99 protein-coding genes, 2 tRNA genes, 1 other RNA gene, 1 pseudogene and 1 riboswitch are annotated in these 110,322 nt (G+C 74.6%); of the genes and pseudogenes, 57 read left to right on the top strand and 46 right to left on the bottom strand.

Features of this window, described 5'->3' with window-relative positions:
- Positions 1 to 538: 538 nt before the first annotated feature.
- Both ACI8AG_RS15075 and ACI8AG_RS15070 read right to left on the bottom strand, forming a co-directional pair.
- Positions 539 to 2,188 (bottom strand): AMP-binding protein, encoded by a 1,650-nt coding sequence (locus tag ACI8AG_RS15075; protein WP_456588968.1) that lies wholly within the window; start codon positions 2,186 to 2,188, stop codon positions 539 to 541.
- A gap of 10 nt (positions 2,189 to 2,198) precedes the next feature.
- On the bottom strand, positions 2,199 to 3,167 hold the full coding sequence (locus tag ACI8AG_RS15070; protein WP_456597691.1) for a cyclase family protein: 969 nt from the start codon (positions 3,165 to 3,167) through the stop codon (positions 2,199 to 2,201).
- Positions 3,168 to 3,306: 139 nt separating this feature from the next.
- Here ACI8AG_RS15070 and ACI8AG_RS15065 point away from each other — a divergent pair, with 139 nt between their 5' ends.
- Positions 3,307 to 4,599 carry a hydroxyacid-oxoacid transhydrogenase gene (locus ACI8AG_RS15065; RefSeq protein ID WP_456597690.1) on the top strand — a complete coding sequence of 431 codons (1,293 nt, stop codon included), beginning with the start codon at positions 3,307 to 3,309 and terminating at the stop codon, positions 4,597 to 4,599.
- 6 nt (positions 4,600 to 4,605) lie between these two features.
- Here the strand turns inward: ACI8AG_RS15065 and ACI8AG_RS15060 are convergent, their stop codons facing one another.
- A complete protein-coding gene (locus ACI8AG_RS15060) occupies positions 4,606 to 5,022 on the bottom strand; it encodes a PaaI family thioesterase (RefSeq protein WP_456597689.1) in 417 nt (138 codons plus the stop codon).
- 132 nt (positions 5,023 to 5,154) lie between these two features.
- On the opposite strand from ACI8AG_RS15060, the gene ACI8AG_RS15055 reads away from it, so the two are divergent.
- Genes ACI8AG_RS15055 through ACI8AG_RS15040 form a run of 4 tightly spaced genes read left to right on the top strand, consistent with a single transcriptional unit; the run spans position 5,155 to position 8,613 of the window.
- Positions 5,155 to 5,577 carry a hypothetical protein gene (locus ACI8AG_RS15055; RefSeq protein ID WP_456597688.1) on the top strand — a complete coding sequence of 141 codons (423 nt, stop codon included), beginning with the start codon at positions 5,155 to 5,157 and terminating at the stop codon, positions 5,575 to 5,577.
- Entirely contained in the window at positions 5,574 to 6,974 is a 1,401-nt protein-coding gene (locus tag ACI8AG_RS15050; RefSeq protein ID WP_456597687.1) for an esterase/lipase family protein, read from the top strand. Before ACI8AG_RS15055 ends, ACI8AG_RS15050 begins: the two co-directional genes overlap by 4 nt.
- Before the next feature lie 27 nt (positions 6,975 to 7,001).
- Complete coding sequence (locus ACI8AG_RS15045) at positions 7,002 to 7,919, top strand: AEC family transporter (protein ID WP_456597686.1); 918 nt, start codon at positions 7,002 to 7,004, stop codon at positions 7,917 to 7,919.
- Positions 7,920 to 7,950: 31 nt separating this feature from the next.
- Positions 7,951 to 8,613: an SGNH/GDSL hydrolase family protein gene (locus ACI8AG_RS15040; RefSeq protein WP_456597685.1), complete on the top strand. Its 663-nt coding sequence runs from the start codon at positions 7,951 to 7,953 to the stop codon at positions 8,611 to 8,613.
- A 109-nt stretch (positions 8,614 to 8,722) separates the two neighbouring features.
- On the opposite strand, the gene ACI8AG_RS15035 is transcribed toward ACI8AG_RS15040, so the two are convergent.
- Both ACI8AG_RS15035 and ACI8AG_RS15030 read right to left on the bottom strand, forming a co-directional pair.
- Positions 8,723 to 10,024 (bottom strand): heparin lyase I family protein, encoded by a 1,302-nt coding sequence (locus ACI8AG_RS15035; RefSeq protein ID WP_456597684.1) that lies wholly within the window; start codon positions 10,022 to 10,024, stop codon positions 8,723 to 8,725.
- A 401-nt stretch (positions 10,025 to 10,425) separates the two neighbouring features.
- Positions 10,426 to 10,499 (bottom strand) — tRNA-Ile (locus ACI8AG_RS15030).
- 160 nt (positions 10,500 to 10,659) lie between these two features.
- Positions 10,660 to 10,815: riboswitch (cyclic di-AMP (ydaO/yuaA leader) on the top strand.
- Positions 10,816 to 10,825: 10 nt separating this feature from the next.
- On the opposite strand from ACI8AG_RS15030, the gene ACI8AG_RS15025 reads away from it, so the two are divergent.
- Both ACI8AG_RS15025 and ACI8AG_RS15020 read left to right on the top strand, forming a co-directional pair.
- Positions 10,826 to 12,052 (top strand): murein hydrolase activator EnvC family protein, encoded by a 1,227-nt coding sequence (locus ACI8AG_RS15025; RefSeq protein ID WP_456597683.1) that lies wholly within the window; start codon positions 10,826 to 10,828, stop codon positions 12,050 to 12,052.
- 32 nt (positions 12,053 to 12,084) lie between these two features.
- Positions 12,085 to 12,834 (top strand): TVP38/TMEM64 family protein, encoded by a 750-nt coding sequence (locus ACI8AG_RS15020; RefSeq protein ID WP_456597682.1) that lies wholly within the window; start codon positions 12,085 to 12,087, stop codon positions 12,832 to 12,834.
- On the opposite strand, the gene ACI8AG_RS15015 is transcribed toward ACI8AG_RS15020, so the two are convergent.
- Entirely contained in the window at positions 12,768 to 13,661 is an 894-nt protein-coding gene (locus ACI8AG_RS15015; RefSeq protein ID WP_456597681.1) for a maleylpyruvate isomerase N-terminal domain-containing protein, read from the bottom strand. The genes ACI8AG_RS15020 and ACI8AG_RS15015 overlap by 67 nt on opposite strands.
- Positions 13,662 to 13,775: 114 nt before the next feature.
- Here ACI8AG_RS15015 and ACI8AG_RS15010 point away from each other — a divergent pair, with 114 nt between their 5' ends.
- Positions 13,776 to 13,988 (top strand): hypothetical protein, encoded by a 213-nt coding sequence (locus ACI8AG_RS15010; protein ID WP_456597680.1) that lies wholly within the window; start codon positions 13,776 to 13,778, stop codon positions 13,986 to 13,988.
- Between the two features lie 456 nt (positions 13,989 to 14,444).
- Positions 14,445 to 14,945 (top strand): DUF3145 domain-containing protein, encoded by a 501-nt coding sequence (locus tag ACI8AG_RS15005; RefSeq protein WP_456588980.1) that lies wholly within the window; start codon positions 14,445 to 14,447, stop codon positions 14,943 to 14,945.
- A 184-nt stretch (positions 14,946 to 15,129) separates the two neighbouring features.
- Here the strand turns inward: ACI8AG_RS15005 and ACI8AG_RS15000 are convergent, their stop codons facing one another.
- From ACI8AG_RS15000 to ACI8AG_RS14975, 6 genes are all read right to left on the bottom strand, one after another.
- Positions 15,130 to 16,542, bottom strand: coding sequence for an acyl-CoA carboxylase subunit beta (locus ACI8AG_RS15000; RefSeq protein ID WP_456597679.1), 1,413 nt, complete (start codon positions 16,540 to 16,542; stop codon positions 15,130 to 15,132).
- A gap of 77 nt (positions 16,543 to 16,619) precedes the next feature.
- On the bottom strand, positions 16,620 to 17,861 hold the full coding sequence (locus ACI8AG_RS14995) for a beta-ketoacyl-[acyl-carrier-protein] synthase family protein (protein WP_456597678.1): 1,242 nt from the start codon (positions 17,859 to 17,861) through the stop codon (positions 16,620 to 16,622).
- An 88-nt stretch (positions 17,862 to 17,949) separates the two neighbouring features.
- A complete protein-coding gene (locus ACI8AG_RS14990) occupies positions 17,950 to 18,192 on the bottom strand; it encodes an acyl carrier protein (protein WP_347060094.1) in 243 nt (80 codons plus the stop codon).
- A 133-nt stretch (positions 18,193 to 18,325) separates the two neighbouring features.
- Positions 18,326 to 19,294, bottom strand: coding sequence for a beta-ketoacyl-ACP synthase III (locus ACI8AG_RS14985; protein ID WP_456588983.1), 969 nt, complete (start codon positions 19,292 to 19,294; stop codon positions 18,326 to 18,328).
- Positions 19,291 to 20,493: an acyltransferase domain-containing protein gene (locus ACI8AG_RS14980; RefSeq protein ID WP_456597677.1), complete on the bottom strand. Its 1,203-nt coding sequence runs from the start codon at positions 20,491 to 20,493 to the stop codon at positions 19,291 to 19,293. The genes ACI8AG_RS14985 and ACI8AG_RS14980 overlap by 4 nt, the downstream gene beginning before the upstream one ends.
- A gap of 145 nt (positions 20,494 to 20,638) precedes the next feature.
- Complete coding sequence (locus ACI8AG_RS14975) at positions 20,639 to 21,817, bottom strand: PucR family transcriptional regulator (RefSeq protein ID WP_456588985.1); 1,179 nt, start codon at positions 21,815 to 21,817, stop codon at positions 20,639 to 20,641.
- 92 nt (positions 21,818 to 21,909) lie between these two features.
- On the opposite strand from ACI8AG_RS14975, the gene ACI8AG_RS14970 reads away from it, so the two are divergent.
- Complete coding sequence (locus ACI8AG_RS14970) at positions 21,910 to 22,458, top strand: pirin family protein (protein ID WP_456597676.1); 549 nt, start codon at positions 21,910 to 21,912, stop codon at positions 22,456 to 22,458.
- A 2-nt stretch (positions 22,459 to 22,460) separates the two neighbouring features.
- Positions 22,461 to 23,714: a M20 metallopeptidase family protein gene (locus ACI8AG_RS14965; protein ID WP_456597675.1), complete on the top strand. Its 1,254-nt coding sequence runs from the start codon at positions 22,461 to 22,463 to the stop codon at positions 23,712 to 23,714.
- Here the strand turns inward: ACI8AG_RS14965 and ACI8AG_RS14960 are convergent.
- Positions 23,711 to 24,745: a LacI family DNA-binding transcriptional regulator gene (locus ACI8AG_RS14960; RefSeq protein WP_456597674.1), complete on the bottom strand. Its 1,035-nt coding sequence runs from the start codon at positions 24,743 to 24,745 to the stop codon at positions 23,711 to 23,713. The genes ACI8AG_RS14965 and ACI8AG_RS14960 overlap by 4 nt on opposite strands.
- Positions 24,746 to 24,961: 216 nt before the next feature.
- On the opposite strand from ACI8AG_RS14960, the gene ACI8AG_RS14955 reads away from it, so the two are divergent.
- Complete coding sequence (locus ACI8AG_RS14955) at positions 24,962 to 26,359, top strand: GH1 family beta-glucosidase (RefSeq protein WP_456597673.1); 1,398 nt, start codon at positions 24,962 to 24,964, stop codon at positions 26,357 to 26,359.
- A 95-nt stretch (positions 26,360 to 26,454) separates the two neighbouring features.
- On the opposite strand, the gene aceE is transcribed toward ACI8AG_RS14955, so the two are convergent.
- On the bottom strand, positions 26,455 to 29,271 hold the full coding sequence (gene aceE, locus ACI8AG_RS14950; protein WP_456597672.1) for a pyruvate dehydrogenase (acetyl-transferring), homodimeric type: 2,817 nt from the start codon (positions 29,269 to 29,271) through the stop codon (positions 26,455 to 26,457).
- A 141-nt stretch (positions 29,272 to 29,412) separates the two neighbouring features.
- On the opposite strand from aceE, the gene ACI8AG_RS14945 reads away from it, so the two are divergent.
- From ACI8AG_RS14945 to ACI8AG_RS14930, 4 genes are all read left to right on the top strand, one after another.
- Complete coding sequence (locus ACI8AG_RS14945; protein ID WP_456588991.1) at positions 29,413 to 29,577, top strand: hypothetical protein; 165 nt, start codon at positions 29,413 to 29,415, stop codon at positions 29,575 to 29,577.
- A gap of 88 nt (positions 29,578 to 29,665) precedes the next feature.
- Positions 29,666 to 30,085 (top strand): DUF3052 domain-containing protein, encoded by a 420-nt coding sequence (locus tag ACI8AG_RS14940; protein ID WP_456588992.1) that lies wholly within the window; start codon positions 29,666 to 29,668, stop codon positions 30,083 to 30,085.
- A 107-nt stretch (positions 30,086 to 30,192) separates the two neighbouring features.
- A complete protein-coding gene (locus ACI8AG_RS14935) occupies positions 30,193 to 30,657 on the top strand; it encodes a peroxiredoxin (protein WP_456597671.1) in 465 nt (154 codons plus the stop codon).
- 76 nt (positions 30,658 to 30,733) lie between these two features.
- Positions 30,734 to 30,805, top strand: a tRNA-Val gene (locus ACI8AG_RS14930).
- A gap of 54 nt (positions 30,806 to 30,859) precedes the next feature.
- Here the strand turns inward: ACI8AG_RS14930 and ACI8AG_RS14925 are convergent.
- Positions 30,860 to 31,660, bottom strand: a complete 801-nt coding sequence (locus tag ACI8AG_RS14925; protein ID WP_456597670.1) for an esterase/lipase family protein — start codon at positions 31,658 to 31,660, stop codon at positions 30,860 to 30,862.
- Positions 31,661 to 31,874: 214 nt separating this feature from the next.
- On the opposite strand from ACI8AG_RS14925, the gene ACI8AG_RS14920 reads away from it, so the two are divergent.
- On the top strand, positions 31,875 to 32,786 hold the full coding sequence (locus ACI8AG_RS14920) for an alpha/beta fold hydrolase (RefSeq protein WP_456597669.1): 912 nt from the start codon (positions 31,875 to 31,877) through the stop codon (positions 32,784 to 32,786).
- Here ACI8AG_RS14920 and ACI8AG_RS14915 read toward each other — a convergent pair.
- The 4 genes from ACI8AG_RS14915 to ACI8AG_RS14900 form a co-directional block, all read right to left on the bottom strand.
- Positions 32,783 to 33,796, bottom strand: coding sequence for an NAD-dependent epimerase/dehydratase family protein (locus ACI8AG_RS14915; protein ID WP_456597668.1), 1,014 nt, complete (start codon positions 33,794 to 33,796; stop codon positions 32,783 to 32,785). The two genes, ACI8AG_RS14920 and ACI8AG_RS14915, sit on opposite strands and share 4 nt — an antisense overlap.
- The gene (locus ACI8AG_RS14910; protein WP_456589065.1) at positions 33,793 to 35,241 is read right to left on the bottom strand and encodes a WS/DGAT/MGAT family O-acyltransferase; all 1,449 of its coding nucleotides are present in this window, start codon (positions 35,239 to 35,241) and stop codon (positions 33,793 to 33,795) included. The genes ACI8AG_RS14915 and ACI8AG_RS14910 overlap by 4 nt, the downstream gene beginning before the upstream one ends.
- 158 nt (positions 35,242 to 35,399) lie before the next feature.
- Positions 35,400 to 36,365, bottom strand: coding sequence for an alpha/beta fold hydrolase (locus ACI8AG_RS14905; RefSeq protein WP_456597667.1), 966 nt, complete (start codon positions 36,363 to 36,365; stop codon positions 35,400 to 35,402).
- Between the two features lie 44 nt (positions 36,366 to 36,409).
- A complete protein-coding gene (locus ACI8AG_RS14900) occupies positions 36,410 to 38,371 on the bottom strand; it encodes an FUSC family protein (RefSeq protein ID WP_456597666.1) in 1,962 nt (653 codons plus the stop codon).
- 61 nt (positions 38,372 to 38,432) lie between these two features.
- Between ACI8AG_RS14900 and ACI8AG_RS14895 the strand changes: the two genes are divergently transcribed.
- Positions 38,433 to 39,260: a Nif3-like dinuclear metal center hexameric protein gene (locus ACI8AG_RS14895; protein WP_456597665.1), complete on the top strand. Its 828-nt coding sequence runs from the start codon at positions 38,433 to 38,435 to the stop codon at positions 39,258 to 39,260.
- Positions 39,261 to 39,278: 18 nt separating this feature from the next.
- On the opposite strand, the gene ACI8AG_RS14890 is transcribed toward ACI8AG_RS14895, so the two are convergent.
- Entirely contained in the window at positions 39,279 to 40,055 is a 777-nt protein-coding gene (locus ACI8AG_RS14890; RefSeq protein ID WP_456597664.1) for a hypothetical protein, read from the bottom strand.
- Positions 40,056 to 40,119: 64 nt separating this feature from the next.
- Between ACI8AG_RS14890 and ACI8AG_RS14885 the strand changes: the two genes are divergently transcribed.
- The 4 genes from ACI8AG_RS14885 to ACI8AG_RS14870 are packed head-to-tail and all read left to right on the top strand — an operon-like array spanning position 40,120 to position 44,205.
- Positions 40,120 to 41,922 carry a carbon starvation CstA family protein gene (locus ACI8AG_RS14885; RefSeq protein ID WP_456597663.1) on the top strand — a complete coding sequence of 601 codons (1,803 nt, stop codon included), beginning with the start codon at positions 40,120 to 40,122 and terminating at the stop codon, positions 41,920 to 41,922.
- On the top strand, positions 41,919 to 42,314 hold the full coding sequence (locus ACI8AG_RS14880) for a hypothetical protein (RefSeq protein WP_456589002.1): 396 nt from the start codon (positions 41,919 to 41,921) through the stop codon (positions 42,312 to 42,314). The genes ACI8AG_RS14885 and ACI8AG_RS14880 overlap by 4 nt, the downstream gene beginning before the upstream one ends.
- A 59-nt stretch (positions 42,315 to 42,373) precedes the next feature.
- Positions 42,374 to 43,114, top strand: coding sequence for a zinc ribbon domain-containing protein (locus ACI8AG_RS14875; protein ID WP_456597662.1), 741 nt, complete (start codon positions 42,374 to 42,376; stop codon positions 43,112 to 43,114).
- A complete protein-coding gene (locus tag ACI8AG_RS14870; protein WP_456597661.1) occupies positions 43,111 to 44,205 on the top strand; it encodes a bifunctional RNase H/acid phosphatase in 1,095 nt (364 codons plus the stop codon). Before ACI8AG_RS14875 ends, ACI8AG_RS14870 begins: the two co-directional genes overlap by 4 nt.
- 5 nt (positions 44,206 to 44,210) lie before the next feature.
- On the opposite strand, the gene ACI8AG_RS14865 is transcribed toward ACI8AG_RS14870, so the two are convergent.
- Positions 44,211 to 44,966 (bottom strand): sulfite exporter TauE/SafE family protein, encoded by a 756-nt coding sequence (locus ACI8AG_RS14865; protein ID WP_456597660.1) that lies wholly within the window; start codon positions 44,964 to 44,966, stop codon positions 44,211 to 44,213.
- Positions 44,967 to 44,990: 24 nt separating this feature from the next.
- Between ACI8AG_RS14865 and ACI8AG_RS14860 the strand changes: the two genes are divergently transcribed.
- The gene (locus ACI8AG_RS14860) at positions 44,991 to 45,350 is read left to right on the top strand and encodes a DoxX family protein (RefSeq protein ID WP_456597659.1); all 360 of its coding nucleotides are present in this window, start codon (positions 44,991 to 44,993) and stop codon (positions 45,348 to 45,350) included.
- 47 nt (positions 45,351 to 45,397) lie between these two features.
- Positions 45,398 to 46,117, top strand: coding sequence for a PIG-L deacetylase family protein (locus tag ACI8AG_RS14855; RefSeq protein WP_456597658.1), 720 nt, complete (start codon positions 45,398 to 45,400; stop codon positions 46,115 to 46,117).
- A gap of 9 nt (positions 46,118 to 46,126) precedes the next feature.
- Here the strand turns inward: ACI8AG_RS14855 and ACI8AG_RS14850 are convergent, their stop codons facing one another.
- Positions 46,127 to 47,683 (bottom strand): DUF222 domain-containing protein, encoded by a 1,557-nt coding sequence (locus ACI8AG_RS14850; protein ID WP_456597657.1) that lies wholly within the window; start codon positions 47,681 to 47,683, stop codon positions 46,127 to 46,129.
- Between the two features lie 100 nt (positions 47,684 to 47,783).
- Here ACI8AG_RS14850 and rnpB point away from each other — a divergent pair.
- Positions 47,784 to 48,184, top strand: an RNA gene (gene rnpB, locus ACI8AG_RS14845) — RNase P RNA component class A.
- A gap of 136 nt (positions 48,185 to 48,320) precedes the next feature.
- Here the strand turns inward: rnpB and ACI8AG_RS14840 are convergent.
- Positions 48,321 to 49,028, bottom strand: a complete 708-nt coding sequence (locus ACI8AG_RS14840) for a class I SAM-dependent methyltransferase (protein WP_456597656.1) — start codon at positions 49,026 to 49,028, stop codon at positions 48,321 to 48,323.
- A 114-nt stretch (positions 49,029 to 49,142) separates the two neighbouring features.
- Between ACI8AG_RS14840 and ACI8AG_RS14835 the strand changes: the two genes are divergently transcribed.
- The 9 genes from ACI8AG_RS14835 (at position 49,143) to ACI8AG_RS14795 (ending at position 56,937) form a co-directional block, all read left to right on the top strand.
- Complete coding sequence (locus ACI8AG_RS14835; protein WP_456597655.1) at positions 49,143 to 49,802, top strand: prepilin peptidase; 660 nt, start codon at positions 49,143 to 49,145, stop codon at positions 49,800 to 49,802.
- A gap of 188 nt (positions 49,803 to 49,990) precedes the next feature.
- A complete protein-coding gene (locus tag ACI8AG_RS14830; RefSeq protein WP_456597654.1) occupies positions 49,991 to 50,221 on the top strand; it encodes a Flp family type IVb pilin in 231 nt (76 codons plus the stop codon).
- Between the two features lie 96 nt (positions 50,222 to 50,317).
- Entirely contained in the window at positions 50,318 to 50,728 is a 411-nt protein-coding gene (locus ACI8AG_RS14825; protein WP_456597653.1) for a TadE/TadG family type IV pilus assembly protein, read from the top strand.
- A complete protein-coding gene (locus ACI8AG_RS14820; RefSeq protein ID WP_456597652.1) occupies positions 50,716 to 51,687 on the top strand; it encodes a pilus assembly protein TadG-related protein in 972 nt (323 codons plus the stop codon). Before ACI8AG_RS14825 ends, ACI8AG_RS14820 begins: the two co-directional genes overlap by 13 nt.
- A gap of 10 nt (positions 51,688 to 51,697) precedes the next feature.
- Positions 51,698 to 52,438, top strand: a complete 741-nt coding sequence (gene cpaB, locus ACI8AG_RS14815; protein WP_456589016.1) for a Flp pilus assembly protein CpaB — start codon at positions 51,698 to 51,700, stop codon at positions 52,436 to 52,438.
- On the top strand, positions 52,435 to 53,628 hold the full coding sequence (locus tag ACI8AG_RS14810; RefSeq protein WP_456597651.1) for an AAA family ATPase: 1,194 nt from the start codon (positions 52,435 to 52,437) through the stop codon (positions 53,626 to 53,628). Before cpaB ends, ACI8AG_RS14810 begins: the two co-directional genes overlap by 4 nt.
- Positions 53,625 to 55,103 carry a CpaF family protein gene (locus tag ACI8AG_RS14805; RefSeq protein ID WP_456589018.1) on the top strand — a complete coding sequence of 493 codons (1,479 nt, stop codon included), beginning with the start codon at positions 53,625 to 53,627 and terminating at the stop codon, positions 55,101 to 55,103. The genes ACI8AG_RS14810 and ACI8AG_RS14805 overlap by 4 nt, the downstream gene beginning before the upstream one ends.
- Positions 55,100 to 56,041, top strand: a complete 942-nt coding sequence (locus tag ACI8AG_RS14800) for a type II secretion system F family protein (protein ID WP_456597650.1) — start codon at positions 55,100 to 55,102, stop codon at positions 56,039 to 56,041. Before ACI8AG_RS14805 ends, ACI8AG_RS14800 begins: the two co-directional genes overlap by 4 nt.
- Positions 56,041 to 56,937 (top strand): type II secretion system F family protein, encoded by an 897-nt coding sequence (locus ACI8AG_RS14795; RefSeq protein ID WP_456597649.1) that lies wholly within the window; start codon positions 56,041 to 56,043, stop codon positions 56,935 to 56,937. Before ACI8AG_RS14800 ends, ACI8AG_RS14795 begins: the two co-directional genes overlap by 1 nt.
- Before the next feature lie 133 nt (positions 56,938 to 57,070).
- Here ACI8AG_RS14795 and ACI8AG_RS14790 read toward each other — a convergent pair whose 3' ends face one another.
- Positions 57,071 to 57,415, bottom strand: a complete 345-nt coding sequence (locus ACI8AG_RS14790) for a hypothetical protein (RefSeq protein ID WP_456589021.1) — start codon at positions 57,413 to 57,415, stop codon at positions 57,071 to 57,073.
- A 171-nt stretch (positions 57,416 to 57,586) separates the two neighbouring features.
- Here ACI8AG_RS14790 and ACI8AG_RS14785 point away from each other — a divergent pair, with 171 nt between their 5' ends.
- From ACI8AG_RS14785 to ACI8AG_RS14770, 4 genes are read left to right on the top strand one after another with little or no spacing between them, the layout of a single operon-like run.
- Complete coding sequence (locus ACI8AG_RS14785; RefSeq protein WP_456597648.1) at positions 57,587 to 58,714, top strand: baeRF2 domain-containing protein; 1,128 nt, start codon at positions 57,587 to 57,589, stop codon at positions 58,712 to 58,714.
- Between the two features lie 32 nt (positions 58,715 to 58,746).
- A complete protein-coding gene (locus ACI8AG_RS14780; RefSeq protein ID WP_456597647.1) occupies positions 58,747 to 59,004 on the top strand; it encodes a DUF2795 domain-containing protein in 258 nt (85 codons plus the stop codon).
- Between the two features lies 1 nt (position 59,005).
- Positions 59,006 to 59,236, top strand: coding sequence for a hypothetical protein (locus ACI8AG_RS14775; RefSeq protein WP_456589024.1), 231 nt, complete (start codon positions 59,006 to 59,008; stop codon positions 59,234 to 59,236).
- Position 59,237: 1 nt separating this feature from the next.
- On the top strand, positions 59,238 to 59,621 hold the full coding sequence (locus tag ACI8AG_RS14770; protein ID WP_456589025.1) for an acyl-CoA thioesterase: 384 nt from the start codon (positions 59,238 to 59,240) through the stop codon (positions 59,619 to 59,621).
- Here the strand turns inward: ACI8AG_RS14770 and ACI8AG_RS14765 are convergent, their stop codons facing one another.
- Entirely contained in the window at positions 59,622 to 60,170 is a 549-nt protein-coding gene (locus tag ACI8AG_RS14765) for a DUF4240 domain-containing protein (protein WP_456597646.1), read from the bottom strand.
- Positions 60,171 to 60,267: 97 nt separating this feature from the next.
- On the opposite strand from ACI8AG_RS14765, the gene ACI8AG_RS14760 reads away from it, so the two are divergent.
- Positions 60,268 to 61,173 (top strand): alpha/beta fold hydrolase, encoded by a 906-nt coding sequence (locus tag ACI8AG_RS14760; protein ID WP_456597645.1) that lies wholly within the window; start codon positions 60,268 to 60,270, stop codon positions 61,171 to 61,173.
- Here the strand turns inward: ACI8AG_RS14760 and ACI8AG_RS14755 are convergent.
- Positions 61,138 to 62,175 (bottom strand): LacI family DNA-binding transcriptional regulator, encoded by a 1,038-nt coding sequence (locus ACI8AG_RS14755; protein ID WP_456597644.1) that lies wholly within the window; start codon positions 62,173 to 62,175, stop codon positions 61,138 to 61,140. The genes ACI8AG_RS14760 and ACI8AG_RS14755 overlap by 36 nt on opposite strands.
- Positions 62,176 to 62,406: 231 nt before the next feature.
- Between ACI8AG_RS14755 and ACI8AG_RS14750 the strand changes: the two genes are divergently transcribed.
- Both ACI8AG_RS14750 and ACI8AG_RS14745 read left to right on the top strand, forming a co-directional pair.
- Entirely contained in the window at positions 62,407 to 63,609 is a 1,203-nt protein-coding gene (locus tag ACI8AG_RS14750; protein WP_456597643.1) for an endo-1,4-beta-xylanase, read from the top strand.
- 179 nt (positions 63,610 to 63,788) lie between these two features.
- Complete coding sequence (locus tag ACI8AG_RS14745) at positions 63,789 to 64,217, top strand: ChaB family protein (RefSeq protein WP_456597642.1); 429 nt, start codon at positions 63,789 to 63,791, stop codon at positions 64,215 to 64,217.
- Positions 64,218 to 64,262: 45 nt separating this feature from the next.
- Here ACI8AG_RS14745 and ACI8AG_RS14740 read toward each other — a convergent pair whose 3' ends face one another.
- Complete coding sequence (locus tag ACI8AG_RS14740) at positions 64,263 to 65,561, bottom strand: M24 family metallopeptidase (RefSeq protein ID WP_456597641.1); 1,299 nt, start codon at positions 65,559 to 65,561, stop codon at positions 64,263 to 64,265.
- Between the two features lie 71 nt (positions 65,562 to 65,632).
- Entirely contained in the window at positions 65,633 to 66,748 is a 1,116-nt protein-coding gene (locus tag ACI8AG_RS14735; protein WP_456597640.1) for a diguanylate cyclase, read from the bottom strand.
- A gap of 148 nt (positions 66,749 to 66,896) precedes the next feature.
- Between ACI8AG_RS14735 and ACI8AG_RS14730 the strand changes: the two genes are divergently transcribed.
- The 3 genes from ACI8AG_RS14730 to ACI8AG_RS14720 all read left to right on the top strand — a co-directional run bounded on the left by ACI8AG_RS14730 (position 66,897) and on the right by ACI8AG_RS14720 (position 68,677).
- Entirely contained in the window at positions 66,897 to 67,079 is a 183-nt protein-coding gene (locus tag ACI8AG_RS14730) for a hypothetical protein (RefSeq protein WP_456589032.1), read from the top strand.
- Positions 67,080 to 67,149: 70 nt separating this feature from the next.
- Positions 67,150 to 67,845: an NADPH-dependent F420 reductase gene (gene npdG, locus ACI8AG_RS14725; protein ID WP_456589033.1), complete on the top strand. Its 696-nt coding sequence runs from the start codon at positions 67,150 to 67,152 to the stop codon at positions 67,843 to 67,845.
- A 70-nt stretch (positions 67,846 to 67,915) separates the two neighbouring features.
- On the top strand, positions 67,916 to 68,677 hold the full coding sequence (locus ACI8AG_RS14720) for a helical backbone metal receptor (protein ID WP_456597639.1): 762 nt from the start codon (positions 67,916 to 67,918) through the stop codon (positions 68,675 to 68,677).
- 115 nt (positions 68,678 to 68,792) lie between these two features.
- Here the strand turns inward: ACI8AG_RS14720 and panB are convergent, their stop codons facing one another.
- Positions 68,793 to 69,623, bottom strand: coding sequence for a 3-methyl-2-oxobutanoate hydroxymethyltransferase (gene panB / locus ACI8AG_RS14715; protein WP_456597638.1), 831 nt, complete (start codon positions 69,621 to 69,623; stop codon positions 68,793 to 68,795).
- A complete protein-coding gene (locus ACI8AG_RS14710; protein ID WP_456589036.1) occupies positions 69,620 to 71,455 on the bottom strand; it encodes an NAD+ synthase in 1,836 nt (611 codons plus the stop codon). Before ACI8AG_RS14710 ends, panB begins: the two co-directional genes overlap by 4 nt.
- 152 nt (positions 71,456 to 71,607) lie before the next feature.
- Between ACI8AG_RS14710 and ACI8AG_RS14705 the strand changes: the two genes are divergently transcribed.
- The 5 genes from ACI8AG_RS14705 to ACI8AG_RS14685 all read left to right on the top strand — a co-directional run bounded on the left by ACI8AG_RS14705 (position 71,608) and on the right by ACI8AG_RS14685 (position 78,939).
- The gene (locus tag ACI8AG_RS14705) at positions 71,608 to 72,948 is read left to right on the top strand and encodes a glutamine synthetase family protein (protein ID WP_456589037.1); all 1,341 of its coding nucleotides are present in this window, start codon (positions 71,608 to 71,610) and stop codon (positions 72,946 to 72,948) included.
- A gap of 99 nt (positions 72,949 to 73,047) precedes the next feature.
- On the top strand, positions 73,048 to 73,788 hold the full coding sequence (locus tag ACI8AG_RS14700; protein WP_456589038.1) for a type 1 glutamine amidotransferase: 741 nt from the start codon (positions 73,048 to 73,050) through the stop codon (positions 73,786 to 73,788).
- Positions 73,785 to 76,889 carry a bifunctional [glutamine synthetase] adenylyltransferase/[glutamine synthetase]-adenylyl-L-tyrosine phosphorylase gene (locus ACI8AG_RS14695; protein ID WP_456597637.1) on the top strand — a complete coding sequence of 1,035 codons (3,105 nt, stop codon included), beginning with the start codon at positions 73,785 to 73,787 and terminating at the stop codon, positions 76,887 to 76,889. Before ACI8AG_RS14700 ends, ACI8AG_RS14695 begins: the two co-directional genes overlap by 4 nt.
- 112 nt (positions 76,890 to 77,001) lie before the next feature.
- Positions 77,002 to 78,567 carry an AMIN-like domain-containing (lipo)protein gene (locus ACI8AG_RS14690; protein ID WP_456597636.1) on the top strand — a complete coding sequence of 522 codons (1,566 nt, stop codon included), beginning with the start codon at positions 77,002 to 77,004 and terminating at the stop codon, positions 78,565 to 78,567.
- Between the two features lie 51 nt (positions 78,568 to 78,618).
- Positions 78,619 to 78,939 carry a CDGSH iron-sulfur domain-containing protein gene (locus ACI8AG_RS14685; RefSeq protein WP_456597635.1) on the top strand — a complete coding sequence of 107 codons (321 nt, stop codon included), beginning with the start codon at positions 78,619 to 78,621 and terminating at the stop codon, positions 78,937 to 78,939.
- A gap of 19 nt (positions 78,940 to 78,958) precedes the next feature.
- Here the strand turns inward: ACI8AG_RS14685 and ACI8AG_RS14680 are convergent, their stop codons facing one another.
- A complete protein-coding gene (locus tag ACI8AG_RS14680; protein WP_456597634.1) occupies positions 78,959 to 80,506 on the bottom strand; it encodes a methyl-accepting chemotaxis protein in 1,548 nt (515 codons plus the stop codon).
- Between the two features lie 241 nt (positions 80,507 to 80,747).
- On the opposite strand from ACI8AG_RS14680, the gene ACI8AG_RS14675 reads away from it, so the two are divergent.
- Entirely contained in the window at positions 80,748 to 81,662 is a 915-nt protein-coding gene (locus tag ACI8AG_RS14675; RefSeq protein WP_456597633.1) for a bile acid:sodium symporter family protein, read from the top strand.
- A 13-nt stretch (positions 81,663 to 81,675) separates the two neighbouring features.
- Here ACI8AG_RS14675 and ACI8AG_RS14670 read toward each other — a convergent pair whose 3' ends face one another.
- On the bottom strand, positions 81,676 to 82,701 hold the full coding sequence (locus ACI8AG_RS14670; protein ID WP_456597632.1) for an iron-containing redox enzyme family protein: 1,026 nt from the start codon (positions 82,699 to 82,701) through the stop codon (positions 81,676 to 81,678).
- Between the two features lie 63 nt (positions 82,702 to 82,764).
- On the opposite strand from ACI8AG_RS14670, the gene ACI8AG_RS14665 reads away from it, so the two are divergent.
- Positions 82,765 to 83,607, top strand: coding sequence for an SDR family NAD(P)-dependent oxidoreductase (locus ACI8AG_RS14665; RefSeq protein WP_456597631.1), 843 nt, complete (start codon positions 82,765 to 82,767; stop codon positions 83,605 to 83,607).
- 310 nt (positions 83,608 to 83,917) lie between these two features.
- On the opposite strand, the gene ACI8AG_RS14660 is transcribed toward ACI8AG_RS14665, so the two are convergent.
- Positions 83,918 to 85,990: a cutinase family protein gene (locus ACI8AG_RS14660; RefSeq protein ID WP_456597630.1), complete on the bottom strand. Its 2,073-nt coding sequence runs from the start codon at positions 85,988 to 85,990 to the stop codon at positions 83,918 to 83,920.
- A gap of 434 nt (positions 85,991 to 86,424) precedes the next feature.
- Positions 86,425 to 87,858 carry a type I glutamate--ammonia ligase gene (glnA, locus tag ACI8AG_RS14655; RefSeq protein WP_456589049.1) on the bottom strand — a complete coding sequence of 478 codons (1,434 nt, stop codon included), beginning with the start codon at positions 87,856 to 87,858 and terminating at the stop codon, positions 86,425 to 86,427.
- A gap of 189 nt (positions 87,859 to 88,047) precedes the next feature.
- Here glnA and ACI8AG_RS14650 point away from each other — a divergent pair, with 189 nt between their 5' ends.
- Positions 88,048 to 88,467, top strand: a complete 420-nt coding sequence (locus tag ACI8AG_RS14650) for an RDD family protein (RefSeq protein ID WP_456589050.1) — start codon at positions 88,048 to 88,050, stop codon at positions 88,465 to 88,467.
- A 49-nt stretch (positions 88,468 to 88,516) separates the two neighbouring features.
- Positions 88,517 to 88,915 (top strand): annotated as a pseudogene (locus ACI8AG_RS14645) (GNAT family N-acetyltransferase); the annotation flags it as partial.
- A 156-nt stretch (positions 88,916 to 89,071) separates the two neighbouring features.
- On the opposite strand, the gene ACI8AG_RS14640 reads toward ACI8AG_RS14645, so the two are convergent.
- From ACI8AG_RS14640 to ACI8AG_RS14630, 3 genes are all read right to left on the bottom strand, one after another.
- Entirely contained in the window at positions 89,072 to 89,908 is an 837-nt protein-coding gene (locus ACI8AG_RS14640; protein ID WP_456589052.1) for a DUF4191 domain-containing protein, read from the bottom strand.
- A gap of 83 nt (positions 89,909 to 89,991) precedes the next feature.
- Complete coding sequence (gene lipA, locus ACI8AG_RS14635; protein WP_456597629.1) at positions 89,992 to 90,978, bottom strand: lipoyl synthase; 987 nt, start codon at positions 90,976 to 90,978, stop codon at positions 89,992 to 89,994.
- Positions 90,979 to 91,062: 84 nt separating this feature from the next.
- Positions 91,063 to 92,184, bottom strand: coding sequence for a hypothetical protein (locus ACI8AG_RS14630; RefSeq protein ID WP_456589054.1), 1,122 nt, complete (start codon positions 92,182 to 92,184; stop codon positions 91,063 to 91,065).
- A gap of 56 nt (positions 92,185 to 92,240) precedes the next feature.
- Here ACI8AG_RS14630 and ACI8AG_RS14625 point away from each other — a divergent pair, with 56 nt between their 5' ends.
- The gene (locus ACI8AG_RS14625) at positions 92,241 to 93,170 is read left to right on the top strand and encodes an LLM class F420-dependent oxidoreductase (RefSeq protein ID WP_456597628.1); all 930 of its coding nucleotides are present in this window, start codon (positions 92,241 to 92,243) and stop codon (positions 93,168 to 93,170) included.
- Between the two features lie 88 nt (positions 93,171 to 93,258).
- On the opposite strand, the gene ACI8AG_RS14620 is transcribed toward ACI8AG_RS14625, so the two are convergent.
- Both ACI8AG_RS14620 and ACI8AG_RS14615 read right to left on the bottom strand, forming a co-directional pair.
- Positions 93,259 to 94,800 (bottom strand): diguanylate cyclase domain-containing protein, encoded by a 1,542-nt coding sequence (locus tag ACI8AG_RS14620; RefSeq protein ID WP_456597627.1) that lies wholly within the window; start codon positions 94,798 to 94,800, stop codon positions 93,259 to 93,261.
- Between the two features lie 60 nt (positions 94,801 to 94,860).
- Complete coding sequence (locus ACI8AG_RS14615; RefSeq protein ID WP_456597626.1) at positions 94,861 to 97,185, bottom strand: putative bifunctional diguanylate cyclase/phosphodiesterase; 2,325 nt, start codon at positions 97,183 to 97,185, stop codon at positions 94,861 to 94,863.
- Between the two features lie 274 nt (positions 97,186 to 97,459).
- Between ACI8AG_RS14615 and leuS the strand changes: the two genes are divergently transcribed.
- On the top strand, positions 97,460 to 100,354 hold the full coding sequence (gene leuS / locus ACI8AG_RS14610; protein WP_456597625.1) for a leucine--tRNA ligase: 2,895 nt from the start codon (positions 97,460 to 97,462) through the stop codon (positions 100,352 to 100,354).
- A gap of 40 nt (positions 100,355 to 100,394) precedes the next feature.
- On the opposite strand, the gene ACI8AG_RS14605 is transcribed toward leuS, so the two are convergent.
- The 4 genes from ACI8AG_RS14605 to ACI8AG_RS14590 all read right to left on the bottom strand — a co-directional run bounded on the left by ACI8AG_RS14605 (position 100,395) and on the right by ACI8AG_RS14590 (position 103,719).
- The gene (locus ACI8AG_RS14605; protein ID WP_456597624.1) at positions 100,395 to 100,988 is read right to left on the bottom strand and encodes a carboxymuconolactone decarboxylase family protein; all 594 of its coding nucleotides are present in this window, start codon (positions 100,986 to 100,988) and stop codon (positions 100,395 to 100,397) included.
- Between the two features lie 72 nt (positions 100,989 to 101,060).
- Positions 101,061 to 101,717 (bottom strand): lipoyl(octanoyl) transferase LipB, encoded by a 657-nt coding sequence (lipB, locus tag ACI8AG_RS14600; RefSeq protein ID WP_456597623.1) that lies wholly within the window; start codon positions 101,715 to 101,717, stop codon positions 101,061 to 101,063.
- Between the two features lie 20 nt (positions 101,718 to 101,737).
- Positions 101,738 to 102,472, bottom strand: a complete 735-nt coding sequence (locus ACI8AG_RS14595; RefSeq protein ID WP_456597622.1) for a Type 1 glutamine amidotransferase-like domain-containing protein — start codon at positions 102,470 to 102,472, stop codon at positions 101,738 to 101,740.
- A complete protein-coding gene (locus ACI8AG_RS14590) occupies positions 102,472 to 103,719 on the bottom strand; it encodes an FAD-dependent oxidoreductase (protein WP_456597621.1) in 1,248 nt (415 codons plus the stop codon). Before ACI8AG_RS14590 ends, ACI8AG_RS14595 begins: the two co-directional genes overlap by 1 nt.
- Before the next feature lie 100 nt (positions 103,720 to 103,819).
- On the opposite strand from ACI8AG_RS14590, the gene ACI8AG_RS14585 reads away from it, so the two are divergent.
- Positions 103,820 to 105,406: a serine/threonine-protein kinase gene (locus ACI8AG_RS14585; protein WP_456597620.1), complete on the top strand. Its 1,587-nt coding sequence runs from the start codon at positions 103,820 to 103,822 to the stop codon at positions 105,404 to 105,406.
- A 13-nt stretch (positions 105,407 to 105,419) separates the two neighbouring features.
- Here the strand turns inward: ACI8AG_RS14585 and ACI8AG_RS14580 are convergent, their stop codons facing one another.
- The 3 genes from ACI8AG_RS14580 to lpdA form a co-directional block, all read right to left on the bottom strand.
- On the bottom strand, positions 105,420 to 106,325 hold the full coding sequence (locus tag ACI8AG_RS14580; RefSeq protein ID WP_456597619.1) for a TIGR01777 family oxidoreductase: 906 nt from the start codon (positions 106,323 to 106,325) through the stop codon (positions 105,420 to 105,422).
- Positions 106,326 to 106,412: 87 nt separating this feature from the next.
- Positions 106,413 to 108,254, bottom strand: a complete 1,842-nt coding sequence (sucB, locus tag ACI8AG_RS14575) for a 2-oxoglutarate dehydrogenase, E2 component, dihydrolipoamide succinyltransferase (RefSeq protein WP_456597618.1) — start codon at positions 108,252 to 108,254, stop codon at positions 106,413 to 106,415.
- Between the two features lie 47 nt (positions 108,255 to 108,301).
- Positions 108,302 to 109,681 (bottom strand): dihydrolipoyl dehydrogenase, encoded by a 1,380-nt coding sequence (gene lpdA / locus ACI8AG_RS14570; RefSeq protein WP_456591292.1) that lies wholly within the window; start codon positions 109,679 to 109,681, stop codon positions 108,302 to 108,304.
- 150 nt (positions 109,682 to 109,831) lie between these two features.
- Here lpdA and ACI8AG_RS14565 point away from each other — a divergent pair, with 150 nt between their 5' ends.
- Positions 109,832 to 110,173, top strand: coding sequence for an oxidoreductase (locus tag ACI8AG_RS14565; RefSeq protein WP_456597617.1), 342 nt, complete (start codon positions 109,832 to 109,834; stop codon positions 110,171 to 110,173).
- Positions 110,174 to 110,322: the final 149 nt, after the last annotated feature.

Here is a 110,322-nt window from a genome sequence, read left to right as displayed (position 1 = left end):
TTGGTCGGTATCACCAGCGGCCCCTGGCGTGTGCGTGACTCAGGGGTTAGCAGCCAGAACCGCGACTCCGCCGGGTCGGCCGCCCCCCCGGGCCGCCCGGCGGACCCGGCCGCGGGCAGGCCGGCCCCGCTCAGCGCGACCAGCGCGGCGGACCCGAGCCCGCCCGTCACCACGCCCAGGGCACGCCACCGGCGGAGGGCCGCCGCCTCCGCGGCGCGGCGGGTCGATGGCGAGGTCGGAGCCGTCGCCCGCCTCGGCACGAAGCGCCCGCGCGCCGGGGCCGCGTGCCGGACGGCCGAGGGATCCCGGGGGACCGGCGACGGCCGCCGCACCCCGGGGGCGCCCGAGGTGGGTGCCGCGGCATCCACCCCCGGGACCGGGACATCCCCGGCGGGGGGCTGGGGCGGGGTGGTCATCGTCATCACCGCCAGGATCGACGAGCCGGGGGAACGGCCGGGAAGGAGCGCTGGACGCTAACCGTCCGGTGGGCGATCCGGGAGGGCTTCCGAAACGGCACCGCCCTCGTTTCTCGGAGGCGTCACCGACCCCGCAGTTCCCGGCGCAGGATCTTGCCGGTCACCGTCTTGGGCAGCTCGTCGACCAGCTCCACGCTGCGCGGGTACTTGTAGGCGGCCATGCGCTCCTTGCAGTGCGCGATCAGCTCCTCCGACGTCGTGCTCGCCCCCGGCTTGAGGCTGACGAACGCCTTCACGGTCTCGCCGCGCTTCTCGTCGGGCACGCCGACCACCGCCGACTCGCGGACGGCAGGGTGCTCGGCCAGCACGTCCTCGACCTCCCGCGGCCACACCTTGTAGCCCGAGGCGTTGATCATGTCCTTCTTGCGGTCGACGATGAACACCCAGCCCTCGTCGTTCATGAAGCCGACGTCGCCGCTCTTGAGCGCACCGCCGGGCAGGCCGGCCGCCGTCTCCTCCGGCTTGCCCCAGTAGCCGGCCACGACCTGCGGCCCCTCGGCGACGATCTCGCCGATCTCGCCCAGAGGCAGGTCGCGGCCGTCGTCGTCCTGGATGCGCACCACCGTGTTCGGAGCGGGGACACCGACCGACAGCGCACCCGAGACCGGGTCCACCGGCGACGGCGACCCGAACGGCGTCACCGTCATCGGCGAGGTCGTCTCGGTCAGGCCGTAGGCGTTGTGCACCTGCTTGCCGGTGGCGGCCAGGAAGTTCTGCTCGGCGGTCGGCGAGATGGCCGCACCGCCGGAGTAGATCGAGGTGAACGAGTCGAAGTGGTCACGCGTGAACCCCGGGGCGTTGAGCAGTGCGCTGAACGCGGTGATCGCCCCGATGGTGAACGCCGGGCGGTGCTCGGCGAAGGCGTCGAGCACGACCTGGGGCTCGAACCGGTAGGCCAGCACCAGCGGCGCCGGCACCAGCAGGCTGACCGCGATGTGCCCGATCAGCCCGGTGATGTGGAACAGCGGGGCGACGCCGAAGATCGCGCCGTCCCGGCCGGCGTGCACCCAGTCGCGGTAGACCTGTGCCGTGAAGACCACGTTCCGGTGGGTGTTCATCGCGCCCTTGGGCACGCCGGTGGTCCCCGAGGTGTAGGTCAGGAACGCCACGTCGTCGGAGCGCAGGCCGACCGGCGGTGGCACCCGGCCGCGGTGGACGGCGACGAACTCGGCGAAGTCCGTCGTCCCCTCGTGCCGCTGCCGGCTGATGCCGGCGAAGAGCCGCTCGTCGTCCCGCGTCTGGAACTCCAGTTCGCTCGTGGTGAGGACGAGGCGGACGTCGGTGTCCGGCACGACCTCGCGCGCGACCTCGTCGTAGAGCGTCTCCAGGGCCAGCAGCACCGTGGCCCCGGAGTCCGCGAGCAGGTAGGAGAGCTCGCGGGCCCGGCTCATCGGGTTGATCGACACCATGATCCCGCCGGCCTTCCAGGCGGCGACCATGGCGATCACGAACTGCGGCACGTTCTGCAGGTAGACCGCCAGCCGGTCGCCCGGCCCGAACCCGCGCTCGAGCAGGCCGACGGCGAGCGCGTCGCTGAGCTCGTCGAGCTCCCGGCGGGTGATCGTCCCGTCGAAGTACCGCAGCGCGACGCCCAGCGGGTCCCGCTCGACCCCGGCCCGGAACATGTCCAGGGCGGTGTCGTACTCGATCGGGTAGTCGGCCGGCTGGTCGCCGTAGAGCGCCAGCCAGGGCCGGTCGTCGTAGCCGGTCACGACCGCGGCCTCACTTGATGACGACGGGGTTGACGGGGGTGCCGGCCGCCTTCGCGACCTTCAGCGGGGCGGCGACGTACAGGAACGCGTACTGCCCGTCCTCGGCGCAGTCGGCGGCCAGCTTCTCGAGGTCGGCGATCTCGGTGAGGGTGACCCCGAGGTTGCGCATCAGCGCGTTGTGCAGCACCAGGGCGACGCCGTTGTTGGGGTCGAAGGTGACCTCGTTGGCGATCGTGTCGGTGACCAGGTTGGGGATCTCCATGTCCTGGAACCACCGCACCAGCTCGGGGGAGTAGACCAGCCCCGGCTCGTTGAAGCCCTCGTAGAAGGCCTCGCCCTGCTCGTGGAAGAGCTGCAGGAAGTTGGTGCGGATGACGAGGATGTCGCGCTTCTGGATGGGCGTGCCCTGCGCCTCGGCGCAGGCGACGAGGTCCTCGTGGGTGAAGGTCTCGCCCTTGTCGAGGGTGGGCTTGCCGCGGAAGCGCGCCATGTCCAGGAGCACGGCACGGCCGACGACGCCGCGCTCGGCGATCGGCGCGACGCTGGCCTTCTCCAGCCCGCCGACCGTGGTCCGGGCGTCGTAGCCGTTGTAGATCTTCCCGTCGTACCAGAGGTGGCCGAGGGCGTCGTACTGGGTGGAGCCCTGGAGGTAGGCGTCGATCTTGTCGTCGGCGTAGTGCAGGCCGCCGGGGTACTGGGCGCCCTTGCCCCCCTCGTCCCAGTCGCTCTCGTCCAGCACCTGGGTGCGCACGGCGGGGGTGCGGCCGGGCCAGACCGGATCGCCCTTCGGGTCGCCGATCAGCCGCTGCAGGGTGAAGACCTTGCCCGAGCGCACCAGCTTGACCGCGGCGAGCACCTGCTCGGGCCCGAGGTAGTTCAGCGCGCCGACCTCGTCGTCGGGCCCCCACTTGCCCCAGTTGGTGGGCGCGTCCTTCAGGAGCTCACCGAGGTAGGGCGCGGTCGTGGGGGTGTCGGTCACGGATGCCTCCAGAGCTGGTCGACGGCCCGTCCGTCGACGGGCGGGGCGGTGACCTGGACTATTCGCCGCTGTGGTGCCGACCACAACCGGCGTGCAACATTCGGTGCAACCGACGCCGACCGAGCCGCAGGGAGCCCCCTTGACCACCAGCACCGTGCCCGGCAACCCCGAGTCCGTCTTCACCTACGGGGCCCCGCAGCTGAAGTTCGGCAACGGCGCCTCCGACGAGATCGGCTTCGACCTCAGCCGGTACGGCGTGCGGCGGGTCCTCGTCGTGACCGACCCGGGGGTCGCGGCCACCGGGCACCCGCAGCGGGTGGCCGACCAGATGGCGCAGTTCGGCATCGAGGCGCGGGTGTTCGACGGCGTCCACGTCGAGCCGACCGACCAGAGCCTGGTCGCCGCCATCGACGAGGCCCGGTCGTCGGGTCCCTGGGACGCGTTCGTCGCCGTCGGCGGCGGGTCGAGCATCGACACCGCCAAGGCGATCAACCTGCTGACGACCAACCCCGGCGAGCTGATGGACTACGTCAACGTCCCGGTCGGCAAGGGGCAGGCGCCGTCGCAGCCGCTCAAGCCGCTGGTCGCCGTCCCGACGACGACCGGCACCGGCTCGGAGAGCACCACGATCTGCGTGATGGACGTGATCGCGCAGCGGGTGAAGACCGGCATCAGCCACGCCTGGCTGCGGCCCACCCTCGCCGTCATCGACCCCGACCTCACCCTCAGCCAGCCCGCCGGGGTCACCGCGGCGTCGGGGATGGACATCCTCTGCCACGCGCTGGAGAGCTACACCGCGCGCTGGTACACCACTTACGACCGCAAGAGCCCCGACCAGCGGGTGCCCTACTGCGGCTCCAACCCCATCTCCGACATGTGGTCGGAGAAGGCGCTGAGCCTGCTGGCCGGCTCCTTCCGCACCGCCGTGCGCGACGGCGAGGACGCCCGGGCGCGGTCGGACATGGCGATCGCGGCGACGTTCGCCGGCATGGGCTTCGGCAATGCCGGCGTGCACATCCCGCACGCCAACGCCTACCCGATCGCCGGGCAGGTGAAGGACTTCCACCCGAAGGACTACCCGGCCGACGAGCCGATGGTGCCGCACGGGATGTCGGTGGCCCTGACCGCGCCGGAGGCGTTCCGCTTCACCTTCGAGGCGTTCCCGGAGCGGCACGTCCGCGCCGCGGAGCTGCTGGCGCCGGGCGCCGACCGGCCCGCGGACCTCGCGGAGTTCCTGCCCACGGTGCTGGCCGACCTGATGCGCGACATCGACATCCCCAACGGGGTGGGCGCGGTCGGGTTCGGCGAGGGCGACGTCCCCGACCTCGTCGACGGCGCGATGAAGCAGCAGCGGTTGCTGGCCACCTGCCCGCGCGCGGTGACCGAGGACGACCTGGCCGGCATCTTCCGGCGGTCGCTCTCGCTGTGGTGAGGCCCCTCAGCGAGGGGGGACGACGGTCTTGGTGACCTGACCGGTCGCCACGAGGACGCCGTCCACGGTGGCCTCCGCCCGCATGAACGCGACCGCCCGGCCGCGGCGCAGCACGGTCGCCGTCACCTCCACGGTGGAGTCGGCGGCCACCGGCCGCAGCAGCGAGGCGGAGACGTCGTGGGTGACCGCGTGCTCGCCGTCGCCGAGGGAGGGCAGCAGCGCCAGGAACGAGGCGACGTCGAGGAGGGCGTAGACGACGCCGCCGTGCAGCAGCCCCGCCGGGTTCTGCGCGGCAGGGCCCACCGGGAAGCGGATGCCGGCCGCCGGGTTCCCGGCGTCGCGCAGCTCCACCCCGAGGAACCGGTGGAGCGGGATGTCCAGGATGGCCTGCACGTGGGCGTCGGTAACGGGTTCGCCGGTCACCCGGTCAGCATCCATCAACAGCCCCGGTGGCTTCCCACAGGCCCGACCGGAGCCCGTCGCGGGGTGCGCCCGCGCTCCTAGCCTCCGCCTCGACGTCTCCGCCTCGATCGCGGGACCAGGGGAGGAGCGGCGGTGATCCGGTACGGGGACCCCGAGGCGCTCGACGCGCTGGCGGCCGAGCTCGTGCGGCGTGCGCGGGAGGTGCGGGAAGCGGGGGAGGAGCACCGGCGCGACGGTCGGCGGGCCCAGTGGGTGTCCGACGCCGCCACGGCGTACCGGCGCCAGCAGGCGCGGGACTGCGCGGACGTCGACGCCGCGGCCGAGGCGATCGAGCGGGCCGCGGAGCTGCTGCGCCGGCACGCCGACGAGGTGCGCGCCCGGCTCGCCGCGATCGCCCGGGCGGAGCAGGCGGTCCGGTCGTGGCTGGCCGAACGGGCCGCCCGCGGGGAGAACGCGCTCGAGCAGGTGGGTGAGGTTCTGGGCGAACTCCCCGAGGCGGGTGCCGACGCCTGGCGCGCGGTGCCGGCCCGGCTGAGCCGCGCGGGCCTGTGGTGACCGCCCCCGAGCTCTCGGTCAGCGGCGGGGCCGGCGGCGTCGAGGCGGAGCTCGCCGACCTCGTCACCCTGGGCCGGAGCAGCGCGGGCCTGGCCGAACTGCTCGCCCGCACCAGCGCGGCGTGCCACCTGGTGCTCGCCGACCCCGACCTGCTGGCCTCCGCGCTCCTGGACCCTGCGGGCGTGGCGCGGGTGGGTGCCGCCCTGCTGGAGGCGCTGGACGGTCCGCGCGGACTGACCGCGCTCGCGGTGCGGTTCGCGGCGCGGGCCGTCGCGCTGGAGGACGCGGCCGCGGCCTACGAGGCGGCTGACCGCGCGCTCGCCGAGCTGGCCGACGACCTGGAGTGGGCGGCCGGCTGCCTCTGGCCGGTCACGGCGGCGGCCCTCGTCCTGGGCACTGCCGGGCGGGCCGTCAGCGACCCGACCAGCGCGGCCGCCGACGTCACCGCGCTGCTCGCCGACCCCGAGCGCTGGCTGACCGACCGCCCGGGGCTGGTCGACGACGCGATGGGCGCGCTGCCCGGTGCGGCCACCATGGCCGGCGGTCTCGCGGTCGGCCCCACCGGCCGCTGGCTCGGCGGTGAGGACGTCGGCGCCGCGGCCCGCCGGCTCGGACGGCTCTGGCCCGACGGGGCCCCGGTGGTCACGCGGCTGCCCGACGACGTCAGCGGTCCCGCGACCGCGCCACCCCGCGGGATCGACGACCTGCTGGGCGCGCTCGAGGTCCGGGCACGGAAGTCCGGCCCGGCGCGCGACACGATCGCCGTCCGGGTGCTCACCCGCGCCGACGGTGGCACCGCCTACGTCGTCGACATCCCCGGCACCGGCGTCTGGAACGCGCCGTCGGGCACGGTCCACCCGCGGACCCACGACCTCGGGACCAGCCTCCGGGTGCTCGGCGGTGACACGACGACGCGCCAGGCGGGGATCGCCGAGGCGCTCCGCCGGGCCGGTGCGGGGCCGTCGGACCCCGTGCTGCTGGTCGGGCACAGCCAGGGCGGGATGGTGGCCGCGCAGGCGGCCGCGGACACCGGCGGCCCGGGCTTCGGGTTCGACGTGCGCGCCGTGGTCACCGTCGGGGCACCCGTCGCCCGCGTCGACGTCCCGCCGGAGGTGCAGCTCCTCGCGCTGGAGAACCGCCACGACCTCGTCCCGCAGCTGGACAGCCGCGCCAACGACGACAGCCCGAACGTCACCACCGTGACCTTCGCGGCGCAGCACGGCAGCGTCGCGGACAACCACGCCATCGGCGCGGCGTACCGGCCCGCCGCCCGGGCGGTCGATGCCGGGGAGGACCCGTCGCTGGCCGCGTTCCGCGCCGCCGCCGCGCCCTTCCTGGTGCCGCCCGGCGAGCCGGCGTCGGTCGTCGCGCACGTCTACGAGATCGGCCGGAGGTGACGTGGCCGCGCTGGCTAGTCTGCCGTGGTGCAGGGGGCGGCGGTGGTGCTGCCCGAGTTCTCCCTCATCGTCCTGGGGCTGCTGCTGCGGCGCTGGGCCTGGCGGTCCCCGGGATTCTGGGCCGAGCTCGAGCGCCTCGTGTACTTCGTGCTGTTCCCGGCCCTGCTGCTGCGCACCACGCTCGCCGCCGACGTCGCCGCGGCCGGCACGGGGGCGGCCCTGCTGGCGGCGGTGGGGGCGATCGCGGCGGGCGCGCTGCTCGGCGCGCTCGTGCGGTGGTTCCCGGGCATCGACCGGGTGACCGCGGCCTCGGGGTGGCAGACGGCGTTCCGCTTCAACTCCTTCCTGGCGCTGGCCCTCGTCGACGACCGCGGGCCGGCCGCGCTCGCGCTGATGGGCGTCCTGCTGGGCGTCACCGTGCCCGCGGTCAACGTCCTCGCGGTGCTGGCGCTCGCGGGAGGCACCACTGCGGCGAGCGGACGCGGCGCCGTTCTCGGCGTGCTCGGAGCCGTCGTCCGCAACCCGCTGATCGTGGCGACCGTCGCCGGGCTCGCCGGCAACGCCGCCGGCCTGGTGCTGCCGGAACCGGTCGACGCCACGCTCGGCCGGATCGCCGCCGCGGCCGTGCCCATGGGGCTGCTGACGGTGGGTGCGGCGCTGCGGATCGGCGAGCTGGCCCGCCGGGAGTGGGCGCTCTCCGGCTACCTGACGGCGGTCAAGCTGCTCGCGGTGCCCGCGGCGGCGCTGGCCCTCGTGGCGCTCCTGGGCATCGAGGGCGACCAGCGCGCCGTCGTCCTCGCGTTCGCCGTCGTGCCGCCCGCCACGGCGTCCTACGTGCTGACGGCCCGCATGGGCGGCAACGGCGGGTTCGTCTCCGCGCACATCTCCCTGGCGACGACGGCCGCGCTCGGGACCGTGCCGCTGTGGTTGCTGGTAGCGGGCTGAGGAGGCGTGCGGTCCGCTAGCGTCCTGAGGCATGTCGCGGCGGCGCACGATCGCGATCACCGGCGGGATCGTCGGGCTCGCCCTGGTCCTGTCGGTCCTGATCCCGGGCAGCCCGACGCGGGTCGTCGCCCGGGGCGCCGTGCACGCGGAGTGCGTCACGTGGGTGGGCGACGAGGGGAGCCGGTCGCTGGCGGTGTACGGGGACTCGATCAGCCGCGCGGACAGCGAGCCCCGGTTCGGCTTCCACGGCGGCCGCTCCTGGTACTCCCACCTCGTCTGCTCCGACGAGTTCACCGACGGCGCGAACGCGGCCGTGGCCGGGGAGACGGCGGCGGAGGTGCTGCGGCGTCTGGAGGCCGACGCGCCGCGGGTCGACGTCCTGGTCATCCAGGCCGGCACGAACGACCTCCGCCTCGGGGTGTCGACGAGGGAGACGGTGGCGAACCTGCGCCGGGCGGTCCGGCTGGGGCAGGAGGCCGGGGGCACGGTGCTGCTGGCGACGGTGCAGCCGTGGACGGACACGGACGCCACGGCCCTGAACGCCGCGGTCCGCCGGCTGGCGGACAGGACGGGCGTCGAGCTGGTGGACTTCGCCGGCGTGCTGGGTGACCGCGACCTGACCCGGGACGGGGTCCACCCGACAAAGGCGGGCGCCCGCGCCCTGGCCGACCTGGTGGCGGAGGCCGTGACCTAGACGCCGAGCGCAGGGGCCGCGCGCTGCCCGCAGTCCGGAGAGCTCCGGACTGCGGGCAGCGACCCCATGACGGTCGGGCCTGCTCGCCGGACCCGGCGAGCCGAGCAGGTCAGCCCATCGCGTTCAGGGACGCGACGGACTCGCGCGTCGGGCCGAAGCCGATCGGGGAGTGCTGGAGGTAGTGCGTCCGGTAGGTCCCGGCCGCCGAGTAGATGCCCTGCTTGATGTAGACGGACTGCCCCTCGTACAGGTTGGCGACCCGCTCGGACAGGACCTTCTCGCCCTGGTGCCAGACCTCGATGAGGCCCTTCGCCGGGTCGGGGGACCAGATGAACCGGACGGTGTGGTCGTTCCAGGCGCCCTTGTCGATCGTGCCGAGGTTGAAGGTCCGGACGTACTGCGCGTCGCCGGCGGTCCTGCCGCCCGTGCCACCCCGGACGTCGACCATGAGGTTCTCGTTCACGTCCGACCAGAAGTGCACGTTGGGGTTGCCGGAGTTCACCGTCTGGTGCCACTGCGTGTAGATCAGGAACTGGCCGCGCTCGTCCCAGTCGAAGTCGGCCGGGAAGAACGTGGACCAGGCCCACCACTGCTCGTCGCCGGGCCGGACGTCGCCGGAGGCGGCGATCGAATCGCGGACCTCGGAGCGGAGGGTGCCGTGCGTGCCGTTCCAGCCGGTGTCGCCGCGCTGCACGGTGAAGAAGGCGGTGCGCTCCGAGCCGGGGTACGGGTTGGCCGTGGTGGTGCCGTACTGGTCCGACCGGAGGGCGTGGATCTCGGGCCAGGGGCCGGGGACCAGCGTCGTGGCGTCGTAGCCCCAGACCCGCGTGGGCTGGACGGCGGGCAACTCGGGCTCGGGCTCGGGGTCGGTCGCGGGCGGGGGCGTCGTGGTCGTCGGCGTCGTGGTCGTCCGAGGCGTGGTGGGCTCCGTGGACGGCGCCGGCGGCTCGGTGGTGGTGGGCTCGGGCGGGGGCGTCGTGGTGACCGGGGCCGCCTCGGCCGGGGTGGTCGGCTCGGCCGGCTGGCCGCCGGGGTAGATGTGCACCGGCTCCGTCCGCTCACCCTGCACCTTGGCGTGGTCCCGCGGCACGACCACGAAGGCGTACCGCGGGGTGGACAGCGGCAGCCGGGGCGACGTCCAGGCGGTGGCGCCGGTGGAGCCCACGATGCGACCGGCGGCGCCGGAGGTGACGTCGATGACGAGGTAGTCGCGGGCCCCGGGCACCCCCGTCCAGTCCAGCGAAGCCCGCTGATCGACGGCCTCGCCGGTGAGATCGGCCGGGGCGAGCAGCACGGCGGCGGCCTGCGTGTGCGATGTGACGGGCCGAGGGGCTGCCAGGACGGCGTCGGCGAGTCCGGCGCCGCCGATCAGGGTCAGGGCCGCCAGGACGGCCAGGTTGCGCTTGTTCATGGCGTCGGTCCTCAGATCAGGTCGAGTGGGGTCTGGACGAGGCGGTCGGCGGCATGGGCGCCGCCGCCGGCATCGGTCAGGACGGCGGTGGCGACGGCGAGCACGAGACCGGCCCTCGAGGAGAGCCGGGCAGGCGCTGCAGATGCCGCTCGGACGCCGCGTCCGGGGCTGCGGCGGTGGCACCACCGGTCGAACCGACGGCGGCTGAACGTTCTGTCACGCATCAATTACGCCACGTCATGAAGGCGGCGGTGCACAGGCGCGCCGGTCGCCTTCCGGCCGCGGCGCCGGTGTGGCGCACCGCTGACGCCGAGGTGCCCACACCCATTGGGAGCCGTGTCCTTGCTCACGCCGACAGGGAGGCGCGAGCGCCAGGCACGACACCGCGGGCCTGGGAGAGGTGGGGCGGGTGGGGCTCGAACCCACGACCCAGGGATTATGAGTCCCATGCTCTGACCAGCTGAGCTACCGCCCCGGACCCGCCAGCCTGCCAGACGGCGCCGCGGCGCCGCAGCCACGTCCTGGGGTCGGTGGGGCGAACTGACAAGGTCCGTTACCCCCCTGTGACATTCGGGCGATCCGCTTGTACCGTCTCTCGCGGCCCATCCGATCCCGCTCCCGAAACCCGGGGGCTCGGACGGGCCCCGCCGAACTCTGCGGCCTCACCGCCGCGGGGACCGGGGACCCACGTTCTCTGGGGTGAATCCCGCCTGCGCCACCACGGGCAGGCAGGTAGGGCATGTTCCGGCCCGAACCCGTCAGCTGACCTGGTAGGCGGATAGAGGAACGGAGACCGTCGCCTTGGCGACCTCGCACCACCTGCGCCACCACGTCCCGGCCGCGCCCGCGCGCCGGGCCCTCCGCCGCACCCGTCGGGCGGCCACCGCCGCCACCGCACTGCTGGCGCTCGCACTGCTCGGGACGTCGACCGCGGCGGCCGCGCCGGGCGACGCGCGCAGCGAGTACGACCGCGTCGAGGCGGAGGTCGCCGACATCGAGCAGCGCGTGCGCGACGCGGAGGAGCGCCTGCAGCAGCTCACCCTCCGGGCAGAGGAGGCCAGCGGCGCCGTGCTCGCCGCGCAGGCCGAGCTCGACCGCGCCCGCGAGCACGCCGACGCCATCGCCGCCGAGCTCGCCGCCGTCCGGGAGGCCGTGGCGAGTACCCAGGGTGAGGTAGCCGCCCTCGGCCGGGAGGCCTACATGGGCAGCGACAAGTCCATGAAGCAGCTGGAGATGGTGCTGCACGCCGACGGCCCGGGGGAGCTCCTCCAGCAGGCCGCGACGCTCGACCTCCTCGGTGAGGATCGCGCGCAGGTGCTCGAGGACCTGCGGGTGGCCGAGGCCCGCGAGGCCCGGCTCGACCAGGAGGCGAAGGCCGCCGTCGCCGAGCGGGATGCCGCAGCGCGCAAGGCCCAGGGCATGCAGGCGGAGGTCGACGCCCTCCTCGCGGCCGCGCAGACCGACTTCGATGCGCTCACCGCCGAGAAGGCGGCGCTGGACGAGCAGCTGCGCGAGGCGGAGATCCGCATGCTCAGCCTCCGCGGCACGGCCGACCCCGTCGCCGCCTGGTCCGAGCAGCAGGCCACCGAGCAGGCGGCCGTGGCGGCGGCTCCCGCGACCGCCGGGGCCGGCCGGCTCACCCAGGGGCGGGTCACCTCCTGCTACGGCAGCCGGTGGGGTACCCAGCACCTCGGCGTGGACATCGCCGCGCCGATCGGCACCCCGATCTTCACGCCGGAGCCCGGGGTCGTGCTGCAGGCCGGGCCGGCCAGCGGGTTCGGCCTCGCCGTCGCCATCCAGCACCACGACGGGGCCATCACCGTCTACGGGCACGTGAACCAGTTCTTCGTCTCGCCGGGCCAGGTCGTCAGCGGTGGGCAGCAGATCGCCGAGGTGGGCAACCGGGGCCAGTCCACCGGCCCGCACCTGCACTTCGAGGTGCACCTCGGTGGCCTGTACGCCAACCGGTCCAACCCGGTGCCGTGGCTGGCCCAGCGCGGCATCACCCTCGGCGGCAGCTGCGGCTGAGGCTGGTTGACGCCATCGGTCAAGATGAGCACGTGCGGACGACGGCGGGGGCGAGCCCGTGGCTGCGGGCGTGGCTCCTCGTCGCGCTGCTCGCGGCCGGCGTGGTCGCCGCCCTCGCCGTCGACGTGCCCACCCTGGCGCAGGTCCGCTCGTGGGCCGACGGCGGCGGCCTCCGGACGTGGCTGCTGCTGATCGCCGCGCAGGGGGTGGTCCTGCTCGCGCCCGTCCCACGGTCGGTGCTGGCGGCGCTGACCGGAGCGGTCCTGGGATTCGGCGCGGGCTTCGCGGTCGCCTACACCGGTGCCTTCCTGGCGGCGACCGGTGCGTTCTGGCTCGCGCGGGGCCTGGGTCGCCCGGCCGTGGAGCGGCTGGCGGGGCCGCGGCTCGGCCGCGTGGACCGGTTCTCCAGCGACCGGGGCTTCGTCGCGGTGGTGCTGAGCCGGGTGGTCCCGATGGTGCCCTTCGTCCTGGTCAACTACGCGGCGGGCCTGAGCGCCGTACGGCCGCTGACCTACGGCGTCGCCACCGCCGTCGGACTGATACCCGGCACGGTGGTGCAAGTGGGCGCCGGCGCCTCGGCCGGCGCGGTCGTCGCCTGGATGCCGACCGCCACGGTCGCCCCGGTGGTCGTCGTGCTGGTGCTGCTGCTGCTCGCTGGTGCGGCCGTGTCGAGGTACCGATCCCGCACCGGCGAGCAGGTGGGCGAGGACGCGGGTCAGCGCCCGCCGAAGAACCGCCCCAGCGCGCCGCCGGCCCCGCCCACGGTGCGGGCGGCCAGCTGAAGGATCGGTCCGCCCGGGATGCCCGGCACCTGCTGGACGATCGGCGCCAGCTGCAGGAGCCCGGGCACGTCGTGGACCTTCAGTCTGCGGCGGGCCACGGCCGGTACCGGGTTCACCCGGCCGGCGGCTGCGTCGAGCAGGAGCTCGGGGGTTGCCTCCACGGCCGGGCCCTCGACGACACCCGGCGGCACCCGTCGCACCCGCCACCCGTCGTCGTCCGCGGTGAACCCCCAGCCGCCGTCGGGTGTCACCAGGCTGACGCGGCCGGCGATGCCCGACGAGGCGGCCAGTGCGCCGGTCACGTCGGTCAGCGCCGCGAGCCCTGACTGCAACACGGGGCCAGGCGGTGGTGGCGCACCGCAGGACGCCAGGTCCAGCCCGTGGACGGCGAGCTCGTAGGCCTGTCCGAGGACGACGCTGAGCAGCGGCAGCCGGCCGACGACCGAGACCGCGGGTGCGGTGTCGAGCTCCACCGGCTCGTCGGCCATGTAGCGGGCCGTCGCCTCGCGGTTGCGGCGCAGGGCGGCCAGCACCTCCGCCCGGGAGGCGTCGCGGTGGGCGGCGGTCACCCGAGCGTTGACCGCGTCCGGGTCGGGGGGCGTGCCGGCGCCGCCGGTCCGGGCCGAGGCGATGAGGTCGGGCAGGGCGGTGTGGTCGTCCCAGCAGCCCAGGTGCACGCAGATCTCGTGGGCCCGCCACCCGGGGAGCCGGGACCGGCGGTCGAGGTCCACCGATTCCGCCTGCGCGAGGAAGGCGTCCCACGCGTCCAGCACCATCCCCGCGACCGCGTCGCGGCCCGCCTCGGCCATGCCCTGGTGTCCGCCCACGCGGAGGCCCTACCCGGAGGCCGCGCGAGGCAGGCACGGCGCACCGTGGCGCCGGTCACCCGCCCGGGTGAGCGCGCCGTCACGCGGCGGCGGGCGCGGACCGATCGCCCTTCCGTGAGCGAGACACCGGCGCGCGACCGCCGAGCGGGCTGGGGCCACGCCTGCGGACGACGGTCGCACCCGGCGGTCCCGGCCGTGCTGGTCCGCCCGCGGTCCGGCCTGTACCGAGCCGGGCGACGACGTCGAGGACCTGTGCACCGGGCCGACGTCGCCATGTACCGGGTCAAGAGCACCGGCGGCGACCGGGTGGGGGTCCTGGACTTCTGAGCCGGATGCGTCCACGCCGCGTGGCTCTAACACTACGCACCGTGGTTGTCGGCGAGAAGGACGCGCTGGTCGCAGGCGTCTGGGGGCCGATGAGCACCCCGGACGCCGACTACGGCGAGTAACGATGCTCTCGGGCGCGGCCGCTCGCGTTCCGAGCCCTCGTGGACCGGTATGGTTCCGGCCCACCGGGCGGAGCTGTGAATTCGCTGACGCATGTGGACGCCGCCAGTAACAGATGGTATTGGCCGCTGACCAGCGACAAAGCGGTGCACCGGCGGCCGGGCGAGCGCACCTGTCACTTTCGTCCCAGGAGTCGCAGCCGGGCTGGCGCGATGGGGGCACCATCGTGCAAACTTGTCGCGGGAGCCCTGCTCCGCCACTGCCGATAACGGCGCGTCACCGAATCGATGGGTCCGTAGGGGAAGACGAGACCGATCGAGTCGATGGAGGTGCCCGGTGCAGCGACGGTCAACCCAGGGTGTCGTCTTCGTGCACTCGTGCCCGAAGGCGCTCTGCCAGCACGTCGAGTGGGCGCTGGAACGCGTCGTCGGCGCGCCGGTCTCCCTGTCGTGGGCTGAGCAGCCCGCGGCGCACGGTGCCTACCGTGCCGAAGTGGCGTGGACCGGTTCGCCCGGTACCGGCGCCAAGCTGGTGGCTGCGCTGCGCGCGTGGCCGATGCTGCGCTTCGAGGTGACCGAGGAAGCCAGCCACGGCAACGACGGCGAGCGCATGTCCTACGTGCCCGGGCACGGGGTCTTCCGCGCGCCCACCAGCGCCAACGGCGACCTCATCGTCACCGAGCAGCAGCTGCGGCACCTCGCGGCGACGGCGTCCTCCGTCGAGGCGTTCCGGCACGGCGTCGACCAGCTGCTGGGCGCCGCGTGGGACGCCGACCTGGAGGTCTACCGGCACGCCGGCGACGGCAGCCCCGTCACCTGGCTGCACCAGGTCGTCTGAAGGTCACGATCGGGGCACGACACTCCCGGCCTGGTCGGGGAGCCGTCGTAGCCTGGAGCGGGCCGTCCGGGCGCCGTCGGGGAAGCGGCGCCGGGACGGCCTTTCCACGTGGTGCGGTACTGGAACCGCCCCGTCCAGAGGCTCGCGCCGAGCGTGCGAGGCGTGAGGAGGACGGGGTCCTTCGTCAGAGCGGGATGTTGCCGTGCGCCCCGCGACCGAGCGGTGCTCCGGCGAGCGCCTCGATGAGGCGCTGCCGCGTCCGGGCCGGCTCGACCACCTCGTCGACGACGCCGATCTGCAGCGCCCGGTTGACCCCGCCGGCGATCCGCTCGTGCTCCTCGGCCAGCTGCGCGTGCAGCGCCTCGCGCTCACCGGGCGGGGCGGCGGCCAGCTTCTTCCGGTGCAGGATGCCGACCGCCGCCTTGGCGCCCATGACGGCCACCTCGGCGCCGGGCCAGGCGAACACCTTCGTGGCGCCCAGCGAGCGGGAGTTCATCGCGATGTAGGCGCCGCCGTAGGACTTGCGGGTCACCAGCGTCACGCGCGGGACCACGGCCTCGGCGAACGCGTGCAGGAGCTTGGCGCCGCGGCGCACGACGCCGTCCCACTCCTGGCCCACGCCCGGCAGGTAGCCGGGCACGTCGACCAGCACCACCAGCGGGATGCCGAAGGCGTCGCACATGCGCACGAACCGCGCCGCCTTCTCCGCCGACGCGGAGTCCAGGCAGCCGCCGAGCCGCAGCGGGTTGTTCGCGATCACGCCGACCGTCCGCCCGGCGAGCCGGCCCAGGGTGGTGACGACGTTGGGCGCGAACCGGGGGTGCAGCTCCAGGCCCGGCTCGTCGAGCACCGAGGAGACCAGCGGCTTCACGTCGTAGGCCCGGTTGGTCTGCTCGGGCAGCAGCGCCGCCAGGTCGTTCCCCGCCTCCTCGGCGGCCGGGGCGAAGCTGCCCTGCGCCGCGAGCAGGTCGACGGCCAGCCGGGCGGTCTCCAGGGCGGCGGGCTCGGAGTCGGTGACCACGTGCACCACCCCGCTGCGCCGCCCGTGCGTGTCGGGGCCGCCGAGGCTCTCCATGTCGACGTTCTCGCCGGTCACCGAGCGGACGACCTCCGGTCCGGTGACGAACACCCGGCCGGCCGGACCCATGATCACCAGGTCGGTGAGCGCCGGGCCGTACGCGGCCCCACCGGCCGCCGGCCCGAGCACCACGGAGATCTGCGGGATCCGCCCGGACGCGCGGACCATGGCCGCGAAGACCTCGCCGACGGCGTGCAGCGCGGTCACGCCCTCGGCCAGGCGGGCGCCGCCGGAGTGCCAGATCCCGACGACCGGCACGCGCTCGCGCAAGGCGGTGTCGATGGCGTCGACGATGTGCCGGCAGCCGTCGATGCCCATCGCGCCGCCCATCACCGTGGCGTCCGTGCAGAAGGCGACGGCGGGGCTGCCGGACACCGCGCCGCGGGCGGCCAGCACCCCGGAGGTGTCCCGGGTGCCGAGCAGCTGCATGGAGTCGGCGTCGAAGAACCGCCGCAGCCGGTCCTCCGGGTCACGCGGGTCGGGGGCCGTCACGGCGGGCGCGGCCTGGACTGTCGTCACGGGTTCCTCCGGATCGTGTGGCCCCGTCCGGAGGCTCGCCCCGAGCCTGCGAGGGGTGAGAGGGACGGGGTCCTTCTTCAGGCGGTGGTGAAGACCAACGCGATGTTGTGCCCGCCGAAGCCGAACGAGTCGTTGACCGCCGCGGTCAGCTGCGCCCGGCGCGGCTCCCGGCGGACGATGTCGAGGGCCTGGACGGCGGCGTCGTCGTCGGGATCGTCGAGGTTCGCCGTCGCCGGCACGATCTGCTCGCGCAGCGCCAGGATCGTGAACACCGACTCCAGGGCGCCGGCGGCGCCCAGCAGGTGGCCGGTCTGGCTTTTGGTGGCGCTCACCAGCACGTGCTCGCCCAGCGAGGAGCGGATGGCTGCGGCCTCGGCGGTGTCGCCGACGGGGGTGGAGGTCGCGTGGGCGTTGACGTGCCCCACGTCGGCGGCGGAGAGGCCGGCGTCGCGCAGCGCGGCGGCGATCGCCCGTCCGGCGCCCTCGCCCTCCGGGTGGGGGGCGACCAGGTCGTAACCGTCGGCGGTCGCGCCCGCGCCGGCCAGGCGGGCGTGCACGCGGGCTCCGCGGGCGGCGGCGGAGTCGGCCCGCTCGAGCACGAGCGCGGCCGCGCCCTCGCCGAGGACGAACCCGTCCCGGCCCTTGTCGAACGGGCGGGAGGCGCGCTCGGGCTCGTCGTTGCGGGTGGACATGGCGCGCATGGCGGCGAACCCGGCCATGGGCAGCGGGTGGACGCAGGCCTCCGCGCCACCGACGAGCACGATGTCGGCGCGGTCGAACCGCAGCAGGTCCAGCCCCCAGCGGATGGCCTCGGCGCCCGAGGCGCAGGCGCTCACCGGTGCGTGCACGCCGCCCCTGGCCCCGACGGCCAGGCCGACCGCCGCCGCCGGCCCGTTGGGCATCAGCATCGGGATGGTGAAGGGGGAGACCCGCTTGGGCCCCTTCTGCTCGAGGACGTCGTCCTGGCCCAGCAGCGTCAGCGCCCCGCCGATGCCGGTGCCGAAGACGACCGCGATCCGCTCGGGGGCGACACCGGCGTCGCCGGCCCCGGACTCGGCCCACGCCTGCTCGGCGGCCACGACCGCCACCTGCTGGCTGCGGTCGAGCCGGCGGGCGCGGACCCGGTCGATCTGCTCGGCGGGTTCGGTGGCCAGGCGGGCGACGAGCTGGGCCGGGAACTCCTGCACCCACTCCTCGGTGATCCGGCTGACGCCCGAGCGCCCGGCGAGCAGGGCGTCCCAGGTGCTGGCCACGTCGCCGCCGAGCGGCGTGGTGGCGCCCAGGCCGGTGACGACGACGTCGGTGGTGGACGGGCTCATGGGATCTCCTCGTGCGGACGACGGCCGGGTGGGCCGGATCGGGGGGGATCGGGTCCCGCCGGCGGTCGGCCGGCGGGACCCGAGGGGGTCAGCCCTGGTTCTTCTCGATGAAGCTGATCGCGTCGCCCACCGTCTTGATGTTGGCGAGCTGGTCGTCGGGGATGGCGACGCCGAACTTGTCCTCGACGGCGGTGGCGATCTCGACCATCGACAGGGAGTCGACGTCGAGGTCCTCGGTGAAGGACTTCTCCGGGGTGGCGTCCGCTGGGCTCACCCCGGCGACCTCCTCCAGGATCTCGGCCAGACCGGACTGGATCTCCTGGGTGCTCACGCGGGTCCTCTCTCTCGGGTGGTGCGGTAGAAGGACCCCGTCCTGCCCGCCACTCGCACGCGCGTGGCGGTGCCCTGGACAGGGCCGTTCGTCGTCCGGGACACGGTGTCCCGGCGAACTGGGGTGGGGCGGCTCACGGGAGCACGACCACCTGGCCGGCGAAGGTGAGGCCGGCGCCGTAACCGAGCAGGAGGGCGACGTCCCCGCTCCTGGCCTCGCCGCTCTCGAGCAGGGCCGCCAGCGCCAGTGGCACGGACGCCGAGGACGTGTTGCCGGAGCGGACGATGTCGCGGGCGATGACCGTGCGCTCGGGCAGCTTCAGCCGCTTGGCCATGAGCTCGATGATCCGCAGGTTCGCCTGGTGCGGCGCGAACACGTCGATGTCGTCGGGGCCGACGCCGGCGCGGCGCATGGCCTCGGCCAGGGTGTCGGTGAGCTTCGTGGTGGCCCAGCGGTACACCGCCTGGCCGGCCATGCTCATGCCGGTCTCGTTCTCGGGGATGGCGATCGCCTCGTGCAGGTCGCCGTCGCTGCCCCACACGGCCGGGCCGATGGCCGGCTCGTCGGACGCGGTCACGACCGCGGCGCCGGCCCCGTCGGCGAAGATGACCGCCGTCGCCCGGTCGTCGAGGTTGGTGTAGTCGGTCAGCCGCTCGCCGCCGATGACGAGGGCGTTGCGCGCGGTGCCGCTGCGGATGGCGTCGGCCGCGGCGCTGAGCGCGTAGCACCAGCCGGCGCAGCCGGCGTTGACGTCGAAGGCGCCGGGCCGGGGCACGCCGAGCTGGTGGGCGATCCGCGGAGCGAGGCCCGGGATCGCCTTCGGCGGGCTGGTGGTCGCGAGCAGCACCAGGTCGATGTCGCCGGCGTCGAGGCCGCTGGCGGCCAGCGCCTTGCCGCCGGCTGCGACCGACATCTCCACGAGCGTCTCGTCGGGCTCGGCCCAGCGGCGCTCCGCGATGCCGACCCGTGCCTGGATCCACTCGTCGTTGGTGTCCATCCGCTCGGCGAGCTCGGCGTTGGTCACCCGACGGCGGGGCCGGTAGCTGCCGAAGCCGAGGATGCGGGCACCGGGGGCGCCGACCGGGAGCTGGAGTCGGGTCACGAGGACACCTCCGGGTAGAGCCGGGCGATCGGGTCGCCGGCGTCGACGAGGTCACCGTCGTGCACCAGCCACTCGGCCAGCACGCCGTCGTAGCCGGCGGAGACGTTGACCTCCTCCCGGCGGCCGCGGATGCAGCCGAGCGGGGTGCCGGCGGGCAGGTGGGTGCCCTCGGCGATCTCCGCGGGGCTCACCGTCCCGCGGGCGGGCGCGACGACCATCCGCCAGTCGGGCAGGTGCTCGGCCTCCGAGCGGCCGCGCTCGGCCTCGATCAGCTCGCGGGCCCGGTCGAGGTCGGCGGGCGTGCTCACGGCGAGCACCTCGATGCCGGCGCCCTTCCACTCCCGCTTGGCCAGGCCTGCGAGGGCGCCGGCGGGCGGCAGCTCGATCACGGCGGTGACGCCCAGCTCCCGCATGGTCGCCAGGCACGCGTCGAACCGCACCGGACTGGTGACCTGGGTGACCAGTCGGGAGAGCACCTCGGCGCCGCTGTCGACCGCGGCGCCGTCGGCGTTGGACAGCAGCAGCCGGCTGGGGTCGGCCGGGCGCAGCCCACCGACCAGGCCCTCGAGCTCTTCGCGGGCGCTGGCCATGTACGAGGTGTGGAAGGCGCCGGCGACCGAGAGCGGCATGATCCGCGCCTTCGCCGGCGGGTCGGCCTTGAGCGCGGCGAGACCCTCCAGCGATCCGGCGGCGACGATCTGGCCGGCGCCGTTCATGTTGGCGGGGCTCAGGCCGTGCTCCTCGATGGCGGCCAGCACCTCGTCGGGGTCGCCGCCGAGGACGGCGGACATGCCCGTGGGGGTCTGTGCGCAGGCGGCGGCCATGGCACGGCCGCGGACGGCGGTGAGCGCGATCGCCGCCTCGACGCTCAGCACGCCGGCGAGCGCCGCGGCGGTGAGCTCGCCGACGCTGTGCCCGGTGATGACGACGTCGCGCCCGGTGTGCGGGGTGTGGGCCACCGGCCCCGGCAGCCCACCCAGCTCGCGGGCGACGAACAGGCTCATCGCGACCACGAGCGGCTGGGTGACCGCGGTGTCCTTGATCGCCTCCGCGTCGCCGGTCGTGCCCAGGGAGAGCAGGTCCGCGCCGGCGATCGCGCCGGCCCAGCGGAAGAACGGTTCGGCGCCGGGGAGGTCGAGCCAGTCGGTCAGCATCCCGGGCTTCTGCGCACCCTGACCCGGGGCGAGGACGGCGAGCACCCCACCACCGTGCCAGTGATCACCGGTCCCGCGCGCGGCGGCCGGGCACGAAAGCACCCTGGTGATCTTTGTCGAGTTCCTCCAAAACACGCGCGGGTTCAGGGGCTCGAGGCGCGTTCCTGTGGTGGGAACCGGACCGTCCGGGTCAGTGCCAGAGGGAGCGGTCGTGGTCAAGCGCGGCGAGCGCGAGGGCCACCTGCAGGGTCCAGCTGCCCCGGGGGTCGGTCGCCGACAGCCCGGTGAGCTCCGCGGCCCGCCGCAGCCGGTACCGCACGGTGTTGGGGTGCACGAAGATCGCCCGGGCGCTCGCCTCGAGGTTGCCCCCGCTGCTCAGCACCGCGCGCACCGTGTCCAGCACCCCGCCACCGGCCGAGCGCAGCGGCGCGGCCACGTGCTCGTGCAGGGCGGTGCGGGCCAGCGGGTCGCCGTCGAGCGCGCGCTCGGCGAGCAGGGCGTCCGCCGCGACCGGGCGCGGCGCCTCCGGCCAGGCGGCCGCTGCCCGCAGCCCGGCCAGCGCCGCGGCGGCGGAGACGGCGGCGCGTCCCAGCCCGTCCACGACCGGGCCGGTGACCACCGGACCCGCACCGAAGTCGTCCGCGACCCGCTCCGCAGCGGCCTCGAGGTCGCCGGTGCCGCCCAGGACGACCACCAGCTGGTCGGCGTGCACGCCGACCAGCACGTCGCAGCCCAGCCCGCGGGCGGCCCGGCGCACGGCCCCGTGCGGATCGTCGTGCCCGGTCGGCGTCGCCCCCACGACGACGAGCGCCGGCGTGCCGGCGGCCCAGCCCAGCGCCGCGGCCCGGCCGGAGAGCTCCTCGGAGCGCTCGCCACGCACCAGCGCGTCGACCACCAGCGCCTCCAGGCGCGCGTCCCAGGCGCCCCGGTTCTCCGCGAAGGTGGCGTAGACGTGTGCGGTGGCGAAGGCGACCTCGCGGCTGAACTGCAGCACGGCGAGCCGCAGCGCCTCCTCGTCGCCGGGCTCGGCGACCGATGCGACGCGTTCCTCCGTCACCTCGACCGTGACCTTGATGAGGTCGACGGTCTGCTTCAGCGCCACGGCCCGCACCAGCTCGCGCGGTGCCGCCCCGAACACCTCGCCGGTGAGGCGGGGCGGCCGCCCGGGGTTGCGGCACCACTCGACGAGCGATGCGATGCCGGCCTGGGCGACGAGGGTGACCCACGAGCGCTGGTCGGCCGGCATGGCCCGGAACCAGGGCAGGTCCTCGTCCATCCGGGCCACGGCCTGCGTGGCCAACGACCCCGACGCCCGCTCCAGCCGCCGCAGCGTCGCGTCGCTCGGCGGGCGGTTGCTCACCCGGCTCACCGGGTCAGCGTGTCACGCCCCCCGGGATCGGGGAGAGTGCAGGTGTGGACCATGCCTCGGCCGGTGCTCGCGGGGACGGCGGGAGCGCCGCGGTGAGCGGCCTCGACTCCCGCGTGGTGCTGGCGCCCGACGACGGCTCGCTGGGCCCGCTGCTGCGGATCGCCGACGACCGGCTCGGGCCGGGCGCCGGCTACGGCCGGCACGAGCACCGGGCGGTCGACGTCGTCGCCGTCGTCCTGGACGGGGCCCTGCACCACCGGTGGGGCCCGGGGGCCGACCTGAGCGCCGGTGACGTCGCGGTGCTCCGCGCGGGGGATGGGCTGGTCCACGACGAGGTGGCCGGCGACCGGGGAGCGCGGGTGCTGCAGTGCTACCTGCGCAGCGCCGCTCCCGCGGAGCCCGCGACGCACGCGGTGCACCGGTCGCCCGGTGGGTGGCTGGACCTGGGTCGCGGGGACGCCCGGCTGTGGGTGGCCCGCCCGCAGGCGGGGGAGGAGGTCGCGCCGCCCCCGGGGCTGGTGCTCGTCGCCGACGCCTCCGGCGTGCGACGGCACGACGCCGGGCCGGTGGGCACCGGCCCGGCGTCCGCGGTCCTCGTGTGGCAACTCGACGCCGGCCGCCCCGACTGGGCAGAGTGGTGAGCATGGAATCGGCCTCCTCGCAGGATCCCGCCGCGAGCGCGCGAGCGGAGGGGGGCGAGGAGGTCCTTCCGCTGCTCGCCGCCGCGTACTCGGACGCCGACCGCACCATCGAGCTGCGGCGGCAGCTGCACCGCCACCCGGAGATCGGGCTGCACCTGCCCCGGACGCAGGCCACGGTGCTGGAGGCGTTCGCCGAACTCCCGCTGGAGGTCACCACCGGCACCACCACGAGCTCGGTCGTGGGCGTGCTGCGCGGGGCACGGCCGGGCCGCACGTTCCTGCTCCGCGGCGACATGGACGCGCTGCCCGTGCACGAGGACAGCGCCCTGCCCTTCGCCTCCGAGGTCCCCGGCGTGATGCACGCCTGCGGGCACGACACCCACGTGGCGATGCTGGTGGGCGCCGCCCGGCTGCTCGCCGCCCGCCGGGACGAGCTGGCCGGGCAGGTGGTGTTCATGGTGCAGCCGGGGGAGGAGGGCTTCCACGGTGCGCGCTACATGCTCGAGGAGGGCCTGCTCGACGTCGTCCCCGAGGCGCCGGTGAGCGGCGCCTTCGCGCTGCACATCTCCTCGACGCTGCCCAGCGGGACGGTGAACGTCCGGCCCGGGCCGATGATGGCCGCCGCCGACCAGTGGCGGATGACGCTGCGCGGCCGGGGCGGCCACGCCTCGGAGCCGCACGCGGCCGCCGACCCGATCCCGGTGGCGGCCGAGGTCGTGCTGGCCCTGCAGGCGATGGTGACCCGGCGGGTCGACGTCTTCGACCCGGCCGTCGTGACCGTCGCGCACATCGAGGCGGGGTCGACCAACAACGTCATCCCCGACACCGCCTACCTCGAGGGCACGATCCGGACGCTGTCGGCCGAGCGTCGTGCTGACGTGGTCGCCTCGGTGCGGCGGGTCGCCACCCACGTCGCCGCCGCCCACGAGATGGAGCTGCACTGGGAGCACTTCGAGGGCTACCCGGTCACCATGAACGACCCCGGCATGGCCGCCCACGTGCTGACCACGGCGGCCGAGCTGCTGGGCCGGGACGCCGCCGTGCTGATGCCGGCCCCGCTGATGGGTGCCGAGGACTTCGCCTACGTGCTGCAGCGGGTGCCCGGCGTCATGGCGTGGCTCGGCGCCCGCCCGCACGGCATCGACCCGGCCACGGCGCCGCCCAACCACTCCAACCTGGTCGTGTTCGACGAGGAGCCGCTGCCGGCCGGCGTGGCGCTCTATGCCCAGATGGCGCTGCGCGCCCTCAGCGGTTAGGCGGAGCCGCGGCGCACCAGGAAGGTGCCGCAGACGCGAGCCGCTGCCTCGGCCCCGGACCTGGCCGAGCCGATCTGGTCGAGCAGCAGGTCGACCAGCCCACTGGTCATCTCCTCCAGCGGCTGGGCCACGGTCGTCAACGGGGGGTCGCAGGCCGCCGCCACCTCGGCGTCGTCGAACCCCACCACCGCGACGTCGTCGGGCACCCGCCGGCCGGCTGCCCGAAGGACGCGCAGCGCCCCGACCGCCATGGGGTCGGAGGCGACGAAGACGGCGTCCAGGTCGGGGACGTCGGTCAGGAGCCGGGTCATGGCGCGTGAGCCCCCGGCCTCGGTGAAGTCGCCCTCGGCGACCAGCTCCGGCCGGGCGGGCACGCCGGCGGCGGCGAGCGCGGCGCGGTACCCGGCCAGCCGGTCCAGACCCGCCACCATGTCGAGCGGGCCGGTGACCGTGCCGACCCGGGTGCGGCCCAGCGACAGCAGGTGGGCGGTGGCGGTGGTGGCCCCGCCGACGTTGTCGGCGTCGACGTAGGGCACCGGCCGGCCGTCGAGCGGCCGCCCGGACAGCACGAGCGGCACGGGGGAGCGGGCGAGCAGGTCGGGCAGCAGGTCGTCGCGGTGCAGCGAGATGAGGATGACGCCGTCGACGTGCCCCTGCTGGACGTAGCGGGCGACCTTCTCCTGCTCCCGCCGGCCGCGGGCGGCCAGCAGCACCAGGTTCAGGTCGGTCTCGGCCAGCCGGGCCGACAGCCCGCGGACGATGCGGGCGAAGAAGGGGTCGGCGAAGATCTGGGTGTTGGACTCCGACAGCACCAGCGCGAGGGTGTCGGTGCGCCGGGTGACCAGGCTGCGGGCCATCCGGTTGGGGACGTACCGCAGCGCCTCGACGGCGGCGTGCACCGCGTCCCGGGCCTGCGGGCTGACGCGCGGCGAGTCGTTGATGACCCGCGACACCGTTGCCCGGGAGACCCCGGCGAGCGCGGCCACCTGCTCCAGCGTGGGCGTCGGAGGTCGCGCACCGGCGGTGGTCATGGCACCTCCTCCGCGATCACGGGCGGCGACCGGTACCGGGCCGCCGGGAGGTCACGGTAGTGCGCGCCGGTCGTCCGCACGAGGTCTGCGAGGAGCTCCGCCCGTCCGAGCGAGACGACCGGGCGCTCGGTGTGAGAGCGTTCTCACCGCGTCACCGGCGCACGCCCGCCGGCCGGCGCCCCGGTCCCACCGACCCGCCCAAGGAGCAGTGTGCCCATGTCCTCGACCGACAGCCGTCCGGAGCTCGCCGAAGGGCTCACCTTCCCGCCCGGGTTCTTCTTCGGCGCCGCCACCGCGGCCTACCAGATCGAGGGCGCCGTCGACGTCGACGGCCGGGGCCCCTCCATCTGGGACACCTTCAGCCACACCCCGGGCCGGACCTTCCGGGGCGACACCGGGGACGTCGCCGTCGAGCACTACACCCGGTATCCCGAGGACATCGCGCTGATGAAGGAGCTGGGCCTGTCGGCCTACCGGTTCTCCGTGGCGTGGCCGCGAGTGCTGCCCGAGGGCGCCGGCCGCGTGGAGCAGCGGGGCCTGGACTTCTACCGCCGCCTGGTCGACGAGCTGCTGGAGCAGGGCGTGGACCCCTGGCTGACGCTCTACCACTGGGACCTGCCGCAGGCGCTGCAGGACCGCGGCGGCTGGACCGACCGGGAGACCGCAGCCCGCTTCGCCGACTACGCCGGCATCGTCCACGACGCGCTCGGGGACCGGGTGCGGCACTGGTCGACGCTCAACGAGCCGATGGTGAGCGCCCTGCTCGGCCACCAGTCGGGGGCGCACGCGCCGGGCATCCGCGACGCCGTCTCCGCCTCCCGCGCGGTGCACCACCTGCTGCTCGGCCACGGGCTGGCCAGCCGGGTGCTGCGCGACAAGGGCGTCGACCACCTGGGCATCACGCTGAACTTCACGCCGATGTCCCCGGCCAGCGACCGGCCGGAGGACGTCGACGCCGCCCGTCGGCTCGACGGGCAGCAGAACCGGATGTTCCTCGTGCCGATCGTCTCCGGTGCCTACCCCGAGGACGTCGTCGCCGACCTGGCCGCTGCCGGCGCCCCGCTGCCGGTGGAGGACGGCGACCTCGAGGTCATCTCCGCGCCGCTGGACTGGCTGGGCGTCAACTACTACTTCGAGCAGACGGTGCGGGCCGGCGCGCGACCCGAGGACATGCCGCCGACCTCGTTCATCGGGGGAGAGGACGTCGTCGAGCTGGACCCGGAAGGGGTCACGACGACGATGGGCTGGGGGGTCAGCCCGGAGGCGTTCACCCGGCTCCTGCTGTGGCTCAAGGAGCAGGCGCCCGGGCTCCCCCTGGTCATCACGGAGAACGGCTCGGCCTGGGACGACGAGGTGTCCGCCGATGGGGCCGTGCACGACCCCGAGCGCACCGACTTCCTGCTCCGGCACCTGGCGGCGCTCCAGGCGGCCATGGACGACGGCGTCGACGTCCGCGGCTACTTCGCCTGGTCGCTGCTGGACAACTTCGAGTGGGCCCGCGGCTACGCCCAGCGGTTCGGCCTCGTGCACGTCGACTACGAGACCCAGCGGCGCACGATCAAGGACAGCGGTCGCGCCTACGCGGAGATCATCCGCCGCCACCGCGCACGCTGAACGGACGGCGGGGCACTCACCGTGCCCCGCCGTCGGCCCCCTCGCAGGGTCCCGCCGCGAGCGTGCGAGCGGTGGGGGGCGAGGGGGGTCCTCTTTCAGGTGGCGGGGCTGGGGTCCGACCGCTCGTCGGCCGGCGCGGCCCGCACGTCGCGCACCCGGTACTTCTCCACCGCCTCGCGCACCCGTGCCCGGTCCACCTGGCCCTCGTCGGCCAGCGAGGCGAGCGTGCGCACCACGATCGACTCGGCGTCGACGTGGAAGTGCCGCCGCAGCGCCGGGCGGGTGTCGGAGAGCCCGAACCCGTCGGTGCCCAGCGTCGCCATGCCGCCGGGCACGTACGGCGCGATCAGGTCGGGGACGGCGCGCATCCAGTCCGACACCGCCACGACCGGACCCACCGTCTCCTGCAGCCGCGCGGTCACGAACGGCGTCCGCGGCTCCTCCTCGGGGTGCAGGAGGTTCCACTCCGCGCACTCGTCGGCCTGCCGGCGCAGCTCGTTCCACGACGTCACCGACCAGACGTCGGCGCTCACGCCCCAGTCCTGGGCCAGCAGTTCCTGGGCCCGCAGCGCCCACGGCACGGCGACGCCGGACGCGAGCACCTGCGCCTTGACCTCGCCGGCCGCGCCGTCGTCGGCCCGCGGGCCCTCGGCGTAGCGGTACATGCCGGCCAGCAGGCCCTGCACGTCCAGGTCCTCCGGCTCGGCCGGCTGGCTGAACGGCTCGTTGTAGACCGTCAGGTAGTACATGACGTCGGGGGAGCGGGAGCCGCCCAGCGGGGCGCCCGGGTCCTCGCCGTACATGCGCACGAGGGCGTCGCGGGTGATGTGCGCGACCTCGTAGGAGAACGCCGGGTCGTAGGACACCACCGCCGGGTTGGTGTGCGCCAGAAGGAGCGAGTGGCCGTCCTCGTGCTGGAGCCCCTCGCCGTTGAGCGTCGTCCGCCCGGCGGTGGCACCGAGCAGGAAGCCGCGGCTCATCTGGTCGGCGGCGGCCCAGATGGAGTCGGCGGTCCGCTGGAACCCGAACATCGAGTAGAAGATGTAGATCGGGATCATCGGCTCGCCGTGGGTCGAGTACGACGTGGCGGCGGCCGTGAACGACGCCGTCGAGCCGGCCTCGTTGATCCCCTCGTGCAGGATCTGGCCCTGCTCGGACTCCTTGTAGGTGAGCATGAGCTCGCGGTCGACCGAGGTGTAGCGCTGGCCGGCCGGGTTGTAGATCTTCTGGGTCGGGAAGAGGGAGTCCATCCCGAAGGTGCGCGCCTCGTCAGGGATGATCGGCACGAAGCGCGGGCCGAGCTCGGAGTCCTTGAGCAGCTCCTTGAGCAGGCGGACGAACGCCATCGTCGTCGCCACCTCCTGCTTGCCCGAACCGCGGCGCAGGACGTCGAGGGCCTTGTCCTCGGGCGCCTTGAGCGTCTTGAACTCCGCCCGCCGGCGCGGCACTGCCCCGCCGAGCGCCCGGCGCCGCTCGAGCATGTACTGCATCTCGTCGGAGTCGGGGTCCGGCTTGTAGTAGGGCGGCAGGGTCTTGTCCAGCGCCGAGTCGGGGATGTCCAGGTAGAGCCGGTCGCGGAAGGCGGCGAGGTCCTCGGCGGTCAGCTTCTTCATCTGGTGCGTGGAGTTGCGGCCCTCGAAGTGGCTGCCCAGGGTCCAGCCCTTGATGGTCTTGGCGAGGATGACCGTCGGCTGGCCCTTGTGCTCCATCGCGGCCTTGTAGGCGGCATAGACCTTGCGGTAGTCGTGGCCCCCGCGGGCGAGGTCCCAGACCTCCTTGTCGCTCATCCCTTCGACGAGCTTGCGGGTGCGCGGGTCGCGGCCGAAGAAGTGCTCGCGGACGAAGGCGCCGTCCTCGGCCTTGTAGGTCTGGTAGTCGCCGTCGGGCGTCTGGTTCATCAGGTTGACCAGGGCGCCGTCGCGGTCGGCCGCCAGCAGCTTGTCCCAGCCGCGGCCCCAGATCACCTTGATGACGTTCCAGCCGGCGCCGCGGAAGAACGACTCCAGCTCCTGGATGACCTTGCCGTTGCCGCGCACCGGGCCGTCGAGCCGCTGCAGGTTGCAGTTGATGACGAAGGTGAGGTTGTCCAGCTCCTCGCGGGCGGCCAGTCCGATGGCGCCCAGCGACTCGGGCTCGTCCATCTCGCCGTCGCCGAGGAACGCCCACACGTGCTGGTCGGAGGTGTCCTTGACCCCGCGCGCGTGCAGGTAGCGGTTGAACCGCGCCTGGTAGATCGCGTTGAGCGGGCCGAGCCCCATCGAGACGGTCGGGAACTCCCAGAACTCGGGCATCAGCCGGGGGTGCGGGTAGGACGACAGCCCGCCGCCGGGGTGGCTGACCTCCTGCCGGAAGCCGTCGAGCTGCTGCTCGGTGAGCCGGCCCTCGAGGAAGGCGCGGGCGTAGATGCCGGGGGAGGCGTGCCCCTGGAACCAGATCTGGTCGCCGCCGCCGGGGTGGTCCTTGCCGCGGAAGAAGTGGTTGAACCCGACCTCGTACAGCGACGCCGACGAGGCGTAGGAGGAGATGTGCCCGCCGACGCCGACCCCGGGACGCTGCGCCCGGTGCACCATGATCGCGGCGTTCCACCGGATGTAGGCGCGGATGCGCCGCTCGGCGTGCTCGTCACCGGGGAACCAGGGCTCGCGCTCCGGCGGGATGGTGTTGATGTAGTCGGTGCTGCGCAGGGCCGGCACCCCTACCTGCTGCTGCCGGCTGCGCTCGAGCATCCGGAGCATGAGGTAGCGGGCCCGGCCGCGGCCGGCATGGTCGACGACCGCGTCGAGGGACTCCAGCCACTCCTGGGTCTCGTCGGGGTCGGTGTCGACCAGCTGGCTGGGGAGCCCGTCGGTGATGACCGCGCGGGTCTGTCCTGCGCGGGCGGGGTCGCCGTCCGGCTGCTGCGGTGCGCTCATGGCTCCATCGTCTCCTGCCGACGTCGTCCCCGTCACGTCTGTGTCCGTTCTGCGGAAAAGTCGTGTCGGACGCGCGCCCCCGGTGCGCCCGGTGCACGCAGGCTTGCGCACCGCCCCGTATGCCCTACGCTTCCGCCTGCGGTGCATCGACGAGACGGCGCCGCCCCGGATGCCCGGCCACGACGGCCGGACGACGGCGTCGACGACAGCGAGAGGGGTGACATGACCGGGGTGCGGGTGGTTCTCCCGCTGGTCGTGTCGATCTCCGCCGCGTGCCCGTCCGTCGCCCGCTCGGTCTTCCCGTGACGCCTTCGTGCGTGATCACCGGCCGGGCCGGGCACCGGACACCCCACACCTGGCCAGCAGTAGGCCGACCCATGGAGGAGCAGCAGGGATGAGCGTCGACAGCGCCGGCATGGCGGCCCGGCTGGGCATCAAGCCGGGCATGGTCGTGCAGGAGCTCGGCTGGAGCGAGGACGCCGACGAGGACCTGCGCGACTCGATCATCGAGGCGTCCGGCAGCGAGATGGTGGACGAGGACACCGACGAGGTGGCCGACGTCGTCATCCTCTGGTGGCGCGAGGACGACGGCGACCTGTTCGACGCCCTCACCGACGCGCTGACCTCGCTGGGCGACGAGGGCGTCGTCTGGCTGCTGGTCCCGAAGTCCGGCCGGCCCGGGCACGTGGAGCCCGGCGACGTCACCGAGGTCGCCCCCACGGCCGGTCTCTCGCAGACCAGCAGCATCTCCGCGGCCAAGGACTGGTCCGGCATCCGGCTGGTCACCCCGAAGGCGGCGCGCAGCCGCCGCTGAAAGAGGACCCTGTCCTCCTCATCCCTCGCCCGCTCCGGACGAGCCTCTGGACGGGGCCGACGGGGGCCGTTCCAGCCGGTCACCACGGGTGGGGCACGATCACGGGCATGAGCCTCTCCGTCGGTGACCGCGCGCCCGAGTTCAGCCTGCCCGACCAGGACAAGCAGGTCGTGTCCCTGGCCGACCTGCGCGGCACGCCCGTGCTCCTGGTCTTCTACCCCTTCGCCTTCTCCGGCATCTGCACCGGCGAGCTCTGCCAGCTGCGCGACGAGCTGACCTCCTACACCGGTGCGGGGGTGAAGGTGCTCGCCATCAGCACCGACCCCGTCTTCAGCCTCAAGGCGTTCAAGGCGCAGGAGAACCTCGAGTTCCCGCTGCTCTCGGACTTCTGGCCGCACGGCGAGGTCGCGCAGGCCTACGGGGTGTTCAACGAGAAGGCCGGCATGGCCCTGCGCGGGACGTTCCTCGTCGACGCCGAGGGCGCCATCGCCTTCGCCGAGGTCAACGCCCCCGGCGACGCCCGCCAGCAGTCCGGCTGGAAGGACGCGGTCGCGCAGCTCGCGGCTGCCTGACCGGCCGCCCGGCCAGGGGTCTCCCCGCGCGCTCGCGAGTGGCGAGCGGCGGGGAGGTCCTTACGCTGGGCCGGCGGGGCGCGTAGCTCAGCGGTAGAGCTCTCGCCTTACAAGCGAGCGGTCGCAGGTTCGAACCCTGTCGCGCCCACCCCGTCGTCCTCGGAGCAACCGGCAGTGCCGCCGACGATGCCGCGTGCGCCGGTCAGGCGGCGACGGGCGCCTCGGACGCCGGGGCCGGCTCGGCGGGCTTCGGGAACGCCGGGCGCAGGAACGCCGGCGCCCGGAACGGGGTCCACTCGCCCTCGGGCTGCGCCAGCCGGTCGGCGATCGCCCAGAGCGCCGCCGGGTGGTGCCCGATGCCGAGGTGGCTGGCCATGACCGCGATGTTCTCGCAGCGCTCACCGGGCACGTTCAGGCAGGTCTGCCAGTGCACGATGCCGTCGAGGTGGGAGTAGATCGACGTTGCGGGTACCGGCAGGGGGCAGCCCTCGGACTCCAGCGGGAACTGGCGCTGCTCCACGTGCAGGTGGGCGTAGCGGTCGAACGCCTTCGACGCCCGGGTCTGGCTGTGCCGCTCGATGCGGAACGGGCTGCCGAGGGTGATCACCTGGCGCACCTGGTCGGGGCACTGCCGGGCGAGGTCGCGGGCGAAGATGCCGCCGAGGCTCCAGCCGATGACCGTGACCTCGCGGCCGTAGCGGCCGTGCAGGTAGTCGAGCTTGTCGCGCAGGCCGTTGACGCAGACGGCGGTCGGGCCGATGTTGCGGCCCAGCCCCCAGCCGTGCACCCGGTAGTCCAGCCGCCGGAGCGTCGCGCGGAGGGCCCGGGTGGAGGTGTCGTCGGCGAGCAGGCCGGGGAGGACGAGCACGGGGTGGCCGTCTCCCTTGGGCAGGCGAGCCGTGAGCGGGCGGGCCGCCAGGTAGAGGCCGTAGTCGGCGAACGCCCGGCCGGGCTCGGTGAGGTAGAGCGGGAGTGCGGGGCCGTCACCCTGCTGTCGTGCCACGTCGTCCTCCAGGCTGCCGTCCATTCGTGCACGGGCTCTACCAAGATGCGGCCTGGCTCACACCTGAGGTCGCTGCACGCGCGGGCACATGTTGCCGAACTGTGTCCTGCGTCATAGCGGACGATCGCGTACCGCCACGTGACGCGGCCCGCCCGCGCTGCGACCGGTGGCACCACGTGCCACCGTACGGACGACGGCAGGGGAGAGGAGCGGGATGGGCGAGGACGGCATGCCCGGGCGGAGCCGCACGGTGGACCTCGACGGACCGGTGCACTACCTCGACTTCGGGGGCCCGGAGGAGGGGCCGGTGGTCGTGCTGGTGCACGGGCTGGGCGGCTCGCACCTGAACTGGGACCTCGTCGCCCCGGCGCTGCGCGAGCACGCGCGGGTGCTGGCCCTCGATCTGCCGGGTTTCGGGCGCAGCGAGCCCGGCGGCCGCAGGGCCAGCGTCCCGGCCAACGTCGCCGTGCTGAACCGCTTCCTCGCCGAGGTCGTCGGGGAGCCCGCCGTCCTCGTGGGGAACTCGATGGGCGGCATGATCTCGATCCTCGAGGCGGGGGAGCACCCCGAGGCGGTGCGCGGGCTGGTGCTGCTCGACCCGGCCGTCCCCGGCCCGCGGCGGGCGCAGGACCCGCTGGTGGCCGTCACGTTCGCGCTCTACGCGATCCCGTTCGTCGGGGAGCGCTTCCTGTGGTGGCGGCGGCAGCGCACGTCGGCCCTGGTCCGCGTGCACGACATGCTGGAGCTGGTGGGCGTCGACCCCGAGCAGGTGCCCGCCGACGTCATCGACCGGTCGGTCACCCTGATCGAGGAGCGCCGCGACGTCCAGGGGATGGACCGGGCGTTCCTCGCGGCGGCCCGCTCGGTGCTGCGGGTGCTGGCCGATCCGCGTCGCTACCGCGCCGCGATGGCGTCGATCGACGTCCCGGTGCTGCTGGTCCACGGCGACCGCGACCGGCTGGTGCCGGTGCAGGCGGCGCGGGACATCGCGCGGCAGCACGCCGCGTGGCGGTACGCCGAGTGGGCCGGCGTCGGCCACGTGCCCCAGCTGCAGGAGCCGGAGCGCCTGGTGGCCGAGGTGCTGGACTGGATGCGCGACGCGCGGCTCGTCGGATCCCGCGCCTAGCTCCCTCCGTCCGGGCGGAGCGTGTCGCGCAGCGCCTCCAGCCCGGTGTAGCGCGGCCGCCAGCCGAGCTCCTCGCGGGCCCGCGTGGTGTCCATGATCGCCGGCCGGGTGGCCGCTTCGACCCACTCGGCCACCGGCGGCAGGAACGGCAGCCGGGAGACCGCACGCGCCGCGGCCTGCGCGGGCGCGGCAGGCGTCGGGATCGCGATCGCGCCGAACTCCCGGGCCACGTCCGCGGCGGTGAGGACGCCGTCGCCGGCGATGTTGTAGGCGCCCGGCGGTCCCGCGCCCAGGACGCACAGCAGCAGCGCCTGCCCGACGTCGTCCTCGTGGACGAACTGCAGCGGGTGGCGTGGCACCAGCAGCGGCACGGGGACCGGCAGCCGCCGCGGCCGGTCGAACAGCAGGCGGCCCAGCGGGGCGAGCGGGCCGGGCAGCACGTCCTTCCCGCCGATGGCGTGCGGACCCACCACCACCGGCGGGCGGAGCAGGTAGAGCGCCAGATCGGGGGCCGCCGCCACCTCGTCCTGCAGCAGGTGCTCGAGCTCGGCCTTCTCCTGGGCGTAGAACAGCCGCGCCGCCGGGCGCACCGGCCACTCCTCGGAGATCAGCTCCGGGTTGTCGCGGTGGAAGCCGTAGGCGGCGACCGAGGAGGCGTAGACGAACCGCCGGGCGCCGACCGCCGACGCCGCGCGGAAGACGTTCAGCGTGCCGTCGACGTTGATCGCCCGGGTCGTCTCCCGGGAGGCGTTGCCGGTGATCAGGAAGGCCAGGTGGACGACGACGTCGGCACCGGCGAACGCCTCGCGCAGCCCCTCCGGGTCGCGCACGTCGCCCTGCCGGTAGCGCATCTTGGTCCAGCCCCGCTCGGCCGGGTCGAACGGGCGGCGGGCGATGCCGATGATCGACTCGACGCGGTCGTCGTCCTGCAGCAGCGGCACGAGCCCGGCGCCGAAGGTGCCGGTCGGCCCGGTGACGGCCACGGTCAGCCCGCGCCCCCCGGCGCTCACCGGGCGGCTGCCCGGGCCTTGGTGGTCCCGCCGGTGGGCTGCTCCACGTCGGGCGTGGCCTCCGCCGCGCGGGCGAGCTCGAGCAGCTCCTCGATGCCCCGCCGGATGCCCCCGGAGAGGACGTCGACGTCGGGGAAGGCGTCGAAGTCGGCGTTGAGGCCGAAGGTCATCGTGTCGAGGTAGCTGAAGATCCCGATCGAGCAGCGGATGCCGCCGGCGATCGGCACGTAGGCGTGGGCCGAGCACATCCGCTTGCCGAGGACGTACAGCGGCACCCGGGGGCCGGGCACGTTCGTCGTCACCGCCTGGCACCACATCTGCCCGGCCTGCATCGCCGAGCGCACCCCGACGGAGAGCAGGGTGGGCGCGACGAAGTCGCCCATCGAGATGATCGTCGGGACGTCGACGGCCTGCATCGCCCGCTTGTACTCGTCCATCTGCCCGCGGATCGAGCGCAGCCGCGACACCGGGTCCGGGTCGCCGACGGGCAGGTCGACGAAGACGCAGGCCACCCGGTTGTTCAGCGATCCGCGCTGCTGCTCGGAGCGGACCGAGACCGGCACCATCGACCGCACGACGAGGTCCTCGGAGGAGAGCTCGCCACGGCCCTGGAGCAGGTCGCGGAAGCCCTTGGTGATCGCGGTGAGGACGACGTCGTTGACCGTGCCGCCGAGCGCTGTGCGCACCGACCTGAACTCCTCGAACCGGCCCTGGGTCCATGCCCAGCGACGGTGCGGCCCGATGTGCCCGTTGAGCGAGCGGGCGGTGGGGGTGACGGCCTGCTTGGCCAGCGACGGCAGGGCGCCGGCCAGCGTGCGCCCGGACTCGGCGAGGCCGCGGACGTTGCGGGCGGCGCTCCCGACGGAGGGCAGGCTGGTCAGCGTGCGCAGCGGCTGGGTGGCCGCCTCGGTGACCGCTCCGGCGACCAGGGCCAGCGAGGAGGGGTCGCGCCGCGGCGTCCAGTCGCGGGGGTCCTCGTGGGTGGCGTCGGGGTCCAGGTCGAACATCAGCTGCATGAGGTCGGTGCCGGCGACGCCGTCGACCATGCAGTGGTGGACCTTGGAGATGAGCGCCCAGCGCCCGTCGGCCAGGCCCTCGACGAGCCAGAGCTCCCACAGCGGCTTGGCCATGTCCAGCCGCTGGCCGAGCACCCGGCCGGCCAGGTTGCGCAGCTGCTCGTCGCCGCCCGGGGAGGGCACCGCGGTGTGCCGGACGTGGTACAGGATCTGGAAGTGCGGGTCGTCGACCCACATCGGGCGGCCCAGCTGCAGCGGCACCTCCCGCACCCGCTGCCGGTACCGCGGCACGCGCGGCAGCTTGCTGAGCAGCAGCCGGACCACGTCGCCGTAGCTGGGCGCCGGCCCGTCGAACACCGCCACCGACCCCACGTGCATGGGGGTGTTCTCGCTCTCGGCGAAGTAGAACCCGCTGTCGAGGGCACTCATGCGGTCCACGTCTCACTCCTCGCCGCCCTGGTCGCTCTGCTCGGACCTGGGCCTCGCACGTCCCGGATGGTGGCCGCCGAGCTTGCCTGTGTCCCTCCGTGCACGCACATCGACGGTGTGGCGGCGGCCACATCTTCCCGTGCCCCGTATCCAGCAGGTCAACCGGCCTTCCGGCGCTCGACCTCGATCCGGTCGATCAGGTCGGTGAAGGCGCGGTCGACCACCGCCGCGCGGGTGAGGTTGACGCTGTGCCCGGCCCCGGGGACGACGACCAGCTCGGCGCCCGGGCCGACCGCCTCGGCGATCCGCCGCCCGTGGGCCTCGGGGGTCAGCCGGTCGTGCGTCGCGGCCACCACGGTCACCGGCACCCGGCGGAGGACCTCCAGCGCCGCCGTCTCGTCGTGGTCGAGGAAGGTCGCGTAGAACGCCATCGTCACCGGTAGGGGCGTCTCCTCCAGCAGCTGCTGCACCAGGCGCACGCTGCGCGGGTCGGCGTCGTCCTTGCCGAACAGCAGCCGCCGGATGGCCCGCCGGCCGAGGAAGGTGCCCCGCCGGCGACGTCGCTCCAGCGCCGGGGCCAGCCGCTGCAGCAGCCAGAGGTAGAGCGGGAGCAGCCGCAGCCGGCGCATCAGCGTGACCACCGTGGCCAGAACGCCGGTGCTCACCAGTCCACCGGCCGAGGTGGCCAGCAGAAAGGCGCCGACGATGCGGGTGCCGAACAGCTCGGGCCGCTGCCGGGCCAGCGCGAGGATGCTCATCCCGCCCATGGAGTGGCCGGCGAGCACCACCGGCCCGGTGGGGGCGACGGCGTCGAGCACCTCGCCGAGGTCGCGGCCGGTGCGGTCGATCGTGGCCCGGGTCAGGGGCGTCCAGCCGGAGCGGCCGTGGCCGCGCTGGTCCCACAGGACGAGCCGGGCCCGGTCCCGCAGCGCCGCGCGCTGGGGCTCCCACTCCGCCAGCCGCGCGGTGAACCCGTGGCAGAGGACGACGGTGAGCGGGGCGTCCTCCCTGCCGTCGAACTCCACGTGCAGGTCGCAGCCGTCGTCGGTGGTCACCGTCCGCGAGCCCGGAGGGGGCGGTCCGTCGAGCGGGGGCAGGGGCAGCAGCGGGGGGTCGGCGGGCACGGCGCCATCCCATGGCCTCGGAGCGGGCCGCGCAACCGGCCGGCTCAGTGGTCCCCGCGGCGCCCGGGTGCGGTCTCCCGCACCAGGCGACGGGCGGCGTCGACCTCGCGGGCCACCGGGGCCAGCACCCCCTCGGCGTGCAGCTCCGCGTCGTCGGGCACGACCGACCGCCGGACGTCGTCCTCCAGCCCGCGGATCGCCCGGCGCAGGACGGCCACCTGGGCGAGGTCGGGGGCGGGCTCCCCGCCGCGGCTGGCGATGACGGCCTCGGTGACGGCGTCGGACGCGCGTTCCAGCTGCACGATCACCGGCCACCACGCGGCCGCCCGCGTGCTGATCGGCGGTGGCTCGGCCAGGCGCCGCTGCAGCTGGGTCTGCAGCTCGGTGAGCGCGCGGTAGCTGCGCCTGCGGGCGCGGCGGCGCTCGGCCGGGCTGCCGGTGAAGGCGGCCGCCACGAACGCGTCCAGGGCGCGGGCGGCGTCGCGCAGCGCCTCGTCCAGCGGGGCGCGCCAGGTCTGCGGCCACAGCAGGTAGCCGAAGACCAGCACGATCGCGCAGCCGATCAGCGTGTCCAGCAGCCGGGCACCGACGAGCCCCGGCCCGGCAGGCAGCGCCAGATCGAGCAGCAGGATGATCAGCGGCGTCTGGAAGACGGAGAACAGGCCGAAGTTGGCGTTGCGCGCCCACGGCAGCACCGCGGCCGCGCCGGCCAGCGCCACGAGCACCCACCCGTTGCGGGGGAGGGCCGCGAGGAGGGCGGAGCCGAGCAGCACGCCGAGGAGGGTTCCGGCGCCCCGCTGCACCGCCCGGGTGAACACCGAGCCGAAGTCGGGCTTCAGCACGATCGCGACGGTCAGCAGGACCCAGTACGGCCGCTCGATGGGCAGGTACTGGCGGGCGATCTCCGCGACGGTCATGCAGAGCGACAGCCGGACGGCGAAGCTGCGGGCGTCGGCGCTGGCGAGCGTGCGGTCGGCCAGATCGTGGAGGCGGGTGCGGAGGTCGGGCCGGGCCACCGCCGCGGCCGCCGCGCCGGCCCGTTCCTCCGGGTCGCCCACCACGTTCCACACGAGCCGGACGCCGTGCCGGACGGCCCGCACGGCCGGATGGCCCTGCTCGAGGGGGGCGGGGCGCTGCTCGACCAGCTCGCCGCGGCCCGAGACGGCCGCCGCCAGCGCGTGCGCGGCGGCGACGTCCTGCGGATCCGGGGGGATGCCCGCGCGCGCGGCGGCCACGGCGCCCTCCACGAGCGGCGCCGCCGCGTTGAGGACGCCGGCGAGTTCCGAGAGCTCGCGGCTGCGGCCCGCCGACCGGCTGCGGCTGCGGATGACCCGGTCGTAGGCGGCGTTGAGGGCCGTGGTGAGCGCCCGCCGGGCCTCGGGGGCTGCGTCGCTGCCGACCGCCGCCAGCAGCTCGCCGATGCGGGTGAAGACGGCGGCGACGGCGGACCGGTCGGGGTCCAGCGGCTCGGTCCGGTACTGCACCAACGCCGTCAGGGTCGCCCACGCCGCACCGCAGAGGAAGAAGCCGACCTCCGCGGCGGCCGTGAGCGGGGTGACCAGCCCCGAGGCGAGCGCTGTGTAGATCAGCAGCTGCAGCGCGCCGAGCGACAGAGCCGCGTTGACCGCGCTGACCAGCGCCGCGGCCGCCGACAGCGCCGCGATGACGGCCACCGGTGCCCACCCGCCACCGGTCGCGAACTGGCCGGCCAGCAGGCCCAGCATGCCGAAGAGGGTCGCCGCCCCGATCCGGCGGAGCCGGTCCCGGAGCGGGCCGGGCTGGGGCGCCAGGCTCGCCGCCAGCGCCCCCATCGTGCCGAACACGCCGGCGCCCAGCGTGACGGCGGAGTCCAGGCCGCCCATGGCGACGGCGAGGGCCAGGGGGGCGGGGATCGAGACGGCGAACCGGGCGACGTCGCGCCACGGGACCGGCGGGGGCGTGGTGCGCACCAGCTCCTCGAGCCAGGCGGGGGCCCGCAGCGATCGCTCCCCACGCCGCCGCACCACGCTCCGAAGCTTGGCACTCCACCGGACCGGCCGTGCGCACCCCCGCCTACCCTGACCAGTCGTGACCGTGCAGCTCGGGAAGGTCCTCGCCGCCCTCGATGCCCGCTACGACCCGGCCCTCGCCGAGGGATGGGACGCCGTCGGGCTGGTCTGCGGCGACCCCGCGGAGGAGGTGCGGCGGGTGCTCTTCGCCGTGGACCCGACCGCCGCCGTCGTCGACGAGGTGGTGCGGACCGGTGCGCAGCTGCTGGTCACCCACCACCCGCTGTTCCTCAGCCCGGTGCACGGTGTGCCGGCCGACGACCCGCGGGGGCGGCTGGTGCACCGGCTGGTCCGGGCCGGCGCCGCGCTCTTCGTCGCGCACACCAACGCCGACCGGGCCCCACACCACGGGGTCAACGACGCGCTGGCGGCGGCGCTCGGCCTCGCGGACGCCGTGCCGCTGGAGCCCACCGCCGCGGATCCGCGGGCCGGGCTCGGCCGGGTGGGCCGGCTGCCGGAGCCGATGACGCTGCGCCGGTTCGCCGAGCACGCCGCTGCCGCGCTGCCCGCCACGGCCGGAGGTGTCCGGGCGGCCGGTGACCCCGACCGGCGGATCGCCACGGTCGCGGTCTGCGGCGGCAGCGGTGGCTCGCTGCGGGGCGCCGCCGCCGCGGCCGGGGCCGACGTGCTGCTCACCAGCGATCTGAAGCACCACCCGGTGTCCGACGCGCTGGAGGTGGCCGGGCCGGCGCTGTGCGACGTGGCGCACTGGGCCTCGGAGTGGCCGTGGCTGCCGGTGGCCGCCGACGTGCTGCGCCGCGACCTGGACGGCGCGGTGGAGGTCGCCGTCGCCACCCCGCGGACCGACCCGTGGACCTGTCGCGCCGACGCCCCGGCCGCGGGCTGACCGGGGCGGTCCGCGCGGTCAGCCGTGACCGGCGGCCCGCAACGCCTGCACGCAGCTGCGCTCGAGCGCGCGCTGGCGGCGGATCCGGGCGAGCAGGCCGGGGACCGGCTCCAGCTGCCTGGTCGCGGCCGGGCGCACGTCGGTGAGCCGGCCGTCGGCGTAGCGGCCGGAGGTGGTGTGCACGGTCCACCGCTCGACGTCCGGCACGGAGAGCTCCTGCCCGACCAGCACCGCCGGGCCGGCCACCGCCGGCGGTCCACCCGGCAGCGCGAGCGGATCGGCGTCCCAGTCGGGGACCCGGACGGTGCGCACGTGCAGGCCACCGTCGTCGACGGCCAGGACGGCGTCGGCGGGGCCCTCGCGCCGGTCGACCGGGACGACGGCGTCCGGGTCGAGGACCAGCACCAGGCGCGGCAGGTACCACCAGTGCTCGCGGCGGAGCATGTGCGAGTCGGCCAGCGCCCGCGACGGTGGGTGCTTGCGCAGCTCCTGGTCGAGCAGCTCCTCGCTGAACAGCTCGCCGTCGCCGTCCTCGACCAGCGTGAGCCGCCCGGTGAACGCCAGGGGTGACCACCGCGCCCCGGTGAGCCGTGGCTCGGAGAGGACCAGCGCGGCCGAGCCGGCGGCCGCGGCGGCGCGGGCGGTCGCCACGTGCGCCCAGGGCAGCGCGACCGCCGGCCGGCCGCCGAGGGCCAGCGGGACGACGCCGGTGGCCCCCGGGGGCCCGTCCGGCGTGGACCACAACAGTTCGGCCACACCCGCGGCGTGGAGCGCGGCCAGACTTGTGGGGTCCATGAGCTGAGTGTTCACTCCCTCCGACGGCGGCGACGAGGCCGCCCGTGGACCAGGGGGTTCTGCCGTGCCCGCGTTCGTCGTGGCCGCCGTGGTCGGGGTGCTGTTCTTCCTCGGCTACCGGTACTACTCCAGCTACCTGGCCCGGAAGGTGTACGCCCTCGACCCGGCGTTCGTCACGCCGGCCCACCAGTTCAACGACGGCAACGACTTCGTGCCGACGAACAAGCACGTCCTGTTCGGCCACCACTTCACCTCGGTGGCCGGGGCGGCCCCGATCGTCGGCCCGGCGATCGCGGTCTTCTGGGGCTGGGGCCCTGCCCTGACCTGGATCGTCCTGGGCACCATCTTCGCCGCCGGCGTGCACGACTTCGGCGCGCTCGCGGTGTCGGTCCGGCACAAGGCCAAGAGCATCGGCACGCTGGCCGGCGAGGTCATCAACGGCCGGGCCCGGAAGCTCTTCCTGGCGATCATCTTCTTCCTGCTCACCCTGGTGAACGCGGTCTTCGCCGTGGTGATCGGGAACCTCTTCGTCGCCAACCCGGGTGCGGTCATCCCGATCGTGCTGGAGATCCCGCTGGCGATCTTCATCGGCGTCTACATCTACCGGACGCGGTCCTCGGCGCTGATCCCGTCGATCGTCGGCGTGATCGTCCTGTACGCCCTCATCCTGGTCGGGAACGCCTTCCCGATCTCGCTCGACGGCCTCGCCGACGCGCTGGGGGTGGAGCAGACCCGCAACGTCTGGGTGGTCCTGCTCTTCGCCTACACCTGGATCGCCTCGCGCATCCCGGTGTGGGTGCTGCTGCAGCCGCGGGACTACATCAACAGCCACCAGCTGTTCATCGCGCTCGGCGTCATCGCCCTGGGCGTCATCGTCGGCATGAACACCATCCAGGCGCCGGTGGTCAACGACGTGCCGGAGGGCTCGCCGAGCTTCTTCCCCTTCCTCTTCATCACCATCGCGTGTGGGGCGATCTCCGGCTTCCACTCCCTGGTCTCCTCCGGGACGACGTCCAAGCAGCTGGACAAGGAGACCGACGCCCGCTACGTCGGGTACATGGGCGCGGTCGGCGAGGGGTCGCTGGCCACCGGTGCCGTCCTGGCCGCCACGGCCGGCGTCGCCGCCTCGCAGGCGGACTGGGAGGCGCTCTACCCGGACTTCGCGACCGCCTCCAGCGGGGCGACCGGCAACTTCGTCAACGGGGTGGCGCAGTTCGCCAACAACCTCGCGATCCCGCTCGAGTACGCGACCATCTTCGCCGCCGTGGTCGTGATCAGCTTCGCCGCCACGACCATGGACACCGGCGTGCGGCTGCAGCGCTACGTCGTCCAGGAGATCGGCGAGCTCCTCGGCATCCGGGCGCTCTCCCGCAACCTCACGGTCGCGACCACCATCGCCGTCCTGATCCCGCTCGGCATGGCGCTGATCCCCGGGGAAGGGGAAGCCGGGTACACCTTCGGGGTCCTGTGGCAGCTGTTCGGGACCACCAACCAGCTCACCGCGGGCCTGGCGCTGTCGGTCATCGCCGTGTGGATCACCCGCCGGGGCCGCAACCCCCTCGCCGCGCTCATCCCGCTGGTGTTCCTGCTGGTCATGACGTCGTGGGCGCTGATCGTCAACCTGCGCAACTTCATCGAGGCCGAGGACTGGGTGCTGGCGCCGCTGGACGCGCTGATCTTCGTCCTGGCGGTCTGGCTGATCGTGGAGGCGGCGCTGGCCCTGCGCACCGCCTACCGCGAGCGGCCGTCGACCCCGGTCGACGGATTCGGGACGGGGGAGCCGGACGCCGTGGCGAAGGCCAACCCCGAGGTCGGCGAATCGACGGCCGGGCCCACGGAGGGGCCGGCCGGGACCTCGCGCAGGTGACCTCGCGGGTCGTCCTCGTCCGCGGCTCCCGGGCCGCGGGCGGGGGCGGCGGTTGCTGCAGCGGCGACGTGCGCCCCTTCGACGACGGCGGCTCGCACGCCCACGCCCCCCGGGCGGACCCGGTGGGGGAGGTGTACCGGGCGCTGCGGGCGCGGCTGCCGGCCGACGTCGCGATCGAGGTCGTGTCGCCGTCGAACTGGCTGTGGCTGCTGCCGGAGCTGGTGAGGGCGGGGCGCCGCCGCGGCCTGCGGGGCGCCGCGCTGCGCCGCTCGGTGCGTGCGGGGATGGCGGTCGAGTCGCTCGTCGTCGACGGCGCGGTGCTCGCCTCCGGTGGCCTGCCCGCGCCCGCGGCCGCCGTCGCCGCGGTGGAGGCGGAGCTGGCGCTGCGCTGACCCGGCCGCCGTCGGGTCACCGGCGCGGGACCCGACCGGGGCGCGGGTAGGTTGAGCGCGTGAAGGTCGACCATTTCGAGCAGCAGAGGCTCCTGGAGCTCGCGGCGGAGGACGTCGCCCTGACCCAGCTCGCGCACCGGAAGCGGACGCTGCCCGAGGCCGCGGCCGTCGAGGCCGCCGCGGAGACGGAGCGGTCTCTCGGGGACGACGTCGTCCGGGCCGAGACCGAGGTCCGCGACCTGCAGCGGGAGGTGTCCCGCCTGGAGGCCGACGTCGAGACGGTCCGGCAGCGCGCGACCCGTGACCAGCAGCGCCTGGACGCCGGTGGCATCACCGCGCGGGAGACCACCAGCCTGCAGCTGGAGCTCGAGTCGCTCGCCCGGCGCCAGGCGACCCTGGAGGACCAGGAGCTCGAGCTGATGGAGCGCCTGGAGACCGCCGAGTCCACCCTGCGGGCGGCGCAGGAGGCGCTCGAGCAGGCTCGGGCCGATCGGGAACGCGCCGAGCAGCTGCGCGACGACGCGCTCGCCGACATCGCCGACTCCACCACCCGGCACGAGAGCGCGCGCGCCGCGGTCGCCGGGGGCCTCTCCGCCCCGCTGCTGACCCTCTACGACCGGGTCCGCGCCCAGACCGGCAGCACCGGGGCGGCGATGCTCCGGGCGCGGCAGTGCCAGGGCTGCCGGCTCGAGCTGAACGGCCGCGAGCTGGCGGCGGTCCAGAAGGCCGACCCCCACGAGGTGGTCCGCTGCGAGAACTGCGGGCGGATCCTGGTGCGCACGGCCGAGTCCGGGCTGTGACCCGCCGGTTCGTCGTCGAGGCCGACGGCGGCTCCCGCGGCAACCCCGGGCCGGCCGGCTACGGCGCGCTGGTGCGGGACGCGGACACCGGCCGGGTGCTCGCCGAACGCGCTGCGTCCGTGGGGCGGGCCACCAACAACGTGGCCGAGTACGGCGGCCTGGTCGCCGGGCTGCAGGCGGCGCTGGACCTCGACGCCTCCGCCGAGGTCGAGGTGCGGATGGACTCCAAGCTGGTCGTCGAGCAGATGTCGGGCCGCTGGAAGATCAAGCACCCCGACATGCAGCAGCTGGCGCTGCAGGCCCGCGCGATCGCTCGGAAGCTGGGCGGGGTCCGCTACACCTGGGTGCCCCGCGCGCAGAACGGTGCCGCCGACGCCCTCGCCAACAGCGCGATGGACGGCAAGCCCGTGCACCGCGACGCCGCCGCCGAGCCCAGCGTGGCCGAGGACGACGTCCAGCCCACGGCGGAGCCCGCCCCGGTGGTCACCACGGTCACCCACCTGCTGCGCCACGGGCAGACCGAGCACACCCCCGAGCGCCGCTTCAGCGGCCGCAACGAGCTGCCTCTGTCGCGCACCGGGCGGGCCGAGGCCGAGGCGGCGGGGGAGCGGGCCGCCCAGCTGGGGATCGAGGTGGTCGTCGCGTCGCCGCTGCGCCGGACGCGGGAGACCGCCGAGGTCGTCGCCGGGCGCCTCGGGCTGCCGGTGGAGTTCGACGACGACCTGCGGGAGCTGGACTTCGGCGACCTGGAAGGGCTGACCTTCGACGAGGCCCGCGCCCGGCACCCCCTCGCGGTGCGCCGGTTCATGGCCGACGTGACGGTGGCGGCGCCCGGCGGGGAGTCGATCGCCGAGGTCAGCGCCCGGCTGGCCGGTGCGCGGTGGCGCATCCTGACCCGGCACGCCGGGAAGACGGTGCTGGTGGTCAGCCACGTCACGCCGATCAAGCTGCTGCTCGCGGCCGGGCTCGGGGTCGGCGACGACGTCGTCCACCGGGTCTTCCTGGAGGCCGCCTCGCTGTGCACGGTCGCCTGGAGCTCCGACGGGCGCGCCTCGGTGCGGCTGGTCAACGACACCGCGCACCTGCGCTGACCGGTTCAGGTCCGCAGGAACAGGTAGGCCGACACCGCGACGCCGAACGTCACGATCGTCACGCGCAGCGGTGTGGTCGGGATGCGGCTCGCGAGGCGCGCCCCGAGGAACCCGCCGACGAGCCCGGCCGGGGCGGCGACGGCGACGACGGTCCACTCGACCGGCCCGAAGACGCCGAACACCACCAGCGTCACCGTGGCGGTGACCGCGGACAGCGCCGACTTCAGCGCGTTGGCGAGTTTCAGCCGGTGCAGCCCGATGCCGAGCACGCCGACCAGGATCACTCCGAGCGCGCCGCCGAAGTAGCCGCCGTAGACGGTGGCCAGGAACAGGGCCAGGTACAGCCAGGCCGGGTCGCGGCCCGGCTCGCCGGCGAGCTGGCCGGCCAGCCGCCGGGTCGCCAGCGGCTGGACGGCGAGCAGCAGGCTGGCCAGCAGCACGAGGACCGGGACGACGGCGTCGAAGGCATCGGACGGGGTGGTGAGCAGCAGGACGCTGCCGCCGAGCCCGCCCAGCGCGGCCACCGCGCCGAACCGGAGCAGGCGCCGGCGCTGGCCGGCGTACTCGGCGCGGAAACCGGCGACCCCGCCGAGGTAGCCGGGCCACTGCGCCAGTGAGTTGGTGACGTTCGCCGCGACAGTGCCCAGCCCCAGCGCGACGAGGGTGGGGAAGAGGATCAGCGAGCCGCCACCGGCGATCGAGTTGACCCCGCCGGCGAGGAACGCGACGCCCGCGACGAGGAGCAGGTCGACGGCGGGCACGGCGGTGCAGCCTACGGTGGGCGCGTGCGGAGGCCGGCGAGCGCGACGTGGCTGGGAGCCCTCCTGGGTGGGTCGGGGGTGCTGCACCTGGTGCGTCCGCGAACCTACGAGTGGCTGGTGCCGCCGGAGCTGGGCGACGCCCGGTCGTGGGTGCTCGCCAGCGGGGTGGCCGAGATCGGTACCGCCGCCCTGCTCGCGGCGCCGCGCACCCGGCGGGCCGGTGGCTGGTCGGCCGCGGCCCTGCTGCTGGCGTTCGTGCCCGCGCACCTGCACCACCTCCGGCTCGGTCGGGGCAAGCCGGCGGTGCTGGCCGCCGCCGTGGTGCGGCTGCCTCTCCAGGTGCCGATGGTCTCGGCGGCGCTCCGGGTGGCCCGCGGCCGCTGAGCGTCGCTGATCGCCCGCGGCCGACGCCGGCACGGCAGACTCGACCCGTGCCCGCACCGATGCCCGACGACTGGCAGCGCGCCCTCGTCGTCGCCGCCCACCCTGACGACATCGAGTACGGCCTCGCCGCCGCGGTCGCCGTGTGGACGGCCGCGGGCAAGGAGGTGCGCTACCTGCTCGCCACCCGCGGCGAGGCGGGCATCGCCGGGATGCCCCCGGGGGAGGCCGGCCCGCTGCGCGAGGCGGAGGAGCGTGCGTCGGCCGCCGTCGTCGGGGTGAGCGAGGTGGAGTTCCTCGACCTCCGGGACGGCGTCCTGGTGGCCGGGCCCGACCTGCGGCGCGAGCTGGCGGGCGGCATCCGGCGGCACCGGCCCGACCTGGTGGTCACCACCTGGGGCGGGGACACCTGGACCCTGCCCGGGGTCAGCCCCGCCGCCCTGAACTCGCCCGACCACCGGGCGCTGACCCGCAGCGTGCTCGATGCGGTCGCCGACGCCGCCAACGAGTGGATCTTCCCGGAGCTCGCGGAGGACCCGTGGTCGGGCGTGCAGTACATCGCGGTGCAGGCCATGGGCGGTGATCCGCCGCACGCGATCGACGTCAGCGGGGGAGTGGAGCCCGCGGTCGCGTCGCTGGCCGAGCACCGGCGGTACCTCGCGGCGCTGTCCGACGAGCCGGTCGACGAGCAGGCACGGCGACAGATCGACATGTCGACCCTGACCGAGGACGGCGGCCGGCAGGTGGGCTTCACGCTCTACTGGGGATGACGAGCGCGGTCAGAACGGGGGCGGGTCGTCGTCCGGGTCCGCTGGTGGTGGCGGTGGTCCCGGTGGTGCGGTGAGGACGCGGTAGCCGGGTGGTCGGGTGGTGCGGGTGACGCCGCTGGGGGTGATGACGGTGAGCACGCCGTCGTCGCTGAGGGTGTGGGTCCAGCCGGGGGCGAAGGTCTTGAGGCGGTGGTGGTGGCGGCACAGGCAGCACAGGTTCTCGCAGGCGGTCGCTCCGCCGGCGGCGTGGGGCAGGACGTGGTCGAGGTCGGCCCAGCCGGCGGGTGCGGTGCAGCCGGGGTGCCGGCAGGTGCGGTCCCGCGTTGCGAGGAAGCGTTGCTGCGCCGCCGAGGGGCGGTAGCGGTCCACCTGTCCGGGGATGCCGAGCCGGGGGCAGCCGCAGGCGGTGCTCGGGTGCTCGGGGCAGCCGCGGATGGCCAGCCGGGCCAGCTCCGCCCGGCCGGTGATCGCCAGCAGCGCCCCGGTGGCGTCGGTGATCGCGATATCCAGGCTGCCGCCGGCCGGGGCCTGGATGCTGCAGGCGTCGAGCTGGGTGAGTAGTTCGCGCAGGTGGGCGGCGGTGATCGGCTCCCCGTCCACCTCCCCGACCGGGGACGCGGTGCCCGGGCGGGTGAAGGCGGCCGGGGCCGGGGCGCCGGCGGCGAGGAACTTGGCCGGGGTGAGCGCGGACAGTGGTGCGACCACGGTGAGCTGTGCGGTCACCGATGGCTGCTGCTGCCAGGGGCGCAGCAGCAGGTCGGTGAGGGCTCCGGTGCGCAGCATGCCGATCGGCCGCGTATCCCCGGCGTCCTTCGCCGCGCGGGCGTGCCGATCCAGGGCGTCGCGGCAGGCGCGGGCGTCGGGATGGGGCAGCAGGGCGCGCAGCTCGCTCATCCCGTCCCCGACCGGGCGCACCGTCACATCCGCCGCGCGCCGGCGGGCCTGCCGGCGGCGGTCGGCCGCGACGGCGTCGCGGGCGATCAGCTCGGTGCGCACCGCCGCCCGCAGCTTCCCCACCCCCAGCTCGGTGGCGGTGGGGAGGACGGCGGTCTCCACGCCGGCGATCACGCCCGGGTCGGTGTCGGCGCCGGTGGCGGCGACCTCGGCGGCGATCGCCCGGGCCCGCGGCCAGTCCAGCCGCCCCAGCCGCAGCGCGGCGAAGGTCGCCGGCAGCACGGTGGTGAGCACGTGGGCGTGCTCCAGCTGCGTCACCGCCGCCGTGCGGCTGCAGTTCTGCACCGCGGCCAGCTCATCGGGCACGAACTCACTCGCCCCCGGCGGGCCGACCTCGCCGGGGCGCTCACCGCCGGGCAGCGGATCGGCCGGCGCGGGGCGGGCCGCGGCCAGGTCCATCACCAGCTCCGCGCGCAACGCGGCCAGCCGAGCCTCCGCGGCCACGATCTGCCCCAGCAGCTCCGCCGCCTGCGCAGCACTGCGCCGCGCCGGCAGCCACGCACTCAACGGCTCGTCCCACCGCTGCGGATCCGGATCCTCCAGCTCCCACGGCGAGGGCGCGTCGGACACCGGCGCCACGGTCACCCCGACCGCGAACCCGACCACCGACATACCCGCAGGCTAGGGCGGGGGTCTGACAGTTCTGACCAGCTCATCGGATCGCTGTGGCCGCGCGTGGGCCGGAACCTCGTAGACTGGACCGCACGACGGACGAGTCGGCTGGGCGGTCGCGTCGGCGGGGAGACCCCGTCGCCGAGGAACGTCCGGGCTCCACAGGGCAGGGTGGTCGTTAACGGCGACCCGGGGTGACCCGCGGGACAGTGCCACAGAAAACAGACCGCCAGCGCTCGCGCTGGTAAGGGTGAAACGGTGGTGTAAGAGACCACCAGCACGCCGGGTGACCGGCGTGGCTCGGTAAACCCCACCCGGAGCTAGGTCAAGAAGGAACGGCGGTCCGCCGCCGTTCCGCGCAGGCGTTCGAGGGTGGCCCGCCCGAGCCTGCGGGTAGACCGCTGGAGCCTGCCGGCAACGGCAGGCCTAGATGGATGACCGCCCATCGGGAGGCCGCAAGGCGCCCGTGGACAGAACCCGGCGTACAGGCCGACTCGTCCGTCATCCCCGAGATCCAGTGCGACGGGGAAGTCGTCCCGACCTGCGGAGCAGGCCCTTGCCGCCCGCCGGTCCTCCAGCTGACGAAGCGGTGAGCGGCCGGTCGGCGGGCGACCCCCGGCCCGGCGGCGCCGGAGGATCAGTCGGCGACGGCGGTGACGAACGTGCAGATGCCCTCGCCGGAGTCCGCCCGATGCCGTATCCCGATCAGCCAGAGCAGGGCGGTCTCGATCCGGTGGGCCAGCTTGCGCGGCCCCTCGTACCAGGTGGAGCCACCGGTCGTGACCGTGATGTCCTCGAACCCCGCCAGGCGGATGTGCTCGACGAGCATCCAGTCGGGGAGGATCGAGATGTGGCCCGGCTGGTAGTAGTGCCCGGGCCCGAAGATGAACGGGGCACCGCGCAGGAACATCTTCAGCCGTGAGTGCGGGTGGGTGATGTTCGGGGTGCTCACCACGAGCCGGTCACCCGGCCGGAGCAGGGCCCGGATCGAGCGCAGCACCTGCCGCGGGTTCTCCACGTGCTCGAGCGTCTCGACGCACATGACCAGGTCGAAGGGGCCGCGGGTCTCCTCGGTCCACTGGGGGTCGTCGAGGTCGAGGCGGTGGATCCAGTCGTGCGGCGGGTCCAGGTCGGTGGGGACGACGTCGAACCCGGCGTCCCGGAGCCGGCAGGCCAGCGCGCCGCAGCCGGCACCGACCTCCAGGATCCGGCCGCCGGTGGGCAGGGCCCGCCGCGCCAGCTCGACGGCGTACTCGTGCACTCCCGGGGCGGCGTGGATCCCGTGCCCCTGGTACGACCCGGTCGCGGCGGTGCGGGACGTGGTGGTGCGCTCGTCGGCGGTCACCCTCGGGAGTGTGACCCACCTGCCGCATGCTCGCCCGTCGCGGCGTCGGCCGGGCCTCGGAGCGGGCCTGTGCCAGGGTGGGCGCGTGCAGACCCCCGCCCGGTTCGCCGCCCCGTGACGGGAGCGGTCGTCGCCGTCGCCGCGGTCGGTGGCCTGCTCGTGGGCGCAGCCGCGAACCGGGCCGCGGGCGCCTTCCCGTGGGGCGCGGCCGACGGGGCCACCGGGCGGTCCGCGGTGCGGCCGCCGGTGCTCGAGCTGCTCACCGCGGGCCTGTTCGCGCTGCTGGCGCTGCGGCTGGGGGCGGTCGCGGAGCTGCCGGCCTTCCTGGTCGTCGCCGGGGCGGGCGTCCTCCTCGCGGTGATCGACCTGCGGCACCGGCTGCTGCCCGACCGCGTCACCGGCCCGGCGGTGGTGGCGACCGCGGCGCTGCTGACGGGAGCGGCAGCGGTGCAGGGCTCCTGGGACGCGCTGCTGCGGGCGGGCCTGGCGGCCGCCGCGCTTTTCTGCGGCTACCTGGTCATGGCGCTGATCTCGCCCGCCGGCCTCGGCATGGGCGACGTCAAGCTGGCCGGCCTGCTCGGCCTGCCGCTGGGCTGGCTCGGCTGGCAGGCGGTGCTGCTGGGGGCGCTGGCCGGCTTCGTGGTCCAGGCCGCGCTGGCGCTGCTCCTGCTCGCCGCGCGGCGGATCGGGCTCAAAGCGGAGCTGCCGTTCGGGCCGGCGATGCTGCTCGGTGCGGCGGTCGCGGTGGGCTGGAGCGGCACGCTCCCCGGCTGACGGCGGCGCCGGCGGTGACGCTGCGTCACCAGCGGACCGGAATCGTCCCTCGATGGGCGGAGTGCCGTCCCCGGATCGGGTGAGGGGCGCTCAAGGCCGGGTGTGTCCCGCACGACAACTCCCTCCAACGCCGCGAGGCCGGATCAGCCCGATCCGGACCCGACGGCCCGCAACCGGAGGAGCACCGCATGCTGATCAACGCCTACGCCACCCTGGCCAGCCTCGTCGCCGTCGCCCAGGACCGCCTCAAGAACGAGGAGAAGGGCGCCACCGCCGTCGAGTACGGCCTGATGGTCGGCCTCATCGCCGTCGTGATCATCGGCGTCGTGGTCACGCTGGGCGAGGAGCTCAAGGGCCTGTTCACGGAGGTCGGTGACGGGCTCAAGGGCGCCGGCGACACCGCCACCACGACTTCCTGACCACTCGCTGCTGCGCGACGACGTAGCGGAACCGGCGCAGCGGCCCTCGTCCCGGGGGCCGCTGCGCCGTCGCACGAGAGGGGCGGTGATGCACGGATGAAGGGACGGCTGCGCGGTGAGCGCGGGGCCAGCGCGGTGGAGTTCGCCTTCATCGTGCCGCTGCTGATCGTGCTGGTCATCGGCATCGTCGAGTTCGGCCACGCCTTCCAGGTGCAGGGCACGCTCTCGGCCGCCGCCCGCGAGGGGGTGCGGGCCATGGCGCTGCGCAACGACCCGGTGGACGCGCGCAACGTCGTCCGCACCGCCGCCGCCTCGCTGCACCCGGCGATCACCGACGACCAGATCCACATCACCATCGTCGGCGGCACCGCCGAGACCTGTCCCACCACCGGCGCCGGCGACACCGCCGTCCGCCTCACCATCACCTACCCGAAGCCGTACCTCACGGACTTCTTCGGCGCGGGGATCGAGCTCACCGGAACGGGGGTCATGCGATGCAACGGCTGATCTCGCGGGCCCGGCGCCGGCTGGACGGCGAGCACGGCGCGAGCGCCGTCGTCCTCTCGCTGCTGATGGTCCCCATGCTGGGGTTCGCGGCCATCGCCGTGGACATCGGCGCGCTGTACGCCGAGCGCGCCCGGCTCCAGGTCGCGGCCGACGCCGCCGCCATCGCGGTGGCCCAGGACTGCTCCCGCGGCAACTGCGGCGACATGCTGGCGACCGCCCAGGAGCTGATCACCCTCAACGACCCCACGGGCACGGCCGGCCAGCCCGTGCTCAGCAGCGACCCGGTCAGCGTCACCGTCACCGGTGGCGCCCCCAAGGAGCACTGGTTCGCGCCGGTCATCGGGCACGACTCCAGCCACGTCTCGGCGACCGCGACGGTCGGGTGGGGCGCGCCGAGCCAGGGCACCGCGGTGCTGCCGCTGACCTTCTCCTGGTGCTCGTTCCAGGCGCAGACCGGCGGCGGGCTGCCGTCGACCGAGACGCTGCAGACGATCATGTTCAGCAAGTCCGACGACGTCGGCGGGTGCACCGGGCCGTCGGGCAACTTCGTGCCCGGTGGCTTCGGCTGGGTCGTGCCCGACGCGGGCATGTGCCACGCCACCTCCGCGATCGGCCAGCGGCTCTCCTCCGACACGGGTGTGTCGCTGCCCTCCGGCTGCTCGGAGGCCGACCTCCAGGGCTGGCTGGGCCGCACGGTCCTGCTGCCGCTCTTCGACGAGTTCGGCGACGGCGGCAGCAACGGCTGGTACCGCGTCTACGGCTACGCCGCCTTCACCCTCACCGGCTACGCGGTCAACGGCTCGATCAGCAGCGGCAAGAAGGTCTGCGGGCCCGGCACCAACTCCAGTGACCGGTGCGTCACCGGCTACTACACCCGCTTCGTCGAGCTCTCCGACGCCTGGACCTACAGCCCGGACGCCCCGCAGCTCGGGGCCTCGATCCTCCGACTCATCCGTTAGGGGCGCCCACGTGAGACGTCGACTCCTGGCCACCGCGGTGGCCCTCGCGCTCGTCGTCGCCGGCACGGTCGTCCTCGTGGGCTACGTGCGCGGCGCGGAGACCCGCGCCCTCGCCGGCGTGCAGACCGTCCAGGTCCTGGTGGCCGAGGCCCTCATCCCCGCCGGCACCCCCGGCGCGGCCCTGGGCGAGCTGGTGGGCATCGAGCTGCTGCCGGCGAAGGCGGCGCTGCCGGGCCGGGTCACCGACCTGGCCACGCTGGCCGACCGCGTCGCCACTGTCGACCTCGCGCCCGGCGAGCAGCTGCTCGACAGCCGGTTCGTACGGCCCGAGGAGCGGCAGGCGCCCGGCACGGTGCCGGTGCCGGAGGGGATGCAGGAGGTGAGCATCGTCCTCGAGCCCCAGCGGGCCGTCGGCGGCCGGCTGGCCGCCGGCGACACCGTCGGCGTCTTCGTCTCCATGGGCGACCCGGCGACGACCCACGCCGTCCTGCACGAGGTTCTGGTCACCCAGGTGCAGGGGGCACCCGCCCCGCCCGCGGCGCCCGCCGACGGGGCGACGCCGGCCGTCTCCGCACCGGCCCCCTCCGGCAGCCTCATGGTCACCTTCGCCGTGACGGCCGCGCAGGCCGAGGCCGTCGTCTTCGCCGCCGAGCACGCCAGCGTCTGGCTGTCCCTCGAACCGCCCGACCCCGACGTCTCCCGCACCCAGGTGCTCACCCCCGACACCATCTACGGAAAGGCCTACTCATGAGCCGCGTCGTCCTGGCCGGAGCAGGCGAGGACCTGGTCCTGCGCGTGAAGGAGGCCACCGGCGGCGACCTGCAGGTACTGCCGCCGGGCCGGCTGCCCAGCGATCCGGCGCGGCTGTTCGAGCAGCTGGTCGACGACGAGCTGCCCGACGTGCTGCTCGTCGGCCCGCACACGCCGGCGCCCGAGGTGCTGACCCTGGCCGGCCGGCTCGACGTGCAGTCACCGGGCATCACCGTCGTCCTGATGGCCGACCCGTCCCCGGACATGTGGCGGTCGGCCATGCGCGCCGGCATCCGCGACCTGCTCCCGCCGGACGCCGACGTGGCCGAGATCGCCGCCGCGGTCGAGCGCGCCGGGCACGCGGCGGCCGGCCGTCGCCGGGTGCTGCGGCCGGTGGCCGAGACCGACCGCTACGCCGGCCGGGTCATCACCATCGCCTCGCCCAAGGGCGGCGTGGGCAAGACGACGGTCTCCACGAACCTGGCGATCGGCCTGACCGCGGCCGCACCCCAGTCCACGGTGCTCGTCGACCTCGACGTGCAGTTCGGCGACGTCGCCTCCGCCCTGAGCCTGGTGCCCGAGTACACGCTGCCCGACGCCGTCCACGGGCCGGCCAGCGAGGACACCATGGTCCTCAAGACGTTCCTCACCCAGCACCCCAGCGGGCTGTACGCGGTGTGCGGGTCCGAGTCGCCGGCGGCCGGCGACACGATCACCGGTGACGACGTCAGCCGGTTGCTGGCCTCGCTGGCCCGGGAGTTCCGGTACGTCGTCGTCGACACCGCCCCGGGGCTGTCGGAGCAGACGCTGGCGGCGCTGGACCGCGCATCCGACGTCGTGATGCTCACCAGCATGGACGTGCCGGGGGTGCGCGGGCTGCGCAAGGAGATGGACGTGCTCCGCGAGCTGTGCATGATCCCCGCCGGCCGGCACGTCGTCATGAACTTCGCCGACCCCAAGGGCGGCCTGACCGTCCGGGACGTCGAGACGACGATCGGCACGGGGGTCGACGTCGTCCTGCCCCGGTCGAAGGCGGTGCCGGCCACCACCAACCAGGGCGTGCCCATCCTGACCAGCGGCGGCCGCCGCGACCCGATGGTGCGCGAGCTGCGCCGGCTGGTGTCGCGCTTCTCCGCCACCCCGCTCATGAAGGCCAGCCGCTACCGGGCCAAGCACCGGGCGGAGGCGTGAACCTCGCCCAGCGGCTGGAGGCCGCGCGCCAGGGAACGGGGCCCGCCGCGCCCGCGCCCGCGGCCCGGCCCGCAGCCGACGCCGGCACCGACCGGCCGGCGACCGCGGTGCCCGCCCCGGTCGTGCGCCCGGCCGCCGTCCCCCGTCCGACCGGATCGCCCGCCCCTGCGCCGCCGACCGACGCGCTGGCGCGGCTGAAGGACCGCGTGGGCAAGGCCCTGTTCGAGCGCATGGGCAGCCGGATGAACGACCCGTCGATGGCCGAGGACGCGCTGCGCGCCGTCGTGCTCAAGGAGCTCGACGAGGTCGTCGAGGAGGAGAACGTCCCGCTCAGCGCCGAGGAGCGGCAGCGGCTGACCGCCGAGCTCGCCGACGACGTGCTCGGCTACGGCCCGCTGCAGCGGCTGCTCGACGACGACGCGGTCAGCGAGATCATGGTGAACGGGCCGGACTCCATCTACGTCGAGCGCGGCGGCAGGCTCCAGCGCACCGCGACCCGGTTCACCTCCGAGGAGCACCTGCGCCGGGTGATCGACCGGATCGTCTCCCGCGTCGGACGGCGCATCGACGAGTCCTCCCCGCTGGTCGACGCCCGGCTGGCCGACGGCTCGCGCGTGAACGCGGTGATCCCGCCGCTGGCCTTCAGCGGCTCCACCCTGACCATCCGGAAGTTCGCGAAGGACCCGTTCCGGGTCGACGACCTGATCGGCTTCGGCACGCTCTCGCCGGAGATGGCCGAGCTGCTGCACGCCTGCGTCGACGCCCGGCTCAACATCATCGTCTCCGGCGGTACCGGCACCGGGAAGACGACGCTGCTCAACGTGCTCTCCTCGTTCATCCCGGAGGGCGAGCGGATCGTCACCATCGAGGACGCCGTCGAGCTGCAGCTGCAGCAGGAGCACGTCGTCCGGCTGGAGTCGCGCCCGCCGAACATCGAGGGCAAGGGCGCGATCACCATCCGCGACCTGGTTCGCAACTCGCTCCGCATGCGGCCCGACCGGATCGTGGTGGGGGAGTGCCGCGGCGGGGAGTCGCTGGACATGCTGCAGGCGATGAACACCGGGCACGACGGCTCGCTGTCGACGGTGCACGCGAACTCCCCGCGTGACGCCATCGCGCGGCTGGAGACGCTGGTGCTCATGGCCGGCATGGACCTGCCGCTGCGGGCCATCCGCGAGCAGATCGCCTCCGCGGTCGACGTCGTCGTCCAGCTCACCCGGCTGCGCGACGGCACCCGGCGGGTCACCCACGTGACCGAGGTGCAGGGCATGGAGGGCGAGACGGTCACGCTGCAGGACGCGTTCCTGTTCGACTACTCCGCCGGCGTGGACGCCTCGGGCAGGTTCCTCGGCAAGCCGGTGCCCACGGGGGTGCGGCCGCGGTTCACCGACCGGTTCGACGAGCTGGGCATCACCCTCTCACCGCGGGTGTTCGGCGCCGCGGAGCCGGCCCGCCCCTCGAGGTGGGAGCGGTGAGCGAGCTCCTCCTGGTGCTCGGCGTCGCCGCGATCTCCGCCGCCCTGCTGATCCTCGCCCTGGTCGTCGTCCCGGCCGGCCCCCCGCGGGTGCCCCTCACCCGGCTCGACCCGTCCGTGGCGCCCCCCGCGTCCGCGCTGGCCGGCGCCGGCGCGGCGGCGGGAGCCGCGGTCGAGAAGGTGCTGCTCAAGCGTGGCCGGCTCGCCGCCGGCGCCGCCGCCCTGGAACGGGCCGGCATGGCGACGACGTTGCCGAACTTCGTCCTCGCCGTCGGGCTGACCACCGTCGTCGCCGGGCTCCTCGGCGGGCTGCTCGGCGGCCCGCTGCTCGCCGTGCTGTTCGTGGTGCTGGTGCCCGTCGGCGCCAAGCTGCTGCTCGGCTTCCGCGCCGGGCGGCGGCAGGCCGCGTTCGCCGACCAGCTCGACGACTCCCTGCAGCTGATGGCCAGCAGCCTGCGCGCCGGGCACAGCCTGCTGAGGGCGGTCGACTCGGTGTCCCACGAGGCCGAGGCGCCGACCTCGGAGGAGTTCGCGCGGATCGTCAACGAGACGCGCGTCGGCCGCGATCTCAGCGACGCGCTCGACGAGGTCGCCGCCCGGATGGGCAGCGACGACTTCACCTGGGTCGCCCAGGCGATCGCCATCCACCGCGAGGTCGGCGGCAACCTCGCCGAGGTGCTGGACGCCGTCGGGAACACCATCCGCGAGCGCAACGCCATCCGCCGTCAGGTCAAGGCGCTGTCGGCCGAGGGCAAGCTCTCGGCCGTCGTGCTCATGGCGCTGCCGTTCGGCGTGACCGGGTTCATCTCGATCACCAACCCCGCCTACATCGCGAAGTTCACCGAGAGCCTCGTCGGCTACGCCATGCTCGCCGCGGCGGCCGTGATGCTGCTGGTCGGGGGCCTGTGGCTCAAGAAGACCGTGGCGATCAAATTCTGATGAGCAGCGTGCCCGTTCCCGTCCTGCTGGCCGCCCTCGCGGTCAGCGTCGCCGTCCCCCTGCTCGGCTGGGCGCTGCTCGCCCGCCCCTTCACCGCGCCGGCCCAGGTGCGCGACAACCTGGTGCGCGGCCTCGGCCCGACCGGCGCGGCCGCCGCGGCCAGTTCCGGGCCGGGGGTGCTGACCCGCGTCGCCCGGGGCCTGACCCCCCGCGGAACGGTGGCCCGGCTCAACCGTCTCGCCGGCACGGCCGGTCGCCCGGCGGCCTGGCCGGTCCCGAGGCTGGTGGCGGCGAAGCTGGTGCTGGCCCTGATCGCGGGGGCGCTGGGGCTGCTCGTGGCCACCGCCCGGCCCGGCCCGCTGATGGTCGTGGTCGCCGTGGTGGCGACCGTCGTCGCCTACTTCCTCCCCGAACTGCTCCTGTACAGCCGCGGCCAGGAGCGGCAAGAGGCGATCGCCCTCGAGCTGGCCGACACGCTCGACCAGATGACGATCGCCGTGGAGGCGGGGCTCGGTTTCGAGTCGGCGATGGCGCGGTCCGGGAGCAACGGCACGGGGCCGCTGGCGGAGGAGCTCGTGCGCACGCTGCAGGACATCGCCGTCGGCCAGCCGCGTCGCGACGCCTATCTGGCGCTCGCCGAGCGGACGGGCGTTCCCGACCTGCGCCGCTTCATCCGCGCCGTGGTGCAGGCCGACCAGTACGGCGTCTCGATCGCCGACGTGCTGCGCACCCAGGCGCAGGAGATGCGGCTCAAGCGCCGCCAGCGCGCGGAGGAGAAGGCGATGCAGATCCCGGTCAAGGTGATCTTCCCGCTAATCCTCTGCATCCTGCCGACGCTGTTCATCGTGCTGCTCGGCCCCGCGGTCATGGACATCGTCGCAGCGTTCAGCGGCTGAGCACATCGTCGTCCTCCGGACGACACCGCGGCCCATGGCCGTTCCCCGGCGACGTGGAGCCGTTTCGTCGTCCCTGCGCGGAGGCCTCCGGCCCCCACTCGGGCCGACCCTGCACGGGCCGGCCCGAGTCGGGTCAGCCGGTGGAGCGGGGCTGGGCGGGGTTCGTCGGGTCGCCCTGCGAGGGCGGGTTCATCGCGGGCCCCGTGGTCGCCTCGGAGACCTTGGAGCCGGCCGCGGCGTGCGACGGGTCGTCGGCCGCCGGTGCGGCGGGGTCGCCACCCGAGGGCTGGGCGCCCTCGCGGAGCGCCTGGAGCCGGTTCTCCATGATCGCCACCACCTGCGGGCGGTCGGCGTGGGCGCGTTCGTACTCGAGCACGGTCTCCAGACCCTGGGCGTCCAGCGTCCGGATCCGCGAGGCCAGGCCCTCCACCGGCAGGTGGTCGTAGTCGGGCAGTGGCAGCTGGTCGTGCTCCGTCATCCCTCGTCCTCTCTGCGGGTCCGTGTCGCCGCACCGCCTACCCCCGCCTCCCGGAAACGACACCGGGTGTGAGCTTCCGGCCGGTGGGTAGGCGGCGACGGCGGGAGTCGCGGCTCCGCGCCGCCCCGCCATCCGAACACCCCCGATCGACCGAGGAGTTGTCCCCCCGACATGGACGTGTCCTTCCTGGAGCCGGTGTTCGCCGCGCCCGGGCCCTACGCCACGGTCTGCGCCGACGTCACGCACACCAACGAGAACGCCGACGCGGAGCTGGAGCTGCGCGTGCGTGCGCTCACCGAGCAGCTCGCGGAGCAGGGTGCGCCGGAGACGGTCGTCGAGGCCGTCCGCGGCCGGCTGCTCGAGGGCAACGAGGGCGGCGAGGCAGGCACGCTGAGGGGTCGCTCCGTCGTCGTCGCCTCCGACGGCTCCGTCGTGCTCGACGAGGCACTCGCCGACGCGCCGGCCCGGGAGACCGCGGAGTGGGCCGACCAGCCCGACCTGGTGCAGATCCTGCCCCAGCTCGCGGGCCGCCTGCCGCACGTCGTCGTCGTCGCCGACCGCACGGGCGCCGACATCACCACGGCCGGGCTCCCCGGCCGGCCCGACCAGGAGAAGCAGGTGGAGGGCGACACCTTCCACATGCGCAAGGTCAAGGTCGGCGGCTGGGCGCACAACACGTACATGCACACCGCCGAGAACCAGTGGGAGGAGAACCTCGGACTGGTCGCCGACGAGCTGGACTCCCTGGCCCGGCGGCTGCCGCTGCGGTTCATCCTCGTCGCCGGTGACGTGCGGGCCCGGCAGATCCTGAGCGACAAGGCGCACGCCGCGTGGTCGGACCTGGTGGTCACCATGGAGGAGGGTGGTCGCGCCGCCGGTGCCGAGCGGGCAGCGATCGACGCCCGCACCGCCGAGCTGATCGCCGAGCACGAGGCGCGCGACATCGCAGACGCCCTCGAGAAGGTGCAGGCCGCCGGTGCGCACGGGCTCGCGCTCACCGGCACCGCCGCCGTGGTCGAGGCGCTGCGCAAGGGGCAGGTCGAGACGCTCCTGCTCGCCGACGAGCAGGACGACGCCACCCTGCTGGTCGGCAACGGCCCGCTCGAGCTCGGGGTGAAGCAGCAGGACATGGACTCCCTGGGCGTGCACGGCACCGTCGTGCCGGCCGGCCGCGCGCTGGTCGCCGCCGCCGCCGCCAGCGCGGCCGGGGTGCTCGTCGTGCCCCGTGCGGCGCTGCCCGACGGCGAGCCGGTCGCCGCGATCCTCCGTTACACCGACGACTCGACGCCGTCGGCCTGACATCCGCAACGAAGCCCGAAGGAGAACCACCCGTGAGCGACCCGCACCAGCCCGGCACCGCGCCCGGAACCGATCAGCGCAGCATCGAGCGCCGCGCCGCACTCGCCGAGGCCCTCGGCAAGGAGGTGTGGCCGGCCGACCGCGACCAGCTGATCGCCAAGGCGCAGGAGGGGCCCGCGGCCGACCGGGTGCTCTCGGACCTGCAGCGCCTGCCGGCCGGCCGGCAGTTCGAGAACGTCCAGGAGGTGGCCGAGGCCCTCGGCCTGGGCACCGAGCAGCAGCGGTTCTGACGTGACCACGCAGAAGCAGCCCAGCGCCGAGGCGCTGGACAACGTCACCGAGGACAACGTGGAGACGCGGTCCCAGCTGCTCCCGGAGGAGGCGGCGCTGCAGGGCAGCGGCATGGAGGAGGTCGCCGCCGAGGTCATCCTGGCCGAGTCGGAGGAGCGGACGGTCAACGCCGATCCCGACGACGCCCAGGGTGCCCACCGGCAGTCCGCCGAGACCGCAGACCTGCCCTGACGTGCGGCACGAGCACCCGGTCCGGCTGCGCTGGTCGGACCCCGACATGCTGGGTCACGTCAACCACGCGCGGGCGCTGAGCCTGCTCGAGGACGCGCGGCTCGCGCTGGGCGAGGATCACGCCGGAGGCGGCCTGATCCTCGCCCGGCTCGAGGTCGACTACCTGCGCCAGCTCTACTACCGGGTCGGCGAGGAGCTCTGCGTGCGCAGCTGGGTGACCCGGCTGGGCACGAAGTCCTTCACGATGCGGCAGGAGCTGGCGCAGGACGGCGAGGTGGCCATCCGGGCCGACGTCGTCCTGGTGGTCTTCGACTTCGCGGCGAACACGAGCCGGCCGATGACCGACGCCGAGCGCGCGCACTGGAGCAGGTACCTGGAGGGCTAGCTAGCCCTGGCCGTAGGCGGCCCAGAGCCGCGGGAAGCGGGCGGCGAACCACTCGTCGTCGTCCTGCGGGAACGGCTCACCGGACGGCTCACCGAACTGGTCGTCCACCTCGTCGGGCCCCGGGTCGAGGTCCTCCTCGGCGAAGCCACGGTCCTCCAGCACCTCCAGGGGTGCGTAGGCCCACTCCTCGGCGCACCCGAAGTCGTCCTCGTCCTCGTCCCACTCGAGGTCGGCCAGGGCGTCCGGATCGGCGAGCACGCGCTCGTAGGCGTCCCGTCCGAGGCTGATCAGCCAGTTCCGGAAGTCGAGGAAGGCGTCGTCGCTCGCCCCGCCGAGCGCGAGGTATGCGGCGGCCCAGAGGTCCCAGCGGTTGGCCCGGGCGCGGGCGGCCATCAGCTGGCGGTAGAAGGCGAGGACGTCGTCGTCCGAGAGCTCCTCGAGGGCGGCCGTGAGGGTCGCGACGTGCTCGGCGACCACCGAGTCCTTCGCGGTCTCGGCCGCCTCCGCGCGGGTGTCCTCGACCAGCGTCCAGAAGGTGTTCGCGTCCACGGCGGGAACCTACCGGCGCACCGCCCCCGTGCGGCGGTTGCCGAGCCCCGCCGGACCGGTCAGCATCCGGGCGTGCGGACGTACGGGAGGAGGCCGCGTGACGTTCTTCGACGGCTTCGCCGAGCAGCGGGTGGACGTCGGCGATGGCGTCGTCGTACGGCTGCGGTCCGGCGGGACCGGGCCGCCGGTCGTGCTGCTGCACGGGCACCCGCGCACCCACACCACCTGGCACCGGGTGGCCCCGCTCCTCGCGGCGGCCGGCCACACCGTGGTCTGCCCTGACCTGCGGGGGTACGGCCGGTCGTCGAAACCGCCCACCGACGACCGGCACGTGCCCTATTCAAAACGGGCGATGGCCGGCGACGTCGTGGCGCTGATGCGTGCGCTGGGCCACGACCGCTTCGCCGTGGTCGGTCACGACCGGGGCAGCTACGTGGCGCTGCGGACGGCCCTGGACCACTCCGAGGCCGTCAGCCACCTCGCCGTCCTGGACTGCATCCCGATCGTCGAGCACCTGGAGCGGGCCGACGCGCGGTTCGCCACGACCTGGTGGCACTGGTTCTTCTTCGCCCAGCCGGGCAAGCCGGAGCAGGCGATCCTGGCCGACCCGGTGGCCTGGTACGGCGCTGAGGCACCGGGCAGGGCCGAGGCGATGGGGGAGGAGAACCACGCCGACCTCCTGGCGGCGATCCGCGACCCGGCCACGGTGCACGCCATGCTCGAGGACTACCGCGCCGGGCTCGGTGTCGACCGGGCGGCCGAGGAGGCCGATCGCGCGGCCGGTCGGCGCATCACCTGCCCGACGCTCGTGCTGTGGTCCGCCCGGGACGACCTGGCGGAGCTGCACCGCGACCCGCGGACCATCTGGGCGGACTGGGCCACCGACGTGCGCGGCGGGCCGATCGACAGCGGGCACCACATGGCCGAGGAGGCGCCCGAGGACTTGGCCGGGGCGCTGCTCCCGTTCCTAGGAGGGGACCGGCTCGGCGGGGCGCAGCCGTGACGGGGTGGTGCTGTCACGCACGACGAGCCGCGTGGCCAGCTCCAGCCGCGGGCTCTCGATGGTCTCGCCGTCCACCATGCGCAGCACCGTCCGTGCTGCCAGCACGCCCATCTCGGTCAGCGGCTGGTGCACCGTGGTGAGCGGCGGGGAGGACCAGCGGGCCTCCGGCAGGTCGTCGAACCCGACGACGCTGACGTCCTCGGGCACGCGCAGGCCCCGGCGCCGGACTCCTTCGTAGACCCCCAGTGCCATCTGGTCGTTCGCGGCGAAGACGGCGGTCGGCGGGTCGGGCAGGGCCAGAAGGCGGTCGGCCGCGCGGGCTCCCGAGGCGTAGCCGAAGTCGCCTTCCACCACCAGGTCGGCGTCGAACGGCAGCCCGGCGGTCTCCAGGCCCGCCCGGTACCCGGCCAGCCGGGCGCGGCTGGCCCAGAGATCGGGCGTGCCGGCGACGAAGGCGATGCGCCGGTGGCCGAGCCCGGTCAGGTGCTCGGTGGCGCTGAGGCCGCCCGCCCAGTTGGTCGCGCCGATGGTCGGCACGTCCAGCTCCGGGACGCCGGCCGGGTCGACGACGACCGCGGGGACCTGCAGGTTGCGCAGCTCCGCGTCGAGCTCGGGGTCCAGCTCGCTGGTGACCAGGATGGCGCCGTCGCTGGCCCGGGCGCCGAGGTTGTCCAGCCACCCCCGGGTGGCGCTGGCCCGGCGGTGGATCGCGGTGACCACGATGCCCACGCCTGCCGCGTGGGCGACGTCCTCCACCCCGCGGATGATCTCCAGCGCCCACGGGCTGTCGAGGTCGTTGAAGACCAGGTCGATCAGCCGCGCCCGGGCCCGGCCGCCTCGGCGCTGGTAGCCGTGGTCGCGGAGCAGCTGCTCCACGCGCTCGCGGGTCTGCGGAGCCACGTCGGACCGCCCGTTCAGGACGCGGGAGACCGTCGGAACCGACACCCCGGCCGCCGCGGCGATCGCCGCGATGGTCACCGCGCCGGTCTGCTCGTCGGCCAACGGACCTCCTCCTGGTCGGGGCGGCCAGCCTACGGCCGGCCCCGCGGCCCCGGGCGGGTGCGCCGCGGAGCTCCCCCCGACGGGCGAGGGCCGGCCTCCGGCGACGGCGTCCGATGCCGGCGGATTCCCGTATTGACGCCCACATGTGACCTACGTAACGTCCGGGCTCCGGTTTCCGGAAACTTTCGGAAGCTGTTCCGACGTCTCGAGGGAAGGCACACCATGCGCTCTGTGAGGTTCGGTTCGCGGGCGGCAGCCCGTTGCGCGGTCGGGGTGGCCCTGGTCCCGGTCGCGATCTCCGCCGCGGTCCTGCCCGCCGCGGCGGCGCCCCAGGACCAGGCGGCACCGACGGCCCAGGCCCAGGAGGACCGGGCCGGCGGCCCAGCCATCCGGAACGGCCTGCGCACCGTCGCCCCCGACGACCTGGTCATCGGGACCGCGGTCGCCGGCGGGGGGCACCACGTGGACGCCGGCTACCCCGATCCGTTCACCCGCGACCCCCGGTACCGGAAGGTCCTCGCCACGGAGTTCAACTCGGTCTCCCCCGAGAACCAGATGAAGTGGGAGTTCATCCACCCGGAGCCCGGGGTCTACAACTTCGGGCCGGCGGATGCGATCGTCGCCTTCGCCGAGCGGCACGGGCAGGAGGTCCGCGGCCACACGCTCCTCTGGCACAGCCAGCTGGCCGACTGGGTCACCCAGGGCGACTACACCGACGAGGAGCTCCGGGCCATCCTCAAGGAGCACATCCAGACGGTGGTCGGCCGCTACGAGGGCCGCATCGACCAGTGGGACGTCGCCAACGAGATCTTCGCCGACACGTGGGACGACGGAGGCGTGCGGCTACGGGACGGTTCGACGGGCGCGACTGCCAACATCTTCATCCAGCGGCTGGGCCCGGGGATCATCGCCGACGCCTTCCGCTGGGCGCACGAGGCCGACCCGGAGGCGAAGCTCTTCCTCAACGACTACGCCGTCGAGGACATCGGCCCGAAGAGCGACGCCTACTACGAGCTCGCCAAGCAGCTGCTCGCCGAGGGGGTCCCGCTGCACGGGTTCGCCTTCCAGGCCCACCTGGACCTGCAGTACCCCTTCCCGGAGACCCTCGACGAGAACATGCAGCGCTTCGACGACCTGGGGCTGGAGACCGCGATCACCGAGCTGGACGTCCGGTTCACGCTCCCCGAGAGCGGGGTGCCCACCGCGGAGCAGCTCGCCGAGCAGGCGGACACCTACGAGGGCGTCCTCGAGGCCTGCCTGTCGGTGGACGACTGCAACTCCTTCACCATCTGGGGCTTCAACGACAAGTACTCGTGGGTCCCGAGCTTCTCGCCCGGCCAGGGGGCGGCGACCGTGATGTTCGAGAACTACGAGCGCAAGCCCGCCTACTGGGCCCTGCACGAGACGCTCGCGGAGGCGCAGGCCGGGCGGTGACCGGCCCGGTCCGACCCGCCGGACCCGCCTGAGCGCCGGGCGGTCGCTCCTCGACCCGGGGAGCGGCCGCCCGGTCCCGTCGGGCGGGTGGACCCGCCGTCCGGCGGGACGGCGGCCCGATCAGGTGATCATCTCCGTCCCCCGGGGTAGGGCCGCACCCGAACCGAGAGGAGACAGCGATGCCGAAGACGACGAGAAAGGGCGACGCGAAGCAGTCCGAGCTGCCCAGCACCCTGCGACGCTCGGACAAGAAGGCCCAGCGGACGTTCACCAAGGCCTACGACTCGGCGGTGGACGAGTACGACGACGAGGAGCGCGCCAACCGCGTCGCGTGGGCGGCGGTCAAGCACTCCTACGAGAAGGTCGGCGACCACTGGGAGAAGAAGGAGGGCGGCAAGAAGGGCCCCTCGGACGCCCAGGCCGCCGGCGGCCGCGGCACCGGCAAGCAGACCAAGGGCGGCGTCGACGCGAACGCGACCAAGGAGCACCTGCAGGAGGTCGCCAAGAAGCTCGACATCTCCGGCCGCTCGAAGATGAAGAAGCAGGAGCTGGTCGACGCCATCCAGAAGGCGAACGACAAGAAGACCGCCCAGGCCCGCACGAAGTGAGGTCGCCGCGTCGCCGCTTCCCTGGTCCAGGGGAGCGGCGACGCGTCAGCCGATGAGCTGGAACTCCGTCTGCCGGCCGGCGAGGTACTCGACGCCGTCCGCAGTGAGCGCGATGCCCTCCTCGAGCCCCAGCCGCACGCACTGGCCGCCCCACTCCGGGACCGGCCGGCGCACCGCGAGCTCCAGGGCGTAGGCCGTGTCGGCGTGCACCGGGTAGTCGCCCGCGCCCGGCACGTCCCGCTGCTGGTCCCACTGGCCGATGGCCGGCCCCGCCCCGTGGCCGTGGTAGCCGATCGGGTGCGAGTAGACGTCCCCGTCCAGGCCCTCCGCTGCCGCGGCGGCGCGCGCGGCGGCCAGCACTTCGTTGCCCGTCCGGCCCGGGAGGAGCGCGGCCGCGGTCAGCTCCTGCAGCCGGTTGGCCGCCCGCATGGCGAACCGCAGGCCCTCGGGGGCGTCGGTCTCGCCGGGCCGCAGGACGTAGGCGTTGCGCTGCGTGTCGGTCCGCAGCCCCAGCGAGCTCAGGCCCACGTCGCAGTGCAGCAGGTCCCCGGCCCGGACCACCGCGTCGGAGGGGACGGCGGGCAGCAGCGTCCCCCCGTCCTCGACTAGGGGCACGCCGGCGCGCTGCACCAGCACCGACGGCTGGAACCACGGCTCCACGCCCAGGTCGTGGAGCCGCTGCCGCAGCCACCACGCCACGTCCAGCGCGGTGGTCCGGCCCACCCGGACGACGGCGGGGGAGAAGGCCTCCGCGATCACCTGGTGCGCCAGCCGGTTCATCCCCCGCAGCGCCTCGATCTCCTCCGGCAGGCGGGTCTCCAGCCAGCTCACCGCGAGCTGCTCGGCCGACACCAGCCGGTCCGCGTACGGGCCGAGCGCCTCGGTGAGCAGCCGGTGCTCGGTGTGGGAGAGCCCGTCGGCCAGGGCGAAGCGCTCGGAGACGTCGATGCCGATGCGGCGCGGGCCGGCCTGCTCCACGAACCGGCGGACCTCCGCCCACTGGGCGCGCTCGGCGGGCTCCCGCGGGTCGGCGGTCCACGCGGGCAGGAACTGGCCGACCGGGTAGCGGGAGACCGCGGCGGGGGTGACGCCGTCGTCGCTGCGGTGCAGCAGCAGGATGGTGCGCCGGCGGGCGGACAACCAGGTGGCCGGGAGCAGCGTGGCGAGAACCGGGTCCTCGTCGTACTCCCGTCCGGCGACGATCCACAGATCGATGCCCGCCCGGTCCATGAGACCGGGGAGGACGTCGAGCAGCCGCTGGGTGAGCCATCGGTCGCGCACGTCGGCCTGCTCGCGCAGAGGCAGAGGCACCGTCCGCGTCGGGTCGGGCGCGACGAGCGTCATGCACCTAGCGAAGCAGAGAACCGCCGAACGCACCGGTCGAGAGCACCGTCCGGCCCCCGCCGGCGGCCGGGCTAGGAGCTGGCCTGCTCCGCCCGGGGGCTGCGGGCGCGCGGGACCACCGCGGTGGCCACCCGGTCCCGCCCCTCACGCTTGGCCCGGTACATGGCGGCGTCGGCCTCGTCGACCAGCCGCCACAACGCCGCGACGGCGTCATCCCCCTCGCCGGGCCGGGTGACGGCCAGGCCGATCGACGCGGTGACCACGTGCCCGCCGGCGCCCTGCCCGCGGGCGACGGCAGCCCGCAGCCGCTCGGCCAGCCGGCGGGCCTCCGCAGGGTCGCCCACCGAGCCCACGACGACGAGCTCCTCGCCGCCGGTGCGGGCGAGCACGTCCGCGGGCCGGACGGCGGCCGACAGCGCGGCGGCCACGGAGCTGAGGACGGAGTCGCCGACGGCGTGCCCGAACTCGTCGTTGAGCCGCTTGAAGTGGTCGAGGTCCAGCACCATGGCGCAGATCCGGGTCCCGTCCCGCCGGGCCTGTCCCCAGAGGCGCTCGGCCTGCTCGACGAGGTAGCGGCGGTTGTGCAGCCCGGTGAGCGGATCCAGGTGGGTGAGGGTCGCGGTCTCCACCAGCAGGCGCTGCACCCGCCGGCGCAGCAGGTAGACCGCCGTCGCCGCGACGTTCAGCGTGACGGCGCTGACCCCGACCTGGACGCCGAGGGCCACGGCGCTGTCGTAGCTGGGCCACAGCGCGGCGAGGCAGACGCCGGTAGTCACCGCCATGTGGACCGCCAGCGCCCGGAGCTCCAGGAACCAGGCGGCCGCCAGCGCGGGGAACAGGAGCATCAGCGGGGTGGCGTAGCGCAGGGGGTCCTGGATGCAGAGGACCACGACGAGGTAGATCAGATCTCCGAGCAGCACCAGGACGAGCGTGTACCCGGGGCCGATCCGGCGGCGCGCGGCGAGTGCCGCGGCGAGGGCGAGCAGCAGCAGCATGGTGCCCGCGTAGGCCCACCGCGCCACCCCCTCGCGGAGCACGCCGTCCACCAGGAGGTTGACCGAGCCCATCACACCGCCCATGGCCAGCAGCACGGCGACGGTGACGGCGGCGACGCGGTGCTCGTGGCCACCGGGGGCGGCCGGCCCGGAGCGGACGGGGGCGGAGGTGCGCAGGTCCGGGCCGATCACGGGTGCAGGATGCCGCACCAACCGGCGTTCCGGCACCCCCTGTGCGCCGCCGGTCACCCTGGGGTGCGAGCCCGGGCGGTCGTCGTCCGAGCGGACCCGCGCGCCGGGTGGAAGGCTGAGGTCGTCCGACGAGTGGAGGAGGTCGCGCATGGCCGGGGGGCCCTGGTTCTTCTGTCTCAAGCACCACCGGGTCGAGGACCGCGACGGGTGCGCCGAACGCCACCGGCTCGGGCCGTACGAGACCCGGGAGGAGGCCGAGCAGGCGCTCGCGGCCGTCGCCGAGCGGAACGAGCGGCTCGACGCGGAGGACCGCGAGTGGGAGGAGCGCTGACCCCCGTCCCGGGGGCCAGGCATGATCGGTCCCAGCCGCCGGGTCGTCCGGCGCCGTGGAAGGGGTGGACGTGACGGACGGTCGCGCGGTCGAGGAACTGGTCGTGGGAGTGCTGGGCGGCACGGGCCCGCAGGGGCGTGGGTTGGCCGTCCGGCTGGCCGCCCAGGGCCAGCGCATCCTGCTGGGCTCCCGCGACGCCGAGCGCGCCGCCGAGGTGGCCGCCGAGGTGGCCGAGCGGGCCGCGACGGTGGCCGGCGGGGTCGAGGTGTCGGTCACCGGGGGCTCCAACGTGGACGTCGCGGGCGCGGCGGACCTGGTCATCGTCGCCGTCCCCTTCGCCGGACACGCCGCGACTCTGGCCGAGCTCGCCACCCCGCTGGCCGGCAAGATCGTCGTCGACTGCGTCGTGCCCATGGGCTTCGACGAGCTCGGTGCCTACGTGCTCGACGTCGAGGAGGGCAGCGCCGCGCAGCAGGCGGCCGCGCTGCTGCCGGACTCGCACGTGGTCGGCGCCTTCCACCACCTGTCGGCCAAGCTGCTCGAGGACCTCTCGAAGCCCACGATCGACGGCGACGTCATGGTGGTCGGCGACGACCGCGCCTCGATGGACACCGTCCAGGCGCTGGCCGGCCGGCTGCCGGGGATGCGGGGGATCTACGCCGGCCGGCTGCGCAACGCCCGCCAGGTCGAGGCCCTGACGATCAACCTCGTCTCGGTCAACCGGCGCTACAAGGTGCACGCGGGCGTCCGGATCACCGACGTCTGAAAGGGCCCCGTCCTCCTCACCCTTCGCAGGCTCAGGGTGAGCCTCTGGGCGGGGCCAGGGGAGTTGAGCCGTGACCGGCGCTGGAATCCGCGACGACCAGCGGCGGCCCTACGCGGGGCCGCCGCCGCGGCGGGTCGTCTCGCTGGTGCCGTCGCTGACCGAGGCGATCGCGGCCACCGACGCAGGGCTGCTCGCCGGGGCGACCGACTGGTGCACCCATCCGGCCGGGCTCGACGTCCCGCGGGTCGGCGGCACCAAGTGGCCCGACGTGGGCCGGGTACTGGAGCTCCGCCCCGACCTGGTGGTCGCCAACGCCGAGGAGAACCGGGACTCCGACGTCGCCGCGCTCCGGGCCGCCGGTGTACCCGTGTGGGTGACCGCGCCGGCCACCGTCGACCAGGCGCTCGACTCGCTCGCCCGGCTCTGCGGCGTGCTGGGCCGCCCCGACCCGGGCTGGCTGGCCGACGCCCGCGCGGCCTGGGTGGCGCCGCCGCGGCTGCCGGACGTGCCGGCGGTCGTCCCGATCTGGCGGCGGCCGTGGATGGTGCTGGGTCGCGACACCTTCGCCGGTGACGTGCTGACCCGGCTCGGCGTCCGCAACGTCTTCGCCGGGCACGCCGACCGGTACCCGAAGCTCGGCCGCGGTGAGCCGGCGACGGTGCCGGCGGAGCTGGCGGTGTTCCCCGACGAGCCCTACGCGTTCACGCCGGACGACGGTCCCGAGGCGTGGCCGCAGGCCCGCCCGGTGTTCGTCAGCGGCCGGCACCTCACCTGGTACGGCCCCTCCCTGGCGGAGGCGCCGCAGGTGCTGGCCCGGCAGCTGACCACCTGAGCGGACCGGTGACGTGCTGCTCCGCGCGTGGGCCGCTCCGGGGGTCGTGCGCACGCACTGCGGCCGTTGCAGGGCGCCGACAGCGGGAGCTCGACCCCCAGAGCGAGCTGAGTGGCTACTCGAAGGAGTGCTCGGGGCCGGGGAACGCCCCGCCGCGGACGTCGTCGGCGAACTCCTGCGCGGCCCGCAGCAGCTCGCCCCGCAGGTCGGCGTACTTCTTCACGAACTTCGGCACCCGGCCGCCGTTGAGCCCGGCCATGTCCGGCCACACCAGCACCTGCGCGTCGCACTCGACGCCGGCGCCGATGCCGATCGTGGGGATGGCGAGCTCCTTGGTCACCTGGGCGGCGACGGCCGCCGGCACCATCTCCAGGACGACGGCGAACGCACCGGCCTCCTGCACCGCGTGCGCATCGGCCAGCAGCTGCTCGGCCCCGGCCCCCCGGCCCTGCACCCGGTAGCCGCCGAGGGCGTGCTCGCTCTGCGGCGTGAAGCCGACATGCGCCATGACCGGGATCCCGGCCTCGGTCAGCAGCCGGACCTGCGGCGCCACCCGCACCCCGCCCTCCAGCTTCACCGCCTGGGCGCCGCCCTCCTTCATCATGCGGACGGCGGTGTCGAACGCCTGCTGTGGGCCCGACTCGTAGGACCCGAACGGCAGGTCGGCGACGATCAGCGCCCGCTTGGTGGAGCGGGTGACCGCCTTGGTCATCAGCAGGATGTCCTCGACGGTCACCGGCACGGTGCTGGTGTGCCCGAGCACGACGTTGCCCGAGGAGTCGCCGACGAGCATGACCGGGATGCCGGCCTCCTCGAAGATGGCCGCGCTGTAGGTGTCGTAGGCGGTGAGCATCGCCCACTTCTCGCCGCGTGCCTTGGCCTGCTGCAGGTGGTGGATGCGCACCCGCGCCGTCGACTGGCCGCCGTAGAGGACCGACTCGCTCACGCCTGTGCTCCTTCCCGCACGGTGGGGAGGGTCTCCCGCCAGCGGCTGGTGATGGGCAGGCGCCGGTCGCGCCCGAACGCCTTGAGGCTGATCTTGGTGCCCGGCGCCGACTGGCGGCGCTTGAACTCCGCGGCGTCCACCAACCGGAGGACGCGCGCCACCACCTCCGGGTCGTGCCCCCGCTCGAGCAGTTGGGCCATGCCGAGGTCGCGGTCGACGTAGTCGGCGATCACCGCGTCGAGCTCGTCGTAGGACGGCAGCGAGTCGCTGTCCACCTGACCCGGCGCCAGCTCGGCCGACGGCGGCTTGTCGATCGAGTTCTGCGGGATCGGCTCGGTCTCGCCGCGGCGGCGGGCCTCAGCGTTGCGCCAGCGGGCCAGCTCCCAGACCAGGGTCTTGGGCACGTCCTTGATCGGGGCGAAGCCGCCGGCCGAGTCGCCGTAGAGGGTGGAGTAGCCGACGGCGATCTCGCTCTTGTTGCCCGTCGTCAGCAGGAGGTGGCCGTGCTGGTTGGACAGCCCCATCAGGAGCGTGCCGCGGACCCGGGCCTGCAGGTTCTCGGCGGCGACCCCGGAGAGCTCCACCGAGGACTCGTAGGCGTCGACCATCGGCGCGATCGGCACGACGGAGTAGTGCAGGCCGGTGCGGCGCGCGAGGTCCTCGGCGTCGGCGAGCGAGTGCTCGCTGGACCACTTCGACGGCAGCCCGACCCCGTGCACCCGGTCGGCGCCCAGCGCGTCGACGGCGAGGGCGGCGCAGACGGCGGAGTCGATGCCCCCGGAGAGACCGAGCACCACCGAGGGCATGCCGTTCTTGTCGATGAAGTCGCGCAGGCCCAGCACCAGGGCCCGCCACACCTCCTCGCAGTCGCTGAGCGGTTCGGCGACCGTGGCGGGGCGCGGGTCGAAGGCGGGCACCGGCTCCTCGCTCAGCACGTGCCGGGTGACGGTCATCGGCCCGACCCGGCCCGAGCGGCGCTCGGGCACCGCGGACGGGTCCAGCGCGAGGTCGACGGTGAGCAGGTGCTCGACGAACTGGGGGGCGCGGGCCAGCAGTTCCCCGGTGGGGGAGACGGCCATCGAGTCGCCGTCGAACACCAGCTCGTCCTGCCCGCCCACCTGGTTGCAGTACAGGATCGCCGCCCCCGCCTCGGCCGCCCGGCGACGCACCAGCGGGAGCCGGAGGTCGTCCTTCGCCCGCTCGTACGGGGAGGCGTTGGGGGAGACGACGAGGTCGACCCCGGCCTGGCCGGCGACCCCGCACGGCCCGCCCTCGACCCAGAGGTCCTCGCAGACGGTGAGCGCGACGTCCACGCCGTGCAGCCGCACCACCGGCAGCTCGGTGCCGGGCACGAAGTAGCGCGCCTCGTCGAAGACCCCGTAGTTGGGCAGGTGCCGCTTGTAGTAGCGGACGACGACGTCGCCACCGTGCAGCAGGGCCGCCGCGTTGCGGGGAGCACCCCGGCGGGGGTTGGCGTCGCTGGGCCGGTCGTCGTCGGTGGGCGGCTCGTCGACCGGGGCCGGTCCGCTGCCCTCGGTGTGCGCCAGGTACCCCACGACGACGGCGAGCTCGCCCAGCCCGTCGGCGGCCAGCCGGGCCGCGAGGTCCACCAGCGCCTGCTCGCTGGCGCGGGCGAACGACTCGCGCAGCACCAGGTCCTCCGGCGGGTACCCGGTGAGCGTCATCTCCGGGAAGACGACGAGGTGCGCGCCGGCGGCCGCGGCCTCCGCCGCCCACCGGAGGACCAGGTCGCTGTTGCCCGCGAGGTCACCGACCCGCGTGTCGACCTGGGCGAGGGAGACCCGCATCTGCACCGGCTGCTGATCGCTCACGCCGCCAGTCTCGTCGCCCACCAGGGCCGACGGCCAGGTGGGGGCGCGACACGGGCACCGTCGCGGCCGGGAACCGTGTGCGGATCGCCCGGATTGGGCAGGCTTGCGCCGACGTCACACACCTGAAACGAGCGGACTGGATCATGGCCGGTATGGACCGACAGCAGGAGTTCGTCCTGCGGACCCTCGAAGAGCGCGACATCCGTTTCGTGCGGCTGTGGTTCACCGATGTCTCCGGCTACCTCAAGGCCGTCGCGGTGGCCCCGGCCGAGATCGAGGCCGCCTTCGCCGAGGGCATCGGCTTCGACGGCTCGGCGATCGAGGGCTTCGCCCGCGTCTACGAGTCCGACATGCTCGCCAAGCCCGATCCCGGCACCTTCCAGGTGATGCCGGCCCGCGAGGGCCGGGCCAGCGACACCGCGCGGATGTTCTGCGACATCACGCTGCCCGACGGCTCGCCCTCGTGGGCCGATCCCCGGCACGTGCTGCGCCGGACCCTGGCCAAGGCGGCCGACATGGGGTTCACCTTCTACACCCACCCCGAGATCGAGTTCTTCCTGCTCAAGGACCTGCCCACCGACGGCACCGCACCGGAGCCCGCCGACACCGGCGGCTACTTCGACCTCTCCACGCACAACGTGGCGCACGACTTCCGCCGCGAGGCGGTCTTCGCCCTGGAGGCGATGGGCATTTCCGTGGAGTTCAGCCACCACGAGGTCGCCCCGGGGCAGCAGGAGATCGACCTGCGCTACGCCGACGCGCTGTCGATGGCGGACAACATCATGACGCTGCGGCACGTCGTCCGGGAGGTCGCGCTGGCCCAGGGCGTGCACGCCACGTTCATGCCCAAGCCGTTCACCGAGCTGGCGGGCTCGGCGATGCACACCCACCTGTCGCTGTTCGAGGGCGACCGCAACGCCTTCCACGACCCGGCCGACCCGATGCGGCTGTCGACCACCGGCAAGCAGTTCATCGCCGGCCTGCTGACCCATGCCCGCGAGGTCACCGCGATCACCAACCAGACGGTGAACTCCTACCGCCGGCTGCTGGCCGGTACTGAGGCGCCCACCGCGGCGACCTGGGGTCGGGCGAACCGCTCGGCGCTGGTCCGGCTGCCGAGCTACAAGCCCAGCAAGGCGCAGTCGGCCCGGGTCGAGGTGCGCTCGCCGGACTCCGCGTGCAATCCCTACCTCACCTTCGCAGTCCTGCTGGCCGCCGGCCTGCGCGGCATCGAGAAGGGCTACGAGCTGCCGCCGGAGGCCGAGGACGACGTCTGGTCGCTCACCGACACCGAGCGCCGCGCGGCCGGCTACGAGGACCTGCCGGTCAGCCTCGGCGAGGCGCTGACGGCGATGCAGGGCAGCGAGCTGGTCGCCGAGACGCTCGGCGAGCACGTCTTCCAGTTCTTCCTGCGCAACAAGTGGGAGGAGTTCAACTCCTACCGGCAGAACGTCACGCCCTTCGAGCTGCGCCGGTACCTCCCCGGCCTCTAGCAGGACCTCGTCGCCCCCCGTACCTCGCAGGCTCGGCGCGGGACCCTGCGACGAGGCCGTTCCATCGCCCCACGGGGAGGCGTCACTACGCTCGACGGCGTGACCTCCACCGGCCGCCTGCTCGTCGTCGTCCCGAGCGAGACCGATCCGCCGGCCCGGCTGGGGGAGTGGCTGCGCGACGCGGGCATGGAGCTCGACGAGCGCCGGCTCGGCCTCGGCGCGCAGCTGCCGGACGGCCTCGAGGGCTTCGACGGGCTGCTCGTGCTGGGCGGCCCCCAGTCGTCGATGGACGACGAGGAGACCAGCCCCGAGCTCGTCGGCGTGCGACGACTGCTCGGGCAGGCGCTGCGGGACGATCTGCCCACCCTCGCGATCTGCCTGGGCGCCCAGCTGCTGGCCCAGGTGGGCGGCGGCCGGACCCGGGTCGGGGTGGACGGGCCCGAGGTCGGTGCGACGCTGGTGGCCAAGCGGGACGCCGCGGACGCCGACCCGGTGTTCGGGCCGCTGCCGCTCTCGCCGGACGTGATCCAGTGGCACCACGACGAGATCTCCGAACTGCCGGGGGGCGCCACCCTGCTGGCCGGCAACCCGCACTACCCGCACCAGGCCTACCGGGTGGGGACCTCCGTCTACGGCCTGCAGTTCCACATCGAGACGACGCCGGAGATGGTGCGGGCCTGGGCCGGCAGCGACCCCGTCGGCGTCGCAGCCTCCCCGCTGGACCGGGAGACGCTGTGCGCCCGGGCCGCCGCCGCCCACGACGACGTGGCCGAGGCGTGGCGCCCGTTCGCCGAGCGGTTCGCCGAGCTGGTCCGGGCGAGGGCACAGGTGCGCGCGTGAGCGCGCCGCAGGTGGAGATCCCGCGGCGCGCGATCGTCCGCCTCGTCCGGTTCGGCTTCGAGGACGGCGAGCGCGCCGCCCGGCTGCTGTCGGACCCCGCCCTGGGCCTGTGGGACCTCGAGCGCAACGAGCCCGCCGACCCGGAGGCCGGGCCGGTCGTGGCCGCACTCGCCCGGGCAGGGGACCCCGACCTCGCCGTGCGGTCGCTGCAGCGGCTGATCGAGGCGCTGGACGCCGAGGACGACACGGGGGATGCAGCGGCCACGCTGCTGGCGCGGCTGCGGGGGTCGGGTTCCCTCCGCGCCCGTCTGCTGGCCGTCCTGGGCGCGAGCGCCGGGCTGGCCGACCACCTGGCCGCCTACCCGCTGGACTGGGAGGTGCTCGACGACGGGAACGGGCCGAGCCGGCCCACCCCGCACGCGCTGGAGCAGCAGATGCTGGCCGCCGTCGGCGCCGACCCCGACGACCCCCCGTGGGGCGTGCGGCTGGGGAAGGGAGCCCCGGACGCCGGCCCGTCGCGCATCGCGGCCCTGCGGCACGCCTACCGCCGGGCGATCCTCTCCCTGGCCGGGCGGGACCTCGGCGACGGCGTGCCGGCAGAGGAGGCCGCGGCCGAGCTCGCCGACATCGCCGCCGCCGTGCTCACCGCCGGCCTGGCGCTCGCCGTCGCCGAGCAGCCGGCGGACGCCGCCGCCTGCCGGCTGGCCGTCATCGCGCTGGGCAAGACCGGTGGGCGGGAGCTGAACTACGTCAGCGACGTCGACGTCGTCTTCGTGGCCGAGCCCGCCGACCCGAGCGACCCGGAGAGCCCGGCGCTGGCCACCGCCACCCGGGTGGCCGCGTCGCTCATGCGCATCTGCCACGAGGCCGCGTGGGAGGTCGACGCCGCGCTGCGTCCCGAGGGCAAGGCCGGTGCGCTGGTGCGGACCGTCGCCGGGCACGCCGCCTACTACGGCCAGTGGGCCGACACGTGGGAGTTCCAGGCGCTGCTGAAGATGCGGCCGGTGGCCGGCGACCCCCACCTGGGCCGCGCCTACGTCGAGGAGCTGTGGCCGCTGGTCTGGAAGGCCGGCAACCGGCCCGGCTTCGTCGGCCAGGTGCAGGCCATGCGCCGCCGCGTGGAGGCCAACATCCCGCCGGCGCAGGCCGAGCGGGAGCTCAAGCTCGGCCGCGGCGGGCTGCGCGACGTCGAGTTCGCCGTCCAGCTGCTGCAGCTGGTGCACGGCCGTTCGGACCCGGACCTCCGGGTGGGCGGGACCCTGCCGGCGCTCCTGGCGCTGTCGGCCGGTGGGTACGTCGGTCGGGAGGACGCGGCGACGCTCATCGCCTCCTACCGCTTCCTGCGCACCGTCGAGCACCGGCTGCAGCTGCTCCGGCTGCGGCGCACCCACCTGCTGCCCACCGACGAGCAGCAGCTGCGCTGGCTGGCCCGCTCGATGGGGTACAAGCCCGACCACCGCGGCGACGCCGTCGACGTGCTGCGGGCGGAGCTGGCGCTGCACACCCGCGAGGTGCGGCGCCTGCACGAGAAGCTCTTCTACCGGCCGCTGCTGTCGGCCGTGGCCAAGGTGCCGTCGGAGGCCGCGCAGCTGGGCAGCAAGGCCGCCGGTGACTGGCTGCGGGCGCTCGGCTTCGCCGACCCCGACGGCGCGCTCCGGCACCTGGCGGCCCTCACCGGCGGGGTCTCCCGCTCGGCCTCGATCCAGAAGTACCTGCTGCCGGTGCTGCTGCAGACGTTCGCCTCCTGCCCCAACCCCGACGCCGGGCTGCTGGCCTACCGGCAGGTCAGCGAGGCCCTCGGCGGGAACCAGTGGTACCTGCGGCTGCTGCGCGACGAGGGGCAGGTCGCCGAGCGGCTGGCCCAGCTGCTGGGCTCCAGCCAGTACGTCGCCTCGCTGCTCACCCGGACGCCGGAGGCGCTGCGGCTGCTCGCCGACGACGCCGAGCTCGAGCCGCGCTCGGCGGCGACCCTGGCCCGGGCGTGGCGGCAGGCGGCCGGCCGCGCGCCGGACCCGCAGGCCGGCGTTCGGGTCATCCGCGGGCTGCGCCGGCAGGAGCTGCTGCGGATCGCGGCGGCGGACCTGCTCGGCCGGCTCGACGTGCACCGGGTGGGGCAGGCGCTGACCGACGTCGCCGTCGCCACGCTGCAGGCCGGGCTCGACGCCGCGCTGCGGACGCACGCCCTCGAGTCGCGCGTCGACGTCGCCGACCTGCCGATGGACCTCGCCGTGATCGGCATGGGGCGCCTGGGCGGTGGGGAGCTCGGCTACGGCTCCGACGCCGACGTGCTGTTCGTCCACCGGCCCCGGCCGGGAGCGGACGAGGCCAGGGCCTCGGCCGCGGCGAACGCCGTGGCCCACACCCTGCGGCGGCTGCTCGGTGAGCCGGCACCGGACCCCGCGTTCGAGGTGGACGCCGACCTGCGGCCCGAGGGGCGGCAGGGCGCCCTGGTGCGCAGCCTCCCCGCCTTCCGCGAGTACTACGAGCGCTGGGTGTCGGTGTGGGAGGTGCAGGCGCTGCTGCGCGCCGTCCCGGTGGCCGGCGACGAAGCCCTGGGCGCGGATTTCGTCGCGCTGGTCGACCCCGTCCGGTACCCCGCCGACGGGTTGTCCGGCGAGCAGGTCGCCGAGATCCGGCGCATCAAGGCGCGGGTGGAGCGGGAGCGGCTGCCCCGTGGGGCCGACCCCGCCACCCACACCAAGCTCGGCCGCGGCGGGCTGGCCGACGTCGAGTGGACAGTCCAGCTGCTCCAGCTCGAGCACGCCGCCGCGGCGCCGGCGCTCCGGGTTGCGTCCACCGCGGGGGCGCTGACCGCGCTCGCCGAGGAGGGGCTGCTGCCGGCGGAGCAGGCCGAGGCGCTCACCGCGGCGTGGGAGCTGGCCACCCGGGCGCGCAACGCGATCTTCCTGGTGCGCGGGCGCCCCAGCGACCAGCTGCCGCGGCCGGGGCTGGAGCTGGGCGGGGTCGCCCGGGCGTGCGGGTACGGCGCGGATGACGACCCGGGCCGTTTCCTCGACGACTACCGCCGCACCACCCGGCACGCCCGGGCCGTGGTCGAGCAGGTCTTCTACGGGCAGGCGCAGTCCGGTCCGGTGCCCTGAGCCGCGGCGGTACATGACGATCCGGTTGCATCGGGACGGTGAGGGTTCGCCGCCGGGAGCGGCGGCAAGGGCACAGCAGTGACTTGACGCCGAGACCAAGGCAGGATCTGCGATGCGTTTCCTCCCCGCCGGAGTCTGCGCGGCTCTGCTCCTCACGGCCTGCACCGCGGACGGCGGCAGCTCGGACGGCGACACCGCCGCGACCGCTTCGCCGACGGCGTCGCCGACCACGACGGCGCTGAGCGACGACCGGGCGGTCGAACCGGTCGGCGACCCGGGTACCGCCGCGGTGCAGGGCGGTGGTTTCCCCGATGCCGACCGGCCGGTCGCCCACCTGGCCGATGTCCGGGCCGCCGGGCACGACGGCTTCGACCGGGTGGTCCTGGAGTTCGAAGGCGACCGGGTGCCCAGCTACCGGGTGTCCTACGTCGAGCCGCCGGTGACGCAGGACGCCTCGGGGCGCCCGGTGGAGATCGAGGGGAACGCCTTCCTGGAGCTGCGCACCAGTCCGGCCAGCACCGTCGACCTGTCCGGCGAGCGCCCCGAGCAGGTGTACGAGGGCCCCGAGCGCATCGAGCCGACGGGCGGGTCCGTGGTCACGGAGGTGGTCCAGACCGGGGACTTCGAGGCGAACATGGCCTGGACGGTCGGCCTGCAGGAGCGCGTGTCGTTCGGCGTGGCCACCCTCGCGGACCCGCCGCGCCTGGTGGTCGACGTCCGCCACCCGTCGGACGAGGAACCGGGCACCCTGCAGCCGGTCGGCGACGGCGACACCGTTGAGTCCATCGCTGCCGGCGACGGGCCGCTCGTCGCACTCACCGACGTGCGGCTCGGCGCCCACGAGGGGTTCGACCGGATCGTGTTCGAGCTGGCCGGTGAGGGCGAGGCCGGCTGGCGGGTCGGCTACACCGACGAGCCGCGTGCCCAGGGGTCCGGAGCCCCGGTCGAGGTGCCCGGCGACGCAGTCCTCGGCATCACGCTGACCAACATCGCGCTGCCGTTCGACGCCCCCGAGGGCGTGCAGCCCTGGGAGGGGCCCGACCAGCAGGCGATCGCCGGGGCGACCGTGCTGGACACCCTGGTCGAGGACACCCTCTTCGAGGGCCACTACACCTTCTTCGCCGGGGTGGACCGGGAACGGCCGTTCGCGGTCGGACTGCTGAACTCGCCGCAGCGGATCGTGGTCGACATCCTCGCGGAGGAGCCGGCCGCCCCGGTCGCGCTGTCGCAGCGCTGCGAGAGCCCCGCCGGGTTCGCCCTGTCGTATCCGGAGTCGTGGGCGGTGAACCCGGGGGACACGGTCCCCGCGTGCACGCGGTTCGCGCCCGACCCGTTCACCGTGCCGCCCGGCACCGACGCCCGGGTGGGCGCGGTGACCGCCTCGGTCGAGCCGGCACCGTTCGACCGGGTCGCCGACCCCGCGGGCGCGGAGGAGCTGAGCCGGACCGACACCACCGTCGGCGGCCGGACCGCCGTGCGGGTCGAGCGGGTCTCCTCGGGTGAGGGCCTCTGGCCCGAAGGGGTGCGGACCACCAGCTACGTCGTCGACCTCGGCGAGGGGGAGGACGGCCCGCGCACCCTGGTGGTCAACACGGTGGGCCTGCCGCAGTTCGACTACGCGCGCAACGTCCGGGTCCTGGACCGCATGGTCGAGACGTTGGAGCTCACCGAGCCCTGATCCGTTGGACCGGCGCCGTGTACCCGGGAGCCGGCAGGGCATGCTGGAGGCGTGTCGTCACCGTCGGCCGAGCCCGAACCCCCCGAGGACATCGCCGGCACGGACCCCGGCGATGGACCGGCCGACGGCGCCACGATCACGCCCTACCGCGACGGGCCGCTGATCGTGCGCGGCAACTTCCGGCTGCTGGACCAGGACGGCGCCGAGATCGATCCCGGACGCGACACCATCGCGCTCTGCCGCTGCGGGAAGTCCGGGATCAAGCCGTTCTGCGACGGGTCCCACAAGCGCTCCGGCTTCTCCGCGCCGAGCGGGCCGAGCAGGCCGCGACCGGCCACGCGGATCCTCCGGGACGGGCGCCGGGAGACCTGACCCCGTCGCCCGTCCCGGATCAGCGCGCGGACTCGAACGCCCGGGCCATCCGGACCTGCTCCTCCAGGATCTGCGCGATCCGGGCCTGGACGGCGTCGAGCTGCCCGATGACGGCGCTCGTCGCGCTGATGCCGGAGGTCACGGATTCCGTGCCCGCCTGGATGCCGGCGACCTGCTCGGACACCCGGCTGGTCGCCTGCGCCGTCTCCCGGGCGAGCTCCTTGACCTCGTTGGCCACCACGGCGAACCCCTTGCCGGACTCCCCGGCGCGGGCCGCCTCGATGGTCGCGTTGAGGGCCAGCAGGTTGGTCTGGTCGGCGATCGCCGAGATGATCCGGATGACGTCGCCGACGGCGGCCGACGCGCTGGCCAGCGCCTGCACCTGCGTGGTCATCGACGAGGCCTCGGCGACCGCGCTCTCCGCCACCCGCCCGGCGTCGTCGCCGGCCTCGCGGAGCCGGGAGACCGTCTCCAGCAGGTCCCGGGAGTTGGCCCGGTCGGCCTCCGCGCGGCGCAGGATGTCCAGGCGCTGGGAGACCAGCTGCTGCACGTTGCGCAGCGCCGCGGCGCGTGACTCGGACAGGTCGATGGTCTCGGTGACGAAGAAGTCCATCGTGCCCACGACGCGCCCGTCGCAGAGGACCGGGAAGCAGACGCCGGAGCGCACCCCGGCCCGCTGCGCGGCGGGTGCGCGCACGCAGTCGGTCACCTCCGCGAGATCGCGGACGAAGACCAGGTCACGGGAGCGCCAGGCGCGCCCGGACAGGCCGACGCCCTCGGCGAAGCTGGCGGCCAGGGTGACCTGGCGGAACTCGTCCCCGGCCGAGCCGGACTCGACGGAGAACCGCAGCACGCGTTGCTCCTCGTCGAGCGCCCAGAACGAGCCGTAGGCCCAGCCGAAGGCGGTCCGGACCGTCTCGAGCGCCACCCGCAGGGCGGTCGCCTCGTCGTGTGCCTCGCCCACCCGGGCGACGACGGTGGTCACCGCCTCCCGGTCGTCCAGGGTCTCGCGGAGCGTGGCGGCGGTCAGCGCGCTGCGCCGGGCGTGGGCGATCAGCCGGCCCAGAGCCTGCCACTTCTCGGCACGCCCGCCGAAGAACGGCAGCTCGCGCTCGCTGTAGTACTCGAGGACCGCGGTCACCCGGTTGCCCTCGACGACGGGGAGGAAGCAGCCCTGACGGGCGCCGGCCGCGTGGGCGGTGGCCCACCGCAGGCAGGTGCCGGTGGCCGTGCCCGCGTCCATGAGCACCGGCGTCCGCCGGCGCAGGGCCTCGCCGCCGTAGCCCGCGCCCGCCACCATCGCCTCGCCGGTGGGCCATCCGGCGGCCATGGCCGCGGCGGCCGTGCCCTCGGTGACCCGGAGGACGTAGTTGCCCTGCCCGTCGGGCAGCCAGGCGGCGCCGTAGCTCAGCCCGAGCGCCTCCACGAGCGTGCGCATGATCCGCCGGTGGGCGTCCAGCTCACCGGTCACGTCGCCCTCCAGCGACGCGATGACGCGCTCCAGGGCCTCGACGTCGCGCGGTTGCTCCGCCTGCTCCGGCGTCCGACGCGTCTCCCGCCTGCGCATGGCACCCTCCCGTGGTCCGCGCCGCGCCCGGTGGGGAGCGGTCTGACCGCGCACGAGGTTTCGGCCTGCAACCACGGTTGTTGAGCCGCACCCGAGACGGGCCGGGAACGGAACGGCCGGGCCCGCGACACGGAGGGGTGGCCTGCGGCGGGGCCGGTTGCTCGATGTGACTCGCATCGCACAGGATGCGCGCAACGTCCTGCCCGGCGGGCTCCCCGGCCGGTGCCCGAACGGAGGACCCATGGATTCCGCGCTCACCGCCGTCGCGCTGCCCCTGGCGCTGGCCGTCGTCATGTTCGGGCTCGGGCTCTCGCTCACCCCCGGCGACTTCACCCGCATCGCCCGGCAGCCGAAGGCGGTCGTGATCGCCCTGGGCCTGCAGCTGCTGGCGCTGCCGGTTCTCTGTTTCGGCTTGGTGCTCCTCTTCGACCTCCCCCCGCTGCTGGCGGTCGGCATGCTGCTGCTCGCGGCCTCGCCCGGGGGCACCACGGCGAACCTGTTCAGCCACCTCTACCGGGGCGACGTCGCACTGAACATCAGCCTCACCGCGCTGAACTCGGTGATCGCCGTCGTCACGCTGCCGGTGGTCACCAACCTGGCGATCGGCTTCTTCGAGCCGGCCGCCGGCGGCAGCCTGGGCCTGCAGTTCGGCAAGACGCTGCAGGTCTTCGCGATCGTGCTGGTCCCCGTGGCCCTCGGCATGCTCGTGCGCCGGTCGGCCCCCGCCTTCGCCGACCGCTCGGACAAGCCGGTGCGCGCCCTGTCGGCGGTGGTCCTCGCGCTGGTCATCGTCGGCACCATGGTCGCCGAGCGGGAGAACATCGGGGGCTACCTGCGCGACGTCGGGCTGCCGGCGCTGCTGTTCTGCCTCTGCAGCCTCGCGATCGGGTTCGCCGTGCCGCGCCTGTTCGGCATCGCCCGGGCGCAGTCGATCGCCAGCTCCTTCGAGATCGGCGTGCACAACAGCACCCTGGCGATCGCGGTGGCCGTCAGCGTGCTCGGCAGCGTCGAGCTGGCCGTGCCGGCCGCGGTCTACGGCGTGCTGATGTTCCCCGTCGCCGCGGCGTTCGGCTGGGTGATCACCCGGAACCGCGCCACCGCTCCGGGCCGGGCCGACACCGCGGGAGTCGGTGAGGTGACCGGCCCGTCGCGGTAGGGCGGTCGAACGGTCAGGCCGCCAGCGCCGGGCGCCGGAACAGGCCCGACTGGCCGGCCTCCCACGCGCCCAGCAGGTGGTGGGCGGCCAGCCCGTCCATGGCCAGCGAGCTGGCCGCCCCGAACAGCACGTCGGGGGCCAGCTCCGGTTCCGCGGCGACCAGTGAGCCGCACATGTCCACGGAGGCGATCTGCTCGTGCACGGCGTCGGCCTCCACGTGCTCGTCGTAGAAGACGGTGGTCCGCTCGTCGAACCCCAGCCGGCGCAGCCCGGCCGAGTACCGCCGGCTGGGCTCGGAGGAGGTCATCTCCACGGTTGCCAGGTGCCCCAGGGCGGCTCCGCGCCAGCGGCGGTGCAGCCCGAACAGCGACATGGTGTTGACCGAGGCGAACGCCACGGCAGGCGCGTCGTCCCACAGCGCCCCGTAGCCGGCGTCGAGCCCCAGGTCGCGCATCAGCCCGGCGAACAGCTCGCTGTGCATCCGCTCCGCCGAGCCGCCGCCGTACTCGTCGGCCTGGATCTCGACCATGGCGGCCTTGGTGCGCCCGCTCAGCCGGGGGATGGCGAACGTGTGCGGGTCGGCCTCCTTGAGGTGGTAGACCGACCGGAGGACGAGGTACTCCCGCCACTGCTCCAGCGTGCCCCGCTTGGCCATGTAGGCCGACAGCGACGGACCGTCGTCCGCCGCGATCAGGGCGGTCAGCTGCCGGTCGATCGGCTCACCGGTGACCGCGACCTCGCCCACCAGCCCGCGCAGCGCGGCGAGGTGCCGCCGTTCCAGCCCGGCGCGCAGCCGGAGCAGCTCCGGGTCCCACTCCCAGTCCTCCGACACCCCGTCGAACCCGCGGTAGTGGAGCTCGTAGCAGATCGCGAGGGCGAGCTGCAGGTCGTCGTCGAGGAGGGCCCCGGAGCGGTGGGGCTCCAGGCGCTCGGCGCACGCCCGCGTCGCGGCCGACAGGTCGGCGCGGGTGGCGAGGTCGCGCGCGAGGGCGTCGCTGAGGGGGCCCCGGGGCTCGGGCAGGCGCATGATCGTGAGCATGCCCAACGAACGTCGGTTCGATGCGCCGGCGGATGTGATGTCCCCCGCGTGTAGGACAGGGGCATGACCACCCCGGCTGAGCGCGTCGTCCTCGTCACCGGCGGCAGCGCCGGCATCGGTCGTGCCACCGTCGCCCGGCTGGCCGCGGACGGTGCGCGGGTGGCGACCTGCGCCCGGGACGGTGAGCGGCTGCGGGCGGCGGTGACCGGGGTGCCCGGGGTCACCGCCACGGAGGCCGACGTCGCCGACGCGGCGGCCCGGGCCGAGCTGGTCGACCGGGTGCTGGCCGAGCACGGCCGGCTGGACGCGGTCGTCCACAACGCGGGCCTCGGCTGGGCCGGCCTGCTGGAGGACATGCCGGGGGAGGTGGTCGCCGGCGTGGTCGCCACCAACCTGGTCGCGGTCGTCGAGCTGACCCGGCTGGCGCTGCCCCACCTCCTGCGGTCGGCCGCCGAGCGGGGCCGGGCCGACGTCGTGACGGTCTCCTCGGTCGCCGCCTGGTCGCAGGTGCCTCCCCTGACCGTGTACTCGGCGACGAAGGCCGGGGTGCAGGGCTTCTCGTCGGGGCTGCGGCGGGAGGTCGCGGCCCGGGGCGTCCGCGTGCACACGGTGAACCCGTTCTTCGTGTCGACCGAGTGGCTGGCACGCGGCCACGGTCATGCCCCGGCGTCGGACGCCGACGCGCGCGGGCGGCTGTCCCGTGGCATCGCCCCCGAGCGGGTGGCCGAGCGGGTGGCCGAGTGCCTGACCTCGCCCCGGGCGCGGACGATCTCGGTCCCTCGTTGGTCGGGGCTGGCGCGGTTGGGGGAGCTGCCCCCGGTGGACCGCCTGCTGGACCGGGCGCTGTCGGCCAACGCCGGCCGCATCCGGGCGGCCGCGGAGCGGGCGGTGCGCCGCCGGGTGTGACGCGGCAACCCGGGCGGTGCCCGCCGGCGCCCGGGAGGGGTTGGCATGATCCGCTCGTGACCGGGACGACGCCGACCTCCTCCCGCGCCGCGGCCCGTACCTGGTGCGGCGCGCTCGCGGTCGTGGTCGCGGTGTCGATCGCGACCCAGTTCGTGCTACAGGTGTCCGACCCCGCAAATCCCGCGCTGGGCGTCCTCGAGCGGATCCTCCGGTTCTTCAGCTACTTCACGGTGCAGAGCAACCTGCTCGTGCTGGCCGCGACGGTTCGATGCGGACCTGAGCCCGGCCGGCCGTTGCCGCCGGCGCTGGGTCAGGCGGCGGCGAGGAAGCGGTCGAGCGCCTCGGCGATCTGGCGGTGCCCGGTCGGGGTCGGGTGCACACCGTCGCCCGACATGCCGAAGTCCGGCAGCGCGGACAGGTCGGCGAACGCGTACCCCTGGTCGGCCGCCACGTCCGCCATGGCCTGGAGGTAGGCATCCCAGGCGGCGACGGAGACGTCGGTGCGCCGCGGGTACCCGACGATCAGGACCGACGGGTCGGGACCGACGTCCGGTCCGCGGAGGTGCCCGATGGTCGCGGTGAGGTAGTCGCGGAACTGGGCGGCGGTGAACCCGGCGACGACGTCGTTGTAGCCGAGCGCCACCACGACCAGGTGCGGCGCGGCCGCGGCGACCGCCTGGCCGTGCTGCGGCGCGGTGGGCAGGTTGGCGTAGTCCTCGGCCTGCCAGCCGGAGTGGCCGGCCTCCCACACGCGGACACCGGCGGCCTCGTCCCCGTCGTACACGCTGATGCCCTCGATCAGCACGGTGCGGCCGCTGGTGTTGGTCAGGGTGACCGTGTGCGGGCCCGGGGGCAGCGGAGGCGAGGTCCAGCTGCCGCCGTCGCTCGGGGTGTAGCCACCGCCGGTGGTCGTGACCGGGATGCCTGCCGCGCCGTCGACGGAGACGGTGATCGTCCCGGTGTTGAGGCTGCTCGCGTAGTGCAGCTCGAACGAGGTGCCGGTGAAGGTGGTGGTCATCGAGTTGCCCGCGCCGGAGGGCATGTGGTTCGCCCGCATGCCGAAGCCGTACTGGGAGCCCAGCGTGGACGTGCCGCCGAAGGTGAACCGGTCCACCATGCCGGCGGCGGCGTAGTAGGCGGGGACGTAGCCCTCGCCGCCGGCGACACCGGGCGGCTGGTGGCGGGCCCGCAGGAGCCCGAGCAGGTGATCGACCCAGCGGTTGCCCTTGCCCACGTCCCGGCCCTCGGTCACCGAGTCACCGACCACGACCACGTCGAGCGGGCCGCGCCCCGCGGCGCTGTCGGCACGGGCCGCGCGGAAGGCGTCGAGCCCTTCCGTGCCCCCCGACGGAGGCGGCGTGGTGGTGGGTGCGGTCGTGGTGGTCGGTGCCGTGGTGGTCGTAGGTGCGGTCGTGCTGGTCGGCGTCGTGGTGGTCGGGGCCGAGGAGGTGGGCGCGGGGGTCGTCGTGCTCGGCGCTGGGGAGGTGGTGGGGGTGGGCGACGGCGCCGGGGTGAACGACGCGGCGATCTCCCTGGCCGCCTGCAGCATCAGTGGGCGGTAGCCGGTCCCGGTGTGGATCTGCGACGCCTGCTTGAGCGCCGCGAGGGACGGGGAGACGCCCTGGTGCAGGAGGCGCGCCGCGTCGAAGTCGCAGGCGACGTCCCGGGCGAGGCAGAGGTCGAAGACCGGGGACGTCGTCACGACGTCCCGTGCGCCTGGCTGCAGGGCCGTGCGGACCCCTTGCGCGGTGGCGGGCGCAGTACCGCGGCGGGTGGCGGCGGTCTGGCCCACCCGGTCCCCGTCGGCGACGAGGACGCTGGCGGTGATGCGGGACAGCAGCCCCGCCCGGCCGTCGTCCGCGAGCCGGGCCAGCGCCTGGTGCACCACCATGGCGCCCTGCGAGTACCCGGTCAGGACGAAGCCCGCGCCCGGGCACCGGGTGTGCAGCGCGACCATCTGGTCGACGGCGGAGCCGACGCCCTGGTCGACGCTGCGCGTGTAGGCCCCCAGGCGTTCGGTCGTGTAGCGCTCCATCGCCGCCGGCCGCCGCGCCGGGTCCGCCAGCTGGGTCAGCTCGGCCCTCGTCGGCGTCAGGACGGTGACCGACGTGGGGGAGTGGGTGACCGCGACGTTCTCGACCACCAGCCCGCTGCCGTGCCTGGCCCTGAGCTCGCGCTCGAGCCCGTCGGCGAAGTAGTCGGCGTTCGTTCCCATCCCGCGGTTGGCCGTGGTGATCGGCTCCGTCGATCCCCGGGCACCCACGATCGCCACGTCCGGGCAGTCGTCGTCGGCCGCGCCGGCCGCCAGGGTCACGGCGACGGAGGAGGTGAGCAGCGCGAGGACGCTGCCGATCGTCAGCGCGCTCCGACGTGCACGTCCCACGACACGACCCCCCGTGATCGGGATGGACGCCGACGGCGGGAGCCCGTCGCCGGATGCGCATCCGTCTGAGGGTTCCGGACGCTACGCCACGGCGCGGAGGTCGGCTACGCTCCCGCGCCCGGCTCCTCGAGGTCCGGACGCGCCGCGGCCCGCTCACGCCAGGGGCTGAGCGTTCGTCGCAGCCCTCCGGGGAGCACAGGGGAAAGCAGGTGAGCTGTGCGGCCGTGCGCCGTATGCCGTGGCGACGTGCGCCTGGAGTCGATCCGTACCGATCCCGTCGATGGCTCACTGCTGGTGCCCTGGGCGCTGGCGCTGATGCTGATCGAGGCCTGGTCGCTGGCCCGCTTCGTCACCGACCGCCTCTGACCGTCGGCATCACGCACCGCGGCCCCCGACCTGGAAAAGGTCGGGGGCCGCGGCGTCAGCAGCCGAGATCAGATGTCGTAGTACATCGCGAACTCGTGCGGGTGCGGGCGGAGGCGGATCGGGTCGATCTCGTTCTCCCGCTTGTACTCGATCCACGTCTCGATCAGGTCGGGCGTGAAGACGCCGCCGTCGATGAGGTACTCGTGGTCGACCTCGAGCCGGTCGAGGACGGCGTCCAGGGACGCGGGCACCTTGTCGATGCCCAGGGCCTCCTCGGGCGGCAGCTCGTAGAGGTCCTTGTCCACCGGAGCCGGCGGCTCGATCTTGTTCTTGATGCCGTCGAGGCCGGCCATGAGCATCGCCGAGAAGGCGAGGTAGGGGTTGGCCGACGGGTCGGGCACGCGGAACTCGATGCGCTTGGCCTTGGGGTTGTCGCCCGAGATCGGGATGCGGCAGCAGGCCGAGCGGTTGCGGGCCGAGTAGACCAGGTTGATGGGGGCCTCGTAGCCGGGGACCAGGCGGTGGTAGCTGTTCACCGTCGGGTTGGTGAAGGCCAGCAGCGACGGGGCGTGGGCCAGCAGGCCACCGATGTAGTGGCGGGCGGTGTCGGACAGCCCGGCGTAGCCGGTCTCGGCGTGGAAGAGAGGCTGCCCGTCCTTCCAGAGGCTCTGGTGGCAGTGCATGCCCGAGCCGTTGTCACCGAACAGCGGCTTGGGCATGAAGGTGGCGGTCTTGCCGGCGGCCCAGGCGGTGTTCTTCACGACGTACTTGAAGAGCATCAGGCTGTCGGCCGACCGCAGCAGCGTGTCGAACTTGTAGTTGATCTCCGCCTGCCCGCCGGTGCCCACCTCGTGGTGCCCGCGCTCGAGCTCGAGCCCGACACCGATGAGGTTCCGCATGATGTCGGCGCGCAGGTCGCTCTGCTGGTCGTAGGGCTCGACCGGGAAGTAGCCGCCCTTGGGGCGAGCCTTGTAGCCGCGGTTGGGGCTGCCGTCGAGCTCGGTGCGGGCCCCGGTTCGCCAGGAGCCCTCCTCCGAGTCGATGTGGTAGTACCCCTCGTTGATCGAGGTGTCGTACCGCACGGAGTCGAAGACGTAGAACTCCGCCTCGGGGCCGAAGTACGCGGTGTCGGCGATGCCGCTGGCGGCGAGGTAGGCCTCGGCCTTCTTCGCCACGTTCCGCGGGTCGCGGCTGTAGGCCTCACGCGTGATCGGGTCGTGGATGAAGAAGTTGACGTTCAGCGTCTTGTGCTTGCGGAACGGGTCCACGAACGCGCTGTTGGCGTCGGGCAGCAGCAGCATGTCCGACTCGTTGATCGCCTGGAACCCGCGGATCGAGGAGCCGTCGAAGCCGAGGCCCTCGCTGAACGTGTCCTCACCGAACGTCGATGCCGGGATGGTGAAGTGCTGCATGACGCCGGGCAGGTCGCAGAAGCGGACGTCGACGAACTCGACGTCGTTGTCGCGGATGTAGGCGGCGACCTCGTCGGGACTGGTGAACATCGATCCTCCGGGTGTGGGCGGACTGCCGGGCGACACGTTATGAGCGGGGAGTTGCCCCGCGGTGTCCCAAGTGTTTCGTGGCGGTAACAACGCCCTGGGCGTGTCGCGGGTCACGCGGCTCCCTGCGCGGTCCCGCTGCGGGCGTGCGAGCGGCGGGGGGCGGGGGGTCCGGTCATTACGCTGGCGGTCATGGTCAGTGATGCCGGACAACCCTCTCAGGCCCCCGCCCGCGGCGCCTCCCTGGGGTTGCCGTCCAGCGGACCCGGCTCGCTGGCGCCCTTCACCCGGCGGGTCGGCGGCTACCTCGTCGACGCCGTCGCCTCGGCGCTGATCGCCTGGGCGTTCACCGCCCCCGAGGGCCCGGGCAACTGGAGCCTGCTGGTCTTCGGCGTCCTGACCGTCGTCACCCTGGTGCTCTTCGGCCAGACCCCGGGGCACCGGGTGCTCGGCATGCGGCTGGCCCACCCGACGCCCGGCGCGCGGCTCGCGCCGTGGCGGGCCGTGGTCCGCACCGCTCTGCTGATGCTCCTCGTGCCGGCCCTGCTGGTCGACGCCGACGGCCGAGGCCTGCACGACCGGCTCACCGGCACGGCCGTCGTGCTCGACTGAACCCGTAACCCGGTGGACCGGTAGCGCCGGCGGACAGCACACTGCGCCGGTGATCGTCCGCCGCGAACGCCCCACCGACCACGCCGCCGTGGGTGCGCTGCACCGCTCGGCCTTCGCCACCGACCCCGCCACGGGCGCCCTCCGCGCCGCGGACGACGTCCCCGAGGCGCGGCTGGTCGACGCGCTCCGGAACGATCCGGGCTTCCTGCCGCACCTGTCCCTCGTCGCCGTGGACGGGGACGACGTGCTCGGCCACGTGATCGCGACCCGGGGATGGCTGGAGCCTTTCGGCACCTCGGTGCTCGGGCTCGGCCCACTCGGCGTGCACCCCGCCCGGCAGGGCCGCGGGGTCGGCACCGTGCTGGTGCACGCCCTCCTGGCCGTGGCCGAGGCGGCCGGCGAGCGGCTCGTCGCGCTGCTCGGCTCACCGGACTACTACCGGCGGTTCGGGTTCGCCCCGGCCGCCGACCTCGGGTCACCGCGCCCGATCCCCGGTGGGGCGCGCACTTCCAGGCCAGGCACCTCGACGGCCCGCGGCTGCGGGGCACGTTCCGCTACGCCGCGCCGTTCGACCGGCTCTGACGGCCTCCCTGCAGGGAGGCCGTCAGCGGCGGCGGACCTGGCGCTGGCTGATCGACATCTGGCGGCCGCCCGGGAGCGGGCCACCGGGAACCGGCATCCGCGGCCCGCCCAGCGCGCTCATCCGCCGGCCCAGGGCGTTGACCTCGGCCGCGCTGAGGTTGCGCGGCAGCTTCATCACGTGGGTGCTGAGCTTCTTCAGCGGCACCTGTCCCTCGTCGTCGCCGATGGTGACGTCGTAGATCGGCGTGTCACCGACGACGCGGGCGATCTTCTTCTTCTCCTGCGCGATCAGGCCGCGCACCCGGCTCGGGGAGCCCTCGCCGACGAGCACGATCCCCGGCCGGCCGAGCACCCGGTGCACCGCGTCCATCTGCGGGGTGCCGGCGACCCCGGAGGTGACCCGCCAGTCGCCGCGCATGCCCTCGAGCACCCAGGCGGCCGCACCCGGCTGGCCCTCGACCTGGGTGTAGGCCGAGCGCTGGGCGCGACGGCCGAAGACGATGAGCGCCGCCAGGCCACCGAAGAGCAGCGCCAGCGGGATGAACAGGAACGGCGCGCTCAGCAGGATGCCGATCAGCTCGATCACTGCCGCGACCGCGACGAACCAGATCAGCATGATCCACGGCAGCTTCGGGTCGTTGCGCCGCGTCAGGGTGTAGGCCTGCTTGAGCATGCCGACCTGGCTGCGCACCTTCTTGAGGCGGCCGACCTTCGGCCGGCCGTTCTTGTCGAGCTTGGGGGCCTTGCCCGCCTTGCCCGAGCCGGCGGCCGAGGCACCCGAGCTCCGGCCACCGTCCTTCGGGGTGCGCCCGGCGCTGCCGCCCGGGGCGGTGGGGTCAGAGGACCTGCTGCGTGCCATGACCCCAGGATAGAAGAAGGACCCTCCTGCCCCCGACGCTCGCACGCTCGCGTCGGGACCCTGCAGCAGGGCCGCACCCGGGGTCAGCCCTGGGGGGTGAGCCCCCGCGCCTCGACCGCCTGCTGGTAGAGCCGCCCGGCGCGGTAGGAGCTGCGCACCAGTGGCCCGGCCAGGACACCCGGGAAGCCGATCTCCTCGGCGTCCTTCTGGAACTGCACGAACTCGTCGGGCTTGACCCACCGGACGACGGGGTGGTGCCGGGGCGAGGGACGCAGGTACTGGGTGATGGTGAGCAGGTCGCACCCGGCGTCGTGCAGCGCCTGCATCGTCTCCACGACCTCGTGCGGCTCCTCGCCCATGCCGAGGATGAGGTTGGACTTGGTGACCAGCCCGGCCTCGCGCGCCGCGGTGATGACCGCCAGCGAGCGCTCGAAGCGGAAGCCCGGGCGGATGCGCTTGAAGATCCGCGGCACCGTCTCCACGTTGTGCGCGAGCACCTCCGGCCGGGAGGAGAACACCTCGGCGAGCTGGTCGGGGTCGGCGTTGAAGTCCGGGATCAGCAGCTCGACACCGCAGCCGGGCAGCGCGGCGTGGATCTGCCGCACCGTCTCGGCGTACAGCCACGCGCCGCCGTCGGGCAGGTCGTCGCGGGCGACGCCGGTGACCGTGGCGTACTTCAGCCCCATGGTCGCCACGCTCTCGGCCACCCGGCGCGGCTCGTCGGCGTCGAACTCGGCCGGCTTGCCGGTGTCGATCTGGCAGAAGTCGCACCGCCGGGTGCACTGGTCCCCACCGATGAGGAACGTCGCCTCCCGGTCCTCCCAGCACTCGTAGATGTTGGGGCAGCCGGCCTCCTCGCAGACCGTGTGCAGGCCCTCGCGGCGGACCAGCGACTTCAGCTCGGTGTACTCGGGCCCGGTCTTGAGCCGGGTCTTGATCCACTCGGGCTTGCGCTCGATCGGGACCTGGCTGTTGCGCACCTCGAGGCGCAGCAGCTTCCGGCCGGCGGGCTCGATCCGGGAGTCCTGGGCGGTGGTCGGTTCCGGGATCCTCGGCGGTGCCTCGCTCATGATCCCCACGGTACTCGCGAAGACGACGCAGCCCCCGTCGCGCGAGGCGGCGGGGGCTGCGGCGGTGATCCGTCGTCGAGTAGCTCAGACCTGCTTGTCGTCCGGGCCGGCGGTCGGGCCGGCGTCCGAGCCGCCGCCCGAGGTGAAGGGCTTGGGCGCGTCGCTGCCGTTCTCCGTCGCGGCGTCGGGGCCGTCGCCCTCCACCAGCTGCGCGTCGCGGACGCCCATGTCGGACTCCGCCGGCGCCGAGTCGCTGGTCTGCGACGCGGTGGAGACGGTCTTGCCGGAGTTGCTGTCGGAACTGGGCACGGGGTCCTCTCGGTAGCTGGGCACCGGGCCGTCACCGGCAGGTGCGGGCGTCCACGCGTCGGCCTTCTTGCGCCGCAGCAGGACGAACGCGGCCGTACCCAGGGCGAGCACCGCGAACACCCAGGGCCAGCGCTTCGGCTCCGGCTGCACCCCGCCCCGCCGCTTGACGGTCGTCGCGGTGGCCTGGGCGGCCTTCTCGAACTCGCGGCGCTTCTTGCCGGCCTTCTTGCGGGCCTTCTTCGCCGTCTTCCGGGCCTTGCGGGTGGACTCGGCGGCCGCTGCGGCCACCTCGGCGCGCCGGGCGTCGAGCTCGCTGCGGGCGCTGTCCACCCCGGCGAGGAGCGTGCCGCGGGCGCTCTCCAGGGCCGGCGTCACCACGTCGCGGGCGGCGGTGACCCGTGGCGTGGTGTACGCCAGCGCCGCGGCCTGGGCCGCGGTCAGCCGCGGGGCGACGTCCTCGGTGAGCGCCCGCTGGGCCGCCCCGCGCGCCGCCTCCACCCGGGGGCCGAAGTCGGCCGCGGCCCGCGCGGCGGCCAGTTGTGCGGCGGTGAGCCGCGGTGCGGCGGCCTCCCGGGCCGCCTCCACCCGCGGGGTCAGGGCGTCACGGGCGGCCTCCACCCGGGGGCCGAGGGTGTCGCGCGCCGACGCGACGGCCGGCGCGGCCGCCGCCACCGCGGCAGCCATCTTGGGCGCCACGGCCCGCTGGGCCGCCTCCACGTGCGGGGTCAGTTGATCCGCGGCGGCGCGACCTGCCTCGGTCACCGCCGTTCCCAGGTGGGACAGGCCCTCCTGCACTTCCGCGCTGATGATCTCGCCGCGCGTCTTCTTGCGGAACACGAGCTGCACCTCCGAGTTGATCGTCTGGCGGTCATCCTGCCCGGTCCGGCCGGTGCCCACACCCCGAGGACGGAGGTGGGTGAGTGACGTGGCGGCGATCTGGTTACGGTCCGGCGGTGCAGTTGCGCATCTTCACCGAACCGCAGATGGGCGCCACCTACGACGACCTGCTGGCCGTCGCCCGGCGCACGGAGGACACCGGCTTCGACGCCTTCTTCCGGTCCGACCACTACCTGACCATGGGTGGGGACGGCCTGCCCGGCCCCACCGACGCCTGGATCACCCTCGCCGGGCTGGCCCGCGAGACCAGCCGGATCCGCCTCGGCACGCTCATGACCGCCGGCACGTTCCGCCTGCCCGGCCCGCTGGCGATCTCCGTCGCGCAGGTCGACCAGATGAGCGGGGGCCGGGTCGAGCTGGGCATCGGCTCGGGGTGGTTCGAGGCAGAGCACACCGCGTACGGCATCCCGTTCCCGCCGCTGGGGGAGCGCTTCGACCGGTACGAGGAGCAGCTCGCGGTCGTCACCGGGCTCTGGCGCACGCCGGTGGGGGAGACGTTCGACTTCGCCGGGCGGTACTACCAGCTCTCGGGCTCCCCGGCCCTGCCCAAGCCGGTGCAGGACGGCGGCATCCCGGTGCTCGTCGGTGGCCGCGGCAAGCAGCGCACCCCGCGGCTGGCGGCCCGGTACGCGAGCGAGTTCAACGTGCCGTTCATGTCCGCCGCGGACAACGCCCGGTTGTTCGCCGGCGTCCGCGAGGCCTGCGACGAGGTGGGCCGCGACCCGTCGTCCCTGGTGTACAGCTCGGCGCTGGTGCTCTGCGTCGGCCGGGACGAGGCGGAGCTCGCCCGCCGCGCGGCGGCCATCGGCCGTGACGTGGACGAGTTGCGCGAGCACGGCGTCGCCGGCACGCCGGCCGAGGCCGTCGACGTGCTGGGCCGGTACGCCGAGGCCGGCGCGCAGCGGGTGTACCTGCAGGTGCTCGACCTCGCCGATCTCGACCACCTGGACCTGGTGGCGGCCGAGGTGGCACCGCAGCTGCGCTGAGCGGACCGGCGAACACGCCTCTCGCCCGGGAGCTCGCCGCTCGGCCGGGCGGAGCCGACCTCGCTCCGGCCACGCCGAGCACGAGCCCTCAGCCGGACGGTGCGACGTCGGCCTCGGCGACCGGTGGCCGAGGCGCCGGCACGTGCTCCCGTGCCTCCGGGACGTACTGCCGCACTCCGCCGCCGGCGCGCTTCGCGGCGTACATCGCCACGTCGGCGTGGCGCAGCAGCGCAGCGGGGTCGCCGGCGTCGCGGGGGGCCAGGGCGAGGCCGATGCTGACGCCCACCCGCACCGGCACGCCGGCGACGGTCACGGGAAGGCGCACGACCTCGGCCAGCCGCTCGGCGCAGTCGGGGGCGGTGCCGGGATCCGTGGCATCCAGCACCACCACGAACTCGTCCCCCCCGAGACGGGCCACCAGGTCGCCGGGGCGCAGCGCCGCGCGCAGCCGCTCGCCCAGCCGACGCAGCAGCTCGTCCCCTGCTTCGTGCCCGAGGCCGTCGTTGACCGCCTTGAACCCGTCGAGGTCCAGCAGCAGCAACCCGGTGGGCCTGGCGGCGCCGAGGTCGTCCGCCAGGCGGCGCATCAGGGACCGGCGGTTGGGCAGACCGGTCAGGTCGTCGGTGCCCGCCTGGCGCCGGGCCTCGTGCAGGGCCCGGCTCTCCGCGAACGTCACCGTGCTGCGCAGGAGGAAGGCCGCCACGCAGGCCACGGCGCAGATCTCGCCGGGGCCGGTGCGGCCGTCGCCCCACTGGGCACCGAGCACCCCGAGCGAGCCCACCGCGCACGCCAGGGGGATGGCCAGCGACCGCCAGCGGACGCGGTGCTCCGGTACGTCCGGGGCGCGTCGGCGGGGCCGGGTCAGCGAGGCCCCGGCAGCGGTCAGGCTGGCGTTGACCATCCAGAGCAGGTCCAGCGGGCCGCCCGGGACGTACCCGCCGAACGCCTGCTCCCTGGCCAGCAGCAGGTCACCGGCGAACTTCACGGCGACGATCACGCAGACGATGGTGAGAACGAGGTCGGCCCGGTGCCCGATCATCGCCAGCACCGCGCCCACGAGCGCCAGCAGCAGCACGTCGGCGACCGGGTAGGCCAGGTTCACGGCCACGCCGAACCCGGACATGCCCGGGGCCCCGACGGCCGGGTCGAGGACCGTGACGGCGACCGCGGTGGCGCCCAGGGCACCGACCAGGCCATCGAGCCAGGTGCCGGGACGGGGGCGGGCGAGCCGGGCGTACACCATCAGCACCGGGGTCGCGAACAGCGCCGGGTAGGCGCCGAGCCAAAACGCGTCGGCGGCCGAGGGGAACGGCGGATCCGGGTTCCCGGCCAGCAGCAGCCGGTGAGTGAGGTCGCCGGCCAGGTTGAACAGCCAGGCGGCGGCCGCGGCCCACCAGACGAACCGTTCCGCGGGCACCCGCTGGGCCGCCCGCAGGCACACCGCGACCGCGAGCAGCGGGGCGCCGATGCCGAGCGCTCCCGAGTCGACGAGGTCGCCCGCCGGCGTCCCCGGAGCCTGCCACAGCCCCAGGGCGAACACAGCCGTGCAGACGAAGGTCGCCGCCACCACCAGCCGCCACCCCGCGTCCGACCAGCCACTTCTCACCGTCTCGGCGCGACCTCGGGGCACGCGCGCACCTTGGCACACCGACGGCTCAGGGGGCGGCGAACCGCGGCCCGACGCGCGCATTCAGGTGCGAGCCCGTTCCCCGGCCGCGCGGGGGGCGGGTACCGCCCGGCGGGGCGGCGCGGTCCGGACGCGGTCGGCCAGCCAGGTGAGGAAGTCCCCGACCGGCATCGGCCGCGCGACGGCCCAGCCTTGGGCGACGTCGCAGCCCAGGCCGGCGAGCACGGCGGCCGTCTCGTCGTCCTCCACGCCCTCGGCGACGAGGCTGAGCCCGAGGTCGTGGGCCAGCGCCACGGTGTGCCGCACGATGGCCGTCGCCCGATCGTCTCGACCCACGTCGTGGGTGAGGCTCCGGTCGAGCTTGAGCTCGTCGGCCGGGAGGTGCCGCAGGTAGGCCAGCGAGCTGTACCCGGTGCCGTAGTCGTCGATCGAGGTCCGGATGCCCAGCCGGCGCAGCTCGCCCAGCACCGTGCGGCCCCGGTCGGGATCGGCCATGAGGGTGTCCTCGACGAGCTCGAGGGTGAGCGCCCGGGCCGGCAGGCCGTGCGCCCGGAGCAGGCCGGACACGGTGGCCGGCAGGTCCGGATCGGTCACGTTGGCCGCCGACAGGTTCACCGACACGGGCACCGCCCGCTCCGGCCACCAGCGGGTCGCGGCAGCCAGCGCGAGGCCGAGGACCGTGTCGGTCAGCGGCCGCATCAGGCCGGCCTGCTCGGCGGCGGGCAGCACCACGGCCGGGGGAAGCAGACCGCGCACCGGGTGCTCCCACCGCACCAGCGCCTCGACGCCGACGACGTCCCCGCTGGCCAGGGAGACCTGGGGCTGCAGGTGGACCACGAGCTGCCCCTCGTCCAGGGCGGTGCGGAGGTCCTCCATGGTCCGGAGCCGGTCGCCGGAGCCGCTCGCCGGGTCCGGGACGTAGGAGCGCACCCCCTCGCGGGCGTTCTTGGCCGCGTACATCGCCACGTCGGCGCAGCGCAGCAGCTCGGTCACCGTGGCGGCCGGCACCGGGCCGGTGGCGATGCCGATGCTGACCCCGACGTGCAACCGGACCCCGTCGACGACGAACGGCTCGAGCACCCGGGCGCGCAGCCGGTCGGCGCGGGCGACGGCGTCGTCCAGACCGCAGCCCGGCAGCAGGACGGCGAACTCGTCCCCGCCCAGCCGCGCCAGCAGCTCGCCCGGCCCCAGCTCCGGGCAGAGGCGGGGGCCGACCATGCGGAGCAGGTCGTCGCCCGCGGCGTGCCCCAGGCTGTCGTTGACCTCCTTGAACCCGTCCAGGTCGAGCAGCAGCAGGGCCACCGGCCGGCCGGTGCCCGACCGGAGGGCGGTCCGCGCCCGCTCGAGCAGCTCACGCCGGTTGGGCAGGCCGGTGAGTTCGTCGGTGCGCGCCTGCTCGCGGATCTCGTGCAGCCCGCGCAGCTCCTGGACCGACATGGCCGTGCGCGCGAGGATCGCCAGCAGGCAGGTGACGGCGGCCCAGCCGGCGACACCGAGGGCGCCCGATCCCCAGGTGGAGACGAGCACCACCACGCTCATCACGCTCGAACCGAGGGGGACGAAGGCCACCCGCCAGCTCAGGCGTGCGATCGGATCGGCGTCCGCGGGCTCGATCCGGTCGGTGCGTCCCGCGACGTGCGCGGCCGCGGCGGCGAAGGCCGCACCGGACAGCCAGATCAGGGTCAGGGTGCTGTGCGGGGCGATCTCCCCGCGCACCGCCTGCTTCAGGTAGAGGGCGTCCGCGGTGAGGGTGCACAGCAGGCCGGCGACGAGCAGCACCAACGGCCAGTCGCGCCGGAACCCCATCACCGCGCAGACGGCCGACACGGCGGCCAGCAGCAGGGTGTCGGTGACCGGGTACAGCTGCACGACGGCGAACGGGCCGTCGGCCGGGTCGGCCGCGATCGACGGCAGCAGGGTGACGGCGAAGATGACCGCACCGCAGGCCCCGGTCAGCGCGTCGAACCACATGCTCGGGTGCGTCGCGGTAACCCGGGACCGGACCACTCCCACCAGGGCCACGCCCATCGCCGGGTAGGCCGGTGCCCAGAGGGTCAGCAGCAACCACGTCGGCACGTCACCGAGCAGGGGGACGAACACGAGCGAGTAGAGGAGCGTGCTCGTCGCGGTGGCGGCGAACGCCACGGTGAGGGCGTTCCAGATCAGCCGGTCCGGCCCGCCACCTCGCGCGGTCCGCCGGCAGACCGCCGCCCCGAGCAGGTACACGGCGGTGTAGAGGACGAGGTCGTAGACGACGGTGACCGCGGTGCCGGGCGGGCGCCCGAACGCCCCGGTGGCGTAGGCCGCCACCACCCCGGCGCAGGCGAGCAGCAGCCCGCCGGTCGCGGGTGCGCGCCCACCACGGAGCTGCGTGTCTGGTCCGGCCACGGGGACCTCATCGGTACCGCACCGCCCGCGCCGCAGCCGGATCGCGCGCTTCCCCTCCAAGGGGGGAGGCCGCCGCGTGGCTCGCGGAGGCGTCCGGGCCGCGGCCCCGGCGCGCCGCGATAGCATCGGGCGCGTGACCGGGCGGCTCCTGCTTCGCCGGCCGTGCTGACCGCAGACCCCTCGGACAGCACGGCGACCCCTCCTGCGTGAGGGGTTTTTTGTTGCCCACCACCGGTACCGCACCGCCCGCACCACGATCCGGGAGCACGAGACGATGAGCCAGACCGACAGCCACAGCACCGAGGCCACGGGCGGCGGGGACATACCTCGGCACCGGTACACCCCGGCGCTGGCCCAGCGGATCGAGCTGGCCTGGCAGGACCGCTGGGAGGCCGAGGGCACCTTCCACACGCCCAACCCGGTCGGCCGGCTGAGCGGTGGCTTCGAGCGCGTCGCCGACCGGCCCAAGTTCTTCGCGATGGACATGTTCCCGTACCCCTCGGGCGCGGGCCTGCACGTCGGTCACCCGCTGGGCTACCTGGGCACCGACGTCACCAGCCGGTTCCGCCGCATGGACGGCGACAACGTGCTGCACCCGATGGGCTACGACGCCTTCGGGCTGCCCGCCGAGCAGTACGCCGTGCAGACCGGGCAGCACCCACGCATCACCACCGAGGCGAACATCGCCGCGATCAAGGCGCAGCTGCGCCGGCTGGGGGTCGACCACGACCAGCGGCGCACCTTCGCCACGATCGACCCGGGCTACTACAAGTGGACCCAGTGGATCTTCCTGCAGATCTTCGGTTCCTGGTTCGACGAGACCGCCGGGAAGGCACGGCGGATCGAGGAGCTGGTGGCCGAGCTGGACGCCGGCACCCGTGAGCCGGCCGAGGGGACGAATCCGTACGGCCGCCCCTGGGCCGAGCTGGACGAGGTGGAGAAGGGCGCCGTCGTCGACGCGCACCGGCTCGCCTACCTGCACGAGGCGCCGGTCAACTGGTGCCCGGGCCTGGGCACCGTGCTGTCGAACGAGGAGGTCACGCCCGACGGGCGTTCCGAGCGCGGCAACTTCCCGGTCTTCCGGCGGCCGCTGAAGCAGTGGATGATGCGGATCACCGCCTACGCCGACCGGTTGCTGGCCGACCTGGACCGGCTGGACTGGTCGGACTCGCTGAAGCTGATGCAGCGCAACTGGATCGGACGCTCCACCGGCGCCCGGATCCGGTTCGCCGCCGGGTCGCAGACCATCGACGTCTTCACCACCCGGCCGGACACCCTGTTCGGCGCCACCTACATGGTGCTGGCGCCCGAGCACCCGCTGGTCGAGCAGCTGACCGCGGACGCCTGGCCCGCGGGCACCGACCCGCGGTGGACCGGCGGTGCGGCCACCCCGGCCGAGGCGGTGCGCGACTACCAGCGGCAGGCCTCGCGGCGCTCGGAGCTGGACCGTCAGGACGCCGGCCGGGAGAAGACCGGCGTCTGGCTGGGCGTCACCGCGGTCAACCCGGTGAACGGCCGCGAGCTGCCGGTGTTCATCGCCGACTACGTGCTGACCGGCTACGGCACCGGCGCGATCATGGCGGTCCCCGGCGAGGACCAGCGCGACTGGGAGTTCGCGAGGAAGTTCGGCCTGGAGATCGTGCCCACGGTCGAGCGGCCCGAGGGCTTCGACGACGACAGCGGCGCGTACACGGGCCCGGGCCGCATGATCAACTCCGCCAACGACGAGATCTCGCTGGACGGCCTGGACAAGGCCGAGGCCATCGAGCGCATCACCGCGTGGCTGGTCGAGCGCGGTGCCGGCGAGGCCACCACCACCTACAAGCTGCGGGACTGGCTGTTCAGCCGGCAGCGGTACTGGGGCGAGCCGTTCCCGATCGTCTACGACGAGGACGACCGCCCCGTCGCCGTCCCCACCTCGATGCTGCCGGTGCTGCTGCCCGAGGTCGACGACTACTCGCCCAAGACCTTCGCCGACGACGACGCCGACTCGGCTCCCGAGCCGCCGCTGTCGCGCGCCACGGAGTGGACGACGGTCGAGCTGGACCTGGGCGACGGTCTGAAGAAGTACCGCCGCGAGACCAACACGATGCCCAACTGGGCGGGCTCCTGCTGGTACTACCTGCGCTACCTGGACCCGGGCGACGACGAGCGCATGGTCGACCCGGAGCTGGAGCGGTACTGGATGGGTCCGCGCGGCGAGGGCGACACCGGCGGCGTGGACCTCTACGTCGGCGGGGTCGAGCACGCCGTGCTGCACCTGCTGTACGCCCGCTTCTGGCACAAGGTGCTGCACGACCTGGGCCACGTCTCCAGCGAGGAGCCGTTCCGCCGGCTGGTCAACCAGGGCTACATCTCCGCCTACGCCTACACCGACGAGCGCGGCTTCTACGTGCCCGCCGCCGACGTCGTGGAGCGCGACGGCCAGTTCCTGTACGAGGGCAAGCCGGTCAACCGCGAGTACGGGAAGATCGGCAAGAGCCTCAAGAACATGGTCACGCCGGACGAGATGATCGGCGCCTACGGGGCCGACACCTTCCGCGTGTACGAGATGTCCACCGGCCCGCTGGAGCAGTCGCGGCCCTGGGAGACCAAGGCCGTCGTCGGTTCGCAGCGCCTGCTGCAGCGCATCTGGCGGGTCGTGGTGGACGAGGAGACCGGCCGGGTGCGGGCCGACGACGTCGAGCCGGCCGAGGAGACGCTGCGCGCGCTGCACAAGGCGATCGACGGCGTCCGGGACGGCTACGCGACCCTGCGGTTCAACATCGCGATCGCCCGGATTACCGAGCTGACCAACCACCTGACCCAGACCTACGGCGCGGACACGCCGGTACCGCGCTCGGTGGCCGAGCCGCTGGTGCTGATGGTCGCCCCGCTGGCGCCGCACCTGGCCGAGGAGCTGTGGTCGCGGCTCGGCCACGAGGGCTCGTCGGCGTGGGCGCCGTTCCCGGTGGCCGACGAGCGCTGGCTGGTCGAGGACACCGTGCAGGTCGCCGTCCAGGTGAACGGCAAGGTGCGGTCGCAGGTGACGGTGCCGGCCGATGCCGACGCCGCGGCCCTGGAAGCGGCGGCACGGGCCGACGAGAAGATCGCCGGCTACCTGGACGGCGCGACGATCCGCCGCGTCGTCGCCGTCCCCGGCCGGTTGGTCAACTTCGTCCTGGGCTGAGGTCCCAGCCCGTCACCGCGGGGAAGAGTGCGCCGGCTCCTCAGGAGCCGGCGTGCTTGCCCGCTTCCCAGCCCGCGCCCCGCAGGTGGTCGGCGGCCCAGGCCAGCGGCGATCGCTCCAGCTCGGTGGCCATGGTGTCGTTCCACCGGTTGAGGAAGCCGAAGTTCGCGATGACGGCGACGATCTCGACGACCTGGTCGTCGTCGAAGTGCCGGCGCAGGTCGGCCACTTCCTCGTCGGTCACGGCGTTCGGCGTCACTCCGGCGCCCCGGGCCACACGCAGGGCGGCCCGCTCGCCGTCGGTGAAGAGGGGGCTGGACTCGAACTCCCAGACGGCGGCGAGCTTGGCGGCGTCGGCGCCCCGCTTCTCGGCCACGTGGGCGGTGTGGGCCTGGCAGTACGCGCAGCCGGCGGCGCCGGAGACGACGGTCGCGACCAGCTGCTTGAGCACGCCGCCGACCGTGCCCTCGGCCATGACCACCGCGTTGAGGCGGGCGAAGGCCTCCATGATCTCGGGCCGGCGGGCCATGGTCAGCGTGCTGTTGGGGAGGACGCCCAGCGCGGCCTCCACGGCGCGGAAGGTCTCCTCGTACTGCGGCAGCGACTCGCGCGGCAGCGGCTCGATCCTGGGCATGGCGGCTCCTCCTCGGGACGGAGACTTACCTTAGCGCTGAGATACCGCTGGGCGCCAACCGTGCCGAAGTGGCTAGCGCGCCGCCGCAGTCCCGGCGGTGGAGAGGGCGGCGCGCATCGCGCTCTCGACCGGCGGCAGCGCGTCGGCCACCGTCACGTCACGGCCCAGCTCGGCCGACAGCGACGTGACGCCGGCGTCGGGGATGCCGCACGGGATCATGTTGGCGAAGAACGACAGGTCGGGGTCGCAGTTGAGCGCGAAGCCGTGCATCGTCACGCCGCGGGCGACCCGGATGCCGATCGCCGCGACCTTGCGCTCGGGCCGGTGGGTCGCGGGGTCGGCGGGCAGCCACACCCCGCTGCGCCCCTCGACCCGCCCGGCGTCCACCCCGAACCCGGCGCACACGTCGATGAGCGCGCCCTCCAGCCGCCGTACGTAGGCGACGACGTCGACGGGATCGGGCAGCGCGACGATCGGGTAGCCGACCAGTTGGCCCGGTCCGTGCCAGGTGATCTTGCCGCCGCGGTCCACGTCGACGACGGGGGTCCCGTCGAACGGTCGTTCGTGCGCCTCCGTGCGCCGGCCGGCCGTGTAGACGGACGGGTGCTCCAGCAGCAGCATCGTGTCCGGGATGTCGCCGGCGACCCGCCGGGCGTGCAGTTCGCGCTGCGTCTCCCAGGCCTCCTCGTAGGGCACGGTCCCGGCGCGCACCACCCGCAGTTCGGTCACGCCACCAGCCTATGCCCGGGCTACGCCAGGCGGCGCGGCTCGAGCCGGGTCTCCACCGCCGTGCCGTCCGGGCCGCGTTCCACCCGGTAGGCGGCGGCGCCGGGGCGGTCGCTCACGACCTCGACGAGCTCGGTCCCGCGGTACACCAGCCCCGCGCCGTCGTCGGTGGCATGGCCCGCTGGCAGCGTGCCGTCGGCGACCAGGCGGTGGTAGAGCGGGCGGCGCTGTTCCTCGGAGTCGTAGTGGACGCCGTTGCTGGTGGGTATCAGGCCGAGCCCGTTCGTGACCGGCCGGAGGTCGGGACCGTAGGAGTCGGTGGTCCCGCCCACGTGCCAGCACAGCGACCCGGCCGACACCCCGGCCAGCACGACGCCGGCCCGCCACGCCTCGCGGAACACCTCGTCCAGCCCGTGCACCCGCCACACGGCGAGGAGGTTCGCCACGCTCCCGCCACCCACCCACACCACGTCCTGCGCGAGCAGGTGCGCGCGCAGGTCGGCGACCGTGGGCATCGGGAACAGGCTCAGGTGGCTGACCCGCACGGAGCTGCCGGCGAACGCGCCGTAGACGCCGGCAACCCGTGCCGGGTCGTCGCCGGTGGCGGTGCCGAGGTAGCACAGGCGCGGTCGCTCGGGGCCCCCGGCGAGCTCCGCGGCGAGGTCGAAGACCGGCCCGGGCCGCCAGTCGGTGGGGCCGCGGCCGCGCGGGGCGAAGCCCATGCTGGTGGCCACGATCGTCGGTGCCGACGCGGGCATCAGGGAGCTCCTCCGGTCGGGTCCGGGCGCAGGCGGCGCAGCACGGCGCGGGCGGCGCGGGCACCGCTGGCCATCGCGCCCTGGATGGACGGGGTGTCCCGGTGGTCACCGCAGACGTACAGGCCCTCGCCGAGGTCGACCGGCCGGCGCAGCCGCAGCGGCGGGAGCGCCGCCGGTTGCGCCCCCGGCACCGTGACCGACGTCAGGTGCTCCAGGTCCGACGGCGCGACCCCGTGCGCCGCCGCGATCTCGCCGCGCACCTCGTCCTCCCGGCTCCGCGCGAGGGTGGAGCTGGCGACGAGTGCCCGGTCGTCGGGGCTGTAGCGCGGCTGGGCGTCGGAGAGCACGGCCCTGTTCACCAGCCGGCCCCGGGGCTGCCCGAGCACGATCAGCGGGGCGGGCCAGGGGGAGGCGGACAGCACGTGCAGGTGGGTGGTGACCTCCCGGGGCGCGTCGGCCTCGACGGTGGGGAGCAGCCGCGACGCCGTGGCCGGATCGGTCGCGACGACGACGGCGCCGGCCGCCCAGCTGCCCGCGTCGGTGGACGCGGAGCCTGGCGACACCGAGCGCACCGGCGTGTGCCGGTGCAGCCGCCCGGCACCAAGGCGCGCCGCCAGCTGCTCGCCGACCGCCTGCATCCCGGTCGCCGGCAGCCCGATCGAGCCCCGGACGAAGCTGCGCCACAGCAGGTGCAGGTACCGGCTGGAGGTGACGAGCTCGTCCTCCAGGAGCACCCCGGCCAGGAAGGGGCGCAGGAACCGCTCCAGGGCGGCGTCCCCGACGCCGGCCGCGCGGAGCGCCTGCTCCGCCGAGTCCTCCGGCGCCCGCAGCAGGCGGCCGACGGGGGAGTACCCGGCGCGGAGCGAGTAGGCCACCAGCGCCGCCTTCTCCCGCGGGGAGCCCAGCGGCGCCGCTGCGGTGCCGACGACCGAGGCCGGCCGGCGGCGCGGGTCGACCACCTGGTGCGCCCGTCCGGCCACGCGGATCACCGCGCCCCGCTCGAACCAGCCGAGGTCCAGCGCATCGAGGTCGAGGTCGGCCGCCCTCGGGTAGCCGGTGTTGAGCACCTGGAAGCCACGGTCGACGACGAAGCCGTCGATGCGCTCGGTCGCCAGCCGCCCGCCGGCGTGCCCCCCGGACTCCAGCACGTGCACGTCCAGGCCGGCGGCGGCCAGCCGGGTGGCGGCGGACAACCCGGCCAGGCCGGCCCCGACGACGAGGACCTCCGCCCGCAGCGACGTGGACACCGCCCGACGGTATCCGTCGCCGGGGAGCCGTGCGGGCGCGCCCGTGGGGCTGTGGACGACCGCGGCGCCGGCGACCCGTCTGCGCCTACGGTCCTCCCTCGTGACCACCGCCGTTCCGCCCGCGGCACCGGGGGCTGCGCAGCCACCCGCGGTGCCTGGCTACGTGCTGCAGACCCTGCTCGGCCGCGGTGCGTCGGGGGAGGTGTGGCAGGCGGCGCCCCGGGAGGGCGGGGAGCCGGTGGCGGTGAAGGTCCTGGTGGCCGGGGACCCGGCGCGCCAGGCGCGCGAGGCCGTGCTGCTGGGCCGGCTGGACCACCCCCACCTGGTCCGGTTGATCGAAGTGGTGCACCAGCCCCGGCGCGGCGGCGGGTCGCGGGTCGCGCTGGTGCTCGAGCTGCTCGGTGGGGGCAGCCTCGCCGCGCTGCTCGCCCGGCGCGGCCGGCTCCGGCCCGGTGAGGTGGTGACGGCGATCGCGCCGGTGGCCGCGGCTCTGGCGCACGCCCACGACCACGGAGTGGTGCACGGCGACCTGGCGCCGGGGAACATCGTCTTCACCGGTGACGGGCGGCCGGTGCTCACCGACCTCGGGGTGGCCCGGGTGCTGGGGGAGACGGCGGCGGCCGAGGTCACCCCGGCCTACGTCGACCCGGCGGTGGCCCGTGGCGGTGCGCCGGGTCCCGCCTCCGACGTCTTCGGCGTCGCGGCGGCGGCGTTCCACGCGCTCACCGGCATCGCCCCGTGGAACGCCGCGAGCCCCGCCGGAACCCTCGTGGTGGCCGCGACCGGGCAGCTGCCCGACCTGACCGAGCTGGCTCCGGAGGCGCCGCCCCGACTCGTCGAGGTCATCGCCCGGGGTCTCGCCGCCGATCCGCACGACCGCGGCACCGCCGCGGAGTTCGCGCGCGACCTGCGGCACGCCTGCCGGGCGGAGCCCGTGGCGCTGGGCGCCGTGGCGGGGGGCGGCCACGGCCGCCCCGACGTGCGCTCCGCGGTCACCCACGTGGTGCCGGGGCGCCGTCCCCGTCCCGGGCCGGTCGCCGTCGAGCCGTCGACGCGGCGACGGCGGTTGCGGCCTCCCGGCGTCGGCGTGGCCGCGGTGACCCGTGGGCTGCTCGCCACGGCGCTCGTGCTGGCGGCGCTCGCCGTCACCGCCTGGCTCGGTACGCGCTGGGGGAGTGACGCCGACCTGCCGCGCGCGGCCGCCGCCGGGTCGTCGGCCCCGGGCACCCGTGCGGCAGCCCCGCCGTCTCCCGCCGTGGAGGAGCGACCGCTGCCCGGGCCCGTGGTCCCCGAGACCGCCGGCGACTGGACGGCGCTGGTCAGCGAGCTCTACGCCCGGCGCGCCGAGGGGCTCAGCGGCAGCCCGGCCCTGCTGCGGGCCGTGCACGTGATCGGCAGCCCGCTGCTGGCCGCGGACGAGGAGCACGCGCGCGCGCTGGCCGCGGCCGGTGAGGCGCTGAGCAGTTTCGCGCCGGTGGTCGACGACGTCACCGTCGTCGAGTCCTCGGACTCCCGGGCGGAACTGCTGCTGACCGACAGCTGGCCCGGCTACCGCGTGGTGCCCGCCGACCGAGTCGACGGCCCGGCGCTGCGCACGGTTCCCGGCCGACCCGAGGCCCAGGTGCGGATGGTCCTCGTCCGCACCCCGGAGGGCTGGCGGATCGAGAGCGCCGAACGCCTGGCCTGATCCGCCGGCCGGGTCAGTCCCGGGCCACCGCGGCGCGCAGCGCGGCGTCGACGTCCCCGTGGGCGAACCGGAAACCGGCCTCGGTCAGCCGGCCGGGGACTGCGCGCTGACCGGCCAGCACGCCCACCCGGGCGAACTCCCCGAGCACCACCCACAGCGCCGGGCCGGGCACCGGCAGCACGGTCGGCCGGTGCAGGACCCGGCCCAGCGCGGCGGTGAACTCGGCGTTCGTGACCGGCTCGGGGCCGCACAGGTTGACCGGCCCCGGCACGGCGTGGGTGAGCAGGTACAGGATCGCGCCGACCTCGTCCTCCTGGCTGATCCAGGGCACGTACTGCCGGCCCGAGCCCAGCCGCCCACCGAGCCCGGCGCGGAACAGCGGCAGCATCCGCGCGAGCAGGCCGCCGTGCCCGAGCACCAGGCCCGTCCGCAGCGTGGTCACGCGCACCCCGGCGTCGGCGGCCGGCGCGGTCGCGCCCTCCCACGCCACGCAGACGCGGGCGAGGAAGTCGTCGCCGGCCGGGTCGGACTCGTCGACGACGCGGTCACCGGTGTCGCCGTACCAGCCGACGCCGGAGGCGTTCAGCAGCACCCGGGGGCGGTCGGGGTCGGCGGCGACGGCGTCCCGCAGGGCCTCGCTCAGCGTGGCGGTGCTGTCGACCCGGCTGCCGAGGACCGCCTGCTTGTGCCGTTCGTTCCAGCGCCGGTCGCCCACTCCTACGCCGGCGAGGTTGACGACGGCGTCGACGTCCCGCAGCACTGCCGGGTCGATCCGCCGGTGCTGCGGGTCCCAGCGGTGTTCCTCAGCGGTCCGCGGGGTGCGGCGGACCAGCTGGATCACCTCGTGGCCGTCGGCGCGCAGCGCGGGCAGCAGCGCGCTGCCGATCATCCCGGAGGCACCGGCCACGGCGATCTTCACGGACGCTCCTGGGGAGGCAGGCCGCGGCGGACCCCGTGCCGGGGGTCCGCCGCGGGCTCGCGGGTGCTGCGGGTGGGGTGCCCTGGCTCAGCCGAGGCCGAGCTCGCCGTGGAACTGACCGGCCTCCAGCCGCTCCTTCACCGTGGTGAGGAAACGGGCGGCGTCCGCCCCGTCGACGATCCGGTGGTCGTAGGTGAGCGCCAGGTAGACCATCGACCGGACGGCGATGACCTCGCCCAGCTCGGCGTCCTGCACCACGACCGGCCGCTTCACGACCGAGCCGGTGCCGAGGATGGCGACCTGCGGCTGGTTGATGATCGGCGTGTCGAACAGGGCGCCGCGGCTGCCGGTGTTGGTCAGCGTGAACGTCCCACCACCGAGCTCGTCCGGCGTCACCTTGTTGGTGCGGGTGCGCTCTGCGAGGTCGGCGATCTTGCGGGCCAGGCCACCCAGGCTCAGGTCCCCCGCACCGTGGATCACCGGGACGAGCAGCCCCCGCTCGGTGTCGACGGCGACCCCGAGGTTCTCGGCGTCGTGGTAGGTGACCGTGCCCGCTTCGAGGTCGATCGATGAGTTCACCGACGGGTGCTGCTTGAGCGCCTCGACCGCCGCCTTGGCGAAGAACGGCAGGAACGAGAGCTTGACGCCCTCGCGGGCCTCGAAGGTGCCCTTCGCCTGCTGCCGCAGCTGCGCGATGCGCGTGACGTCGGCCTCGACGACCGTCGTCAGCTGGGCGCTCACCTGCAGCGACTCCACCATTCGGCGGGCGATGACCCCGCGCAGGCGGGACAGCTTCTCGGTGCGGCCACGCACCGAGGTGTCCGGCATGGCGGCCGGCGACGGCGTGCGGGTGCCGCCGGAGGCGGCCGGGGCCGACGCCGCGGGAGCGGACGCCGCGGGCGCCGGCGCGGCGGACTTCTCCGCGGCGGCCAGCACGTCCTGCTTCCGGATGCGCCCGCCGACGCCGGTCCCCGAGACGGTGTTCAGGTCGACCCCGTGCTCGGCGGCCAGGCGGCGCACCAGCGGCGTGACGTACTGCCCACCGCCGTCACCCGAGGGGGCCGGGGCGGACGGCGCCTGCGGAGCCACCTGGGGCGCGGGCGCCGAGGTCGGCGACTCCGACGGCTGGGCGCCGCTGGCACCGTAGTCGCCACCGGGCTGCTCGCTGGCCGCGTCGGCCTCCTTGGCCTGCGGGGCCGCCTGCGGCTCCGGCTCGGCCGGCACCTGCTGCTTCGGGGCCTCCTGCTGCGGTGCGGGAGCCGCGGGGGCGGAGCCGCCGCCGGAGGCGCCCGTGCCGATCACGGCGAGCTGGGCGCCGACGTCGACGGTCTCGTCCTCGTTGACCGTGATCTCCAGCAGCGTGCCGCTGACCGGCGCCGGGATCTCGGTGTCGACCTTGTCGGTGGAGACCTCGAGGAGCGGCTCGTCGGCGGTGATCTCGTCGCCGACGGCCTTCAGCCACCGGGTCACGGTGCCCTCGGTGACGCTCTCGCCGAGCGCCGGCATCGTGACGGGGGTCCCCTCGCCGCCGCCGCCACCGGACCCGCCGGCCGGGGCCGGCTCGGGCTCGGCGGCGGGCTGCTCCTGCGCTCCGCCGGAGCCCGCGTCCTCGACCTGCTGGTCGGGGGTCTGCGGCGCGGTGTCGGCGTCCTCGGCCGAGGCCGGCGGGCTGGCGGCGCCCTCGTCGCCGTCCCCGCCACCGATCACGGCGAGCTCGGCGCCGACGTCGACGGTCTCGTCCTCGGCCACGAGGATCTTGGTGAGGACCCCGGCGGCCGGGGAGGGGATCTCGGTGTCGACCTTGTCGGTCGACACCTCGAGGAGGGGCTCGTCGGCCTCGACCTGGTCACCCTCCTGCTTGAGCCATCGGGTGACCGTGCCCTCGGTGACGCTCTCGCCCAGGGCGGGCATGGTGACGGAGGTCGGCATCGGGGCAGTGCTCCTTCTGGCGCTGGGTGGGTGGGGGTGGAGCGAGATCAGCCGTGCACGTGCAGGGGCTTGCCGGCGAGCGCGAGGTGAGCCTCGCCGAGCGCCTCGCTCTGCGTCGGGTGCGGGTGGATGAGGCTGGCGACGTCGTCGGCCTCGGCCTCCCAGTTGTAGATCAGCTGGGCCTCGGCGATGAGCTCGCCGACGCGGCTGCCGACCATGTGGATGCCGACGACCGGGCCGTCGGGGGCCTGGACCAGCTTGACCGCGCCCGTCGTCTTCAGGATCTGGCTGCGGCCGTTGCCGGCGAGGTCGTAGGTGAGGGTCTTCACCTCGCCGTAGCGCTCCTTGGCCTGCGCCTCGGTGAGGCCGACCGAGGCGACCTCGGGGTCGGAGTAGGTGATCCGCGGGACGCCGGCGTAGTCGATCGGGGCGGGCTCGAGGCCGGCGACCCGCTCGGCGACGAGGATGCCCTCGCCGAAGCCGACGTGGGCCAGCTGCAGGGTGGGGACCAGGTCGCCCACGGCGGAGATCGTCGGGATGTTGGTGCGCATGTACTCGTCGACGAGGACGTAGCCGCGCTCCATCGCGACGCCCACCTCCTCGTAGCCGATGCCGGAGCTGACCGGGCCGCGACCGACCGCGACGAGCAGCAGCTCGGCCTCGATCTCCTTGCCGTTCTCCAGCGACACCTTGACGCCGTTCTCGGTGGTCTGCACGCCGGAGAAGCGGTTCCCGAGCTCGAACGCGATCTTGCGCCGGCGGAAGGCGCGCTCCAGCAGCTTCGAGGACGACTCGTCCTCCAGCGGCACGAGGTGGGGCAGGCCCTCGACGATGGTGACGTCCACGCCGAAGGACTTCCAGGCGCTGGCGAACTCGCAGCCGATGACGCCACCGCCGAGGATGATCGCCGAGCTCGGCACCCGGTCCAGGTTCAGCGCGTGGTCGCTTGTGATGACCTTCGTGCCGTCGATCTCCAGGCCCGGCAGCGAGCGGGGGTAGGAGCCGGTGGCCAGCAGGACGTGCTTGCCCTCGTAGGTCTGGCCGTTCACCTCGACCGCCGTGGGGGAGACCAGCCGGCCCTCGCCCTCCACGTAGGTGATCTTGCGCGCCTTCACCAGGCCCTGCAGCCCCTTGTAGAGCTTGGTGATGACGCCGTCCTTGTAGCTGTTGACGCCATCCATGTCGATGCCGGCCAGCGACGTCTTCACGCCGAACTGCTCGCCCTCGCGGGCCAGGTCGGCCACCTCGCCGGCGTGCAGCAGGGCCTTGGTCGGGATGCAGCCCCGGTGCAGGCAGGTGCCACCGACCTTGTCCTTCTCGATCAGCACGACGTTCAGGCCGAGCTCGGAGGCGCGGAACGCGGCGGCGTAGCCGCCGGAGCCACCCCCGAGGATGACCAGGTCGGCGGGGGAAGCGGGTGCGCTCACGGGTGCTCCTCGGGTCGTCGGACGGCAACCCCGCTCGAGCGGGCGGGGGCTGGGCCCCATCCTGCCACCCCGGGAACGAGCTGGCCCGGAGCACCGTTGCTCTCGCGAGCGTCGCAGTGATCACGCGACCCCGGCAGGACGGAGACGGCGATGGGCCTGTTCGAGCGGTGGCGGAGGCGGCGGCCCGGGGATGGCGCCCGCGCCACCCTCGACCGGGCGTCCCACCGGGACGACCTGGCGCACCTGGAGCAGTTCGTGGCGAGCCGCCGGGGCGTCGAGGGGTACGTGGAGCCCAGGACGGCGGTGACCGAGGCCACCATCGTCCTGGTCGCGGCCGACGGCGAGTGGACCCGGAGGCGCATCGACGGTCCCGATGTCGCCCGCCGGCTGTCCAAGGAGCTGGCGATCCCGGTGTACGACGCCCAGGTGACCGGCTACCCGCAGCGCATGCGTGACTGGTCGAAGGGCCACCGTCCCCCCACCGCTCGCTAGCTCGCGGCGGGCCCCTGACGGTGGCCGCTCCAGCACGTCACCAGGCGTCCTGGCTCACCGTGGGGGGGGGGGGGGGGGGGGGGGGGGGGGGGGGGGGGGGGGGGGGGGGGGGGGGGGGGGGGGGGGCGGCGTGGGGGGGTGGGGTGGGG

The organism is Blastococcus sp. SYSU DS0552, assembly GCF_054050815.1.
The sequence above is the reverse complement of the archived record's forward strand: the minus strand, read 5'-3'. Positions and strand labels throughout refer to the sequence as shown.

Coding starts and splice junctions, on each gene's coding strand:
- ACI8AG_RS14665 (WP_456597631.1), top strand. CDS start 82,765: ATGACCACCCCGGCTGAGCGCGTCGTCCTCGTCACCGGCGGCAGCGCC.
- ACI8AG_RS14565 (WP_456597617.1), top strand. CDS start 109,832: ATGGGCCTGTTCGAGCGGTGGCGGAGGCGGCGGCCCGGGGATGGCGCC.
- ACI8AG_RS14680 (WP_456597634.1), bottom strand. CDS start 80,506: ATGCGCAGGCGGGAGACGCGTCGGACGCCGGAGCAGGCGGAGCAACCG.
- lipA (WP_456597629.1), bottom strand. CDS start 90,978: ATGAGCGAGGCACCGCCGAGGATCCCGGAACCGACCACCGCCCAGGAC.
- ACI8AG_RS14705 (WP_456589037.1), top strand. CDS start 71,608: ATGGACCGACAGCAGGAGTTCGTCCTGCGGACCCTCGAAGAGCGCGAC.
- ACI8AG_RS14690 (WP_456597636.1), top strand. CDS start 77,002: ATGCGTTTCCTCCCCGCCGGAGTCTGCGCGGCTCTGCTCCTCACGGCC.
- ACI8AG_RS14785 (WP_456597648.1), top strand. CDS start 57,587: ATGGACGTGTCCTTCCTGGAGCCGGTGTTCGCCGCGCCCGGGCCCTAC.
- ACI8AG_RS14595 (WP_456597622.1), bottom strand. CDS start 102,472: ATGCCCGCGTCGGCACCGACGATCGTGGCCACCAGCATGGGCTTCGCC.
- ACI8AG_RS14920 (WP_456597669.1), top strand. CDS start 31,875: ATGGGCGAGGACGGCATGCCCGGGCGGAGCCGCACGGTGGACCTCGAC.
- ACI8AG_RS14740 (WP_456597641.1), bottom strand. CDS start 65,561: ATGACGCTCGTCGCGCCCGACCCGACGCGGACGGTGCCTCTGCCTCTG.
- ACI8AG_RS14670 (WP_456597632.1), bottom strand. CDS start 82,701: ATGCTCACGATCATGCGCCTGCCCGAGCCCCGGGGCCCCCTCAGCGAC.
- ACI8AG_RS14850 (WP_456597657.1), bottom strand. CDS start 47,683: ATGTCGGTGGTCGGGTTCGCGGTCGGGGTGACCGTGGCGCCGGTGTCC.
- ACI8AG_RS14820 (WP_456597652.1), top strand. CDS start 50,716: ATGCAACGGCTGATCTCGCGGGCCCGGCGCCGGCTGGACGGCGAGCAC.
- aceE (WP_456597672.1), bottom strand. CDS start 29,271: ATGAGCGCACCGCAGCAGCCGGACGGCGACCCCGCCCGCGCAGGACAG.
- ACI8AG_RS14650 (WP_456589050.1), top strand. CDS start 88,048: ATGGTCAGTGATGCCGGACAACCCTCTCAGGCCCCCGCCCGCGGCGCC.
- ACI8AG_RS14830 (WP_456597654.1), top strand. CDS start 49,991: ATGCTGATCAACGCCTACGCCACCCTGGCCAGCCTCGTCGCCGTCGCC.
- ACI8AG_RS14910 (WP_456589065.1), bottom strand. CDS start 35,241: ATGAGTGCCCTCGACAGCGGGTTCTACTTCGCCGAGAGCGAGAACACC.
- ACI8AG_RS14730 (WP_456589032.1), top strand. CDS start 66,897: ATGGCCGGGGGGCCCTGGTTCTTCTGTCTCAAGCACCACCGGGTCGAG.
- ACI8AG_RS14605 (WP_456597624.1), bottom strand. CDS start 100,988: ATGCCCAGGATCGAGCCGCTGCCGCGCGAGTCGCTGCCGCAGTACGAG.
- ACI8AG_RS14675 (WP_456597633.1), top strand. CDS start 80,748: ATGGATTCCGCGCTCACCGCCGTCGCGCTGCCCCTGGCGCTGGCCGTC.
- ACI8AG_RS14890 (WP_456597664.1), bottom strand. CDS start 40,055: ATGGACCCCACAAGTCTGGCCGCGCTCCACGCCGCGGGTGTGGCCGAA.
- ACI8AG_RS14745 (WP_456597642.1), top strand. CDS start 63,789: ATGCCGAAGACGACGAGAAAGGGCGACGCGAAGCAGTCCGAGCTGCCC.
- ACI8AG_RS14995 (WP_456597678.1), bottom strand. CDS start 17,861: ATGAGCCCGTCCACCACCGACGTCGTCGTCACCGGCCTGGGCGCCACC.
- ACI8AG_RS14640 (WP_456589052.1), bottom strand. CDS start 89,908: ATGGCACGCAGCAGGTCCTCTGACCCCACCGCCCCGGGCGGCAGCGCC.
- ACI8AG_RS14790 (WP_456589021.1), bottom strand. CDS start 57,415: ATGACGGAGCACGACCAGCTGCCACTGCCCGACTACGACCACCTGCCG.
- ACI8AG_RS15040 (WP_456597685.1), top strand. CDS start 7,951: ATGTCGCGGCGGCGCACGATCGCGATCACCGGCGGGATCGTCGGGCTC.
- ACI8AG_RS15035 (WP_456597684.1), bottom strand. CDS start 10,024: ATGAACAAGCGCAACCTGGCCGTCCTGGCGGCCCTGACCCTGATCGGC.
- glnA (WP_456589049.1), bottom strand. CDS start 87,858: ATGTTCACCAGTCCCGACGAGGTCGCCGCCTACATCCGCGACAACGAC.
- ACI8AG_RS14825 (WP_456597653.1), top strand. CDS start 50,318: ATGAAGGGACGGCTGCGCGGTGAGCGCGGGGCCAGCGCGGTGGAGTTC.
- ACI8AG_RS14965 (WP_456597675.1), top strand. CDS start 22,461: ATGGAATCGGCCTCCTCGCAGGATCCCGCCGCGAGCGCGCGAGCGGAG.
- ACI8AG_RS14955 (WP_456597673.1), top strand. CDS start 24,962: ATGTCCTCGACCGACAGCCGTCCGGAGCTCGCCGAAGGGCTCACCTTC.
- ACI8AG_RS14795 (WP_456597649.1), top strand. CDS start 56,041: ATGAGCAGCGTGCCCGTTCCCGTCCTGCTGGCCGCCCTCGCGGTCAGC.
- sucB (WP_456597618.1), bottom strand. CDS start 108,254: ATGCCGACCTCCGTCACCATGCCCGCCCTGGGCGAGAGCGTCACCGAG.
- ACI8AG_RS14940 (WP_456588992.1), top strand. CDS start 29,666: ATGAGCGTCGACAGCGCCGGCATGGCGGCCCGGCTGGGCATCAAGCCG.
- ACI8AG_RS14810 (WP_456597651.1), top strand. CDS start 52,435: ATGAGCCGCGTCGTCCTGGCCGGAGCAGGCGAGGACCTGGTCCTGCGC.
- ACI8AG_RS14960 (WP_456597674.1), bottom strand. CDS start 24,745: ATGACCACCGCCGGTGCGCGACCTCCGACGCCCACGCTGGAGCAGGTG.
- leuS (WP_456597625.1), top strand. CDS start 97,460: ATGAGCCAGACCGACAGCCACAGCACCGAGGCCACGGGCGGCGGGGAC.
- ACI8AG_RS14935 (WP_456597671.1), top strand. CDS start 30,193: ATGAGCCTCTCCGTCGGTGACCGCGCGCCCGAGTTCAGCCTGCCCGAC.